This is a genomic window from Leptospira chreensis (assembly GCF_016919165.1).
GTDB classification, from domain to species: domain Bacteria; phylum Spirochaetota; class Leptospiria; order Leptospirales; family Leptospiraceae; genus Leptospira_A; species Leptospira_A chreensis.
In genome coordinates this window covers 115,129-200,352 of sequence record NZ_JAFFPS010000010.1, presented here as the reverse complement: position 1 = coordinate 200,352, position 85,224 = coordinate 115,129, and the positions used below count along the sequence as shown (strand labels likewise).

The window sequence follows — 85,224 nt, the reverse complement described above, 5'->3', positions numbered from 1 at the left end:
AAAAGATGATTCATCACGCGTTCATTTCATGAGTGCGAAAGGAAATGTCAATTCTAAAGTCTTTCAATAAAAAAAGAGTATTCAAACAGTTAGTGAAAAAACATAATTTCTTGCATGAGAGCACTATCTCACACCTTTTTGTTTCTTTTTTTAGCACAAACACTGATCGCTAAGGGCAATGTATACGTACAAAGCACAAAGGCGAAACTCCTTTCCCAACCCAAGCTCAGTGCGGATGGATTTCCTTTGCAGATGGGAGAGGCACTTTCACCCATCAGCGAACAAGGACTTTTTGTTCAAGTTCGGTCACAGGATCGTTCTGGTTGGGTCTCGAAATTATTTGTATCACCTCTTCCTCCTGGAAACCAAATCAAACTCGGTGTCACTTCCAATTCTTCGGAAGCCGTGGTCGCAAGACAAAGGGCATCGGATTTTACAAAGACAGCAGCAGCACGGGGACTTTCGGAAACTCAAAAGATGAGGGTCAGAGGAGAAGGGGATTTATATGACTTCGAATCTTTGCGTTGGCTTGAGTCCGTTCCCTTTACCACTGCCAGTGTAAGTCCTCCTCAAGGAACAGCAAAAGAGGAAAACCAATCCATTACAAATTCCTTATTTTCTAATTCAGAACCCAGTGTTTTAAAAGAAACACAGGCCGAGGTGAAACTCGGTCGATCTCTTGCCGCTCGGTTATTAAAAAAATACCCCATCGTAAAAGATACGGAACTCACAAGTTATCTAAACACTGTGGCCGCACGGATTGCCGCTGTTTCTTCTCGTAAAGATTTGAGTTTTCGAGTGGGTGTCATTGAATCTCAAGAGATCAATGCCTTTGCTTGCCCCGGTGGTTTCATATTTTTAACGACAGGCAGTCTGAAAAAAATCCAAACCGAATCGGAACTTGCAGGAATTATCGGACACGAAATGGGACACATTGTACTCTTTCATAACGGAGAATTCAAACAATCGAATTTGTTTTTAGACATCCTATCCGGCCTTCTCGCCCCTCCTGGCGGCGAGGTAGTGAATGCGGTAGCTTCTGCGGCCCTTGACGAAATGGAAAAACAATTATTCGAAACAGGCCGCGACGTAAAATTAGAATTGGAAGCGGATGAGGCGGGAGTGGGACTTGCAAGCCAAGCCGGATATTCTCCTATCGGGTTATCAAATTATTTAATCACTCTTTCCAAATCAGAAGGAACCGATTCCTTTAAAAAAACACATCCAGACACTACCATTCGCATCGCCAAATTAGTGTTTTTTGAATCGTCTGTTTCCACTGAGAATTCAGCATTTGTTAAAGATCGTTGGAGTGAATTCAAACCCAAACTAAAACCATGAAACAAAAAAAATACCTCCTGCCGTTTTTTCTAATGGTTCTGATTCCCGGAACCATTTTGGGATTGTTATCTATATTCGGTTTTTCGAATACTCTTAATCGAAAGTTATCAGATTCTCTTTTTCATTTATTTCCTTCCCACCATAGTTTTTCTAAAGACATCATCATCATCGATATCGATGAACTAAGTATCGCAAAATACGCCGACCATCCAGAGCTTGGACAGTGGCCTTGGAAAAGGCATATTTATCCCACTCTCATTGGTTATACGAAACTCATCTATCCACCCAAAGTCACCATCATCGACATTATGTTTACCGAACGTTCGGATTATGACGATGCTCTTGTGGCGGCCAATGTCAATTTAGGTGAGATATCTCATGCGGCCAATTTTCGAGATGGTGGGATTGTTGTTCCAAGAACGGGGGAAAAAATCATATCCGAAAAGTTTGATGTTCCCCTGCCATCCGACATACCTTTCCCTCGGTATGAAAATGCGGCCTTTCCCATTGGTCAAGTAGGGGAAACGGCACCCATGCTCCATGTGGTGAATGTGATTGCTGATAGTGATGGGATCCTTCGGAGGTTTACTCCTTTCATTCGTTGGAAAGACAAACACTTTCCCACTCTCGCCTTACAAGCATTTGCCACCGGCGGAAACTACGAAACGGAATGGAAGGAAGGTCATTTCCGAATCCAAAAAGAGGGAGTGGAAAGGGAAATTCCTCTCGGGAAAGATGGCCTAGTTCGTGCTTATTTTTATACAGAAGCAGAGCTACGAAATATCCCACGTTATTCGGCAGCGGGAATCATTGAATCTTTAAATGAGTTGAATGCCAATGAAGTAGAAGATCCGGAAAAACTCCTCGTTCCTCCTTCCGTTTTTGAAAACAAAATTGTTCTTATCGGAACCTCTGCCGCTTCCACTCATGACGATGTGGTCACACCCCATGGTCTCTTTCCTGGTGTGATAGCTCAGGCTGTGTTTGCTTCCAATTTGATCGAAGGACATATGTTACGCGAACTTCCCGAAATCTGGGGGATCGCTTTCACTCTATTCATTCTGATCATCGGGGTCATCATCCTTTTTGTCAATCAAGTGCATCTGTTGAGAAACTTATACCCCATTCTCGCCATTTCCATGTTTGTGGGCCTATTTTACTTTTTATACCGACTTGATCTGGTGCTTGCTACTTCTTCCTTTATTATCGCCTTCCCACTTTCCTATCTTATGGGATTTGCTTATCTAACCTATACGGAAGGAAAAGAAAAAAGAAAGTTTAATAGCATCTTACGAAACTTAGTCGATCCTGGGGTTGTGAGTGAAGCCCTAGAAGACATGGATACTTTGAAAAAAGGGGGAGAGTGGGAGATCACGGCATTTTTCTCCGATGTGGCAGGTTTCTCGTCTATTAGTGAAGAACTCAGTGCCAGTGACCTTGCTCGACTTCTGAACGAATACTTGTCTGCGATGACAAAAATTCTCAAATCCAATTCAGGGACTTTGGACAAATACATTGGAGATGCCATCGTTGGAATTTTTGGTGCCCCCATCCAAAACAAAGAACATCCAAGGCTTGCTTGTAAAACAGCCCTCGAAATGGTCAGTGAGTTAGAAGTTCTAAGGTCCGGTTGGAAAGAAAAAATGGATTATACCGAAACCGCAAGAGAGATGGCGTTTCGGATTGGACTCAACTGTGGACCAGCTAAGGTCGGTTTTATGGGAACAGATAGTTTGGCATCTTACACAATGATGGGAGACACAGTCAACTTGGCAGCAAGGCTCGAAGCAGCAGCTAAAGATTATGGAGTTTCCATTCTTGTTTCCGAAAGTATTGAGTCCGCTTGTAGCCTTGAGTTTCATTTTCGATTTTTGGATTGGATTCGTGTGAAAGGGAAGGAAGCCCCTGTTAAAATTTATAGTTTGGTATCTCTCGTTTCCGAACTGACCCCACAAATTTTAGAAGCCGAACAGAAATATGAAGAAGGTTTCCAATTCTATCTGAACCGCGAATGGGAAAAAGCCATTGCCTCTTTTGAAAAGGTATCCGAAATTTATGGGTCGCCGGATGTAACAAGCAGGCTTCTCATCAAACGGTGTCAGGCTTTATTTAAAAATCCACCGCCGCCAGGTTGGGACGGAGTTTTCACAAGAACTTCTAAATAAATTTTGATCTATATAACTATGGCTAGGTGATAAAAGAGTTTAAATTCCGACCATTCCCGTTTTTTAGGGGGAATGGTTCGTGGATTTTTTTTTGCGCCTCGCCAATGCCTTTGTGAATATAGATTAATCGCAAGTCAGGCGACCGCGCTTTCCGCTCCTATCTTTCCCGTGGGGAAAGGATATCCGCTGCAATCGCTGGCCTAATGTTTTGGTCTTTAGAACTTTGAATCCCTGTCACCCTATCAAGCTTTTTCTTTTGCCACTTCTCCTCGTAAGTACAAAACAGCCGATCCTCCAATCGAGACTCGTTCTCCCAAACATTCGATCAAAAACTCGGCTCCTCGATTGGATCTTTGTCGACTTTTCATTCTATTTTTTCCAAGCCTCTCCCTTACAAAGGGAGACAAACTGCAATGAGCCGATCCCGTTGCTGGATCTTCAGGAATTCCGAGTCCTGGTCCAAAGAAACGAAATTCATAATCAGGCTCCCCATTTTCCAAACCATTGATGGATAAGGCAATATAGCCCCTGTTTGTTGGTAGTTCACTTAGTTTTGGAAAGTCTGGGTTCAGAAGAACTAAATCAGAAGAGGAGGTATAGAGAAAGATGGTATCGTTTCCTTCCCAAACTTCGACTGGTGCTTTTCCGAGAACAGAAACCAATTGGTTGGGGTTAATGGATTGGCTTCGTTGGAATAGGGGGTAGGTGGGAAAGTTTAGGTAAATTAAATTTTCATCTACCGAGACAGATAAAATTCCCGACTTAGAAACAAAATCAAACTTCTCTCTCGTTTCCTTGTAATGATTCTTTAGAACATAGGCCGAAGCAAGAGTCGCATGGCCGCAGAGATCCACTTCCACCGTTGGTGTGAACCAACGAATTCGGTATTGGTTCTCTTCGCGAACGACAAAGGCAGTTTCGGAAAGATTGTTTTCCTTTGCAATGTTTTGCATCCAGACATCACCCGGCCATCGATCTAGAACAAGGACTGCTGCTGGATTTCCCGAAAACAAAGAATGGGTAAAGGCATCCACTATGTATATTGTTTCAAACATAAATTTAGTGTATCAGAAAGGGGGTCATCTGTATGTATACAGATTAAAAAACTAGTAGTATACAGATTGGAAATTTTGTTATTTAGAAAAACTAATGGCTGTTCTTTTGACAATCTCACAAACCAAAAGATCTAAATCTTTAGCTGATTCCTTTAAATAGGAATGGATTTCATTGATTTTGTCTTCGGGCATTCCCGACTCTAAAAGTTCCAAGAGGCCCAAAATATTAGCAAGGGGCCTTCGTATTTCGTGAGATTGGATTCTTGCAATCTCTTGTAATTCATGGATTTGTTCTTGGATTTTGATTTCCATTTTCTTTCGGATATCAATATTTTTTGCACGCAGACATACACCGAGAAGGTGTTTTTCTTTATCATAGGTTGGATTGATTCTGTATTCAAACCAAATAGAAATGCCCTTGTGGTCGGAATGTCTTTCGAATTGAATGGATTCGCCTGCAATGGCCCTTTGGAAGATATCAAAAAAAACATCTTTATCCTGTTCCGTAACAAAACTTTTGTAATCATCCCCAATTTTTAATACTCTACCGGAATAGATTTTGAGGGTGTCCTGAATGCTTTGGTTAAAAGCAAGAACGGAATAGTCTAGACCCATAAGCACAATCGCATCGGAGGAGTTATCCAAAACCATCTGCGCATAATCTAAGGATCTTTCGGGAGACATGAGTTGATGGTTTCAGTTTCCATTACATAGTAAATCAGAAAAAGAGGAGAATTTTCTATTGCAATAGTAAATCTACTAAAGAATCTTATGGTTAGGTGGTAGATTTCGTTTGGTTGTGAAGCATTTCTTCATTTCCTAGCATCAATTTTTAAATGTACAAAGCAAAATCATTAGGTTCATTTTTTGTCCCAATCCTTTTCCTTTGGGTCTTTCTATCCATTTCCCTGTGTAAGGGTTCTTCCCAAAAGGAAAACCCAAATGCTAGACTTATGCATTCGGATTATGGATATTTTAAATTCAAAACATCCCTGTATGATGGTGGACTTTCGATACAAACTAAACTCTTCCAAAATCCAGAGAAATGTTTTAGTGATTACGACTGTAATCCTGAAGGCCATTGGAAGGAGGAATCAGGATTGCTGAATAGTAATAAGCAAAACTTTCCCATCCAACTGGATCTTGGTTTTTATTTTGCCATCTCCAAGGTTCGTTATGCTGAATCTTCTTTTTTCGATTGTAATTACAGTGAATTAAAAATTTACCATGGGTTCCGGTTTCAGGAACCATTCGATCCCTTTCATCCCCTTGATTTTTATCATAAAGACCAATGTGAATGGATTTCAGAGAATGCAGCCGTATGTCCAAGAATCGATATTACAAAAAAGGGAATTCTGGAAATGGATTTGCGTAAAGGATCCACTCGGAACAGTCATATTTCTTTTTGGCATTTATTGGAAGGTCCTTCGGGCCTTGGACTAGTGCTCGGTCTTACCTATTGTGGCCCCGTTATCAAATCTTTAGATTTTATCGATCTCCAAGTGAATCGGTATGAATAGAGAAGGTTTATTTTTTGATTCGGTCGAATAGGAAACTGAATTGGTGTTATGCGCAATGGGTAAAAATCTAATTGGGATTATCGAAGGAATATTAGCTTGACAACTTGTCAAGTTGCAATCATAGTAAAACTACTATGAAGTCTTATGCCGTTGGCGAACTAAAATCTCACTTCTCCGAAGTTCTTGAATCCGTCAAGAAAGGGGAGAAGGTTGGTATTCTTTTTGGAAAAAACAAAAAAGCAATCGCTATGATCGTTCCCATCGATCAAAAAACTGATACAAAAAGAAAAATTGGACTACTTGATGGAAAAGTCAAAATATCTTTTGATAAAGATTTTTCTATTACGGAAGAGGATTTCTTAAATATTTAATGGCTTATCTTTTAGACACTCATGCTTTACTCTGGGTTATTGGCGATTCAAAACAATTGAGTAAAAAGATTGTAACTATCGTTCAGGATCAAGAAAATCAGATTTTAGTGAGTGCGATTTCCTTATGGGAAATTTCTTTAAAATTTAGGCTCGGCAAACTAAAACTCTCTGGCTTTAAACCAGAGGAGATCCCCAGACTACTTGAAAAATTAAATATCAACATAATCGAACTGAACCAGGAAGAAGCCTCTTCTTATCATAATCTGAAAGAAGATTTCCATAAAGATCCTTTTGATCGAATGCTTATCTGGCAATGCATAACAAGAAAGCTTACCTTCATTTCTAAAGATTCAGAGATAAAGAATTATAAAATTTCTGGATTAAAAACGATTTGGTCTTAATTCCCGCAAGAGGGATACGGCGGGCTTGGTCTGACGAATGTCAGACGGGAGCGAACGCGGACCCCAGAGTAGCCCGTTCCCGAAGAAAAACTAAAAATGGATCGCCAAACGGCAGTGATGTTTATGATTTGTAATAGTTTCGGGACTTGCCCAAAAATTTGGAACGTTCATCTATTGAATTTTGGAAACCTGAATCCATCACTCCAATTCTTCTTCCAAACGTTCCACAACCGATTCCAAAACTGTTTTCCTTGCAAAGTATTTGTCATTGGCAGGAACTAAAACCCAAGGGGCTTTTGGGGCATTGGTTTTTTGGAACATTTGGTTTGCGGCTTCTTCGTAGAGGGCCCATTTATCGCGATTGCGCCAATCCTCGTCCGAAAGTTTCCACCTTTTGAGGGGATCGTTTTTTCTAGATTCAAACCGAACGAGTTGTTCTTCCTTGTCGATATGGAGCCAAAATTTAATAATGATGGTTCCGAAAGCTAACAATTGTTCTTCGAAAAGTAATATTTCTTCATAGGCCCTTGACCATTCGGATTCGGAAGCAAATCCCTCCACCCGTTCCACAAGGACACGGCCATAATGAGAACGATCAAAAATTCCAATCTGTCCTTTTTTGGGGATTCGATTCCAGAATCGCCATAGGTAGTGGTGTTGGATCTCTTCGGAACTAGGGGCCGAAATATTATGAACTTCGAATAGTCTTGGGTCGATTTCTTGTGTCAGGCGACGAATGGCCCCGCCTTTTCCAGCAGCATCCCATCCTTCAAATACCAAAAGTATCGGTCTATCTTTGGATTTGGATAAAAAAGTAAGTTCACGAATTCTGTTTTTTAGAACCTTCATCTTCGCCTGGTATTCGTCAGGGGATAGTGTTTGGGTATTGTCTAATTGGTTTAAATGTAAAATGCGAGATTGTATTTGATTGGATTTCATGGGATGAGCTCCGTTCCGTGATTGATCGATTGGAGAGCGGCGCGCGAATCAAATTGTAAAATCCGTTCCAGTCTTTCGATGATGGCTTCAAATACTAAAAGTTTGGTGTCTTCCTTTTTATCGCTCGTGATGATTTGCCAGGGGGAGTCGATGGTTCTCGAAGCGCTCAAAATCGAATCAAAGATCTCGAAGTAACGGTTGTAATGTTCTCCTTGGTCTTTATCAAAGTCTGTAAGTTCCCATTCTTTTTTTTTCTTTTTGGAATCTTCCAAACGTTTCTTTTGGTCTTTTTTAGAAATATGCAAAAAGAATTTATGAACCAAGATTTTGTCTTTAGAAAGGATTCGTTCTGTATTGAGAATGGATAACAACCTTTGGTCGTATTCCGAAAGACCAATTTTTTTTTCGGAACGAAGGTAGGCGAGGCGGCTGTAGTAGGTGTTCAGACAAAATAAAAACTCCCCATACCGAGGCACCACTCTCCAAAAATTCCGAAGGAAGGGATAACCTTTGTCTTCCGATTGGTCCACGTAGGGAGAATGCACTTTGAACTTTCTGGGATCCAAACGAATGGTTAATGATTGTAAGATGGAACCTTTACCTGTGGAGGCAAAACCTTCTAACAAAAAAATATGGGCAATCTTCTGGTTGGCACTTTCTCTTTGTAACAAGAAAAATCTTTCTTGTAAGTCCGTAAGATCACTTGAGGAATACTTGGGAACTTGGCTTGTTGGATGTCTTTCTAAAACCACAAGAAAAATCATAGGTAGGTTTTTTAAAAAACCTACCTTTTTTTCTCAATGGTTTTTGTTTACATAGGTTTCGGAAATCCGGGTCCTGTGGCTTTGGCAATATGCTCAAGGCCCTTGTCCTGGTTTTCATACCGAGGGATGAGATGTACATGCAAATGAGGCACTCTTTCGGCAATGGCCACAATGTACATTTTTTCGGGATTGTATTCTTTTAGAATTTCCGTGGCTTTGTGGATGGCTCGTCCATAATTTTCAAACACAGAGATCCCAAGCCCAAACCAGGACTCCACATGACTACGGTGTTCCAAATACAAATACCCTTCTAGGTTTTGTTCTGCTTTTCTGAGAATCCAATCCTCATTTTGGAATAGGGTTTCTGTTTTATTTTTATGGGCATCACAGATGCTACAGTTCATCATTCTTCCCAATTTGGCCGATAGGTAAAGAGATGAGAATCTATTTTTTAATCATCCTATTCCTTTCTCTGGTAGGCCTTAGTCCTCTGTTTTCAGAAACACAGACTGAAACAAAAGATCCATTGACCGAATTCATTTATTCCCTTTCTGAAGTTGTATTCTCCAATCCCTTCCGCAAAGAAGAAACCGAGATTCGCAAACGAATCACCGAATCCAATTCCGCCGAAATCCGTGACACTCGCATCCAATTAAAAAATATATTACGAACCCAAACTCTTAACAAAGCAGATATTAAATCTAAAAATCAAAAATTCACTTCCTTTGCAAATTCCCTCGAAGCCCTTCCAAGCCTGGGAGGTTTCCTTTGGAAAGAGGATTCCGAAACCGTTTACCAATGGGGAGACTGGTCCGATTTTTATGAAGATGGATTTAGCAAAGAAAAACTGCGCCTCGAAGGCCAAATCCCATCATTCTCTTACGAAGGCGGAACCCTCTATTTTTTTCTGAAAAATCCACCCGGATCTTTTCCTGCTGAATTTAGTTTTCTCGGATGGGAGTCTCATTTTTACGCTTTTGGTGATGAAGGATCTCTACGTTATACCAATGATTTTCATTTGGATCCCTCGGAAAGGTTAGGGGACTTTCGTAAGGCCTTCGATTCCATCCGTAAAAAATTTCCCGGTTCCCATATCGTTACCGCAAGCGACCTTACCATTTTCATTGTTCCCGGCGAACCCAAACCCATTTATTATATCTTCCTTTGTTTGCGATTTTTTCTCATCGGTTGGACCATCCTCCTTGCCCTTTACATTGTGCGTATGGCCCTCTCCCTTCCAAAAAATCATTTGCCCGAAGACAGGCCCCCCCTATCCTGACATTACATCTGTCACCACGCCCTGGTAGTTCAACGGATAGAACATCGGTCTTCGGAACCGACAGTGGGGGTTCGATTCCCTCCTGGGGCACCAAATTTTTCCCATACCCAAAAACCAAACTCATCTAACACAACCAAGCTGGGAATCGAACAGTTTTGTGAGCCAAAACGTTGCGACCCATAGGGAGCAATGGTTTGGACAAGCCGACCCGGATGGGAGGCGACGAACAAAACCGTGCCTCGACGCGCCGGTGAGCCATGACGGCGAACCAGCAGAGAGGTCGATTCCCTCCTGGGGCACCAGTCAGCACCATTTCGATTCCCGCCAGGGAATCCGACTGTAGCGATTTTGATTTCCCCTTAGAAATTACTAAAACCAAACTCATTTAAATATATCCGAATATACTAACAAACTCGTTTATTCTAATTTGAAACTATACAAAATCGCTTACTATCCATTCCCTCTCTACCTCTCCCCATCCCCCTATAACAACTAAACCAAGCCCCCGGGCGAATCCCGAACTCTCTTCCTCTAAAACCATCACACCCGTTTGGTGATCCCTTCCTTCTATCCCTCGGGACCGGGCTACTCTGGGGTGCGCTAAACGCTTCCGTCCTTCGGACCTTCGCCCGCCGTATCCCTTTCGTTTTTCTGAAGTGAAATTTCAATTCTTTAATATTGGAATATTTTGAAAATACACCGCAAGTTTTATGAATTAGTAATTTGCCTTGTTTGTTTATTGATTGATACAGGAATTGAAACCAATTGAAAGAATTGGAATGATTCATAAAAATTTAGGAATAGAATTCACTTGATTTTTAAATTTAATAGTTAAATCTGTGCCAATGAAAATTAAATTATTAGCTATTATTTTTGGTTTTTCTGTATTTTTGCAATGTGGTCTATTTCAAGCAAACAATGACTCTGCGAAGAATGGACTAATGGCTGTTTTAGGGCTTTCCGCATTTATGGGAACTGGTGCCGGAGGAGATGTTCCTGTCGGAGCGAGCTATATCGCTTGGGGATCAACATCATGCGCAACTGGTTGGACGACCGCTTATGTTGGTTATATGCAAATGCCTTACATTCGATCAGCTACTCCAACAGTTGGAGTGTCAAATTTGATATGTTCCGCATCTACTATCAGTGGTTTGACTGCTCTTCAAACAAGTTTTTACTCTAGGCCAAGTGGTTTTAACTACGGTGCGCAAGGAGAAGCATATATGTCACAATTTGCTGATAATGTTCAAAATTGTGCAGTTTGCGTGAAATAAAAATTCATTGAATCGAATTGTCTCTAAGGTAAGTGAATGAATGACAAAGGTCATAACATTTACAAACCATATTGCGAGATACTTGAAATCGAATCCTGTGACCTAGCAATGTTTTGATTTCCATGAGTAGGATGTTTAACAAGGATTTTATGAGCCTAAGTAAGAATATGAAAGTTTATCGATTCTTATTACTATTTTCATTTTATTTTTTGGTTTCGGATTCAATTTATAGTAAAGAAGACAAAAAGCAAATAGAGAATTCAGGTCGGCACCAAGCTTGGATCATCGACTGCAAGGAAAAGAAAGAATGTATTAAAAAGTGTATGGATATGAGTGTATTCCAAGGGCCTTGGGGTGGTAACGAATATGCAAATACAATACGGACAGAATGTGTCAGGTCGTGCCAACAAAATACAATTTGTATTCCCGAAGAAAAAGCAAAAAATCGCTATTTGCCAGTAAATCAATGAAAAAAATATTTTTAGTAACCATCCAACTTTTGTTTATCATTCATTGTGTTGATTTGAATGATAACAATGATCTGAGAGAAGAAAATAAAATGCTAAGGAGGGGGAGTTCTTTGCTACTATTAGCGAATCAAATTTTAAACGATTATAATTCGGCACTCCCTATGAATAACATGTTATTCCGATATTCTGTGATCGATAGCCAGAATATTGGGTTAAGTTTGTCTCAATATTGTGTAAATGTTTATACGGTCGTAGGTTTGGATCCAAATAAAATAATAACCGAATGGCATTCATTAACGAAATATCCTGATAAGTGTGCTTTGAATTATTCTAAAGATTTTAAATGTATTTCTTCGAATATAATTTATATTAATGAATACATTCTTCCTGCTTCGCTAGGTCTTGCAAATGCCAGAAGTTTATGCAGTAATGAAGTGAATGGAACGATTTTGGTTTATTAGTTTTATTTTATGGACCTTGGTGGATTTTTTAGAATGAATCGGCCTATAGCATTTATATACAATAAAGATTATTTGGGATGAAGGGTTTATGTATTTAGTTAAATTTTTTTCATTTTGTTTTTTATGTTCCTTCCTTTTTTGCCAATGTCTTATCGATCTGGAAAAAGAAGAAGAAGGAGAGCGGGAAAAGTCCCTTTTGGGGCTAATTCTAATTAACGATTCCCTGTCTCCCTTCGGTATGGCACAACAGAGGTTTGCAAAATATTCAGAAAAAGAAGTCTTACTGGTAGGAGGGGATAGCCAAAAAGCGAATATGATGGCTAACGTTTATAAATTAACGGAAAATAGAGTTTCTTTTTTGGGTTCAATGAATAAACGCAGATATCAGCACGAAGCTGTCACTTTGCAGAATGGAAAAGTTCTCATTATTGGAGGCTATGACGGTAGATTGATTCTTCCTGATTCGGAAGTATATGATCCATCGATAAATTCTTTTTCTATCGTTTCTCCAATGAATATACCGAGAACTCACAATACGGCAACTCTTTTGAATGATGGCCGGGTTTTGATCACTGGTGGCTTTGGAAAACAATCAGAAAAGTTGAAGTCAGCAGAAGTTTTCCATCCAGGAACCAGTTCTTTTGAATTAATCAATGATATGAATTTTTCGCGTAGAAGGCATACTGCTACTTTATTAAATAACGGAAAAGTTTTGATTTTTGGAGGGGATGGTATTAGTGAAACGTTATCTTCGGCTGAACTTTTTGATCCCGCTACCAATGTTTTTACGTTAGTTGGACAGCAAATGTCTGTTGCGCGTTCCAATCATACAGCCAATCTCTTAGATAATAATCGCGTGGTTTTGTCAGGTGGTTATTCTTTTGATATAAACGGAAATTATTCATACTCCAAGTCTGTCGAAATTTACGATTTTGGCACAGGAAATTTCACTCTGGTCGGGAATATGGGTGAATCTCGTGGGGCGCATGGATCAGTGAAAGTAGGTTCTGATGTGATTATTTGTGGCGGGGGTAGATTTGAAAATAATATCTATACAGAGCCGACTGACTGTTACAAAGTTTCTAATCTTGGTATACTTAATAAAGAATCTTATAGTTTAACAACTTCCAGGGCATTGTTTGTTTTTGAGTCGATAGGAAATTCCATTTTAGCTTGCGGTGGTGAAAATCAATTTGGTCAGATACGAAGTTGTGAAGCGAAATCTACCAATAACTTTGATTTGTTGAATAGTCAGTTATAATATTTTTTTCCATTAAAGACGGTTTCATGAAAATGAATTTTGATTTGTTTTTGGTCTGACACCAATGATTCCGAAATCCTACTTTTGGTTTTGATTGGTGGGGATCTCATCCATGCTTGCGGTCTCTTACTAAAAGACTCCAATAAAACGATAAAAAAAGAATAAATCCCTGAATTAATTTCCTTGCAAATAGTTTCCTAGGAAACTATGTTTGATTTATGACCAAAAAGGAAATCCTCGAACCAAGCCACCTAAAATCTCATATTGGTTACCGTTTGCGGGTTGTATCCAATGCGGTCTCCCAGTCTTTTGCAAAGAAACTGGCGGCTCTTGATGTCACCGTTGCTGAGTGGGTCATTCTTCGGGAGATGTATTCCCATGAGGAAAATACCTCGCCGAGTGCTGTGGCCGAGATCACAGGCCTCACTCGCGGTGCTGTATCCAAACTCATTGATCGTCTTTTGAACAAGGGCCTTGTGACTCGTGCAGAATCTGCAGGGGATCGCCGTTATCAGGACATCGAGCTCACATCCAAGGCAACGAAACTCATTCCTAAGCTTTCCAAGATCGCCGATGAAAATGATTCGGCATTTTTCTCATTACTATCTCAAACCGAAAGAGACCTTCTGATGAAGACACTCATCAAACTCGCAGACCTAAATAAACTAAACGCAAACCCAATGGAATAAGGAGAAAATCATGAACCCAATCACCACCAGACTCACAGACGCACAAAAATATGCGGTGTCCATTCGCCCGAAAGTCGGAGGCTTTCCTGTGCTTGCGGAAGTCCTTCGTAGCGCCGGCGTGCATAGCAATCGTTGGTCACTACCATCCTGCCAAGCAGTCTATCATATGAAAGATGGTTCTGTTGTACAACAAGGAACCCCTCTTGTGACAGGGGTTCATGAGATTGCGAACTTTGACCGTGAGGCACTGATCACAGCACTTCGCACCGACCAGGAAGGTAGAAGCACATTCCCGGAATTTTTGAAAGCAGCATGGGAAGCGGGAGTCATTGGTTATGATGTAGATTTCACAGGCCGGAAAGTGATTTACTATGGTGCTAACGGTGAAAGTTATCTGGAAGAGTATCCAGACGTTACAATCGGCGAGTAACTCTCGTTAAATTAAAGTATGGAAATTCGAACCATACTCATCGGCGGGGTTTTCCCCGCTTTGCTTCTCGGAATGGGAACTGTCATTATGAAACTGAGCCTACGAGCAGGAATCAGTTTGCCAATTTATTTGGTCTTTGTTGGGTTCTCCATTTTTTGTTACGGAATCTTCTTTGCTTTCCAAAGTGGAATGAGGGAAGTCACTGTAAGCGGTGGCCTTTTTGCCATTCTTATGGGACTATCTTGGTCTACGGCGATCTATTGTATGAGTTACGGGATTGCAGTTTTGAAGTTACCCGTATCAGTCATTGCCCCTCTCACCAATTCCAATGCCATCGTTGCCGTCATCCTGGGAGCCATTGTTTTTTCAGAGTGGAGAGATTTGAACTTTGTTAAAGTTTTGATCGGCACGGTCCTGATTGTTTTGGGGGGAATCATTGTTTCCAGTTCCTTGCAGCCCAATGGCCGGTAACCTTCGCTGAAATATAAAACGAAAGTTGGACAAACCTTTGTAAGCGGATCTTATTTGTATGGTCTTTGTTTGATTTGGAAGGTGAAGGTTCTATCTTCTGAATGAATGAGGACTTGGGAATAAAAACCTAAATCCAGAGAACGAAACTTAGATCGAAAGATAGAGGCGTCTTCATCAAAGATCTCTTTACGACAATCCGCAACTAAGTCCTTCCATTTTTTTTTGGAAACAGAATGGTATAAAAATCCATTGGCCTGTGCGGGAATGGTTCTACTATCCCATTCAATCTTTTCCTGAAAACACAATAGGCCTTGTTTCGTTTGGATGCGAAATTCCGATGTCCATTTTGGATTTGGAAATTTTGCTTCCGTTTTTGTATTATTTTCAATGAATAAAAAATAACCTTGGAACAAATCATCTTCTTCTCTTGAAAGACTTAAGTAAGTCGGATAACCATCTACGATTTGTTTGTCGGACTGGGTGCGGTTTTGGAAACTTCCAGGATTCAGTGCGCGAAACCCAATATAAAAAATAAGGATCACAAGCACCAAATCAATGAGGATGACAATTTGTCTCCACCTTGTCTTTTTATTTTTATCGCCGATCTGTTTTAGATAATCACGAAATTCTTCTGGGGAACGAGAGTGGTAACCTTTTCCCATTTAAATGAGCTCCACTAGAGATTTTAGAATTTGGTGGGCCGAAGGGTAGGGCTCTTCCGATTGTTTGGAATGGTCGAGCAAAGAAAGTGCCAAATGCACGGCCTCTGGAATGGACAAGTCCAAACTCAAATACCGAGCAAGGATCCCGGATAGTAAATCCCCTGTTCCCATAGTCGCCAGTTTTGGATTCGGTGATTCCCAAACATAAGAGGAACCATCGGGACAAACAAGAAGGCTTACAAAGGATTTCAGAAGCACATAGACATTGTTTTGCGGGCAGTATTCAATTAACGTATCGTAGGCGGCCTGAACAGAATGGTGGGTGATCCCTGTCATTCGGTTCAGCTCCCCCACGTGAGGGGTAAGTAGGATTTGATTTCCTTTGGGAAGTGAATTCCCTTTTGTTGGAATGGCACCGGCATCCAAAACCAAACGTAACCCTTCCGGAACTTCCCATCCACTCAAATCATTTGGGTATTGAGTAAGGCCCGGGCCCACAACGATTGTCTTTGTTTTTTTTAAAAAAGGATCAACGAGTGTTTCTGCAAGAGAACTTGTTTTTGCCATTTTGGAAAGATCCTCTTTGAGAATCAGAGAGCTGATTTTTAAAGAAGGAGAGGCGATTTTACTAATCCCTCCACCTAACCTAGAAAAGGCCTGTTCCGAAAGTAATATGGCTCCTTCCATTCCATCAGAACCCCCATAAAATAGAGCAGAACCTGCACTGTATTTATGGTCTTTGTTCTTTCGTTTGATGGCAGTGATTGCGTTTTCTGGATCTGGTTCTAAATAGTATCGTTTGGAAAAGGTAACATTGTTTAAATGGGATCGGACCGGAAATCCAATGGATTCATAGTATCTGGGAATGATGGAATCTTTTTCATAAATAAATCCAATGTTTTCCCATTTTCTTGTCCCCAATTCCTCAATGGAATCGGCAAAAACAAAACTATGGGCCTTCGCATCCTTCTCCCCAAGTAAATTAGGATTCCAACCACTGGCTGTATCGAGGGAGAGCCGGTAAAAAAATACATCACTATCATTGATGGTATCAATGAGTTCTTTCAGTTCTTCGGAGAGGGGATTTTGGAATCCCGTTCCGAGAAGGGCGTCCACAAGAAGGACTGAATCTTCCTCTGCCTCTTCCCATTCGTTGTAAAAATCATCTACACTGCCAATGGCACCGAGAGTTTTCGAAACCAGGGTTTCATAAAATTTTCCCGCATCGTTTTTGTTAGGGGAGGTGGCAAAACACCGAACAGAATAACCTTCTTGGAAGAGGGTATGAGCCAGGGCATAACCATCTCCCCCGTTTCCTCCCGTCCCAGAAAGAATCCAAATGGATTCTGCTGTTTTCCATAAATCTTCATTGGCATGAAAAATAGAAAGGGCAGCCATCCCCATTAAGGTTTGTTCTTGAAACCCTAATTCCTTGGTAGCGAGAGAATCTAAGGCCTTAGATTCCTTGTTGGTGAATAAGGGTTTTTGTTTCATTAAATCCAACGATACACTTCGAGAGCACCCGCACGAATCCGAACCGAATAGATATTATCAAAGGCATCTGTATAGGTTTCTCTCCACTGTCCGCGTGGACTGGAAAAAGGAATCCGTTTGTTATTGATATGGTTTCCTTCTTTGTCATGGACTTGGAGTCTTGCCGCATTTCCACCGTCTTCTGTTTCCCAAATATAAAACTCCCCATTGTTTCGAATGGAAAATAAAATCTCGGAGGGATCTTGGATCTCTTTTAAGAATTCAGAACTTTTGGAATCAAAAACAAAACGAAAGATCCTTCTGAATTTGAATCGTTTGTCTTTTTTAGAATAGTAACTAAAAGATCCAAGAACATACTCTCCTTCTGGATGGGGGAGGAGTTTATCTAAAGTGATGTCATATTCTTTGGCGTCGTTACTGGCAAATACATCCAAACTAGACTCTTTTAAATTTCCTTTTAATTCCCCTTCTTCAAAATAAGAAAGTCGCATCTCTTCTGCAATGCGATGGTAAACAAATAACTTTTCCCCTTCGCCGGGTAAAATGAATTCAATGTATCGGAATGGTTCAGAGTTCTTTCCGGAAGCTCCTAACATAAATTTCACGACACCTTTTTGGGAGATTTGTACAAGAAACGAGGGAAGGACTGTCGCCCCTTGGGTGGAAAAGGCACCGCTGTACGTTTTGTATAAGTTTTCTTGTCCTTGGGGAAGTTCCATTCCCTTGGTGGAAATTCTGTTTTGAACAATGAGATCCCCATCTTCGTTCATGGCCACAATCCCAATCCCACCAAACCGAAACGGGTAATGCGGAATTCCGGAAATGGATTTGAAATCGGGGTTGCCGAGTGTGGCGTCCAGTCTCCCATTTCTGTCAAAAAGTTTGATTACGGCTTGTTTATTGTCCGCCATTGCGCTAATATTGGAAGAGTTGGGGATGGTGAGTGGAACGTTGGTGAGTACTTGGTTCACCACAACACCTTCAAAACTCTCATTGGTTTGTCCAAGAGGGATGCGGAAGAGGATTTCTTCTTTTAGGTTCTCCACTCGGAAACGAAGGCAGGAAACGAAAAAAGAGAGGGTGAGGATGAGATAAAGGATTCGCATGGTGCAACATCCATTCCCTAATTTTTTATTTACAGGACAACTCGCTTTTCCTAGCTTGACAGTAGACATGTTAAATTTTAGCATGAGCTGGGTCTCTTATACAGATTCCTTTTGGAATCTTTTGGAAATGGTTTGGTATATACCGAGGAAAACATCAGAGAACTTATTTTACGCGTTCTCGCTCCACCTCTAGCGCTTTTTTCGCTCCAAGTACAGAATCGGAAAAACCACGCCCTCATTGAGATTGAACTTGATCATCTCACAGACAAAACTGGCTCCGCTAGTTTGGAAGACTGTGAGAATGTTTCTAGGAGACTCAAAGAGGAGCTGGATTTATGGGGAGAGGAATTTGATTTCACTCTCCAAGTCTCCTCCGCGGGAGCAGAACGTGTTTTGCGTCTGCCGGAGGATTTAAGTCGTTTCCAAGGACTTTTAGTCAAACTAGAAGTGCCGCTGGAAGCAGGAAAATGGGACAAACGATTGTATCGTTTGGGACCGGTTTCGGGGGATTCAGTTGAGCTTACGCTTTACGATCGTAAAACTCGACACAAAAAGAACCAAAAATCGGTATCTATGCCCATCGCAGAAATACGAAAGGGAAATTTGTATTTAGAAATTTAAGACTATGGCGACAAAACAAGCAACGAAAGAAACTGGGCTATTCGAAGCCATCCAACAATTCTGTCAGGACAAATCTCTTGATAGAGAACTCGTACTCGGTGTCATCCGAGACTCACTTCTCGCCGCCTATCGCAAAAAAGTCGGCTTGGAAGCAGAGACAGATGACCGTTGCCAAGTAGACTTCGGTTCCGACAACAAAAACGAAATCATCATCTCTGTCCTTCGCGACGTGGTAGAAGATAAAACAACAAACCCTCTAGAGATCGCTCTAGAGGAGGCAAGTAAATTGGATCCTGCGGCACAAGTGGGAACCCAAATGCGTGTGTTTGAAAAACCACAAGACCTCTCTCGGGTTCTTTCCAGCCAAGCCAAACAAATGGTTTTCCAACGTTTGCGCGATATGGAAAAAGAATTACTCTACCAAGAGTATAAATCCAAAGAAGGGGAACTCACTCACGGGTACTTCCAACGTTGGAAAAAAGACATCATGTCCATCGACCTTGGTAAGGTAGAAGGAATCATGCTGAAGAAAGATCAAAACCCGGGCGAAAAATACCGCCAAGGGGATCGGATGAAAGCAATCATTTCTCGTGTAGAACTTCGTCCTCGCGAACCGATGCCTGTCATCACACTCTCTCGTGCATCGGGTGACTTTGTGAAAAAACTCTTCGAGATGGAAATTCCTGAAGTGTATGATGGGATCGTAGAAATTCGTGATGTAGCTCGCATTCCATCTTACAGAACTAAGGTGGTAGTAACCACTAGTAAGTCTGATGTGGATCCTGTGGGAGCTTGCGTGGGAATGAAAGGTGTTCGGATCCAAGCCATCGTAAGAGAACTCGGAAACGAAAGAATCGACATTGTTCTTCATTCAGATGAACCAAGTATTTTTATCGCCAATGCCATCTCTCCTGCGAAACCAGTAGAAGTGCATGTGGACAGAAAGAGGGGAGATGCCCTTGTCATCGTTCCTGATGAATCTCTTTCTCTTGCCATCGGAATCAACGGATCCAACGTAAAATTGGTTTCCCAACTTTCCGGTTTCAAAATCGACATTAAAACTGTATCCCAATACAACCAGGAACTGGCTTCGCCGGAAGCTCGCGAAAAACTGGATCGACTCTTCAATGCCCAACAAGAAGCAATGGAAGAATCAGAAGACCAATATGGTGATGGTGGGGACGAAGAAGAAGAGGATTCCGGATTCACTCCGCTTTCCGAAGTTCCAGGTCTTACCCCAAGGATCGTTGGCCTTCTCGAAGCCGGCGGGATCAAAAACGTGGAAACCCTTCTCGAGGTCAGCCAAGAGGAACTTTCGAAAATTTCCGGAATCGGGAAAACCACAGCAGAACAAATTTTACGTCTGCTTCGTGAATCTATCGAATGGGTAGAAGAGGGTTAAGTTTTAAGGCATAATATGGAAGAGCAAAAATCGATTAAAGAAACCCTCCAGCAGGGAGCCAGTGGTGACAAAACCAAGAAAAAGCTTGTCATCAAGAAGAAAGCGGCACCTGCAGATGAGAAAAAAGAATCCAATTCTGGCCCGAGCGCAGAAGGGGCCAAAACCTCTTCCTCGTCTTCGGACAAAAAAAAGGATTTGAATGAACTCATTCGTGAGGAAGCCAAAAGACAGGGACTCGGTTCCGGTCCACAAGCTCCTTCCCAAGCATCCCCCATTGTGTCTCGTCCGGATAGAAAGCCGGAACCACAATCAGAACGAGAGAGACCTCCCATGGACCGCAAACCGGAATCCATTCTCTCTGGGGATACCTCTTCTCCGAACTACCGCCAAGGCGGTGGGCCTGGCCAACAAGGCCAAGGTGGAGGAAACCCAGGTTATTTTAGAAAAGAAGATCGTAACCCGATTGTCTCAAGACCTACCACACCGCGTCCCCCAAGACCGGAAGGGCAAGGCACTGGATACCAAGGAAACCGTGGGCCTGGACAGGGCGGCGGATACCAAGGAAATCGTGGACCTGGACAAGGTGGTCCTGGCGGATACCAAGGAAATCGTGGACCTGGACAAGGTGGCCCTGGTGGATACCAAGGGAATCGTGGACCTGGACAAGGTGGCCCTGGTGGATACCAAGGGAATCGTGGACCTGGACAAGGTGGCCCTGGCGGATACCAAGGGAATCGTGGACCTGGACAAGGTGGCCCTGGTGGATACCAAGGGAATCGTGGAGCTCGTCCCATCGGTCAAGGTGGTCCTGGTGCGGGAAGACCTCCTGGAGATGCTCCATTTGGTGCACCGGGCGGACTTCCGGGAGCTGGTGGTCCTGGCGGAGCCAAAAAGAAAGTATTTGATAAAGAAAAAGGTGGAAGAGAAGAAAACGAGAACACTAAGTTCTTCAAACAATCTTTCCGCAAACAAAAGGCACAAGCTGCGGCCCTCGCTGCTGTTCCTAAAGAAATCTCCATTTTGGAAAACATCCAAGTGGGAGAGATCGCTAAAAAACTGAATTTAAAACCGGGTGAAGTCATCAGTAAACTCATGAAAATGGGGATGATGGTAACCATCAATAATGTGATCGATGCAGAAACAGCATCTATTTTGGCTGACGATTACGGCTGTAAGGTGAAGATTGTTTCCCTTTACGACGAAACTGTCATCGAAGAGGAAAAAGATGCTCCAGAAGACTACATCACTCGTCCTCCTGTCGTAACGATTATGGGTCACGTGGATCATGGTAAAACCAAACTTTTGGATACCATTCGTTCGTCTCGAGTGGCAGAAGGTGAGTCTGGTGGAATCACTCAGCACATTGGTGCTTACCAAGTAGAAACGGAACGCGGAAAAATCGCCTTCCTCGATACACCTGGTCACGAAGCCTTTACTTCCATGAGAGCACGTGGTGCCTCCGTAACCGACATTGTTGTGCTTGTTGTTGCTGCCGATGACGGGGTCATGCCTCAAACCATTGAAGCCATCAATCACGCCAAAGAAGCAGAAGTTCCAATCATCGTTGCGGTGAACAAAATTGATTTACCGGCCGCTAACCCGGAAAAGGTGAGGCAAGAACTTTCTAATTATGGATTACAACCAGAAGAATGGGGTGGAACTACCATCTTCTGTGATATATCAGCAAAAAGTAATATTGGAATTGATAAACTCCTTGAGATGTTAATCATCCAAGCAGAACTTCTCGACCACAAAGCCAATCCAAAACGAAAAGCAAAAGGAACCATCGTCGAAGCAAAACTCGATCCAGGTCGTGGTGCTGTGGCAACGGTTCTCATCCAAAACGGAACACTCCGTGTGGGTGATGCCTTTGTTGCGGGAGTTCATGCGGGTCGTGTGCGAGCAATGTATGACGATCTTGGTCATTCCATCCGTGAAGCAGGTCCATCTTTCCCAGCCCTTGTGACTGGACTCGATGGAGTGCCGGATGCAGGAGCACCATTTGATGTGGTGATCGATGACAAAGAAGCACGCACCATCTCTCATAGCCGTCAAGAATATGAAAGACTAGGTCAGTCGAAAAATGCGGCAACTCGTGTCACACTCGACAACATGAGTGAGATCATCAAACAAGGTGCACTCAAAGAACTCAAAGTCATCATCAAAGCGGACGTTCGCGGATCTACAGAAGCAGTGAAAGAAGCCCTAGAAAAACTATCTACGGCAGATGTTCGCCTCAACGTAATCCATGCAGGAACGGGTGCGATTGTTGATTCCGATATCATTTTGGCATCGGCATCCAACGCGATTGTGATTGGTTTCCACACACGTGCGAATCCAAAAACAGTTTCCCTTGCAGAGAAAGAGAAAGTAGAAATCAAATACTACAGTATCATCTACGATGTGGTCAACGAAGTGAAAGCTTCCATGGAAGGAATGCTCGAACCTGAAAAAGTTGAAAACGTAATCGGTAAGGTAGAAATCAGAGACGTATTCAAAATTTCCAAAGTGGGTAACATTGCAGGTTGTATGGTCAAATCCGGTAAGGTAACCAAACAATCACACGTTCGAGTCATCTCGAGCGAAACTGGTGAAATCACTTGGGAAGGTAAGATCAAAAACCTCAAACGTATGAAAGATGACGTGGCAGATGTTCTTACTGGATTTGAGTGCGGTATCTTACTTGATGGATTCAATGACTTTGTTGTGGGTGATGAGATCGAAGCATACGAGATTCGCGAGATTGCTCGTAAACTTTAAGGCGGCCTAAATGAATCCCATTCGAATGAAAAAACTCGAATCGGAGATCATTCGCCAAATCTCCACTGCAATTTTGCAAGGTAAGGTAAAAGACCCTCGGGTCTTTTTACCGAGTTTCCATCGGATTGAGATCAGCGAAGATCTCAAGTATGCCAAAATTTACTTCACGGCACTTTGTAATAACAACGAAAGAAAAAAACTCACACAAGGACTTGTTTCTTGTGCGGGCTTTCTCTCTTCTTTTGTAGGAAAGAACCTTCACCTTCATACCAACCCCAAATTCAGTTTTGTCTGGGACAATCACTATATTAAAAGTTTGGATGTGATTCGCCTCATCGATGAATCCGCTCCCAAAACTTTATTTGAAGAATTACATGAAAGTGAAGAGGATTCGGAATCAGAAGAGGGTGAGGATGAAGACGAAGGAAAAGATGAGGAAAATGATGGTGAGTCGGAAGATGATTCCCAAACGGATTCTGATTCCAAACCATCTTAGTTTTTTACCAAATTACTTTGTTTAGGTGAGAGTTAACGATGTCGAAATCCTACCATTCCGGTTTTCTATTTGTCTACAAACCACCCGGCATTACTAGTTCTGATTTAGTACTCAAAACCAAACGCATTTTAAAACAAAAGTCTGTCGGCCACACGGGAACCCTAGACCGGTTTGCCGAAGGCCTTCTCATTTTGCCTTGCGGTGATTACACTGCTTTCTCCCAAGTTTTTCTCGGAAAAGATAAGTCATACTACGCGGAAGTGGTGGTAGGACTAAAGACGGATTCCGGGGATCCTGAGGGAGTGGTGGAGGTAGACGAAAGAGAAACCATTTCCTCCCGCTTTGTATCGGAATTTCCCATCGAACGATTGGAGGAAGAGCTTGGCAAACTCACCGCACTCACATCCCAAAAAGCCCCTAAAATTTCTGCCCTCAAAGTGGGTGGCAAACGCCAATCGGATCTCGTGCGGGAAGGGCAGGCTGTGGAAGAAAAAGAAAGATCCATTTCCATTTACAAAGTAGAAGACATCCAAAGGACAAACCTGGGTTTTTCCTTTCGCATCCATGTGAGTTCCGGAACGTACATCCGTAAAATTGTTTTGGATCTATCCGAAAAATGGGGGATTCCACTTTCCCTGGGACGGCTTGTTCGTGAGTCCATCGGAGAATACAATCTGAACGGGGTTAAACCCTTGGAAGAAATCACCCATTTGGATATGAGAACTTGGAAGGAAGTATTCCCTCTCCCCATCCGCATCGCCGACGAAGCGGAAAAAAAGGCAGTCGTCCACGGAGGTTACATCTGGGACAAACTCCCCAAGTCAGGAGAAAATGGGTTTTATATCCTGGATGCCGACGAAGTCACAATCCTTGCCTGGTGTTCCTATGACGGGAAACCGGACCACATTCCCTATCGGTATAGAAAAGTATTTTTTGACCCTTCCTTAAAAATTATGTTTTCTAAATGAGACCTTCTTAAAATCTGGATACTGTTATGATCACAAAAGAACAAAAACAGCAGATCATTGCTACTTTCGGTAGCAAGCCAAACGACTCAGGTTCTGCAGAAGTACAAATCGCTCTTCTCGACTCTCGTATTAAAGACCTTACTGAACACTTCAAAGCTAATAAGAAGGACTTTCACTCTCGCCGCGGTCTAATCGCAATGGTGAACCAGAGAAAGAGTTTGTTGGAATACCTAAAACGTTCCAACCTAGAAAGTTATAAAAAGCTGATTGAAAAACTCGGCCTTAGGAAATAAACCCTATGGCTACAGAGTTGACTGGTTCTTGGGGTAGAGACTCTATCACCATTGAGACCGGCAAGTGGGCGAAACAAGCTCACGGGTCGGTTGTATACAAAACCGGAAATTTAGTTCTCCTAGCCACTGTTTGTGCTGCGGACGAACCAAAAGAAGGACAAGATTTTTTCCCACTCACTTGCGAATACACTGAGAAAGCCTACTCGGTAGGTCGTTTCCCTGGTGGATACTTCAAACGCGAAGCAAAACCTGCTGAACACGAAGTATTACTTTCCCGAATTCTTGATCGTCCCATTCGTCCTATGTTTCCAGAAGGATACTTCTCTGAGGTACAACTTCTCGTACAAGTTTTATCTGCAGACAAACAAGTTTCTGTCCAAGGACATGCGATTAACGCAGCTTCGGCGGCACTTTCTGTTTCTTCCATTCCTTTTGCAGGCCCAATTGCTGGTGCTCGTATTGGAAGGATCGCAGGAGAATTTGTTCTGAACCCAACCAACGAAGAGATCACAAGATCTGATTTGGATTTGGTGGTTGCAGGAACTAAAGATGCTATCGTTATGATTGAAGGGGAAGCCAGCGAAATCTCTAAAGAAGATATGATGGCTGCTCTCCGTTTTGCACAAGAACAACTAAAAGTTGCTGTTGCGATGCAAGAGGAATTAGCGAAGAAAAATGGAACGGTGAAAAAGGAAGTCGTTTTAAAAGCGCCTGACAAAGACCTCCATAAAAAAATTCGTGAATTTGCTTTCGACCGTTTGACAGCTGCTAATAAAAATTCTGACAAAGCAAAACGTAATGATGACATCAAAGCCATCAATAAAGAAACAGTAGAACATTTTAAAACTCTGCTGGCTCCAGAAGACAAAACAAAAGATATCAAACATTACTTGCATGAACTAGAATATGAAGTGGTCCGCGAACTAGTGCTTGGCGAAGGAATTCGTTTTGACGGTCGTAAAACCAATGAAATTCGTCAAATTTCTTGTGAGATCGATGTCCTTCCTGGACCTCATGGTTCAGCAGTGTTTACCAGAGGACAAACCCAATCCCTTGGCGTTGTGACTCTGGGAACTACTTCTGACAACCAAAGATACGAAACTTTGGAAGGTTCGAAAGAAAAGAACTTTATGTTGCACTACAATTTCCCTGCATTCTCTGTTGGGGAAGTTCGCCGTAATTCCGGTCCTGGTCGTCGTGAAATTGGTCACGGAAACTTGGCGGAACGTGCGATTAAAAAGGTTCTTCCTACACAAACGGATTTCCCTTATGTGATTCGTATTGTTTCTGAAATTTTAGAATCCAATGGTTCTTCTTCTATGGCTTCCGTTTGTTCGGGAACCTTAGCTCTTATGGCTGGGGGAGTTCCTATCTCTGGTGCAGTCTCCGGAATTGCAATGGGTCTTTTCAGTGATGAAAAAGGTCGGTTTGCGGTTCTTTCTGACATTGCTGGAATCGAAGACCACTTCGGAGACATGGATTTCAAACTTGCAGGAACCAAAAAAGGCATCACTGCCTTCCAAATGGACTTAAAAGTCAATGGACTTGGTTTAGAAGTTTTACAAAAAGCCATCGAACAAGCAGAAGTGGGTCGCGATCATATCCTTGGGGAAATGAACAAAGCAATTTCTTCTGTGAAAGGCAATTTGAGTTTAAATGCACCACGTATCACTCTCAAACAAATTCCTAAAGATCGTATTGGGGAGCTCATTGGTCCTGGTGGTAAAATGATCCGTGCGATCATCGAACAATCGGGATCGGAAATTTCTGTGGATGATACAGGAAAGGTAACCATTGCCTCTCCAAGTGAAGAATCCAAAGAAAAAGCCATTGCTATGATTGATGGAATCTTTGAAGAAATCGAAGTAGGTAAGATCTATGATGGTGTCATCAAAAGAATCGCCGACTTTGGTGCCTTTGTAGAAATTCTGCCAGGAAAAGAAGGTCTCTGCCATATCTCTAAACTAGATGTGAAACGAGTGCAATCGGTTCGTGACATTGTTTCCGAAGGAGACAAGATCCAAGTGAAGGTGATTTCCGTTGATAAAATGGGAAAAATCGACCTTTCCAGAAAGGATGTTCTTCTAGACAACTAAACAGTCCCCAAACAATTGTTTGGGGGGAGTAAGCAAATGGCATCCGTCATCGAATGCAAACGAACCGTTTTACCCAATGGGTTAACGGTTCTCTTCCAACCTATGAAACACGCATCCTCTATGGGGGTGGGTGTTTTTTTGAAACAAGGCAGTCTTGCCGAAACCAATTCCGAACACGGTTACTTTCACTTTTTAGAGCATATGCTCTTTAAAGATACAGAGACACGCACGAGTAAAGAAATTGCTGAATCCATTGAACGTGTCGGTGGAATATTAAACGGATCTACGGGCCGTGAATACACCCAGTACTATGTAGTTGCTATCAAAGATCAGGCAGAACTTGCTTTTGAAATCCTTTCCGATATGTTGTTTCGTCCTCTTTTTCGCAAAGAAGACATCCAAACGGAGAAGGGTGTCATTATGGAAGAAATGCGTTCTTACGAAGATGCACCCGATGATTTTGTTTATGATTATTACTTTCGTAATATTTTTGGAAAGTCACCTTACGGGCGTGATATCATAGGAACCAAAAAATCAGTCACAGGTGTGAGTGAAAAATCCATTCGCACCTTCTTTCAGAAACACTACTTTCCCAAAAATATGGTAATTTCAGTTTCTGGAAACTTTACTTGGGAAAAAATCTTAGATCTTACAAACAAATATTTTTCTTTTGAAAATCCTAAGGGTAAAAATCCGACAGAACTCATCATCCCGGCACCTAAAAAAAGTTATACGAAACATTTGGAACGCCGTAAAATCGAACAGTTTCATATTATGCTTGGGGTGAATGGAAACAAGAGGGACTACCGAACGGTGACTGTCACCCAACTCATCTCCACAATTCTTGGTGGGGGAATGGCCTCACGACTCTTCCAAAACATCCGTGAAAAAGAGGGCCTTTGTTATAGCATTTATAGTTTTCCTTCTTATTATAAAACTACGGGTTTATTTTCTATTTCTTCTGCCACTTCCAAAGAGAAGGCGGCACGCTGCGTCGAGCTTATCCTAAAAGAATTGGAAAGTATTTCCAAAAACGGTTTTTCCAAATCCGAACTGGCGGATGCAAAATCCAACCAAATGGGTTCCATTGCGATTGGGTATGAACTTCCCGAGAACCGAATGAATAATATCGGCCTCCAAGAAATCTATTATGGAAAGTATTTCTCTTTAGAAGACCGAATGAAATCGATTAAGTCGGTGACCTTGGATGAAATCAATGAAACCGCAAAACAGTTGTTCGATTTAAAAAAAGTGCATTTGTCTTGTGTGGGTGATATGTCCGAAACCCAATTCTCCAAAATCCCCGTGCAGTTATAATTCATATGAAACCTCCTATTGTATCTCTCCAGATTTTAAAACCAGGGGCTGTCGTTCCTGAATACAAAACATCCGGTTCCGCCGGAATGGATCTTTCGGCTTGCCTTACGGAAAATATCATCCTTCCCAAGGGCGAAGTGGTTTTTGTTCCGACGGGCCTTGCCATGGCCATCCCAGATGGGTATGAAGGTCAAATCCGACCAAGAAGTGGATTCTCTACCAAAAACCGAATTTTGATGCCCAATAGCCCAGGAACCATCGACTCGGATTACCGGGGAGAGATTCTCATCCCTCTCCTCAATTTGAGTGGTGCGGACTTTGTTTTGGAGCCAGGAACCCGGGTCGCGCAGATTGTGTTTCAGGCTGTCGGCCAACTTTCCCTCCAAGTAGTGACGGAACTTTCTGTCACAGAAAGGGGAACCGGCGGGTTTGGGAGCACTGGAAAATAAGACATAACTAGGAAAAAAGACACTTAGCTTTTTTCAAACTCTACCGATAGAAAGCTGTAGAGGTGCCTTTTTATGATGCGATCCCTTTGGACCGGTGCTACCGGGATGATTGCCCAACAATTTCATATTGATACCGTTGCCAACAACTTGGCCAACGTAAACACAACTGGTTTTAAAAAGAACCGTGTGGATTTTGAAGATTTAGTTTACCAACACCAAGTACTTGCGGGAACTCCAGCCACCTCTGTTTCCGAAATTCCAACTGGTGTGAATGTGGGTCATGGTGTAAAAGTCGCCGCCACACAGAAGTTATTCGAGATTGGATCTTTCCAAGCCACAGGAAACAAACTCGACCTAGCCCTTACGGGGGAGATGGCATTTTTTAAAATCCAAATGCCGGATGGAACCTTCTCTTATTCGAGGGACGGATCCTTTAAAATCGACTCGAACCAACAAGTGGTGACCTCGAACGGGTATTTACTCGAACCACCCATCATCCTTCCTGAAAACGCTATCCTCAATACCCTTATGGTTTCGGAAGAAGGGGAAGTTACGGTGAAAATTGGGAATGACATTCGCCCAACCACCATTGGTCAATTGGAACTCTACCGGTTTGTAAACCCTGCAGGCCTTCAAGCCGTTGGTAAAAACTTATTTCGGGAGACAGTTGCTTCCGGTCAGGAGATTCCAGGAATGCCATCCCAAGAGGGATATGGAAGTGTCCTCCAAGGATTTTTGGAAATGAGTAACGTAAAAATCGTAGAAGAGATGGTGAATATGATTGTGGCACAAAGGGCCTACGAATCCAATTCCAAAACCATCCAGACCTCAGATAACATGCTTTCTACGGCGATTGGTTTGAAACGTTAATGAAACTTTGGTTCCTCATCTTTTTTAGTTTGGTTCTTTCTTTGTCTCTCGGGGCAAAGGAGAAAGACAATCGACTCTATTTAAAACCCAAAACCATAGTGGGAAATAGTGAGATTCGGTTGTCCGATTTTACCAACTGGAAAGGAAACTGGAACCCGGTACTCTTTCAAAATTTACAATCTCCCTTGGTAATGGAACCAGAAACTTTAAAAGAATCACTAAACGTGCGTTATAAGAAAGAAATTGGGGAAGAGGTTTCTTTTGAAGTGATGGGAAAAGAAGGAATTCTACTACCGAGAACGAGTTTAGTTGGTAGAAAAGATTTAGAACGAAGTCTTTGGAAAGATTTAAAAGAATCTGTGGAATCTAGGCTTGGCGAAGAGGGAGAGTCCTTTCGTTTGAGTTCTGAAAAAGATTCCATCCAGACGATCTCTGGCACAAGACTTGTGTGGAGAAATACTGGTCGCACCCTCCATGCAGGGAAACGTCTTTTCCCTTTGGACTACTATTTTGAAGGAAAGATGGTGCATTCCGAATCCATTCCCTTTCTGATTGAAGAAAAGAAAAAGGCATACTTCACCACAAGAGAGATTCCATCCAAAGCAGTGCTTACGGATGCCGATGTGGCACTGAAAGAATTTTTTACGGCTGACCACAACCGCGAGTATTTAGACGAAAGCCCTGTGGGGAAAACGGCACTTGGGGTGCTTACTGGTGATGTTGCCATTGAAAGAAAACAAGTAAGAACCTTACATACCATTGAAAGAGGACAAGAAGTCCAATTGGTTTATACTGCGGGCAATCTATTATTAAAAATCAAAACAAGAGCACTTGCCTCCGGGAATCGTGGGGATGAAATTCAGGTGCTGAATCTAGCTTCGCAAAAAATCATCAAAGCCCGTGTGCAAGAAGAAGGAATTTGCCTTCTAGAAGAGATTTAAAAAATTTATGAAACCAAATCTACATTTAGATTCAAAATTAAATCCAGATTCAAATTTTGATCGAAACGAAAGTAAGAAGATGATTCCCATTGCGAGATCTAGATTCGCTCAGAAATTTTTGATCTTCGTTTCTGAGTTAATAGCCATTGGTATTTTGACATTCACTGGCCTTTCTATTTTGTCTGCAGATTCTCTATGGAAAGATAAAGATCCCTATTCCTATCCGAAAACCATCCAACCAGGAACCGTTGTAAAAGTGGTTTTAAAAAATGGGCTTCGCGTGGAATACGAATCGGAATACAAAGCCACATTTGATAATGATATCAAAACGGTTCCGGATAAAAAGTTAGTTCCTGACCTTCCGGCCTATAACTCCAATTCTACGTACATGAGATCCAAAGTAGGGAAATCAAAATCCCAAGGAAAAGTGGTCGGTGTGATGGCAGTCCTTGTGACAGGAATTGATCCAGGAACAGGAAATTTGGAACTTGAGGGAAGTAAGGTATTCAATCTATCGGAAGAAAGGATTAACCTTCGTTTGTCGGGAACGATTTCTCCCGAAGACCTCGATAAAAATAGGTTTATCGCCAGTGATCTCATCGCCAATTTGCGTGTGGAATACCAAGGAACTTTAAATCCAAAAGAACTAACCAATCCGAATATCCAAATGAAACGAATCACCAATCCCGATGGAACGGTAACAGAAAAAGCGGAACTTTCGGAACCAGAAAAACAAGAAATTATCTTAAAGAATATCAAACGGTTATTAGGGGAAAGTGAGTAAAAGAGAATGGCAACCATAGAAATGATACCCACTGAACCAAATGTCTTAAATAAGATCCAAACTTTTTGCAATGTCATTCGCATCCGCTCACGATTTGCATCACGATTGTTTTTTGCTTTCTCAATCGTTAGTTCATTCTCTTTTCCTGTATTGGCCGTCGAAACTCGCCTGAAGGATTTAGTGCGGATTGATGCGGTTCGCGAAAACCAACTCACAGGTTTTGGTCTTGTGGTGGGTCTCAATGGAACGGGAGATACAAAAAACCCTCTTACAGAAGAAGCCTTACAAAACTACTTAAGTGGCCTTGGTGTAAATACCAAAAAGAATCTACGCGATGCGAAAAACACAGCTTCGGTTCTTATCACAGCGAATGTTCCCGTGAACCTCAAAGAAGGGGATAAAATTGATATTCTTGTCTCTTCTCTAGGCGATGCTCGTTCTTTGGAAGGGGGAGTCCTTTTACAATCTCCCTTGAAGGCAGGAAATGGAGAAACCATTGCGGTTGGATCCGGCGTACTCGTGTTTGGTGGAAAAGAAAAGAAACGTGGTGGAGCTGACAAAAAATCGGGATCGAATACGGCTCTTGTTCCTATGGGTGCCATTTTAGAAAAATCCATCCCCAATGCTCCTGTGACGAAATCTGTCAAACTCACACTTTTGGAAAAAGATTATACTACCATGGGAGCGATAGTCGACGCCATCACTGCCGAGCTTTCTGTGGTTCCTGAAGTGGTCTCTCCCACGGAAGTTCTCGTCCCACTTCCCCTAAAACCTTCGACTGTGAATGCAGCTGGCGAGATGGCCGCGGGTGAACCCAAACTGGATTTAGCCTTCCTTTCTAAATTAGAGAACCTGACCGTGAATTCCTCTCCTGTAGCCCGGGTTGTGATCAACGAACGGACGGGAACCATTGTGATGGGAGCCAATATTGCCATCGACGAAGTGGCGATCTCCCAACAAGGATTAACCATCCAAATTGCCAATCGGGACAAGGCTCGGTATTTTTTCCCCATCCAAGACGAAGGAAAGGGCGAGTCTGTTTTTGTTTTAAAAGAAACGACACAAGTTTCGGATGTAGTGGCTGCCCTGAACAAGGTGGGTGCCTCTACCCGGGATATCATTTCCATTCTGGAAGCTTTGAAAAAACAAGGGGCCTTAAAAGCAGAACTTGTGATTCAGTAATTGGAAAATCTGCCGATAGAAATAGAAGACATAATATGGACATTCACAAAATCCAAGACTACTCGGGACGGCTTAGCCGCTCACAAGATGAATCCATCCTCAACCGGATGAAATCTTATTCTAATGATTTAGAAAAACCGAAAAAACAAGGTTTGTCCGATTTCCAAAACCTAATGGAAACCCATGAAGAACTAATGGGGAAGGTCAGTTCCTCCTCACTTCGCACACCGCAAAACATTCGTGAGGAAATTAAAGAAGATCCTTATAGAAAAAAACTCTATGATGCTTCTGTCGAATTTGAATCTGTTTTTGTGAAGATGATGTTGAAAGAAATGAAAAACACCATCCATAAAGAGAAAATGATCGATGGCGGGTATGCGGAAGAAATTTTTGAAGATATGCTCTATGATGAGTATGCCAAAAATATTTCCCAAAACGAATCTATGGGCCTTGCGGAAGAGATTTACAAACAGATGTCTGCCTCTCTCCCGCCCGTAAAAAAGAATCCTTATCTTTAGTTTTTAGAACCTAGAACTAAAGATAAGATCTTTCGTTTCTATTCTAAAGTCCCAAATTCTATTTTCTATTCTAAATCAGATCTTTAAAAGAGATCTTTTTTAATTCCTCTTTTAACTTCCCTTCTAATTGTCCGAGGCTCTCGTTGAGTTTTGGAGAAATGCTTTTGAGTTCTTTGGGAGCTCCCAATTTAAAACTGGAAGTGTTTTCATAGAGAGATACCAAATCAATTTGTTCCTTGAGTTTTACCGGAGCAATTCGTTTGTCTTCCGTGATCTCCACAAGTTTCGCATCACTTAGTTTTTCCAAAATATCCGTTAAATCTTTTTCTGGCATCAGAAGGGTCTTTCTTAAGGCCGATATTTTGATGAGTTCCCCATTTTTGGATTGGTGGTCATAAGTCAGAGCCAAAACCTGAATGGTTTTATAAAACTCATAAGAAAGGTTACTATCAATATCATCAAATGGATGTTTGGGGAGAAGGTAACGGTCTGGGAATTGTAAGGTCGCTGTCACTTCGGCACCATAAAGAATGATGAGAGAAATGGAGTAAATGGCAAGTAGGGCAATCGGGATGGCCGCTAGTGCCTTATACACTAACATTGTTTTTTCGGTGAAAGAGGTGAGATAGATATTAATAAATCCCCAAAAGAAAATAATAAGGATAATCCCAGTGATTGCCGCTCCAATCGAGGAAGCTTTGATCGGAACTTTGGTGTTCGGGATGATATTAAAAATGAGCAAAAAGAAAAGCCAGAGTGCCAGCAAGGGAAGAAGGATTTGGAAAATGGAATAAAGAGAGAAAAAACGTTTTCCCCCTTGGTATTTTTTCCAAATGGTTTGTCCTTTGGAATCATCTTCCACACGGATGATTTTATTGAATTCTCCTACACCGACAATCCCAAGCATACTTTCGTTTAATGATTCGGCTTCGACCTGTGTTTCGATTTCGATGGTATCTTCTGTTGGTAAAGGTAAAGTAGTTCCATCCGCCAAAACTTCTGGTTCGGTGCTTGTTTTTTTCGAAATCAGAATCATGTCGAGAATCATCCCCGCTTTACCTTTATAAGCAGTAGACCAATTTTCCCCTTCGTCTTCGGACAAAAGAATATCACCAAGAGATGTCAGAATAAAGATATCGAAGTCTTGTTTTTTCGGAGAGGTAAACATCCAAACTCGTTCATAAGAATATTTTCTATGACTTAGGTCAGACCATGTATAACCACCATCTGTGGTTTTGAAAACCGCACCATTATCACCCACAAGGAATCCAACATTTCGATTCAGGAAAGCAATGTCATTCAATGGTTTTTGAGAAATCTCTTGTGGAAAGAAAGTAGTTCCGCCGTCGCTTGTTTTCCAAAGCCGACCTTCTCGGTCTAAGATAAATCCATCTTTTTCGGAAAAGAAACGGACCCGAATGGGTGTGATCGCAGGATCAGTGAAACGTTTGATTTCTTTTAGAGTTTTTCCAATCTCATAACGAAGGGTACGAGTGTCCTGCGTGAGGATGAAAAGTGTATCATAATCAATCGCACCAAAGTCAGAGACAACGATTCCTTTGAGAGAGTGGAGTTTCCAAGTTTTTCCCAAATCATTGGAATAAAGGAAAGTTCCTTCTTCTGAGATCGTAAATAGATCATTCCCCACGCTGCGAATTCGGAAAAAATTTTCTTTAGAGATATCTGGTTTTTTACAGGTTCCCGTTTCCACTGTCTCAAAATCAATGCAGAGCATGTTTTCAAAATCGATACTAGAACTGGGAATGAAAGAAACGGATTTATTCAATTCCTTAATGGTTCCAATATTTCCCTTTTCACCGGCAACCCACAACTCTCCATGTTTTGTGGAAACGATGGACTTTAAATGAGGAGGGCGAACGGAATCAGAAATTTTATCGGTGATGTTTTTCCCAACCACAAAGAGAAGGGGACCAAAAGAGATCAGAAAGAAATAAAATACAAATTTGTTAATAAAATTTCGATGAAGGTCAATTTTCCAAATGATATGGAAGGCCTTTTCTAAGGATCGCAAAACAGCTGTTGCGGAAAAAATAAAAACGACAAATCCAACAGCTCCAATTTGGGAAGCAGTAGAAATAATATCTGTGAGCGTATCTAAATAGGGAGAGATATCAAATTGGATATTGTTCCGAAGAAGATAGGAGTTGATTTCATCTACCATTTCCCCTTGTCTTGTTTGGATTCCGGAAGCCACTGTAATGAGGGCAAGGGCCACAGTCAGCGTGGGAATGAGAGTGACAATGGTTGTATACGCAAGACTGGAACCAATGATGAGGCAATCGTCCTTCATAAACCGGTGAACCGATACGAGTAAAACTCGAATGCTTAAGATGAGTTTTCTTTTTAAACCCTTATTTTCTGGAATCGCAGTGAGTCGGACAAGTAAGGGAGGTTTGATTGTATCATTCATTCTAGGTACCTATTTTTTAAAAGCGTACAAAACGTAACTTGAGGTGATGGGAAATCCATCCCGTTTCCATTTTGATTTCCAATGGTAATACGAAATGCGAAACCACTGGAGGTAGTCTTTCCAATTTTTGAAAGAACCTCTTGATTTTTGAAGTTTCGCCACCAATGGAAAATCCACTCCGAAGTAAGATACAAAACGACTAAAATTTAGGTTCGTCAATATATTTTTTAGGATCCTATCGGAGTAATAAAAGACATGGCCGGGCATATAGTAGTGATATTGGGAACCCTCTTCTTTGGCCTGCCAGCCGTCGAAATTGGCAGTTTGGAGGAGGAGAAGGCCCCCTGGTTTTAGGATTCGCGTGAGTTCATTGAAAAAGAGACTGGGATTTTCTATATGTTCTATCACTTCTACCATGGTGATCACACTGAAGTGGGCGCTCGGAAATTTTGCTTCCGCTAAACTTCCATTAAAGGTAGGAATTCCGTTTTCATTCGCATAACGAGCGGCATATTCGGAAATCTCCACACCTTGGACTTGGAATCCTTCTTCCCTTGCCGATTCTAAAAATCCCCCAAAGGAAGACCCTATATCTAAAAAGTTTCCTCTCTGAACAAACTTCTTAATGTTACGAACTCTTGCTTTCCAAACATACGATGCGAATTTTTTGTTTTCCCTTTCATCGATATAGGTATAGTCGGCTTTGCCTTGGTAGTAGTCTTGTCCATATAATTCTTTTTGGTTGGGCCTTGGGTAGAGGGCTTGGAGTTTGCAATGTTTGCATTCCACAATCGACAACCCAGAATATTTCCCTGTGGTGATGTATAAGGGTAACCAATCACAGAGATGGTCGAGAGGGCATTCTTCCTGCAAAGAGACTTGGGGATCCATTATTTCTCTGCAAGGAAAAACCAGTGGCAGATTCGTTCATCCAACTTACCGAGAGGAGTTCGTTCCGAATACCCAATGGACAGGTTCGAAAAAATCGAAAGAAATTCCTTTAAGGCCTCGAGGGAGTAGGTCTCCGCATAACCACCGCTTAAGTCAGATAAATTCATTTTTCCTTTCGAAAGACCTAAATGAGTGTCCCCATCGGCTCGAATGGATCCGAGTAAGTATCCGCCCGTATCCAAAGAAGTATATAAGGAAGTGAGAAGTTTTTTCGCATCCTCAAGCCTGTTATAATGAAAGACTCCCCAGCTCACAATGATCCCAAATTCATTGGGTAAAAAGGGAAGGTTCGTATCCGGAGTATGGAGGAAACGAATGGCTGCGGATTCTTTTTGTAAGTGATCAATCGTGGTTTTGGCCGTATCGCAGCCTGTAACCTGATAGCCTTCGTTTTGGAGAAGGTAACAATGCCTACCCGAACCACAACCAAAGTCAAGGGCTTGTTTATTCTTCGGTTCAATGCGAGAAAGGAGACGGATTAAATTTTCATCCGGAAAGGCCAATTTTGATTTTGGTCTTTCGTAGTGTTCATCCCAGACATTTTTCATGAATTGATTCTTTCAAAAATGGAATCTAACCAATCTTTGGTGGATATGGAAAGTTTTGTTGTGATTCCAAAAACTTGGGTTCTTTTATGATTTCCCTCGAGCTTATCCAATGCTGCCCCTGTGGGAACCAATTGTTTTTGAAAGAATAACGTTTCCCCGAAATTGGTTTCGAAGGTGATGGGATCTCCCATTTTCTTTTGGCGTTCTGTAGGAAGTGTAAAAACTAACGCTGATTTTGTGATTCCATCTCTCGGGTTTTTTAAAAATCCAGGTCTTGTTTTTTCACCAATCGTAACAGAGAGAAGGTCGTTAAAATATTTATAACCATAATGTTCTGGAATGAGAACATCGGCTAAAAATTCACCCCCCACTTCGGGAGCGGATTCAATGAGAAGGCATTCGTTGTTTTTTGTAATTTTGAATTCTGCGACAAAGGGTCCGGTTTTTAGTTTGGTCGCTGTCACAATACTTTGGCAGATCATTTTTAATTCCCCAGCCATCGGAATGTGTTGGGACGGAGCCACATGGGCGACTTCGATAAAGTTGGGTTTCCCTGTGGTGATTTTGTCGGTAAGGGAGATCAAATAAAATCGTCTGGCAATGACAAAACCAAGAACTGTCACTTCATCCCCAGGAATGAACGGTTCCAAAAGGAAACTTTCACTCGTTTTCAAACGGCTGAATTTTTTGAACTCGGCTTCCGTCTCAAGAACGGTAATTCCCTTTTTTCCAGAACCTAGTTTTGGTTTGGCGATTAAAGGATAGGTAAGTTCAATTTTTTTCTCTTTGGATTTGGATTGTAAATTGGACTGCAAAGAACTAGGGATCGGGATTCCGTATTTTTGGACTGAGTTTTTGAACTTTTCTTTGTCCAGAAAGAGATTGATGGTATCGCGAGGATTCCCGCGAAGTTTTAATTTTTCGGCTAAGTAAGAAACTGTATACACAGCCTTCCCGTAAGACCTAGACCCAACTCCCATCAGTTTGAAGGGAAGAGGGACCCGACTCATGGCATGGTGAATTTTCCGATATTCATGAGTAGATTCTAATATCTTAATGTCTGATTCTGCAAGGCCAGGAGCTTCCGGGTTCGTGTCCACCGAGATGACTTTTAGTCCTCTGGCTTTTGCTGCCCGGATCAGGGGGATTTGGTTCTCTCCGGCTCCAATGGAGAGGTAACTGCCGGTCAGTTGTTTCATCTACGACCCGCGAGAACCGCCTCTCCTTTGGAGACCTGTATTGCCACCACCACTGGTTTGGTTTCTACCGAAAGTGGGTTTTGCAACCGCAGGGCTTCCTTTTTTCTTAGCAGCATCATTTTGTGCTTTGGTGAGTTCTTCTTGGTTGACGAGAACCAATTTTTTCCCTTCCACTTCCTTACCATTTAGCGACGCAATTGCGTTAGTAGCATCTGCGTCCGCCATTTCCGCCGTTCCATATCCCAGGGATACCTTGGTGATTTTGTCACGTTTGATTTGGAGGTGTTCAACTTTCCCGTGAGCGGAAAGAAGTTTCTCAAGGGCTTCGTCAGTAAGCGACTGGGGTAGGTTTCCGATGGATAACTTCATGTCCTTCTTTTCTATGAATTTTCACGAAAACTTCAACTCTTTTTTGACTATGTCGCATTTTCTCTTGGGGAATTGGCAGATCTGACCGAAAGAAACTATAGGTAGGAAAGGTATGTTACGAGGACTCTATACAGGCGCCAACGGGATGATTTCCCAACAAGTAAGAATGGATGTGATCGCCAACAATTTGGCCAATGTGGATAAAACCGCATTCAAAAAAGATACGACCGTTTTCAAAACCTTTCCTGAAATGTTACTCCATCGTTATTCTGAAGATGGAATTGGTAAAACCCCAATGGGTTCCTTTGATACTTCTCCCGTGGTCGGGAAACTAGGGTTTGGTGCCGAAGTGAATGAAGTTTACACTCGCTTCGACCAAGGTTCTGTGAAAAAAACGGATAATATCTTTGATTTGATGATCCAAGACCAGCCCGGTATGGAAAAACCTGCTTTCTTTTCCGTTCTCACTAATCGTGGAGAGCGCCTCACTCGGAGCGGAAGTTTTGTTTTAGATAAAAATGGATTTGTTGTGACTCCGCAAGGATTTCCTCTTCTCGGAGAAAAAGGTCCCATCCAAGTGAACCAAGGCAATTTTCTTGTGAAAGAAAATGGAGAGATCTATATCAACGCAAAACTCGGAACCGCTCCCAAAGACGGAACCAATTTTAGCGAAAATCGATTTGAAGATCCCGTCCTTCTCGATACGATCAAAATCCGAACGGTAGAAAATCCTCGCCATCTGGACAAAGAAGGGGACTCGTTTTATTCTGATACTCCTGAATCGGGAGAACCCACCAAGTTTCCCACTCTTCTTGCCCCACAAGTCATGCAAGGATACTTAGAGGCTTCCAATGTTTCTGTTGTGACTGAGATGGTAGATATGATTGAAGTGAACCGCGCTTACGAAGCCAATTCCAAAACCATGCAAACACAAGACAGTTTACTGGGTCGATTGTTCGAAGTAATGCGATAGTATGAATTTTCTTTTGGGGTGAATCCCCGAAAGATTTTATCTGCGAATCCAAATCTTAACTTTTCTATCAAACGGGTATCTTTGCCTTTCGGGGCCCGGGCTTGTCCGGGGTGCGCGTTCGCTCCCGTCTGACGTTCGTCAGACCAAGCCCTCCCATCCCTTTCCCGGAAGTTTTTTGTTATAGCAGATAATTCGTATAAGACACTGTCATAGAATTGTTATATTCTGGAGCCATAATTCCTTCTTAAACCATTGATCGAATAGATTATTTCCATAGTCTTGTTTGAATCGATTAAAAACTTAGCAAAAGTTAGCTGTGAGATCTTGATTTGTTTCTGTTGTTATCTTAATGAAAGATAATAACATCTAAATCGATTCTTTTCCAATGGGGGATTTGATGTATTTTCGGTTTGTTCTGTCGATTCTGATTCTATTGGTGATTGCTAACTGTGATTCAACCATAACCACTCAATATGCTTACCATCCCTATTTAGCGAATCGGTTATGTCTGCTGGTTATATCGGGAGAGTTGGAAAATATAGAATCAATATCTATTCTATTGGATCAAAACAATGTGTTTGATGTAGATAAAGAAGTCGTAGATGAATTGGGAATTCACACGGATCCTGATTCTGAATATAGATTGCCTCTGAAGATTTACCCGAAAAAAGGCTTTTCCCATAGAATTCCCTGTAGAAATCAAATCGTTCGCATGCGTTACTATTTGAACGATATTGAAAAATATCTGGATATACATTTCGAAAAAGACCAAAAAAATAAATTTGTAATCAAAAAAGATCCTAAGTTAGGTGAATTGTATGTGGAAAATTAATCTCTGTATTAAATTTCTAGTGATTGTCTTATTGGGAATTTCTAATCCACTTACTGCTAATGCTAGTGCCGCTTTGAATTTGATAGGAGTAATAATGTCACCAGGATTGCGGGGGAAAACAGAATTTACCATTAAATCTGTCCCCTTGGCGGGTCACGAAAACACTTACTTCATTGTGAAAGTCATGGGTGAGAAACCGGAGAATCAATCCAATCGTTTCTCATATAATTTTGTGTATGGAAAAAGCAGATTTATGATGGCATTTTTCTATTTTTCTCACCCTATTCATTCTTCTGTGATTCCTTACGCTTCTATTCACAATTCGATTTACTACCCATCGAATAGAAAACTAAATCACCAAACATCCATTTCTGAATTTTGTAATAATTATTTCCCAATTCCAGTAGGTGAGCATATTTATCAATTTTCATTATACGATAATCGACGTAGTTTTGATTTGCCTCATTACTATAATTTTTATGTGAATCGTTACTTTAAAATAAACGCCAACCAATCAATATTTATAGAAGTGGATATTGAAAACGATTCCTATATTTCTAAAATCATCGATACTCCCGAAGATATTTTTTCTGATATGTGTAAATAAATCAGAGAAAAGTCTTTTTCTACTTGTTTGGTTTTTACAGAAAACGGTCGGGAGATTCGGTTTCCTTATATGTATGCTACGTCAGAATTTCAGGTGGTCAATTTTCGATGGATTCAGCCTGCAGCCATCGTCAAGGTATCTTTGGAAAAAGACCAAGTGGTTTATTTTTCTTCCAATGCAAAAGATTTGCGATCGGTTACGTTTTCCTATCGAATGACTGAATCTTGTCCAATCACAGGTTCGATTATTAATTCCGTTGGTTCTGAACCAATAACGATTGTAAGCTATACTGCAACTGCCGCAAAGTTTAATGCAACTATTCCGGGAACTTATCATTTTCAAGTGGATACGTCTTTCACAAATCAAAATCCAGAAAACCGTTTTGATATTTCCGTTAAAATTGGAAATTGAAAGTTTCTATAACGAATCCAAGTTTATTGAAATTTACTCTTTTGTAGTTTTACTACCGTGATCAGTTCATATTTTTGATAGATACTTTCTATTCTTCGGGAACCAGGATTTTGAAATTGTATTCAATCCCCCTTAACTCCTAGTCCCGCCATCGACCCGATACACCGATCCGGTGATAAAACTAGATTCCTCAGATGCTAAAAATGCGATTAAGTTCGCCACTTCGTTTGGTTTGCCAAGTCTTCCCATAGGAATATTTTTTTCCATGGCTTCCTTTCCTCTTTCGCCAGCTACATCCAGGATTGCAGTTTCTGTCCAACCAGGGCATACGGCATTGATCCGCACTCCAAACCTTGCCACCTCAAGTGCTCCGGTCGTAGTGAGTTCAATCACACCGGCTTTGGCAACGCAGTAGGGACCAAGACTCGGCGAAGCACCAAGCCCTGCAATGGAGGCAACATTGATGATGGATCCGCCAATTCGATCTGCTAGCATAAGTTTGGTGGCATATTTTTGACACCAGAAGACACTAGTTAAATCCATTAAGAGTAACCGGTTCCAAACTTCCGTTGTGACCTTATGCATAAAGGTGGGTTTGTTGGCAATCCCTGCATTGTTCACCATAATATCCAAACGTTTTCCTTGGGATTTCAAACGATCGACAAGAGATATAATTTCTTCTTCTACCGTAACATCACATTTGATAAATTCGGCGGAACCACCCAAGTTTGTAATTTCTGTAACCACGCGGTGGCCTTCGGTTTCATTGATATCGGACACAATGACGTGAGCGCCTTTTTTGGCGAGAAGTAGGGATGTTTCTCTTCCGATTCCGAGTGCGGCTCCAGTAACAATGGCATTTTTACTAGTTAAGTTTTTTTCCATAGCGAAGGATATGGTTTGGGTGCAAAAATAGGCAAGTCAATTCGAATGTTTAACAAAAGATTTGAATGATTTTATAGAGTGATTGGTCTACTTATTATTTTGAAAGTATAGTGGTCTAGTCGGTATACTTTTGATTGGAGTTTTGAACTTGAACTTGGTGATCTGATTGTAATGAGTTTATCATTCGTAGTATACTTAAGAATATATTGATATACGAATTCTGTTTTTGTTTAGCCTTTTAATTCGGCAGGAATTGTTTTTCTACTCAATAGCGAAAATCACGACATCGAATCTCTCTTTTCTAGGCAATTTTGCCGGAATATTTTTAGTGCTAGTACGAATCGAGAAAATTAAGAATTTAGAACCCGTCTAAATTGATACTATCCATATTTCTCCGAAATGAATGATAGGATCTAGGCTGCCTAAGGAAACACAATGGGAATGGATATTCTGCGACATTTTTTTATCTTAGATTCGAACCAATTGAGTTATGTTGAGGGAACTTATAACTATTGGTTTGTTTCCCTTTCCATTTTTATCTCCATATTTGCTTCCTGGATTTCCTTATATATGTTGAATCGCTTCTCCAAAGTGGAGAGCAAATATTCCAGGTTAGCCATCCTATTCACTTCTAGTTTGTCTATGGGTGGTGCTGTTTGGTCTATGCACTTTATCGGTATGATGTCTTTTGAATTATGTACAAAAGTCACTTACAATAAATTAGTCACCATACTTTCAATCCTTCCCAGTTTCTTTGCTTCCTTTTTCGCATTACAAACATTAAGCAAAAAAAAGATCACACGAAAGGAATTGATTTCGGTAGGAGTCCTTGTTGGTGCCGGAATTGGATTTATGCATTATATGGGAATGGCTGCGATGGAAATGCGGCCTAGGTTAATGTATGATCCTTATTTGTTTCTCGTTTCTCTTGTAGTTGCCATTTCTTTGGCCATCACTTCTATCTTCCTTCAGTTTCGATTAAAAAATTCGAATCTTAAAATTCGCACTTCGATTCTAACACTTCTTAGTGGTGTTGTGATGGGAAGTGCGATTTCGGGGATGCATTATACGGGAATGGCTGCCGCTCGATTTGTTACATTTGGTGATCAAATTTTGGAAACATCCAATCCAGACCAATTGTTTTTAGCCTCTCTTGTTGGGATTGGAAGTTTTTTTGTGATTGGGTCTGCTGTTGCCACGATTGCATTTATTAGTTATAAAGACCTTTTTCATAACCTGCAAAAAAGTGAATCGAGACTGAGAGCAATCATTGAGACTGCTCCAGATGCGATCGTTATGATTGATACAAAGGGGATTGTGCAGGAGTTTAATATCACTGCCGAACAAATGTTTGGTTGGAAGGCACAAGAAATCATTGGTGAAAACATTAAGATTTTAATGCAGAATCCCTATCAAGGTGAACATGATGGTTACCTTGCCAATTATTTAAAAACGGGTCATGCAAAAATCATTGGGATTGGAAGAGAAACCGAAGCAATCAAAAAAGATGGAACTGTTTTCCCGATTCGTTTGGCCATTGGGCATACCAAACTCCCACAAGATGATATCTTTGTTGGTTTTATCAGTGACATATCGGAAAGAATCAAAATTGAAAATGCACTAAAGTCTAATGAAGAACAAATGCAGTCCTTCATTCAAAATATTCCTGGAGTCGTTTATCGGTGTTTGGTGGACGAAGATTGGACGACTATCTTTATGAGTGATTCCATACTTAACCTTTCCGGATATCCTTCTCGGGATTTTTTGGAACCGGATCGCAAACATACATTTTCAGAAATTATCCATTCTGATGATCGAATTCATGTTTCCAATATCATTCAAAATGCAATTGATACCTCTGATACTTTTGTTCTGAACTATCGTATCATCCAAAAATCAGGAGATATCCGTTGGGTATTAGAATATGGTGGTCTTGTTTTAGATGAAGACAGAAATGTAAAATTTTTGGATGGAGTGATTCTAGACAATACAGATCGACGGATGATTGAAGAGGCATTGATCGAATCCAAAGAAAAGGCAGAGATGGCAGCCATTACAAAAACTACGTTTCTCGCCAATATGAGCCACGAGATCAGAACTCCAATGAATGCCATCATTGGGTTTACCGAAGTTTTATTAACCGGTGAATTGTTCGGAAACCAAAAGAACCATTTAGAAACCATTAAAAATTCTGCTAAGTCTCTTTTACGTTTGCTCAATGATGTATTAAATTCTGCAAAGTTGGATCGTGGTGCCGTCGAGTTAGAGATCATCGATTTTTCCTTAGTTTCCCTTGTCGATCAAGTTTGTTCTACAATGGGAATGGAAGCCAAACGAAAGGGATTACAATTTCAGTATTCTCTCGCTGAAAACCTAGAGGATTATTATAAAGGGGATAGCCTTCGGATCAGGCAGATTTTAACGAACTTACTTGGGAACTCAATTAAATTTACGAAAGAAGGTTTTATTCAACTCAATATCACAGCAAAAGATAAGGAAGTTCAGTTTCATATCCAAGATAGTGGGATTGGAATTGCAACGGATCGAATCGAAAAAATCTTTGATCCCTTCACTCAGGCAGATGTTTCCATGAGTCGAAGGTTTGGAGGAACTGGTCTTGGTACTACCATCTCCAAACAGTTAGTGGAACTGATGAAAGGAAAAATTTGGGTAGAAAGTGAATTAGGGGTAGGTTCGAATTTTTATGTATCCCTTCCTTTGGAAAAGGGAGTTCCTATTTTAGAAATCAGCGAAAAGATTCAATTTGATTTGCCCAGTTTAGAAATACTGATCGTTGATGATGTAAAACAGAATGTGGATCTCATACAGCTCTTAATGACATCTAATGGACATAAGGTGGAAATTGCTAAAAACGGAAGGGAGGCTTTGGAGATTTTTAAGTCCAGATCTTTTGATTTAGTTTTAATGGATATCCAAATGCCTGAGATGGATGGTTTGGAAGCGACTCGCCAAATTCGTTTATATGAAAAAAATACTTCTACTCATATACCAATCATTGCCTTGTCCGCCAGTGTATTTGATGAAGATAAACAATCAGCAAAAGATGCGGGTATGGATGGGTTTATTTCCAAACCAATTGACATCCAAGATTTGTTTTTTGAAATTAAGAAACTATTGGGTGGTCAATCGACGCAAGGCCTAAAAACAAATCCATCTCAGCTGAATAAAGACACCTTTCAAACCGAGAGAGGAGTTTCCCTTTTTGGATCTTTGGATAAATATGTAGCGATGTTGCATGGATTCTTCAAGGATTTCAAAACCGAAATCGAAGAATGTTTAATTCATCTGGGGAAATTGGAAGAGGAAAGGGCTTTTTTGCATAAAATGAGAGGGGTTTCTTCTAACCTTGGCATCAGTCCAATTGCCGATGTCGCTCTCCGTTTAGAAGCCAAATTACAAAATTCTAAATTGGATAAAGCAGATTTTGAAAGTTTACAAGATAGTTTTACTCTTTCTTACCTTCAGTTTTTAGAAGAGTTTGCCAGTGGAATTTCAAAAACTAAAGATTCCCAAATTCAAACTAAGAATTTTTTGGAAGATGATAAGGTCGATGTATTGGATTTGATTGTCCTTTTGTCTGAGTCTTTTTCTAAAGGTGCTGTCGACCAAAAGGAATGGAAAAAGTTGTATGATTTTTTGTATGAAACAGAATATACAAAAATCATTTCGGAGATTGAATCTTCTATCCTTCAGTTTGATTTTGAAAAAACAATTAAACAGTTAAATCAACTTAAACTTCAAATTTCAGGAGAACCTAGTGGAAATTAACGCAAAACCGGTCATCTTAGTCGTAGATGATGAACCGACAAATTTACAAATATTAAATGAGATTTTGCAGAATGATTACACTCTTTTGTTTGCTAAAGATGGGCAAAAGGGAATTGAACTAGCTGAATCACAAGAGCCGGAACTCATTTTATTAGATGTGATGATGCCGGAAATGACGGGCCATGAAGTCTGTAAAATTCTGAAAGCAAATGAAAAAACAAAATACATTCCGGTGATTTTTGTAACTGCCCTAACGGATGTCGTTGATGAGGAAAAAGGGTTTAAACTCGGGGCTGTGGATTATATCGCCAAACCGGTAAGCCCACCCATTGTAAAAGCACGTATTAAAAATCATTTATCTTTAGTGGATGTAAATGAAGTCAAAGCAACTCGGTTACAAATTGTACAACGTTTGGGTATGGCTTCAGAATACAAAGACAATGAAACGGGAATGCATGTCATTCGAATGAGTCATTATTCCCAAAGCCTTGCTTTAGCCATTGGTTATTCCGCCGAGGCTGCGGAAGAAATTTTAAATGCAGCTCCCATGCACGATGTAGGAAAAATTGGAATTCCCGATCATATCATTCAGAAACCAGGAAAACTGACTCCTGAAGAATGGGAGATTATGAAACGCCATCCTCAAATTGGTGCTGAGATCATTGGAGATCACAACTCCAGTTTACTGAAACTGGCAAAGTCCATTGCCATTACACACCATGAAAAGTATGATGGAACCGGTTACCCTTTTCAATTGAAAGGAGAGGGGATTCCTCTTGAGGGAAGGATCATCGCCATTGCCGATGTGTTTGATGCCTTGACAACAGTTCGGCCATACAAAAAAGCTTGGGAAGTGGATGCTGCTATTGATTTTTTGAAAAAGGAATCGGGAACACATTTTGATCCGGCTCTGGTCGAAAAATTCATTTCTGTTTTACCCAAGATTCTTGAGATCAAAAACCAATGGCCGGAAGAAACGGAAACCAAACCTTAGTCGTAAAAAAACTAGTTGGAACCATTTGTATTGAATTATGGACTACTACGATCATATCAAACTTGCCGTAAACTTTATTGAAAAACACCTAAGAGATGATATCAGTGTAGAGGATGTATCTAAAAATGCATTCCAATCCCGATGGCATTTTCAAAGAATATTTCGATATGTAACCGGGTATTCGGTTTATACGTATTTAAAAAAACGAAGACTGACGGAAGCCGGGAATGATCTCATTCTTGGAAAAGATAAAATTATCGATATTGCTCTAAAATACCATTATACAACTCCCGAGTCCTTCCTTCGTGCATTTCGTACGGAATACGGTCAAAATCCATCGGATTATAGAAAAGTATTGGAACATAGAAATTTTCCCAAACTAGAAATTGATTCTATGCGTGATGGAATCCGTATCGATGGCTCCAAAATCAAAACAGAAATTGTAACAAAAAATGAATTCATACTTATGGGAAAACCGCATCGCACCACAATGCAAAGGTGTCAGAACGAAATTGACATTCCTAAATTTTGGGGCGAATTTATGGCCTCGGGTACTACCGGTGACATTCCGAATCGAATCGGCGATTCTCTTATGGGAATCTATACAAACTGGGATTATGCGGAAAACTTTGATGTACTCATCGGAGCCCAGGTGAGCTCCGATACAAAAGTCCCGGATGGGTTTATCACACACAAAATGAAACCTGCTAAATATATGGTTTTTACGGTTCCAGGAAATCAAAATTTAGACATTCTTAATGGATGGAAATACATTTACGGAACTTGGATGCCGAATACAGGTTATGAAAGGGAATTTAGCGACGATTTTGATTTGTTTGATGACCGCTTCCAATCGAGTACAAATCCAGAATCTGAAATTTATATCCCAATCCAATAGAGTCCATTCCCCAGCTTTCGAAAGTTGCAGTACCAATAGAAAATTCTCTAGTCCTTTGGATTGGCTCTAAAAAGCACAAATAGTCAAGAAATCAATTTCCATTTGGGGTAGGATCATCTTATGGAAAACACAATTCAGAACAAAATTCATTTAAACACCATCACCCTTGTGGGAATCAAAGCCCGAACCACCAACCGAGAGGAAATGGCAGGCAAGGGAAAAATTCCTGCCCTTTGGCAAAGGTTCTGGGGAGAGGGGATCCTCTCTCAGATTCCGAACCAAACCAACCCTTCCGAATTTATGGTCACGTATACGGAATTTGAAGCGGATGAAAACGGCGAATACACGATACTCATTGGCGCGGCAGTTGAGTCAGTGGGAGATTTAAAAGACCATCTAACTTCGATTACAATTCCGGCTTCTGATTATATTCAAGTTCCTACAGCTTGGGGGCCCATTGCCGAGATTGGAATCGCGACTTGGAAAACCATTTGGTCGGAAGAAAAATTTCGGAAAAATCGTTCTTACATTGCTGATCTAGAAGTTTACGGTCTGAATGCAAAGGATCCGAACCACTCTCAGTTTGATATTTATTTAGGCATCAAGTAAGAGTTTACTTTCGGACCCGAATTCGCTTTCACTAATAGGCTTTAAATCCAGTCGGTGCTTGCCCTAAAGCATAGGCCGCACTGGCTTTTCTTTCATCTTTGAGGAGTCTATTTTTGGCAATGAAACGTACCCACCAAGGAATCCTTCGGATGGGACTTCCTGTAGAATGGGCTAACAGGTAAGCTTTGGAACATTTTTCTATCAACTCACAGTTGTAAATGGCTTTGTCACGAGTGACACTTGTGACAACCACTCCTTCCTCATCAAGGAAGGCATTGGCACCAGATAGAACAATGGGATCTGGTTCTACGGAACCATCAATTTTTTTGGGAATGGATTGTACTGGTGCTCCGAGTTGGCGGCACTGTTCATCAAAAACTAGAGGGAGTGGGTGGTCGAGTGTTCCGAGTAAGGAACTCCAAACAGGTTGGAAACAAACAATGGCACCGATATCTGGTCTTAAAGAATAGAGACTGGCATGAAAACGAATCGCTGCTAGGCTTTCGTCTGTTTTAGAACTCATCTTGATCAAGTCAGTTGGGTTTTCGATTCTATATTCTTCTGTTTCTAATTTCGAATGTTTGCCTTCTGTGCGGGATAACAAAAGAAAACTTCCTTTTCCAGGAAGGCGAAAGGAAAGATTCGCTTTATGTTTTTGTAATAGTCCTTTGGTATCCAATCTGTCCCATAAATGATGGAGTTCCACTACATCGGAAGATGGTGTTTCCACTTTTGGATTTCTTTTTTTAAGGGTGTTTGCTTTCATTATGATTCTCGTTTTTGGTTAGTGTAGGTTTTCGTAACTTTTTGATTCTTCTATGTTTTGACCTATCGTTACAGAGCTGAAAGTAACTGCTCTTTCACTGCATTTGGCATATAGGATAAGTTGGTATTTTTTTCGATTCGGTTTCGTAAAAACCGAGCTGCTTCTTTTTCCACTAACTTTACATTGGCGATCGCTTGGTCGAGAGTGAAGGCACCACAAACAATTCCATGGTTTCTAAGTAGGTAACCATTGGTTTCCGAATTGATTCGTTTACTAAATGCTCTCACTAAAAAAGATGTACCGGAAGGTGCATAGTATACAGACCTTAGATAGGGACCAATGTTTTTTTTCCCATCTGCGGATGTAATTTCCATATCCAAACCAAGAAGTGTGACGGCACTTGCGAGGGGCTGATGGGTGTGTAAACTCACTTCAATCTCTGGTCTTAATGTAAAAAAGGATGCATGGATTCCACTTTCCGTTGTTGGTTGTTTGGTTCCTTCCACCATCTTTAGGTCTTTGATTTCTAAAATACAAAGGTCTTCTGGTTTCATTGTATAATAATCAGTCGCAGAAGGAGTCACTGCCATAAGTTTAGAATCGATTCGTACGGCTAAATTTCCGCCGACTCCCGCTAAAAAACCTAAATCAGCTAACTTGATACAGGCGGCAAGCATGTCCTTTCTGACTTTATCTATTTTTGAATCCTTCATCGATTCTCTCCTTTCCCAAGGAATTGATATAAACCAAAACCCGACATCTGTCGAATATAAATTGAATCCATTTGGGCATTTGTCGACTATTTTTTTAGAATGAGCTCAATTTCTGGTTGAAATAGATTGAAAACTCGGCTTTTGTCGAGATTGGATGCGAAAAGTCAAACGAGGGCCCATACGAACCAAGGAGCCAAATCCACCCATTCTGGGTAAGGAGGAGGACCGCACCAAAGATCATAGCCGTCGGGCGATTCTTGTCCAGTCTCTAAGAGAACTCCTTCGGGAAGAAGATCCATCCTCTATTACTTTTGCAAAGGTCTGTGCGAGAGCAAAAATTCCGAGAGCCTCTGCGTATCATTTTTTTCCTCATATGGGAGCTCTGTATCTGGGACTAAGGCTCGTGCATTCGGAACTCGTATCTTTACGATTGGAAAGAGTGGAAGCGGTTCCCTTTGCGACTTGGCAGGACTATGTGTACTTCCTCGCTCGGGAAGCGGCTTCTGTTGTAAGGGATGACATTGCTCTGATGCGAGTGGTGTATGGAGTTCGGAGCGAAGAGACCAAGGACGTGGGAAAAGAATTGGATTCCACTATTGCAAAACTGGCTCTCGCCCAAGTGGATGCACGTTTCCTCTTACCTGATATTCCAGATATCGCGCGTAAGGTGGGAATTGCTGTCTCTCTCATTGATTCCGTGTTTCGGTATTCTTTTCGGGAAGAGGGAGAGATCACAGAAGAGATGGTCACGGAAGCCGGAAGGGCCGCCGTAGCTTATTTACGATTCTACTTTCCCGAATTCCTAAAACCCAGACAGTAATACCTGTCCGGAAAAGAAAACCCTCCTATAAAAAATAATCGACAATTGTCGGTTTTTTGCCAATTTACCCCTTACATCCAAAACACTGAAAACTTCGTGATCGGCTTTCTCTTTTCTCTGGGAGTGGGAGAGCGTGCGAAACGAAACATTTGGCTTTGGATCTTTTGCGAAAAGGGAGATAGGTAATGTTCATCACAAAATTTGGTCTTTTACTACGAAGGTTTCAAAAGATTCTATCAGGGTTTGTTTCCTTTGTTCTTGGTCCCACCGAAGGTTTTGTGATGAGGCATCGGATTTTGAATGGAACCCTGCTTGCGGGCATTGTGGCCATGGGAGTGGGGCTTACTTCAGAATTCTTTCGAGAAGGTTTTGAAACCGGAGGGCTCATTGCTTTGTGGGTGGCATTCGGATTCGCCTGTGTATTTTATTATCTGGCTCGGTTCCAACACCAATTCCAAATTCTGATCCTTCCTACTTTTATCATTAGTTCCTTAACATCGTTTTTACAAATCCAATACAGTGGTGGGATTGTGAGTGCCAATGTAATGTTACTCGCTCCCATCTTAGTTTTGAATATGCTCATCCTCGGAAAACAATATGATTGGATGGCCATCGTGTTTTTTGTCGGAGCTCTCTTTGGTGTGAATTATCTCCAAGGCCTGCACCCCGAATGGTTTTTTGATTATTCCTCTGAGAAAGCAAGGAGTGAAGACTTTCTCATCACAGGGATCTCTATTTTATTTTTACTAGGGCTTATGTTACGCACTCTCAATCGTTCTTATGAAGATGCGATTGGAGAAGTGAGTCGTTTGAAATACCAACAAGATGGGGACTACTATCTCACTTCGCTACTCACTCGCCCTCTTTCCGGAATTCGGATTCGATCCCAAACGGTTCAGTTCCAAACTTATATCAAACAGAAGAAAGCCTTCCAATTCAAAAACAAAGAATATGAACTCGGTGGTGATATTTGTGTGGCCGATCAAATTGTTCTCCGAGGAAGGAGTTACTGTGTATTTGCCAACGGCGATGCTATGGGTAAGTCCATGCAAGGAGCGGGGGGAGTTCTTGTTTTTGGAACTGCCTTTCGGGCTCTGATTGAACGAACCCATAGGGAAGGAATTTTGTCGGGATACTATCCAGAACGTTGGTTGCATACTGCCCTCAATGATTTGAATGATGTATTCGAAGGTTTTGATGGTTCGATGTCCATGTCTCTCCTTTTGGGTCTTGTGGATGAAGAAAATGGATTTTTATATTATATCAATGCAGAACATCCCTTTCCCATTCGATTTCGAGAAGGGCAGGCCAGTTTTTTATCGGAAGAAGCCACCAATTTTAAATTGGGAATGCAAAAAGACAAAGCAAGGATTGAAACCTGTTGGATTCGGCCGGGAGACACGATCATCATTGGTTCTGATGGACGCGATGACCTGGGCATTGGTTTTGATGCGACTGCGAACCGTGTGATCAATGTAGATCATACTTCTATCTTAACTCAGGTGGAAGAAAGTGCGGGAGACATTGAAAGACTCGGACTTCGGCTCCAAAAGATTGGGGAATTGACTGATGATTTGTCCTTACTCAGCATTCGTTTCCAACCGCAAACACAAGTGGATGCTAAAACAAGAGAGATCAGTTTGGAAGAACCCATCCGCCTTTTAAAAAGGAACAATGACTTCGAGGCCCTCACTCTACTCACAACTTACGCTGATTTGTATGCTTCTGACCCTGCCGTATGGAAATTATTGTACCGAGTGTATCGTAAATTGGAGAAACCCGCAGAAGCGGGAAGGGCTGCCGAGAATTTTTCTAATACTCATCCATCGGGACTCCAAATGATCCTGGATGGTGCCATCCAATATGCCAAAGCCAGTTTGATTGAAGAAGCCATCGACATGGCGGAACGGATTTATAGTCGTAAACCCGACGTAATTCCTGTGATTAAGATCCTTGTCCGTCTGTATAAAAAGTCAAAACGACCTGACAAAGCCGAAGAATACCAAAAAGAAATCCATCGTTTACAAAATGGTTCCCTTCAGTCTTAAAGAAAGTCCCATACGCCCTTAGTGAAATCGTATCTTAAGGGTTAGGTGGATTGGGTTCTCGATTTGTGGGTGAAAGATTGATCTTTGGTTAACAAATATCGTTAAAATAGAATCATTTTCCAAGAAATTAGTCATGTTCTATCATACAAAACAAAAATGAATTTACTTTTAATAATCCTCGCTTTGTTATCGTACCAAGAAGGAAGATTTGATACTATCTTCATAAGGTTACATGTATGGAAGAAAACGAAACAATAGAAATTCCACAGATTCAAGAAGAACTTGCTCCCGAAGTAGCAGTAGTGGTTAAAAAAGCAGCTCCTAAGAAGAAAAAGGCCGCAAAAAAGAAAGCAGCGAAGAAAAAAGCTAAAAAAGCAGCTCCTAAAAAGAAGAAAGCGGCTAAGAAAAAAGTAGCTAAGAAAAAGAAACCAGCAAAGAAGAAAGTTAAAAAAGCTGTTTCTAAAAAGAGACCTGCGAAAAAGAAAACTGCTAAGAAAAAAGCAGCGAAGAAGAAAGTCGCAAGAAAGAAAAAAAGACGTTAATGTCGTTTGGGATAATAGTCTCCTATTTTTGCCTGGAAAATCCTTTTTGGCAAAGAGTTGGTTCTATTATCCCAAAAATCTTTCCTTAGATCTTTTGGTATTTCTTGGCTTGTTTTTTATTTTCCGGATCCAGTTCGATCGCTTCTGGATGGAAAACAATATTCCAATACCGAATCACATAAGCAACAACACCGGCTGTTAGTACAAAAAGTAAAACATAAGCTGAGATCACGGGATGGAGTAAAAAGGAATAAGGTGCCCCAAACTGTAAGAAGTAAGGCAAAGACATATACCAAATCACAGAGACTGCCACAATCCCCACACCAAATTTACCCCACCAGTTAGGTCGTCCTTGTAGTCCTCTTTTTAGATAGAGATACCCACCAAGCCAAACTCCCAAAATCTCTCGGATAAAATAGGTAATGAGAATCCAACTGGGAAAATCAAAATGAATCGTAACCACAAAGAGACCACCGAGTGTCACTAGTTTATCACAAACGGGATCTAAATAACGGCCGAGGGTTGTTTCTTGGTGGAGTAGGCGAGCAAAGAGTCCGTCTAGATAATCACTGAAAACGGCAGCTAAGGCATAGAAAATAGAGGCAAAGAAAGCGCGAAGGTTGGCAGGATCATGTGCATAAGCATAAGTGCTTTGGAAAAAAAAGGGCAATAACAGTACCCGCGATACGGATAAAAAATTGGAAAGAGTGAAGATTCGATCCTGGAAAAGGTCTTTGGCTTTTTTTTCTTCGATTTGCATAGAACCAATGCCAGATTCTAAAAATTCTAACGAAAGGCAAGAAAACAAATGAAAACCGTGTTGACTCTCGAAGTCGATTCTATACCTTGGTTTTTATTCCGATGGAGTTGTAGCTCAGTTGGTCAGAGTGCCTGCCTGTCACGCAGGATGTCGCGGGTTCGAGCCCCGTCAACTCCGCCATCGGTTTTCCCCTTCACTCAATATACTCTTCTTTTTCCTTCTTAAATAGGATCTGATTCTCTTCTTCTAGAACACGAGCCACTTGCACAATCTTACTTCTTGCTTCGTTTATCTCTCGTAAGGTGACCCGAGGTTTCATATCTAGAATATCTAATATATCTTCTGCTCGGTTTTGGCTCATATTGTTTAGGAATTTTTTTCTGATTTCATCGCCAGCACCACGAATGGCAAGAGAGATGGCCGTATCATCAGCGAGTCTATTGATCAGGATTCGCATTTCCTTATTATCCAGAGAAAGGATATCTTCAAAGGTATAAAGTTTTTCACGGACTTGGTCTGCCACATCGGGAGAAGTTTCTTCCAATTCGGAGAGAATGGTTTCCTCGGCCCCTTTTTCCATAAAGTTCAAAATGTTCGCAAGAACATGAGCACCACCGGCTTCCGAGTATTCCTGTTTGTCTCTTTCTTCGTATCGTTTCTTTAAAATCCGAGCAATGTTTTGGATCACATCGGGATGGGTTTTCGATGTGGTGGCGAGTCGTACGGCAATCTTTGCTTGTTCTGGTTTGGGAAAGAGTTTCAAAACATCGGCAGCTTTTTTCGGATCCAGATGAGAGAGTGTCACCGCAATGATTTGTGGGGATTCGGTTCCGAGCATCCCTTGCAAAACACTCGGCTCCACTTGGTTTAAAAATTCAAAATCGTTTTTTGTTTCTTCTTTATGGATCTTCTTTAAGATCACATTGGCTTTTTCTGCACCCACTGTATGTTCCAAAAGGGATTTGGCAGTGGAAAGGCCACCGGATGTGGTTTCATTCAAATCTTCAATGGTATTATGAAATTCTTTGAGGATGACTTCTCTTTCTTCCTTGGAAATCGATCTGATTTTGGACATTTCCAAAATCACAGCTTCGAGCATGGCATCATCTAGGTGTTTGAGAACGTCGGCCGCTCTTTCTTTGCCAAGGGATAATAGGAGTAGGGCAGCTTTCCGTACACCGGGCGTGGCGGATGTTGTGTTCTCTGGCTTCATGTGACATAATTCTCCCGGTTTCCTGATACTGTCAAAAAAAACTTACGTAATGAGACAAAATTTTCTAAAGGTCTCATAAATTCGTACGATACCCTTTGTAAGTTACAAAAAGAAAGGAAAGCAAAACCAGATGGACAAAGCACACAAATTCAAAAGCACACTCGAAAGATACATCCACTACCGGGGAATCGATATCGTTCTCCACCTCAAAGACGGACAAAGCATTGAACTCGATAAAAATCGCCAAATGATGGACGATGTCGTGATCGGGAACTTAGCCAATGGTGTGGTCCGCATTCCCGTCGCCGACATCCAAAGTGCCGATTTTTTCGCCGCTTAAATCCAATACTCTAAAATCAAACAACACCCGCGATAAGACTCGGTCTTTCCAGAAGAGTCTTTAGGGTTTTTAGAAACTCGGCCCCTACGGCACCATCGATCACTCGGTGGTCGCAAGAAAGGGTCAGAGACAAAACTCTCCCCGCAACCACAGCCCCGTTCTCCACAACCGGTTTTTCTTCCACGGAACCCACCGCAAGGATGGCACTTTCCGGTTCGTTGATGATGGCGGTGAATCGGCTAATCCCATACATTCCCAAATTGGAGATGGTAAAGGTTCCATTTGAGAATTCTTCGGGTTTGAGTTTTCTTTCCCTCGCCCTTTTGGCCAGTTCCTTCACTTCTTTGGAAATCTCTAAAATGGATTTCCCATCTGCATTTCGGATAACGGGCGTTAATAGGCCTCCATCCAAAGAGACAGCAATCCCCACATCCACTCGACCAAATTGTAAGATGGAATCTCCTTGGAAACTGGCATTCACTTTCGGGTGGAGTCGAAGTGCCGCAGCAGTGGCTTTCACAATGATATCGTTTAGACTTACCTTTACTTGTAATTCGGGATCTAGATGTTTTTGGAATTCCAAAAGATCCGCTCGGAAACCTTCCATAGCTTTCGCATTTACATCTACATTCAAATAAAAATGGGGGAGGTTTTGTTTGGATTCGGTGAGGCGTTTGGCGATGGTTTTACGCATTCCATTCAGAGTCACCACTTCATCCGAACGCGAAGGTCCAGCCGCCGATGACCGGGGGCTCGTACCTTTGTTTAATGTATCCAGTACATCATTTTTAGTGATCCGACCTTCGGGCCCTGTCCCAATGACAGTGTGTAAATCGATTCCGTTTTCAATGGCAATGGACTTAGCCAAAGGAGAAGCAAGAACACGGAGTCCCCCTCGGTTCGAGGAAACTCCAACACTAGTTCCATTTTCTTTAGGAGTTTGTGTTTGGGGTAGCGCACTTGCGCTAGGGATTTCTTTTGTTGGAGATCCTGCGGCAACCGGTTCTGGTTTTTGTTGTTGAGGAGTTGGACTCCCGTTTTCCTTAGATGACACGGCCGGGGTAGTTGGGCTTGGTGCAGATGCACTTTTTTGGGGAATCCCTGCGAGTAAAGTGGAGACATCTTCGCCGGGTTTTCCAATAACAGCCAAGGCTTCACCTACTCTCAGTTTGGCGCCTTCGGTATGTAGGATTTTTAGAATCACGCCGGTTTCAAAGGCTTCCATTTCCATCACCGCTTTGTCTGTTTCTACTTCGGCTATGATGTCACCGGGAGAGACGGAATCTCCTTCTTTTTTCAACCACTTCACTATGGTTCCTTCCTCCATTGTGGGGGAAAGTTGGGTCATTTCTTGGATCTTTGCCATTACGGTTCTCCTACTGTAACATCTCGCGGATGGTATCGGCAACTCTTGTTGCATTGGGCAAACTCATTCGTTCTAAGTTCGCAGCGTAAGACATAGGAACATCCACTTGTGTCACTCGTTCGACCGGGTGGTCCAAGTAAGCAAAGGCATTTTTTTGGATGAGGTAAGCAATTTGTGCGCCAAATCCTGCCACAGGCCAACCTTCTTCCACAACCACCGCACGGTTTGTTTTTTTGACCGATTCATAAATGATATTTTCATCTAACGGGCGTAAACTGCGAAGATCAACAATTTCCACAGAGATTCCTTCTTTTTCTAAGATAGCAGCTGCTTCCTCTGCAAAGACCAAGGCTCTTGACCAAGTGACAAGAGTGATGTCTGTACCTTTGCGTTTGATTTCCCCAAGCCCCAAAGGAATCGTATATTCCTGTTCCGGGACTTCACCCTTGGAACCGTATAACACTTCCGATTCGATAAAGATCGTGGGGTTATTGTCCCGAATGGATGATTTGAGTAGGCCATAAGCATCCTTCGGTGTGGCAGGACAAACCACTTTGAGTCCCGGACAATGCGCATACCAAGATTCAAAGGCTTGTGAGTGTTGGGCACCGAGCCTTCCTCCCACACCTCCTGCACCCCGAAAGACAATCGGCATAGGGAATTGACCGCCGCTCATATAATTGATTTTGGCTGCAGAGTTGATGATTTGGTCAATAGCAACAAGGGAAAAGTTCCAAGTCATAAATTCGATGATGGGGCGTAGGCCCACCATCGCAGAACCCACTCCAATGCCCGCAAATCCATTTTCTGAAATCGGGGTGTCGATCACACGTTCCTCTCCGAACTTATCCAACATTCCTTGGGAAACTTTATAAGCACCTTGGTAGTGGCCCACTTCTTCCCCCATTAAATAGATGAGTGGATCTTTTTCCATTTCTTCCACCATGGCTCGGTTGAGTGCTTCTCTATACGTAAGAATGGCCATCTATTTATCCTCCGCATACACATACTTGTGTAATTGAGAGAGGGGAGGTTCGGGCGAGCTCTCTGCATATTCGTAGGCCTCATCAATTTGGGTTTGGATTTCCAAATCCAGTTTATCTAATTCTTCTTTCTTAATCCCACCTAATTCTAGTTCGTGTCTTGCACGCATCAGAGGGTCTTTCTTCTTATAAGCTTCCAATTCTTCCTTGGTCCTGTATTTTGCGGGGTCAGACATAGAATGGCCACGGAAACGGTAAGTAGAAACTTCGATAAGAGTAGGTCCTTCGCCGCGTCTGGCTCGTTCTACGGCAACTTGCACATGGTCTCTGACCTTTCTCACTTCATCCCCTTCGATATGGTCACGAGCGATATCATAAGCATAAGCCCTAACAGAAACATCTTTTACGGCAAGAGCTCGGTATTCTGGTGTTCCCATCGCATAATGGTTGTTCTCGCAAATAAAAACTACGGGAAGTTTCCAAATGGCAGCTAAGTTGAGTCCTTCATGGAAGGAACCGATATTGGCAGCACCTTCTCCAAAAAAACAAATGGTAACAGAATCTTCTTTTTTAAATTTAGAAGCAAAGGCAATTCCGGCGGCAAGAGAGATATGTCCTCCTACAATTCCGTGCCCTCCCATAAAGTGTGCGTTGCGATCAAAGAAGTGCATCGAACCGCCGTTACCTTTTGAGATACCCGTTCCTTTACCAAATAACTCTGCCATCAGAGGTTTGGGATTAAGGCCCCTAGCCAATGCATGGCCATGGTCTCTATAAGTAGAAACAATATAGTCTTTAGGAGTGAGGGATGCGATGGAACCAACACCCACAGCTTCTTGACCGATGTACAAATGTAAAAACCCACCAATCTTCCCTACGCTATAGGCTTTGGCTGCGGCTTCCTCAAACTTTCGTATAAGTACCATTTGTCTGTAGAACTCTTTCAACTCGCTCACAGATTGTGAGTCTTTTGGGACAGAAGAAACCAACTAGAACCTCCAAAACCAGTAAAAAACTACACTATTTAGACGCAGAATGAAAGCAAAAATCTTGCTCTCAGAGGGTCTTGTATGAGACACTTTCCTTAGGATACTTATGAAAATTACGAATGCTGGTATCGAATTCTTAGAATTCAATGAATTTAGAAATTTTGCTGTTGATTATGATTTGTTAGGCTCTGTATCTCTCAGTGAACCCGTTGTTGGTAAGAACGGTAATATCCTTATCAAAGAAAAAGTTGCCATTAAGGAAAACATTTTAAAGAAATTGGAAGGGATGGATGGAAACTACATTCCTTCTTTTAAATTAGCCATGTCGAAGGATTTGATGCGAATGCTTCGAATGGTTCTTTCGAAAGCCATCCTCAGTCGAATCGAAGACAGATCCAATGAATTTATCTTTCACCTCTATGAACAAAATGCAGAAAGAATGGCAAGCCTCAAAGGAATCATCCAAAACGCATTTTATTCTAAATCACTGGCTTTGTCTTTTTTTCGAATTTTACTCAGCCATAAAGAATTCTTCAACCATTTAGCAGACTTTGGACTTTTAAGTTTGGGTTCGGTCATCCAAAAACAATACGGATTTAAGATGGTGAACCGTTTTAGTTTTCTTGCCGGTCTTTGTGCCGATATCTCAGTTTCCAAAGAAGGTTTTTACAAACAAAGTTTTTTTGGATCTTCCTTAACTTCTGCCGTTGGACTTTCTCTTGAAATTGCACGAAAATTGAATCTTCCGGAAGAAGTCATTAGTGCCATAAGCAACCACGGTTCGAATGGATTTGAAATTCCGGGTGTGGTTCCGGCCACAGTCAATGCGGAAGACTTACGAAAACACCGACTGAATCAAGATTTGTTGACTGGTAGTGGAATGGAAGATGATGCCAGCGATGATGAAGAAGAAGCAGGTGAGTATGCAGATGATACAGCAGAAGTAACACTTGATGCTTTAAAAATTGCACGTTACATCATGGAAAACTTAAAGACAACCACGGATAAAGAACATGTTTCGGAGAAGTTACTTGTGATGTTTACTTACAATGTAGAGAAGGGACTCTTCCGGAAAGACCTTGCCGATCCAATGACGAGTAGGTTCAAAGAATTTGATCAGGCCATCAAACGCATTCGTACCATAGCAGAAATTGAAAACAAATGTAAGTTTCAAACTTCTGCCTGGGCTTATCCCAAACCAAAATCAGCACAGATTCTTTGCCGTGATAAAAATTACCAATGCCCTTGGATTGTAAATGGTTGGGACTTAAGGATTATCTCTCCCCAAGATCCTTTTGGCCATATTGGAATTTCTTTGGATGTGGGAACTTATCCCAAATGTGCTTTGGAAGAAGAACTACACGAAAAAATCAAATACAGTGATTCCTAGTTGAATCGAAGTTAAATTATGCAACATCGAAAAAGAAAACGGTGGGTGGGATTACAATAGGAAGTGGGTAGAAAAACAAAAACCAACCGAAACTCGGTTGGTTTTCTCTTTTACAGAAAAAGATGATTAGAAACCTGCTGGTTTTTTAATGTCTTTAGTTGCGTCTTTGATCGCGCCTGTTGCTGCTTTTTTAGCTTCTGCTTCTGCAGTTTTAACTGCTGCATCTACTTTTTTCTCTACTTCTGTAGTTACTTTTTTAGCTGCATCTTCTACAGTTTCGATTTTTTCTTCAACAACTGGCTCTTCTTTTTTGCAGAAAGCAAGTCCGGAAGCCATAGTTACACCAAGAATTAAAACGAGTAGTTTTTTATTCATTGAAAGTTTTCTCCTAAAATCTTTTAATTCTGCCAAAACTACCCAATAATGATTTCCTTTGAAAGAAATTTCTGTATTTGTTTGGAAAATTATATCTTCGGAATGAATGTAAGGAATTCTTCTACTTCCTTTTTACTTCCAATAATGAGCGTTGTTCTTTCATGAAGGTCTTTCGGATTTAGATCCAAGATCCGTTCTCCTTTCACTGTCACAGCCATTCCTCCCGCTTGTTCTGCGATATAGGCCATCGGAGCCGCTTCATACAACAAACGGAGTTTTCCGTTCGGGTACTTCGAGGATTTGGTATCATTCGGATAAAGGAAGATGCCGCCTTTGAGTAAGTTCCTATGGAAATCCGCAACGAGTGAACCAATGTAACGAGCTGTTTTTGGTTTTTTTCCGCCCTCGATGGATTTTATTTTTTGGAGGTAGTCTTGGACTTCGGGAGACCAATACGAAGCGTTTCCTTCATTGGCAGAATAAATATCCCCTGACTCAGGCATTTTCATATTGGGATGAGACAGTAAAAACTCACCCACACTTGGATCTAAGGTAAATCCAGAAACTCCCTTTCCTGTCGAAAGCACAAGCATGGTGGAGGATCCGTAGATAATGTAACCGGCACAGCGTTGCAAATGGCCTTGTTGGAGGAGGTCTTTCTCCGTCCCTGGTTCTTTCGAATTGGGTTCTAGTCTTTGGTGGATGGAAAATATCGTTCCGATAGAAACGTTAGTATCGATATTGGAAGATCCGTCGAGTGGATCGATCGCCATGGTGTACTTTCCAATATTGTAACCGCCGGGAATGGGGATGATGTCTTCGTGTTCTTCACTGGCGAGGACACAGAGATGGCCGCAAATTTTTAGGGACTGGTTGAAGGCATTGTCCGCATATTGGTCCAATTTCATTTGGGTTTCGCCTTGGACATTGGTGTCTTCTGTGGCACCTAGGATATCGTCGAGAAGTCCTGCTTTGCGTACCTCACGACCCACGATTTTGGCCGCATAAACGAGGTGGCTGAGAAGGGCAGTGAATTCTCCGGAGGCGTGAGGGATTTTGAGTTGCTCTTCTAGGATGAATTGCGAGAGAGAGATGAGTTTTTTTTGTTTCGGTGTTGCGTTCACAGGTTCCCCGAGTTGTTTTTACTCCATTTTGGGGAGATAACACCAGGAGCAATCCTTTCTCCTTTTGATTGCCAGGTCCTCTACCGATACTAAAATTAGAAATCCGATGATAGATCCAACTCATGTAAGCACATCTCCCTCCATGCAAATGACCGATTACCATTCTAGGCGTCTCGGACTTGGATTTGCTAGTGTCGGTGCCCATTTAGGATGGGTGTATCTGGCCGGCGAAATTGTTTATGAATTTGGCAGGACCGAAAGAGAAGAATGGTTACGTGGCCTTGTCGCCGAACAAATCACGGACCTTGTCCGTAGTTTGGAATTTATGGATCCAAGAACTCTTGGAACTTTCTCTGAAAGAGGAAGGGAATTAAAAATCAATATCATGCGGCTTCCGGAAGGGGAAGTCCCTGTTTTTGTTCTTGTGGTTCAAGAAGTGGAACCAGAACTTTCGGAACGAAATTGGGAAGATTTATCCAACCAAGTTTTGACATTTTGTGCGACGGGAATTTCGTTACGAGAAAAGAACCTTCTGGATTTCCAGACCATCACTGATCCTATCCGAAAGAAAATGGAACGTTCCTTTTCCGGAGAGGTAAAGTCGGGAGTCATTGCCTTTTTCCATCTCCAAGACCTAACTCCCTTTTTCAAACCCCTCGGTGTAGTCAAAAGCCAAGAAATCCTCCGAGAAGTCACAGCGACTTTGCACAAAGAAACGAGGGAAAACGAATTCAATTTCCAATTGAACCCCCGCTCTTATTTCCTATTTTGCCCTGGGGAAAGTTTGGATGGGGCCAACCACAGGTTCGGATCGCTTTACTTTCCGTCCAAACATTTGATTTTGGATTACAAACTGAAGATTTTCCCCATCGATCGGGAAATCCTAGCCGATGATTCCCGCTTTTCTTCCATTTTCATCGAAAATTTCTGATTTGGTTTTCGGCTGAATTGACAAATGAGGGCGGTTTCCGATACCGTCAAAACTAGACCATTTTTACAAAAGGACAGTTGTTTGTCTATGACCCCACAAGTAGGGATTTATTTAAAAGAAGGGGAATCAATCGAGGCTGCGCTTCGAAGGTTCAAAAGAGATTGTGCGAACGCTGGTATCATGAGCGAAATCAAACGTAGAGAATACTTTGAGAAACCAAGCGTTGTGAAAAAGAAAGCTGTTGAAGCTGCGAAACGCAAACGAGACAAAAAGAAAAGACTATTCGCTAAAAAAGATAAACTTTAATCTTCAAGTCGGTTTCGAATGACCCTTCAAGAGACGATCAATACCGATCTAAAGACGGCGTTAAAGGCCAAGGATGAAACCGTCCTGGGTACTTTACGTCTTTTGAAAGCGGAAATTCAATATGAATTAACCAAAACCGGCGCTTCCGAGCTGACGGATACTGCTGTGATGCAGATCCTCAAATCTAATTTCAAACGCAGAAAGGACACGGCAGTCGAATATGACAAAGCCAAACGTCCTGATCTATCAAGCAAAGAAATTCAGGAAGCCGAAGTCATCTCACGTTATATTCCAGAAGAAGTCTCCGATGAAGAAATCTCTCGAGCGGTTACTGAAGCCATCGGAGAATTGAATGCTAGCGGAGCCCAGGATATGGGAAAGGTGATGGGTAAAGTTATGGCAAAATTTAAAGGACAAAATATAGACGGCTCCAAGGTATCCTCCCTCGCAAAACAAGCACTTAGCGCCCGTTAATACCAAAATACTGTGAATCCTTACCAAAGTTTTAAAGAAAGAGTTCGCAGAGAAGTATCCATTGATTCTTATATCAACCGATTTGTTCCCTTACGTCGTATGGGGAGAAATCTAGTGGGCATTTGTCCCTTCCATAATGAAAAAACTCCCTCTTTCAATGTAAACTCAGAAGGTGGATTCTACCACTGTTTCGGATGTAAAGCCTCTGGTGATTTATTCCGTTTTGTGATGGATTACCAAAAGGTAGACTTTCTAAAATCTTTAGAAATCCTTTCTGATTATTCTGGGATTCCTCTAGTCGAAAGAACCAAAGAAGAAGAAGAGTCCGATCGTAAAAAAGAAGCTCTCTATCAAATCTCCCAAAAAGCCTTAGAATACTTTCAAAGAAATTTAAATACCAGTGCCGGTGAAGTGGCTTTAAAATATTTAGAATCTCGCGGGATGTATTCCGAAGATTTGAAAGTTTTTAAAATTGGATTTGGCCTGCCTGGATTTGGGAATTTGCGCCAAGATTTATTTAAAACAGAAGCCGAAGTAAAGTTAGGTGAGCAGTTAGGGCTACTCAAACGCCAAGACCAAAATAGAGATCCTTATGATTTCTTTCGCAGTCGCATTATGTTTCCGGTGATTGATACTAAGGGACGAGTGATTGCTTTTTCTGGAAGGATTCTCGGTGAATCCGAAGAAGCCAAATACATCAATAGTCCGAACTCTCTGATCTACGACAAAAGCCGGACATTTTATAATTTGAATTTAGCCCAGGACAGCGTCCGTAAAACAAGAGAAGCTGTGATCGTCGAAGGGGTATTTGATGCCATCGGACTCTTTCGTAAAGGGATCGAATTTGTGGTCGCCCCACTCGGAACTGGTTTCACGGAAGGGCATGTTCGTATTCTCAAGAATATGGCGGACAAAGTGTACTTAATGATGGATTCCGATAAAGCCGGAACCAAAGGTGCTTTCCGTGCGGTGAATCTCCTTTCGAAAGAAGGGGTGAGTGTAAAGGTTTGTCATATTCCGGAAGGAAAAGATCCTTTTGACTATTCCCTCCACCACAACAAACAAGAAATTCGGGATTTACTCGAAGCGGCAGCACCGGCCTCGCAATTTATGATCCGAGAAATTCTGGGAGGGGCTGGCCCCTCGTCACTAGCAGAAGAAAAACAAGCCAGTGTCAAAAAACTCTTCGAATTCTTACGCCCGATGGAAAAAGAAACGGACAAACAAGTCTATTTAGAAGAGGGGGCACGCCAACTCGGACTTTCCTTTTCTTCACTTTTTCAGGACTTTCGTGGCAAACCAGGTGTAACTTCGACCCCCTCCGTGGTCGATACTAAGAAGGAAAGAACACAGACCAAACCGGGAAAAGTTTTACCTGTTTTGGTTTGCGAACGAAAGATGATCGCCATGCTCATTCAGAATTTGGAACTTTTTAGTTTCGCGGATGATTTGCTGACATTAGAGTTTCGGGATGAAGTATCCGCTTTTCTTTGGGACTATTTATATACTAAGTATTTGCAGAATGAGAACCTAACAGCTGCAGAGATTCTTTCGAGGGAAGAGATTCCTTCGGAATACCTGGGAATGATTGCCGAACATTTTACGGCCGATGATTCGACAAGCCCAGGAACGTTTAAAGGGATGTTTCTTTACCATGCGGATTTGTTGGATGACGCAAGGATGGAAGAACTTGTCAAAGAGATGGCCAAACCTGACTTAACGATTGAAGAAAAGAACAATCTTTTGTCAGAACTTTCACTCTTAAAAAGTGAAAAAAATAAGAGATCCGTGTATCTCCGAACGATCCAAACGCAAGAAGTCTAAAGAGGATAGAGGTAGAATGGAAAATCTAGCAAGCCTACCAGAAGTACAAAAGATCATCTCGATCGGTAAAGCAAATCGAGAGGTTTCTTATGATGAAATCAATGAAATACTTCCGGATAAAATCTTAAATTCCGAAAAGATCGATGATGTCTTTACTTTGTTACATGAGATGGGGATTGAAATTGTAGAAGAGTATTCCAAAAAATCTTTGGAAGAATCGAGTTCCCTCACTACGACTAAAGAAGAAACGAACAAAGAAACAAAAGAGAAACCTGCACGTAAAAAAAGAGAGTCCAGTGTTTCTTCTAGTTCCGAAGATCCAATCCGCCTATATTTAAAAGAAATTGGTAAAGTATCTCTGATCTCTGGAGAAACAGAAGTGTTTCTCGCAAAACGGATTGAGAAGGGTGAAAAGATCATTGAAGAAACCATCCTTAGTTCTTCGATACTACGCCAAAACTTTGCAAAACTCATTCCAAAGATTAAGTCCAAAAAAATCAAAGTTTATGACTTAGTAAAAGTGGACAAAATGTACGCCCTCAACCAAGAGCAAGCGGACAAATTGGAAAAAGTATTCTTTGAAAACATGGAACTCATCCAACAAGATGAAAAAGTTCTGAACGAATCCACAAACCGAATTCGTAAATATTCTGAGAACTCTAAGAAGTTCAAAGAACTCAAAGAAAAAATTGATTTATCCACTGGTAAAATTGACGAAGCCATTCGTAAAATTGGTGTTTCTCAAAAAGAAATCCAAAAGATCTCTCAAAAGATCAAATCGATGGTATTCCGAGTTAAGGAAATTGAAAAACATTTTCTTAAAATCAAAGCCAAATACGGACATGATGTTCGCGAAATCAAAGCCCTCAATCGTTTCATTGAAAAAAATGAAAACTTAGATGAAATCGAAAAGATGATGGGTTGCGATATTGATGAAGTTCGTGAAGTCATCAAAGACATTCGTAACAACGAAAGAAAACTCCGTCGTATGGAACAGGAAGCCGGATCTCCTGTTGGCGAAATCAAAGACTGGGGTGAAAAAATCATCAAAGGCGAAAGAGAAATTGCCCAAGCGAAACGAGAACTTGTGCGAGCAAACCTTCGTTTGGTGGTCTCCATTGCGAAACGATACGCAAACCGTGGAATGCATTTCTTTGACCTAATCCAAGAAGGAAACATTGGTCTTATCCGAGCGGTAGATAAGTTCGAATACAAAAAAGGTTATAAATTTTCTACTTATGCGACTTGGTGGATTAGACAAGCCATCACTCGTGCGATCTCTGACCAAGCCAGAACCATTCGTGTACCGGTTCACATGATCGAACAAGTGAACAAGGTGATTCGGGAAACGAGACTCTTTGTTCAAGAATTTGGCCGTGATCCTTCCAATGATGAAATTGCCGAACGACTCGGCTGGCCAGTTCAGAAAGTAAAGGCTGTGAAAAACGTTGCCCGGGAGCCAATTTCCCTCGAAATTCCTGTGGGTTCAGAAGAAGATTCGGAACTCGGAGATTTTATCGAGGATAAGGAAGTGATCTCTCCTTTGAACTCAGCAGCGTCTTCCATCCTTTCCGAACAAATCCGTCAGGTCTTACAAACACTCCCGGCTCGGGAGCAAAAGGTCATTCGGATGCGATTTGGTTTGGATGACGGGTATGCACAGACATTGGAAGAGGTAGGTTATCAGTTTAAGGTGACTCGGGAGCGGATTCGTCAGATTGAGGCCAAGGCCCTTCGAAGACTTCGACACCCAAGCCGGTCCAAAAAACTCAAAGACTATATCGATTAAGAGAAATTGTTTTTCGCTTGATCGTCCTTTCGTTCAGATTCATGGTTTGGGAATTCCATGGGTCTGAACCAATTCCATTTCACCTACCTGTCTTTTTCTCACTCAAAGCTCCCTAGATATTTTTGCCTTCTGATTCTCGCAGTAGCCTTCAGTTTCCAATGTAAGGGATCTGAAAAACAACTAGACTACTTACGAACCCAAAGTGTGGGCCAAGTGAGCCCGGAAGAACCTTGGCGGTTCAGTCCGGAACTGGCTTTGGATGCCAAAACCACCACTGCATTTTGTGCGAATTCCAAAGAAGTAGGATCTGGATTTACTTTATACTTAAAATCCTATTCGCAATTCTCCGCCTTACAAATATTTAACGGTCATCATAGATCTGCCTTAGATTTAAAATCCAATGATGCTGTGAAAAAGCTTCGGATCACAACATTCGATATGGAAACCGATGATTTAAAATCCAAATTAAAAATGAATGCGACTATTGATTTGGAATTAAACAAACCCAAGTTTGGAAAATCAGGATTTCAGATTTTGGATTTGGACTCTAAGTTCCAAGGCAATGTCATCCGGTTAGAAATTTTAGAAACCTTTGGTTCTGGTTCCACGGGAAGAGTTTGTATTTCCGAAGTTTCCTTTGGAGAACTAAAAGAGGAAAAATTTCTTTCTTACCCTTGGGTTTCCTTTGATAAAATCAAACGTACCATTGAACAATTCGGAAAGGCAGAAAGGCATTTTTCTGGATTTAGGCAATTGGTTTTGGCCAACGAAAAGGGAACCATTTCCTTTTCAGACCAAGGAACCATCCTTCCTGTGTTTTTTAAATCCGACCAAACCTTTAGTTTTTCAGAAATGTATGGAGAGGGAGATCCTATGGGATTTTTGCCATCCATTGTGGGAACCTATACGATCTTACAATCCTCAGAAGATGGACTCGAACTCAATTTGAGTTATTATGACCAAGGTGGGATTGAACGAAATATTTCTTGGGTATTCAAACGGGCCGAAGTGGGGGATGAAGATTACGAAAATTTCAAAACCAAACTAGGTACCAGGTTTTCGGAAGTGTTCCAACCAAAAACTCATTACTTACTGGTTTTAAAAGAAAAGGAATCGGGAAGAACTTTTTATCATTACGAACTTCCCAAACCGAAGTAGATTTAGATAAATACTGATCTATCCAATCGAAACCGGCTTCTGCTCTTATTATGCGATGGTTTTCTTTAAATCCTTGATATGACCAAGTAATTCATTTAAAGAAGCCTTTTTCTCTGTTTCCTTCCAACCAAGTTCTTTGGCTAGGGCATTGGCCACTGGAACTGCTAAAGATTCAGCCAGCTTCAAATCCAAAAAGACAACCCGAAGTCGTCGAGATAAGACATCACTCACAGAAAGGGCAAATTCCTTTTTCACAAAATGTTTGATCTCTTCTAAAAAGTAACCAGAACCTTTTTTTAGTTCCTTTGGTTTTTTACCCAAAATGAAGGATACTTCTCCGCCATAGGCATCCACCAAACGAACGGCAGTTTCATAAGAGAGATCATACATGGTTTGGATTTTGGCCACCAAATGTTTGGAATACCCATCGGCACCAGGGAAAGCAAAACTAGCGGTGACACATTTCATTTTGGAGGAAAGCTTTCCCACTGAGATGAGTTTGTCGGTTAAGTCTTCTGCCATTTTACGAAAGGTAGACCATTTTCCACCGGACATGGTCACTAGACCAGAGTCAGAAACAAGAATGGCCTCTTCACGAGAAATGGACTTGGTATCTTTTTTACCACCTGTGGAGATGAGAGGACGAAGTCCGGAAAAGACAGATTCAATATCGTTTTTGGTGAGTTTGGTGTCCAAATATTCGTTTCCGGTTTTTAGTAAAAACTCCACTTCCGAAGCCAGAGGGAGCGGCTCTTCATCAATTTTTTGGATGGCTGTGTCTGTGGTTCCGAGAAGGACTTTTCCTTCCCAAGGGATGACAAAAACCACTCGTCCATCGGGAGTTTTCGGAATGATCATCGCAGTGCGACAAGGTAACTTTTCTTTGTCGAACACAAGATGGATTCCTTGGCTGGGAGCAAGGACTGGTTCTGCCTTGGGATCATCTAGTTTGCGAAGAGAGTCAATCCAAACTCCTGTGGTATTGGCGACTACTTTGGCTTTGATGTTGATTTTCTTTTTTGTGATGAGGTCTTTGGCTGTGACTCCAATGATTTTCCCTTTTGAATCTTTTAAAAAGGAAATCACTTCCATTCGAGACAATACATCGGCTCCATTTTCTTTGGCAGCCCGGACAGCGGTCACATTCAAACGAGCATCGTTGAACTGTGCGTCGTAGTAGGCAATCCCACCTTTTAGATTTTTCTTTTTGAGAGAGGCAAAATAGTCAAGAGCCGTATCTTTCGAAATTCTTTCGTGACCTGGGACTATGGATTTTCCGGCAAGGAGATCATACATAGTGAGGCCAATGGAAAAAAATGGTTTTTCCCACCAAACATAGGTTGGTAAAACAAACTGGAGAGGTTTCACCAGATGGGGTGCATTTTGTAAAAGGCGTTTTCTTTCGGACAAGGCTTCGTAAATCAATTTGAAATGGAACTGGGCCAGGTAACGAACCCCCCCATGGATGAGTTTGGTAGAACGGGAACTAGTTCCCGAAGAAAAATCCTGTTTTTCCAGAAGGGCCACTTTGTACCCACGTAAGGCCGCATCCAGAGCGGTGCCGGATCCGGAGGCCCCACCGCCAAGTACTAAGACATCGTAGTCCGTTGCTTCTAATTGTTTTAGTGTTTGTTTTCTTTCATCTAAATGATTCATAAGGATATTTACGTACTTTGGTGGTTGCCTATAGAGATTCTAAGGTTAGTGTTGTCAAAAGTCACCATTTGACCATCGAAAATTTTTGCATTTGTTATGAAAACTGAAAGAGAATTGAACCAAGAATTAGATACCATCCGCCGCGGAACTGTCGAGATCATCAGTGAAGCAGAGCTTTTAGAAAAGATAAAATCCAAACCTTCCCTTACGATCAAAGCAGGTTTTGATCCCACAGCTCCCGATTTACATTTAGGGCATTTTGTTTTACTCAGAAAACTCAAACACTTTCAAGATTTGGGACATGAAGTTTGTTTTATGCTCGGTGATTTTACTGCGATGATCGGTGACCCCACGGGAAAGTCCGAAACAAGGAAACGCCTTTCGAAAGAAGAGGTATTGGAAAATTCCAAAACTTATCAAACCCAAGTTTTTAAAATTTTAGATCCCAACAAAACAAAAATTCTCTACAACTCGCATTGGTGTTCGGAAATGAAATTCGAAGATGTTTTGGTTTTAACATCCAAATACACAGTCTCTCGTATGTTGGAAAGAGACGACTTCACCAAACGCCATAAAGCTGGAACTCCTATCTCTATGATTGAGTTTTTATATCCACTCGTACAAGGTTATGATTCCGTTGCCATGAAAGCGGATGTGGAATTGGGTGGAACGGATCAGAAGTTTAATATGTTAGTCGGTCGCGACTTACAAAGAGAATATGGACAAAAACCACAATCTGTTGTGACCTTACCTCTCCTTGTGGGTCTCGACGGTGTTAAAAAAATGTCCAAGTCTCTTGGCAACTATGTTGGCATCATAGAAAAACCCATTGATATGTACGGAAAAATCATGTCGATCTCCGATGATCTCATGTGGAATTATTTTGAACTTTTGACTGACCTTCCCCTAACGGAAGTGGAAAAACGAAAGGCGGGAATCGCGGGTAAATCACTCCATCCCAAAGAAGTCAAAACGGAACTCGCTCTCCTCATTATGGACCAACTCCATCCGGTAGAGGAAAACCGAAAGGCTGTGGAGGAGTGGACTGCCATCCACAATACTAAAAATAGGGCCCTTCCGGACGAGATTCCTATCGAGAATTTGGATCCTTCTTATTTTGCAGAAAAACCACCGCTTCTTGTCTATGTATTGTCCCAATTGAAATTCATTCCGAGTGTCTCGGAGGGTCGTCGGCTCATCCAGGCGGGTGGTTTGTATTTGGATGAAGAAAAAATCACTGATGCAAGCCTATCTTTGGAGCCAGGAAAAGAATACCTGATCCGCCAAGGAAAGAAGGGAAAATTTTTAAAGATAAAGACTTAAAGGCAATGGTAGACCGTTTTAGAACGGTCCCGCCAAATCCGATAATCGAAAGTAAGGAAACCCATACCCAAATGTCTCTCGATCCGACAAATGAAGAAAAGGAAATTCAGGATATTGTTCATGAACTTTCCCAGGACATCGAGAAGGACAGGTTATTTGCTAAAAAACTTCGTAAGTTCGCTCTGGTTTCTGCCCTCTCTTTTGTCGGGATTACTGTTCTTGTTCTTTGTGGGTATTTGCTCTATCTCAGTCTGAGTGTTACCAAACTCGAGACCGAGGTCAAAGAAAAAGAAAAGAACCTTCGTGAACTGGAACAATCTCTTTTCTCACTGATGTACCAAGAACAACTTCGGGATGAGAAGGCACTGGAAGGTGATGCTGAACCCGATGCGGAACTTGCCAAACAAGTCGAAGAGAATGTTCAGTTCCTAAAAGAAGTGAGCCAAAATACTAAGGGTCGTAATGTCCTTCGGGGCAATGAAACCCAAAAAGAAATTGCTCTTACTTTTGATTTGGCTACGGGAGAAGAACTTCCTGTATTGTACAATTATATCAAAGAACATAAAATCAAAGTGACCCTCTTTCTATCCAATGAAAGACCTTCTGATATCAATGGTTCTTTCTTTCTTCGTCAAAATTTAGATTATATCAAAAAAATGGCAAAAACAGGATCGGTAGAATTTGGAAATCATACCTGGTCGCATTTTAACTACCAAAGATCCGTAACAGAAACATCCTTAAAAAAACGATTGGTTCTTGATTATCTTTCTAAGTCGGTTCTTGACCTGCCACGGATGGCGGAAGAATTAAAACGAGTGGAAGATACATTCCATTCTCTCACCAAACAAGAATTAAAGAAATACTACCGCCTACCTTACGGTGCCCTTAGCCAATTGATTTTAGATGCCCATGCAAGTCTCGGATATACGGATCATATTATGTGGTCGAATAATTCGAAAGGGTCCCTCGATCTACCGGATTATATTAGCAAACAATTCTTATACAAAAAAACATCCAAAGGGAAAAAGGAAGTGGTTCGCAATCCTCATTACAAAACAGGGGAAGAAACTTTGACTTTTTTAGAAAATTGGGAGAAGGCAGATGCGAACGGAATGAACGGTGCCATCATCCTGATGCATTTGGGTGGGCCTAGAAAATTTGATAAATTGATTTATATCCTTCCTACTTACATCGAACGGATGAAGGAAAAAGGATATAAGTTTGTGACTCTCACTGAAGTTTTAAATGATAAAAAGGATTAAATCGACTTCATCAGGTTCTGCTGACGTCGTCCGGTTTTATTGAATTTCGTTCTACTTCCTACCAACCTTAAAATCTTCCACTATCTTACTTAAATCAATTCTCCAACAACCGCACTTTTTCGATACGGCTGTTGGGAATGAATCCTAGTTTTTAAACAAATCTCTTTTTTCTTGTTTGGTATTTCCCAACCATCCAATCTTTGAATAGGTAGAGATTGAGATAAAATACCGGAACCATGATGAGAGTGATGAAAGTGGCAAATGCCAATCCCCAACCGAATGCTAAGGCCATCGGCACAAGAAATGGATCCTTTCCACCTATGCCGTAAGCTGTGGGAAGGAGTCCAAGAACCGTTGTCACCGTGGTTAAGATTACGGCCCTTAGGCGAATGCTTCCTGCTTCCACGAGAAGATCAAAAGTAGATTTACTTGGATCTTCAATTCGAAGTTGGTTGGCGCAGTCCACAAGGACAATGGAGTCGTTTACGACCACTCCCGCAAGTCCGATGATCCCAAGAAAGGCAAGGAAGGAAAAGGGTTGGCCATGGAGTAAAAAGGCAAAGATCACTCCAATGACGGCAAAGGGAATGGCACTCATCACAATCAGAGGTTGTGCTAAAGAGCGGAATAGGGAAGCAAGGATCATATAAATGATAAGAAGGCCCACAAGGAAGGCTCGTCCAAGAGAGGCCATAGACTCTTCTGTATCTTTATTTTCTCCAGAGAACCGAACCGAATAACCAGGGTATTTGGCGATGATTCCTTCTGTGAGTTTTTTGGCTTCGATATTCACTTGTCTTGAGGTTGAAACCGTTTCATCAATGTTAGATGTGATTGTTAATAACCGTTTCCCATCCAAGTGGTTGATGGAAGCCCGTCCCGGATTTCTGTCATAACTTGTCAGTCTGGAAACGGGAATTAGGTTTCCTGTAAGGTTGTTTACATACACTTTGTTTAAGTGGGCGAGGGAAGACCTGTATTCTTCTGGAAAACGAACTCGCACGTCCACTTCTTCGTCAGCCCTTTTGATTTTTGTAGAAACGGTTCCTTGAAGTGCAGTGTTGATCGCAAGAGAAACGGATTGGACACTGACTCCGGCAAAAGAAGCAAGGGTTTCATCCACGGAAACTCGAATTTCATCTTTTCCTTCATTGAAGTCGTCTCCAATATCCGTGACTCCATTGATTTTGGCAAGGGCTGCTTTGAATTCACCGCCAATTTTGAGTAAGGTGGCAAAATCATCCCCTTTGATTTCAATCGCAACTGGTTTTCCCACAGGAGGCCCACCAGCCAATTTTTCAAATTCAAGATTGACCAGTTTTCCTTTTAAAGGAAGGAATTCTTTCGGAGTGTCGGAGATAGAATGAGCTACTTCTTTCTCTTGACCAAGGTTTTCTTTGGCCAGTTTTTCTTCCAAAAGAAGGAGGGCTTTTTCATTTAACATGAATTTGGTGTTTTCGCGCACCACTTCGATGATTTTTTCTGTAGATCTTTCTCTGTTGTCATCAGGAGTGAGATAGACCATCACTTGGGCGTAATTTTTTCCCCGTTTGGTAAAGGGGTCGTTTGGATCCTTTTGGATGATTCCCACACGGGAGATATAGTTTTCCACTTCTCCTTTTGGTAGTTTACCGACAGCATCTTCAATGGCTCGAATGAAACGATCGGTTTCTTCTAACTTAAGGCCAGTTTCCGCTGTGACTCGCACTTGGAAGGTTTCAATGGCACCGGGAAATAGTTTGAACTTTCCGAACTTCACTTGGATGGCGAGGGAAAAAACAAAAAGACCCATAAGAAGACCCACCATCTTCCATCGATTCTTCAAAGCAAAACTAAGGAAAGGTAGATAGGTGTTTTCTTTGAATCTGATAAACCAATGCGATTCTTCTTTGACTTCGCCTTTCATATCAGTGGCTTTACTCACATCATATAAGTGAGAAGGTAACATAAAGAAGGCTTCAAATAGGGAACTACATAAAGATAGGATGACCACGAGAGGAATGGAGTGGATGAACTTTCCAAAAATTCCAGTCATAAAGAGCATGGGTCCAAAGGCAGCAATGGTAGTCGTGACAGTGGCTGAAACTGGAGCTAAAACTTCACTTGTCCCTCGCATCGCCGCTTCAAAAGGTTCTTCTCCCATTTCCAAATGGCGGTAGACATTTTCACAAATGATGATGGCATCATCTACGAGAATCCCGACCACAATGATAAGACCCATCATGGAAATTAAATTCAAGGTGAGTCCCATATAGTTCATCGCAACAAAGGTCATGGCAATGGAGATCGGAATCCCAAGGGCAGTCATGAGAGCCATTCGCCAACCAAGAAAAACAAATAGGGAAGCGGTTACGAGAAAAAGTCCAGAGACTGCATTGGAAGTCAAAACTCCCAGGCGTCGCCGAATGTATTTGGATAGGTCATTTACGAAAGCGTGTTTGACAGTCCCACCAGTAGATTTAATAAATTCTTCTACCACTAGTTTGGAATCATCCACAACAGTGATGGCATCAGCCTTTTCCCGTTTTATGACTGTTAACGCAATGGCAATATCCCCATTGGATTTGTCCAAATAATCGGAGTCTTCAAATCCTTCGGTAACGTGGGCTACATCTCGAATCCGTACAGAACGTCCGGCGTCATTGGATCGAACAAAAACATTGGCGATTTCTTCTGCGGAATCAAATTCTCCTACGGTGCGAACAATGATTTCTCTGGTTTTTTCATTGATATTTCCCCCAGGGAAATTGATATTTCGGAGTCGCAGTGCATTGATGACCTGGGTGGAGGAAAGGGATAGGGCTCTTAATTTATCAGGATCTAAATCCACCTTCATTTCCCGTTCTCGCCATCCGCGTTTTGTGATCCTTGCCACAGTCGGCAAGTCTTTCAATTTTTCTTCTAGGATTTTAGCTTGGTCGCGGAGTTCTTTCGCATTTAACAGAGGTTTGTTGTCTTTGGTGACAGAAGTTAAATGAATTTCGATTACGGGTTGTCTTGCTGTTGTGATTTCCGTGACTATGGGATCTTCTACTTCTGCCGGTAAATCTTGAATCCGATCAATGGCCGATTTTAGATCATCGACTACTTTTTGAGTGTTTTTTGTGTTCGGATCGATGGTGACGATGATTCCCGAACGGTTTTCCAAGGACGCAGAACGAAACTCTTTGATCCCATCCACTTCTTTGATTGCATCTTCCAAAGGTTTGGTTACCAACTTTTCCACATCGGCTGGTGCTGCCCCTGGATAGACGGAAGTAATACTCACAATATCAAAATTGATATTGGGAAAGGCTTCACGATTCATTGTGGCGGCTGTGAATCCACCCACAAGAAGAATGAGAAAGGTAAGAAGGTTTACGAATAAACTCTTCGAAAGAAAATACTCAACTATGGATGATCCCATATGGCTCCTTTAGGAGAAAAATCTATTTAATCTAACAACTTGCCGGCAGTATCGATGTCTTCGTTATAACCGAATAACTTTGTACTTTTGAGTCGGTCTACATAAAGAACTCCGAATAGGTGATCACACTCGTGTTGTAGTACAATGGCGCGATACCCTTCTATGATCTCTTCATGTTCTTCAAAATTTTCATCCCGCCATTTCATTTTGATTTTATCGGGTCTTTCGACGTAACCACGCATGCCGGGAACCGAAAGACAACCTTCCCAAAATCCATCTCCAGGTCCAGAAAGGGGGGTGATTTCTGGATTCAGGATGATTTGGTTCGGAACTTCAGGAGTTCCCGGATACCTTCCATTGTCGTCGTCCTGACCAACAACGACTAATTTTTTTAACACACCAATTTGTGGGGCAGCAAGGCCCACACCATCGGCATGACGCATGGTTTCAAACATATCTCGAATCAGTTTTTTGAAATCCTTGGTTTGGATTTCGGATTCAGTTACGTCTTCGCTCGTTTGACGGAGTAAGGGATTGCCAATCTTGAGGATTTTTCTAACAGCCATAATCTATTATGGAATAGATTGGAAAAGGTCACTGATTGATCAAGTGATCTCCTATCCAAATGAAAAAGAATTTGACAGGGAAGGGTTGGAACGCTGAAATCTCGGGAGGGATTTTGGAGACGAGGGGAATCGAACCCCCGACCTTTTGAATGCCATTCAAACGCTCTCCCAACTGAGCTACGTCCCCTTGTGCTAATCCAAGGTGGGTGACCGCGTTTGTCTGTCAACAGAATCCCAAAATGGCTAAGGAACCAGAAATTTTATGGGACAAGATACGGTAGAAGAACTGACTAAAAAACTGAAAATCCAATCGGATATCATCAAAGGCTATGAAAAGGTTCTTCGACTCAACGAACAAGAATTAGCAAACGCGGACGAGATCATTCGTATGTACGAACAAATCATCGATTACTCCCGAGTGGAACTTCGCGAAGCCAAAGAAACTGTCCAAGCAAGCTCCATGGTATCAAACCTTAGCCGGGATGAACTCATGTCTGCTTTCGACAAAATTAAGTCACTGGAAGATGCAAACCGTAAACTAAGAGAAGAATCACTAAAATTTAACAAAGATTAAACCATTGAAACCCAATTCTCTTCCGCCGATCATCCGAAAAAACGAAGAAGGTGGATTCTATCTCTCTTCTTCTTACGAATTGGATGACTTGTACCATTTTATCTTGGGTCAAGCAAAACGGCTTGTTTCTGCAAAATCGGCAGCTTTCTACTTTCGAAACGAACGAGGAAACTTAAGTCGTTTCGGACTGATCAGCGACAAATCCAGTGCGGGTTCCATCGCCAAACATGTTTTTAAAACTCGCAAAAGTATACTCGTTAAAAAAGGAACCCATCTAAAGGATACAGACGGCCCGGTGGGTGAATCTTATATTGCCTGTTATGTGGGTGATGAAATGGGAGATTTGGCTCTCGGAGTTCTTGTTTTAGAGGGTATCAAACATTTCCAAAATTTTTCCGAACAGGATTTGGATTTAATCAATTACTTTAGTGCCAACCTGAATGCTTTATTTAAAGATACTGTTCTTTCAGAAGCAGAACCACAGTTTTTTAATTCTCTTACCACTTCCATTCTACTACTCATTGACAACGCCAATATTCATAACAATAACAATCGCCTTCAATATTTTTTAGAAGAAATCATTCGGGTGGCAGTTCTGATCAATACGAGTGTAGATTTAGAACATGTTCTTGAGATGGTGATGGAATCGGCAAAATCCGTATTTCGTACCGAAGCTAGTTCCTTGCTTTTGTTAGATGATAAAAAAGAGTATTTAATCTTTCATACGGTGACGGGTGAAAAACGTGAAGAAGTGGCTAAAATCAAGGTTCCCGTGGGCCAAGGGATTGCCGGAACTGTTGCTGTCACCAAGCAACCCATGATCATCAACGATGCCCAAAATGACAACCGAGTCTTTCGGGACGTGGACAAAGCTTCTAATTTCATCACTCGCAATATTCTCGCTAGTCCCTTAACGGTAGGTGATGAAGTCATTGGTGTGATCGAAGCCATCAACACCATTGATCGAAATAATTTTAGCCAAGATGATATTGATACTTTTTTATCTTTTTCCAGTGCTTGTGCGGTCGCCATCCAAAAAACAAGGCTTCTCGAAAACCTAAACGATACCAACTTAGAACTCAAACAAAAACTAAGTACTTTGGAATCTATCTTTGATTTGGGGCAAGCGGTTCTCGAATCTCACGATGAACTTGGGCTTATGTCCAAAACTTTGAGTATCCTCACCAAAGAGTTGTCATGTGAAGATGCGGGTATGGTCATCATCGAGGAAAAAAATAAAAACCGCATCCAAGTTTATGCAAGACAAATGGGAATTGTTCGTGAGTCGTTTTTCCCCATGCCAGAGAGTCGGCTTTTCCTCAGCCTTATGGAATCGGGAAATCCTCGGATGGCCGTGGTTTCTTCGCAGTTAGAAGAATCTTTTTTAGAATTAGAGTTTTATACCTTAAAGAAAAATTTCCTCATCCTTCCTATTGCTCCTCGGGGTGGAAATTTACGAGCCGCACTTTATGTGAGTGGAAAACAATCGGCCCATTCCTTCAATGAAACAGACCTTCGTATGTTAAAGACCCTGTCTTCGCCACTCGCAAAGGCTTATGAAAATCTCCGTCTGAACCAAGAGATCATTACAAAGAAATCGATTGAAAAAGAAATCGAGATTACAAGAAAAATCCAAAACAATATTTTACCCAACTCACTCATTCAATCTCCCCTGTTTGACTTAGGGGTGATGTCAGTCGCCGCCAAAGAAGTGTCAGGTGATTTTTACGATTTTCATTCCTTTGGAGATGATCAGTTTTCTTTTTTAGTGGCTGATGTTTCTGGAAAAAGTCTACCTGCTGCTATTTTTATGGCGATGTCTAGTTCCATCATTCGCACACTTTCAAGGACCACAGACCTTTCCCCATCCGAACTTTTATTTCGAGCCAACCAACTCATCTACGAGGACTCCCAGTCAGGGATGTTTGTGACTTTGTTTCTTGTAAACTACCAAAGACGAACTCGAACCTTAAAGTTTGCCTCTGCCGGACATAATGACCAAATTTGGATTCGTAAAGATGGGAGTTTTGAACTTCTGAAGGGGAAGGGGGCGCCCCTCGGTGTAGTTCCGCACACGAACTATCAAGGTGGGGAGATCCAGATTGAACCGGGGGATATTTTGGTCTTTTATACAGACGGAGCCATTGAGGAAAAAAATCCCGACGAAGAGGAGTATGGCCTCGACCGGTTTGTCGAATTTATCATTGAAAGAAGGAACGAATCCTCACAAAAAATTGTGGAAGAGGTCTATGATGACATTCGAAAGTTTTCTCGTTCCGAAGAACAATACGATGACTTTACTGTAATGATCCTTAAATTTGCGGAAGTGACTAGTTTTGAAATCTCTAGGATTTTCCCGGCAGTGCCAGACGAAATTCCAAAACTTCGCGATTTTATTTCGGAACATTTAGAAGGCAAAATCACAAAACCCTTTGCCTTCGACGATATTCTTATATCTTTGGATGAAGCAGCGACCAATATAGTCATGCATAGTTACAAAGATACGGAACTAACCCATCCTAGTTTCGAATGTAGATTAGAACTACTCGGGGACAACCTTAAGGTAGTTCTAATCGATGAGGGGAAACCCTTTGACAGAAAAAAAGTTCCTAAACCTTCCGTAGAAGCCAATGTAAAAGGGGAACGGAAGGGCGGATTTGGCGTTTATCTTATGGAGACTCTGATGGACAAAGTGTCCTATGACTTCAACGGGAAACAAAACATAACCTATTTGGAGAAAACGATCGTATGAACGAAGACAAAATTGGAATCCATTCGGAAGCAATTGGAGACAAGTTGGTTGTACATGTCCAAGGCAATTTGGATGTTCACAATACACATAAAATAGAAAAAGATTTGATGGCCCTTGTCGGAGCGGCAGGAAAACCAGTCATTTTCAATTTGAGTGATGTTCCCTTTATCTCTTCTGCAGGACTTCGGTTGCTCGTCACAACACTACGCCTTTGCCAAGAGCAAAAAATAAGCATTTCTATCTGCGGTCTTCAACCGGCGGTAGAGAAAGTATTCGATATCATTGGAATGCAGCAGCTATTTACAATTTATCCTGATTTGAGCTCTGCTCTGAAGTAAAAATCACTTTTCTAAGTGATCCTAGACAAAACATTGGAAAAAAACTTATGGAAACCAAGCAGTATTCCCTAAACAACCCGTTTAAAGAAACCAAGGCTCCGGAAACTCAAACCGGAATTTATGATGATGCTCTCAAACTAGGAAAGGAATTAATTGAAAAACCCTTTCTAGGAGGCGGAGAAGATCGAATCCGCGTCCAACACTCCAAAAGCCGTATGACGGTTTGGGAGAGAATCAAAGTCCTTACCGACGAAGAACCTAATATCACTTACCAAAACTGGGGACCCAATTTAGACGGTGCCTCGATTGTGACTGGAATTTTAAATATCAAAGGTCGTGATGTTGCAGTCTACGGACATGACTTCACACTTCGTGCCGGTTCCATGGACGCAACGAACGGAAGTAAACTCGCTCGTCTCATCCAAATGGCAGGAACTCATGGAATTCCTCTCATTGGTATGAACGACTCTGCGGGTGCCTATGTTCCTGCGGGAGTGGGTGGACTCGATGGTTATTCGGAAGCTTTTACGGCACTCCGAAAGATCAGTGGTGTGGTTCCTTCTGTCATGTTGATGTTTGGTTTTAATGCCGGTGGTGGAGCTTACCTTCCGCGCCAAGGATCTTTTATGATCCAATGTGATGGAACCTTCTTTGGTCTCACAGGTCCCGGTGTTGTGAAATCAGTTCTTGGTGAAGATGTTTCTGCTGAGGATTTAGGTGGACCAAAAGTTCACGGACAGTCCGGTGTGGTTGACCTTGTTACCAATGATGAGCTGGGTTCCCTAAGAACTGCCATTCGTTTGTTATCTTATTTACCAGACAATAATCATAGTTTTGCGCCGTTTTATCCTACATCAGATCCTGTGGACAGATTCATTTACGAAGAAGACATCCTTTTCCGTAAAACTTTCAATTCCCCAACAGGTATGAACACTCCGTTTGATATCACTCTTTACTTACAACAAATCTGTGACCATGGCGAGTTCTTTGAATTACAACCACAAAGAGCAAGAAACATTGTGACTGCTTTTGGCCGAATCGGTGGACATGTAGTTGGTTTTCTTGCCAATAACTCTGCCGTATCTTCTGGTCAGATTGATATCGGGGCTTCTCGCAAAGGAACTCGTTTTGTAAGATTCTGTAACTTATACAATATCCCTATGGTATTTGTAGAGGACACAACTGGATTTTTACCAGGACGTGACCAAGAACAAAATGGAATTGTTCTCGAAGGTAGAAAACTTCTCGATTCCATCATTGATCTTCGCACTCCAAGACTTACTCTCATCATTCGTAACGCCTTTGGTGGAGCTTATGCAACATTTAACTCCTATTTTACGGGAGCATCGATGGTGTTTGCTCTTCCTACGGCAAGGATTGCGGTAATGGGTCCTGCAGGAAAAGAGTATGTTTACAAAGACGAAATCACAACCATCCAAAAAGAATTTTTAGCCAATGTAAAAAAAGGTATGAGTGATAAGGAAGCCGCTTCCATTCGTGATTCCAAACTTTTTGAAATTGGCCAAAGATACGAAAGAGAACTAATGAATCCAAAAGAAGCACTTTCTCTTGGTTCGGTTTCTTCGATCATCCTACCAGGATACACAAGAAATGTGTTATCTAAAAACTTGAGTTTCCTGATGTCCAAATACAAACCGGCGGAAATGTCCGGTCCTCAAAGGGAGTTTGAGTAATTCCATGTTAGATAAGAATTTAAAACGCATTCAATTCCAAGAATCCGAATCCGCATGGATTCGTTCTTTCAGTGTGGAATCGATCAAATGTCTCATTGTTTGCCGTGGCCCTGTTCGTAAAGAAACCATGGATGTTTTTGATTCCATTGGTGTGAAGGAATACGGAATTTTACTTTCAGAAAAAGATTCCATCGTTTATCCAAAGGCTCTCGCTCCGGAACTTCGTAACTTTCGATTCCCAGAAAATATCCACCGTGTTCCTGATTACATGGGTGCTGGTAAAGAAGAGAAAGAACAACGCATCCGCCAAATCATAGGAATTGCTAAAGATAATGGATACACTCATATCTTTGCCGGTTACGGATTTATGGCAGAGGATGCAGAATTCATTGAAGCCATTGAAAAAGCCGGAATTATTTTTATGGGACCAAGTTCCCATGTGGCCAAAGGTGCTGGTGCCAAAGACGAAGCTAAAAAATTGGCAAGAAGTCTGAATGTATCGGTAACTCCTGGTGTGGATAATATCACAGCTCTTGCTTTACTTCGTAAAACGGGAAATTCTAAAGACGGACTTCTGAAAGTTGCTAAAGAAAATAATTTAACCTTTTCTTTCAATGAAGCGCGGTCTCTCGAAGACAATGCAGAAGACTTACTCCAACTTTCTTACGAAAAAACCATAGACATCACATCCATCCCTGACTTACAAAAAGAATCTGCGATTCTTTGTGAAGATATTTGGAAAAAATATCCTGGCAAAAGAGTTCGATTCAAATACATCGGTGGTGGTGGTGGAAAAGGCCAACGTGTCATTGGCGAAAAATCAGAAATTGATGCTGCTGTTATGGAAATCCTTGCGGAATCCAAAGTCACAGCCGTTGGATCCAACAGAAACTTTCTCATCGAACTTAATATTGAAAACACTCGCCACAACGAAATTCAGTTAATTGGTAACGGAGAGTGGTCTTTGTCTCTTGGGGGACGTGATTGCTCTTTGCAGATGCATGAACAAAAACTTTTAGAGATTTCACAAACTGTGGAATTACTCCAAAAAGAAGCGGATATAGTTCGTTCGGCAAATCCTAAAAAAGCTGCCATCTTAGATAAAGACGTACAAACTTTAAAAGATATGGAAAACCAAGCCGAAGTGTTCGGTAAGGCCATTCGTTTGAATTCTGTATCTACTTTTGAATGTATCGTAGAAGGAAATAGTTTCTTCTTTATGGAAGTAAACACAAGGATTCAGGTGGAACACCGGGTCACTGAGATGGTGTACAAAATGAAGTTCACCAATCCGAACGATCCGAATGATATCTTTTATATTGATTCCCTTGTAGAAGCAATGGCAGTCCTTTCCATCCACGGACCAAAAGTTCCTAAACCAGAACGAATTGTTCGCAACGTATCCGGTGCGGAAGTTCGAATCAATGCCACAAACCGAGCGCTGCAACCACACGCAGGTGGGATCATTCAAAACTGGTCCAATGAACTCCCGGAAGAGATCCGTGATGACCAAGGAATTTGTACTCGTAACCCAGACACGGGAGCTTTTGTTCACTACAACTTAGCTGGTGCCTACGATTCCAACGTGGCTCTCATTGTTTCTTATGGAAATTCGAGAACAGAAAACTTAGAAATTTTAGGAAATATTCTTCGCAAAACAGAGCTTAGAGGGCAAAACCTAGAAACTAACTTACTCGTTCACTACGGACTCATCCAGTGGATTTTGGGTAAGGATGCGATGTTCAAACCATCTACGGCATTTATGATTTCGTATTTGGCAGGAATTGGTGCCTTACAATCCATCATCAATGATTTGGATTTAGAGTATCTTTGGACTGAGAAAACAAAAGCGGCTGATGCGGATCTCAAAAAAGTCCTAAACAAAAAGATGACCCTTGTCATTCGACCTATGGAACGTCTTCTTGCTAACCCACATTTACTGGGTGGATTTTTAGGATACTTTGATGGCAAACTTTGGACTCGCAAAGGGGATACAGTTACTTTCTCTGAAAACCCCATCCAATTTTTAGATTCTTTGTATTACTATTTGAACTTAGATACAACGGAAGCCAAAGCAAGCTCTGAAAAGATTTGGGATCATGATGCCAACCTTCTGACAGAAGCCAAAGCATTTTATTCTGAATTGTCGACTCGCACTGGCCTTAGTTCTTGGAAAGAATTGTCCGAAGCACTCGCTAAGGGTAAAAATCCTTCGAAGTCACTTTCGGAAGAACTTTGGACAGCATCGGTGGCAAGCCATAACGGATTCCAAGCGGGACTAGAAACTCTATTACTGTTACCAAAAATCGGTATTAAATCCAACTTCTTTGGTTTGGATGTGAATGCAGATTTGGACGGAGTGGTTCCTGAGGAATTTAAAAGCAAAGACACAAGAGATGCTTTTATCAAAACACTGAACCCACCACCAAAAATGTCTGGGGATGAAATTGTGGCACCGATGGGGGGAATGTTCTATTCTAAAGAAGCTCCGAATCTACCACAACTCATCAATGAAGGAGAACATTTCCAAGCGGGACAACCTCTCTTTATCATTGAGGTAATGAAGATGTTTAACAAAATTCTGGCTCCTGTGAGCGGAACCATTGTGAAAAATCTTATGGTGGATTCTGATGGAAAGATCGTTTCTAAAGCACAAGCTATCTTCAAAATCAAACCAGATGAAATTCTCAAAGAAGAATCTCCTGAAGACATTCGCGCGAGAAAAATTAAAGTAACGAAAGAGTTGGGTCTCGGTTAATCAACCGTAACCCACAATCGTTTTGTAAATTTCAGAAAGAGGGAGGATGTGGTCAACACCTCCTCTCTTAATCGCTTCCTTCGGCATTCCAAACACAACCGACGTTTCTTCGTTTTGAGCAATGGTTTCTGCACCTGCTTCCTTCATCTCATGTAAGCCGGCAGCTCCATCATCTCCCATTCCTGTCATAATGATTCCCTTGGAATTTTTCCCAGCTTGTCTTGCCACTGAACGAAAGAGTACATCCACAGATGGTTTGTGACGATTCACAAGAGGGCCATCCATCACTTCCACATAGTATTGGGCTCCCGATCGCTTTACAGTCATATGGCGGTTCCCTGGTGCAATGAGTGCTAGTCCTCGGACGACGCGGTCTCCGTCTTTTGCTTCTCTGACACTAATTTCACAAATGGAATCCAATCGTTTGGCAAAGGTTTCTGTAAACTTTTCAGGCATATGTTGGACAATGACAATACCTGGGGTTTTATCTTTGGGTAGTTTTGTGAGCACTTCTTCCAAGGCAATGGTCCCACCCGTGGATGTGCCAATCGCGACAATTTTTTCTGTGGCTTGGAGTTGGGAGATATCTTGTTTTTTATCGGTTTTGATCGTGAACTGTTGTTTGTTAGAAAGGGTTG

General features: G+C 41.6%; 80 protein-coding genes and 3 tRNA genes (1 of these 83 only partly in view). 55 read left to right on the top strand and 28 right to left on the bottom strand.

Translation table 11 applies throughout. The annotated features are described in order from the left end of the window. Positions 1-114: 114 nt before the first annotated feature. Positions 115-1,341, top strand: coding sequence for a M48 family metalloprotease (locus JWG41_RS03980; protein ID WP_205268642.1), 1,227 nt, complete (start codon positions 115-117; stop codon positions 1,339-1,341). Then, entirely contained in the window at positions 1,338-3,506 is a 2,169-nt protein-coding gene (locus JWG41_RS03975; protein ID WP_205268641.1) for an adenylate/guanylate cyclase domain-containing protein, read from the top strand. Before JWG41_RS03980 ends, JWG41_RS03975 begins: the two co-directional genes overlap by 4 nt. 242 nt (positions 3,507-3,748) lie before the next feature. On the opposite strand, the gene JWG41_RS03970 is transcribed toward JWG41_RS03975, so the two are convergent. Then, the gene (locus tag JWG41_RS03970; protein WP_205268640.1) at positions 3,749-4,561 is read right to left on the bottom strand and encodes a PhzF family phenazine biosynthesis protein; all 813 of its coding nucleotides are present in this window, start codon (positions 4,559-4,561) and stop codon (positions 3,749-3,751) included. Between the two features lie 78 nt (positions 4,562-4,639). After that, the gene (locus JWG41_RS03965) at positions 4,640-5,245 is read right to left on the bottom strand and encodes a histidine kinase dimerization/phospho-acceptor domain-containing protein (RefSeq protein WP_205268639.1); all 606 of its coding nucleotides are present in this window, start codon (positions 5,243-5,245) and stop codon (positions 4,640-4,642) included. A gap of 269 nt (positions 5,246-5,514) precedes the next feature. Between JWG41_RS03965 and JWG41_RS03960 the strand changes: the two genes are divergently transcribed. The 3 genes from JWG41_RS03960 (at position 5,515) to JWG41_RS03950 (ending at position 6,853) form a co-directional block, all read left to right on the top strand. After that, positions 5,515-6,081, top strand: coding sequence for a hypothetical protein (locus JWG41_RS03960; RefSeq protein ID WP_205268638.1), 567 nt, complete (start codon positions 5,515-5,517; stop codon positions 6,079-6,081). 134 nt (positions 6,082-6,215) lie between these two features. After that, a complete protein-coding gene (locus JWG41_RS03955) occupies positions 6,216-6,452 on the top strand; it encodes a type II toxin-antitoxin system Phd/YefM family antitoxin (protein ID WP_205268637.1) in 237 nt (78 codons plus the stop codon). After that, the gene (locus JWG41_RS03950) at positions 6,452-6,853 is read left to right on the top strand and encodes a type II toxin-antitoxin system VapC family toxin (RefSeq protein ID WP_205268636.1); all 402 of its coding nucleotides are present in this window, start codon (positions 6,452-6,454) and stop codon (positions 6,851-6,853) included. The genes JWG41_RS03955 and JWG41_RS03950 overlap by 1 nt, the downstream gene beginning before the upstream one ends. Before the next feature lie 198 nt (positions 6,854-7,051). Here JWG41_RS03950 and JWG41_RS03945 read toward each other — a convergent pair whose 3' ends face one another. From JWG41_RS03945 to JWG41_RS03935, 3 genes are read right to left on the bottom strand one after another with little or no spacing between them, the layout of a single operon-like run. Further along, positions 7,052-7,792 (bottom strand): UDP-galactose-lipid carrier transferase, encoded by a 741-nt coding sequence (locus tag JWG41_RS03945; RefSeq protein WP_205268635.1) that lies wholly within the window; start codon positions 7,790-7,792, stop codon positions 7,052-7,054. After that, a complete protein-coding gene (locus tag JWG41_RS03940) occupies positions 7,789-8,556 on the bottom strand; it encodes a polyphosphate kinase 2 family protein (protein WP_205268634.1) in 768 nt (255 codons plus the stop codon). Before JWG41_RS03940 ends, JWG41_RS03945 begins: the two co-directional genes overlap by 4 nt. A 47-nt stretch (positions 8,557-8,603) precedes the next feature. After that, positions 8,604-8,960 (bottom strand): HIT family protein, encoded by a 357-nt coding sequence (locus tag JWG41_RS03935; RefSeq protein ID WP_205268633.1) that lies wholly within the window; start codon positions 8,958-8,960, stop codon positions 8,604-8,606. Positions 8,961-8,992: 32 nt separating this feature from the next. On the opposite strand from JWG41_RS03935, the gene JWG41_RS03930 reads away from it, so the two are divergent. The 9 genes from JWG41_RS03930 to JWG41_RS03890 all read left to right on the top strand — a co-directional run bounded on the left by JWG41_RS03930 (position 8,993) and on the right by JWG41_RS03890 (position 14,891). After that, on the top strand, positions 8,993-9,835 hold the full coding sequence (locus JWG41_RS03930) for a hypothetical protein (RefSeq protein ID WP_205268632.1): 843 nt from the start codon (positions 8,993-8,995) through the stop codon (positions 9,833-9,835). An 18-nt stretch (positions 9,836-9,853) separates the two neighbouring features. Then, a tRNA-Arg gene (locus tag JWG41_RS03925) sits at positions 9,854-9,928 on the top strand. A 752-nt stretch (positions 9,929-10,680) separates the two neighbouring features. Further along, positions 10,681-11,109, top strand: a complete 429-nt coding sequence (locus JWG41_RS03920) for a hypothetical protein (RefSeq protein WP_205268631.1) — start codon at positions 10,681-10,683, stop codon at positions 11,107-11,109. A gap of 167 nt (positions 11,110-11,276) precedes the next feature. Further along, positions 11,277-11,579, top strand: coding sequence for a hypothetical protein (locus tag JWG41_RS03915; protein ID WP_205268630.1), 303 nt, complete (start codon positions 11,277-11,279; stop codon positions 11,577-11,579). Then, positions 11,576-12,040: a hypothetical protein gene (locus JWG41_RS03910; RefSeq protein WP_205268629.1), complete on the top strand. Its 465-nt coding sequence runs from the start codon at positions 11,576-11,578 to the stop codon at positions 12,038-12,040. Before JWG41_RS03915 ends, JWG41_RS03910 begins: the two co-directional genes overlap by 4 nt. An 88-nt stretch (positions 12,041-12,128) precedes the next feature. Then, a complete protein-coding gene (locus JWG41_RS03905; protein WP_205268628.1) occupies positions 12,129-13,301 on the top strand; it encodes a Kelch repeat-containing protein in 1,173 nt (390 codons plus the stop codon). Between the two features lie 218 nt (positions 13,302-13,519). Next, positions 13,520-13,990 (top strand): MarR family winged helix-turn-helix transcriptional regulator, encoded by a 471-nt coding sequence (locus JWG41_RS03900; protein ID WP_205268627.1) that lies wholly within the window; start codon positions 13,520-13,522, stop codon positions 13,988-13,990. A gap of 10 nt (positions 13,991-14,000) precedes the next feature. Continuing rightward, the gene (locus JWG41_RS03895) at positions 14,001-14,420 is read left to right on the top strand and encodes a DUF1398 domain-containing protein (protein ID WP_205268626.1); all 420 of its coding nucleotides are present in this window, start codon (positions 14,001-14,003) and stop codon (positions 14,418-14,420) included. 18 nt (positions 14,421-14,438) lie between these two features. Next, on the top strand, positions 14,439-14,891 hold the full coding sequence (locus tag JWG41_RS03890) for a hypothetical protein (RefSeq protein ID WP_205268625.1): 453 nt from the start codon (positions 14,439-14,441) through the stop codon (positions 14,889-14,891). A gap of 50 nt (positions 14,892-14,941) precedes the next feature. On the opposite strand, the gene JWG41_RS03885 is transcribed toward JWG41_RS03890, so the two are convergent. Genes JWG41_RS03885 through JWG41_RS03875 form a run of 3 tightly spaced genes read right to left on the bottom strand, consistent with a single transcriptional unit; the run spans position 14,942 to position 18,237 of the window. Beyond that, the gene (locus JWG41_RS03885) at positions 14,942-15,553 is read right to left on the bottom strand and encodes a hypothetical protein (RefSeq protein ID WP_205268624.1); all 612 of its coding nucleotides are present in this window, start codon (positions 15,551-15,553) and stop codon (positions 14,942-14,944) included. After that, entirely contained in the window at positions 15,554-17,047 is a 1,494-nt protein-coding gene (locus tag JWG41_RS03880; protein WP_205268623.1) for an NAD(P)H-hydrate epimerase, read from the bottom strand. Then, complete coding sequence (locus JWG41_RS03875) at positions 17,047-18,237, bottom strand: LIC_12708 family protein (protein WP_232373660.1); 1,191 nt, start codon at positions 18,235-18,237, stop codon at positions 17,047-17,049. Before JWG41_RS03875 ends, JWG41_RS03880 begins: the two co-directional genes overlap by 1 nt. Before the next feature lie 48 nt (positions 18,238-18,285). On the opposite strand from JWG41_RS03875, the gene rimP reads away from it, so the two are divergent. The 14 genes from rimP to JWG41_RS03805 all read left to right on the top strand — a co-directional run bounded on the left by rimP (position 18,286) and on the right by JWG41_RS03805 (position 32,850). Beyond that, complete coding sequence (gene rimP, locus JWG41_RS03870; protein ID WP_232225873.1) at positions 18,286-18,774, top strand: ribosome maturation factor RimP; 489 nt, start codon at positions 18,286-18,288, stop codon at positions 18,772-18,774. A gap of 4 nt (positions 18,775-18,778) precedes the next feature. After that, on the top strand, positions 18,779-20,176 hold the full coding sequence (nusA, locus tag JWG41_RS03865) for a transcription termination factor NusA (RefSeq protein WP_205268622.1): 1,398 nt from the start codon (positions 18,779-18,781) through the stop codon (positions 20,174-20,176). Positions 20,177-20,191: 15 nt separating this feature from the next. Further along, complete coding sequence (infB, locus tag JWG41_RS03860) at positions 20,192-22,936, top strand: translation initiation factor IF-2 (RefSeq protein WP_205268621.1); 2,745 nt, start codon at positions 20,192-20,194, stop codon at positions 22,934-22,936. Between the two features lie 10 nt (positions 22,937-22,946). Next, positions 22,947-23,432, top strand: a complete 486-nt coding sequence (gene rbfA / locus JWG41_RS03855; protein WP_205268620.1) for a 30S ribosome-binding factor RbfA — start codon at positions 22,947-22,949, stop codon at positions 23,430-23,432. 38 nt (positions 23,433-23,470) lie between these two features. Continuing rightward, on the top strand, positions 23,471-24,400 hold the full coding sequence (gene truB, locus JWG41_RS03850) for a tRNA pseudouridine(55) synthase TruB (RefSeq protein WP_205268619.1): 930 nt from the start codon (positions 23,471-23,473) through the stop codon (positions 24,398-24,400). A gap of 26 nt (positions 24,401-24,426) precedes the next feature. Beyond that, positions 24,427-24,693, top strand: a complete 267-nt coding sequence (gene rpsO, locus JWG41_RS03845; RefSeq protein ID WP_002973902.1) for a 30S ribosomal protein S15 — start codon at positions 24,427-24,429, stop codon at positions 24,691-24,693. Between the two features lie 5 nt (positions 24,694-24,698). Then, positions 24,699-26,789, top strand: coding sequence for a polyribonucleotide nucleotidyltransferase (gene pnp / locus JWG41_RS03840; RefSeq protein ID WP_205268618.1), 2,091 nt, complete (start codon positions 24,699-24,701; stop codon positions 26,787-26,789). Between the two features lie 36 nt (positions 26,790-26,825). Then, on the top strand, positions 26,826-28,106 hold the full coding sequence (locus JWG41_RS03835) for a M16 family metallopeptidase (protein ID WP_205268617.1): 1,281 nt from the start codon (positions 26,826-26,828) through the stop codon (positions 28,104-28,106). A gap of 5 nt (positions 28,107-28,111) precedes the next feature. After that, the gene (gene dut, locus JWG41_RS03830) at positions 28,112-28,555 is read left to right on the top strand and encodes a dUTP diphosphatase (RefSeq protein WP_205268616.1); all 444 of its coding nucleotides are present in this window, start codon (positions 28,112-28,114) and stop codon (positions 28,553-28,555) included. Positions 28,556-28,627: 72 nt separating this feature from the next. Then, positions 28,628-29,425 carry a flagellar basal-body rod protein FlgG gene (flgG, locus tag JWG41_RS03825; RefSeq protein ID WP_012388518.1) on the top strand — a complete coding sequence of 266 codons (798 nt, stop codon included), beginning with the start codon at positions 28,628-28,630 and terminating at the stop codon, positions 29,423-29,425. Then, complete coding sequence (flgA, locus tag JWG41_RS03820) at positions 29,425-30,366, top strand: flagellar basal body P-ring formation chaperone FlgA (protein ID WP_205268615.1); 942 nt, start codon at positions 29,425-29,427, stop codon at positions 30,364-30,366. The genes flgG and flgA overlap by 1 nt, the downstream gene beginning before the upstream one ends. A 7-nt stretch (positions 30,367-30,373) precedes the next feature. Beyond that, positions 30,374-31,150, top strand: coding sequence for a flagellar basal body L-ring protein FlgH (locus JWG41_RS03815; RefSeq protein WP_232373659.1), 777 nt, complete (start codon positions 30,374-30,376; stop codon positions 31,148-31,150). A gap of 6 nt (positions 31,151-31,156) precedes the next feature. After that, a complete protein-coding gene (locus JWG41_RS03810) occupies positions 31,157-32,332 on the top strand; it encodes a flagellar basal body P-ring protein FlgI (protein ID WP_232373658.1) in 1,176 nt (391 codons plus the stop codon). 35 nt (positions 32,333-32,367) lie between these two features. Beyond that, positions 32,368-32,850 carry a rod-binding protein gene (locus tag JWG41_RS03805; RefSeq protein ID WP_205268614.1) on the top strand — a complete coding sequence of 161 codons (483 nt, stop codon included), beginning with the start codon at positions 32,368-32,370 and terminating at the stop codon, positions 32,848-32,850. Positions 32,851-32,920: 70 nt separating this feature from the next. Here JWG41_RS03805 and JWG41_RS03800 read toward each other — a convergent pair whose 3' ends face one another. The 5 genes from JWG41_RS03800 to JWG41_RS03780 are packed head-to-tail and all read right to left on the bottom strand — an operon-like array spanning position 32,921 to position 38,348. Continuing rightward, a complete protein-coding gene (locus JWG41_RS03800; protein ID WP_205268613.1) occupies positions 32,921-35,281 on the bottom strand; it encodes a YhjD/YihY/BrkB family envelope integrity protein in 2,361 nt (786 codons plus the stop codon). A 9-nt stretch (positions 35,282-35,290) separates the two neighbouring features. Next, complete coding sequence (locus JWG41_RS03795) at positions 35,291-36,172, bottom strand: class I SAM-dependent methyltransferase (RefSeq protein ID WP_205268612.1); 882 nt, start codon at positions 36,170-36,172, stop codon at positions 35,291-35,293. Continuing rightward, positions 36,172-36,780 carry a class I SAM-dependent methyltransferase gene (locus tag JWG41_RS03790; protein ID WP_205268611.1) on the bottom strand — a complete coding sequence of 203 codons (609 nt, stop codon included), beginning with the start codon at positions 36,778-36,780 and terminating at the stop codon, positions 36,172-36,174. The genes JWG41_RS03795 and JWG41_RS03790 overlap by 1 nt, the downstream gene beginning before the upstream one ends. Then, complete coding sequence (locus tag JWG41_RS03785) at positions 36,777-37,979, bottom strand: ATP-grasp domain-containing protein (protein WP_205268610.1); 1,203 nt, start codon at positions 37,977-37,979, stop codon at positions 36,777-36,779. Before JWG41_RS03785 ends, JWG41_RS03790 begins: the two co-directional genes overlap by 4 nt. Next, a complete protein-coding gene (locus JWG41_RS03780) occupies positions 37,980-38,348 on the bottom strand; it encodes an RNA recognition motif domain-containing protein (protein WP_205268609.1) in 369 nt (122 codons plus the stop codon). 112 nt (positions 38,349-38,460) lie between these two features. Here JWG41_RS03780 and JWG41_RS03775 point away from each other — a divergent pair, with 112 nt between their 5' ends. From JWG41_RS03775 to JWG41_RS03760, 4 genes are all read left to right on the top strand, one after another. Next, entirely contained in the window at positions 38,461-39,321 is an 861-nt protein-coding gene (locus JWG41_RS03775) for a flagellar hook-basal body protein (RefSeq protein ID WP_205268608.1), read from the top strand. Between the two features lie 397 nt (positions 39,322-39,718). Then, positions 39,719-40,153 (top strand): hypothetical protein, encoded by a 435-nt coding sequence (locus JWG41_RS03770; RefSeq protein WP_205268607.1) that lies wholly within the window; start codon positions 39,719-39,721, stop codon positions 40,151-40,153. Continuing rightward, positions 40,140-40,760, top strand: coding sequence for a hypothetical protein (locus JWG41_RS03765; protein ID WP_205268606.1), 621 nt, complete (start codon positions 40,140-40,142; stop codon positions 40,758-40,760). Before JWG41_RS03770 ends, JWG41_RS03765 begins: the two co-directional genes overlap by 14 nt. Positions 40,761-40,787: 27 nt before the next feature. Then, positions 40,788-41,171, top strand: a complete 384-nt coding sequence (locus JWG41_RS03760; RefSeq protein WP_205268605.1) for a hypothetical protein — start codon at positions 40,788-40,790, stop codon at positions 41,169-41,171. A 132-nt stretch (positions 41,172-41,303) separates the two neighbouring features. Here JWG41_RS03760 and JWG41_RS03755 read toward each other — a convergent pair whose 3' ends face one another. After that, on the bottom strand, positions 41,304-42,056 hold the full coding sequence (locus JWG41_RS03755) for an SDR family NAD(P)-dependent oxidoreductase (RefSeq protein ID WP_205268604.1): 753 nt from the start codon (positions 42,054-42,056) through the stop codon (positions 41,304-41,306). 435 nt (positions 42,057-42,491) lie between these two features. On the opposite strand from JWG41_RS03755, the gene JWG41_RS03750 reads away from it, so the two are divergent. The 4 genes from JWG41_RS03750 to JWG41_RS03735 all read left to right on the top strand — a co-directional run bounded on the left by JWG41_RS03750 (position 42,492) and on the right by JWG41_RS03735 (position 48,346). Next, complete coding sequence (locus tag JWG41_RS03750) at positions 42,492-45,845, top strand: MHYT domain-containing protein (RefSeq protein ID WP_205268603.1); 3,354 nt, start codon at positions 42,492-42,494, stop codon at positions 45,843-45,845. After that, positions 45,835-46,839 carry an HD domain-containing phosphohydrolase gene (locus JWG41_RS03745; protein WP_205268602.1) on the top strand — a complete coding sequence of 335 codons (1,005 nt, stop codon included), beginning with the start codon at positions 45,835-45,837 and terminating at the stop codon, positions 46,837-46,839. Before JWG41_RS03750 ends, JWG41_RS03745 begins: the two co-directional genes overlap by 11 nt. 37 nt (positions 46,840-46,876) lie before the next feature. Next, positions 46,877-47,737: an AraC family transcriptional regulator gene (locus JWG41_RS03740; protein WP_205268601.1), complete on the top strand. Its 861-nt coding sequence runs from the start codon at positions 46,877-46,879 to the stop codon at positions 47,735-47,737. A gap of 120 nt (positions 47,738-47,857) precedes the next feature. Continuing rightward, complete coding sequence (locus JWG41_RS03735; RefSeq protein ID WP_205268600.1) at positions 47,858-48,346, top strand: GyrI-like domain-containing protein; 489 nt, start codon at positions 47,858-47,860, stop codon at positions 48,344-48,346. A 31-nt stretch (positions 48,347-48,377) separates the two neighbouring features. On the opposite strand, the gene JWG41_RS03730 is transcribed toward JWG41_RS03735, so the two are convergent. Both JWG41_RS03730 and JWG41_RS03725 read right to left on the bottom strand, forming a co-directional pair. After that, positions 48,378-49,112 carry a class II aldolase/adducin family protein gene (locus JWG41_RS03730; RefSeq protein WP_205268599.1) on the bottom strand — a complete coding sequence of 245 codons (735 nt, stop codon included), beginning with the start codon at positions 49,110-49,112 and terminating at the stop codon, positions 48,378-48,380. A gap of 68 nt (positions 49,113-49,180) precedes the next feature. Then, positions 49,181-49,825 (bottom strand): class II aldolase/adducin family protein, encoded by a 645-nt coding sequence (locus JWG41_RS03725; RefSeq protein ID WP_205268598.1) that lies wholly within the window; start codon positions 49,823-49,825, stop codon positions 49,181-49,183. 154 nt (positions 49,826-49,979) lie between these two features. On the opposite strand from JWG41_RS03725, the gene JWG41_RS03720 reads away from it, so the two are divergent. The 3 genes from JWG41_RS03720 to JWG41_RS03710 all read left to right on the top strand — a co-directional run bounded on the left by JWG41_RS03720 (position 49,980) and on the right by JWG41_RS03710 (position 53,235). Beyond that, entirely contained in the window at positions 49,980-50,645 is a 666-nt protein-coding gene (locus tag JWG41_RS03720; RefSeq protein WP_205268597.1) for a TetR/AcrR family transcriptional regulator, read from the top strand. 185 nt (positions 50,646-50,830) lie between these two features. Further along, a complete protein-coding gene (locus tag JWG41_RS03715) occupies positions 50,831-52,693 on the top strand; it encodes a PP2C family protein-serine/threonine phosphatase (RefSeq protein ID WP_205268596.1) in 1,863 nt (620 codons plus the stop codon). A 236-nt stretch (positions 52,694-52,929) separates the two neighbouring features. Next, entirely contained in the window at positions 52,930-53,235 is a 306-nt protein-coding gene (locus tag JWG41_RS03710; protein ID WP_205268595.1) for a hypothetical protein, read from the top strand. Between the two features lie 85 nt (positions 53,236-53,320). Here the strand turns inward: JWG41_RS03710 and JWG41_RS03705 are convergent, their stop codons facing one another. Beyond that, positions 53,321-53,995 carry a CDP-alcohol phosphatidyltransferase family protein gene (locus JWG41_RS03705; protein ID WP_205268594.1) on the bottom strand — a complete coding sequence of 225 codons (675 nt, stop codon included), beginning with the start codon at positions 53,993-53,995 and terminating at the stop codon, positions 53,321-53,323. A 103-nt stretch (positions 53,996-54,098) separates the two neighbouring features. Here JWG41_RS03705 and JWG41_RS03700 point away from each other — a divergent pair. Beyond that, a tRNA-Asp gene (locus tag JWG41_RS03700) sits at positions 54,099-54,175 on the top strand. Between the two features lie 13 nt (positions 54,176-54,188). Here the strand turns inward: JWG41_RS03700 and fliG are convergent. After that, a complete protein-coding gene (gene fliG / locus JWG41_RS03695; protein ID WP_205268593.1) occupies positions 54,189-55,208 on the bottom strand; it encodes a flagellar motor switch protein FliG in 1,020 nt (339 codons plus the stop codon). A 130-nt stretch (positions 55,209-55,338) separates the two neighbouring features. Between fliG and JWG41_RS03690 the strand changes: the two genes are divergently transcribed. Then, positions 55,339-55,548, top strand: coding sequence for a hypothetical protein (locus JWG41_RS03690; protein WP_002987008.1), 210 nt, complete (start codon positions 55,339-55,341; stop codon positions 55,546-55,548). Between the two features lie 16 nt (positions 55,549-55,564). On the opposite strand, the gene JWG41_RS03685 is transcribed toward JWG41_RS03690, so the two are convergent. From JWG41_RS03685 to pdhA, 3 genes are read right to left on the bottom strand one after another with little or no spacing between them, the layout of a single operon-like run. Next, entirely contained in the window at positions 55,565-56,914 is a 1,350-nt protein-coding gene (locus JWG41_RS03685; protein ID WP_205268592.1) for a pyruvate dehydrogenase complex dihydrolipoamide acetyltransferase, read from the bottom strand. Between the two features lie 10 nt (positions 56,915-56,924). Beyond that, positions 56,925-57,899, bottom strand: a complete 975-nt coding sequence (locus tag JWG41_RS03680) for a pyruvate dehydrogenase complex E1 component subunit beta (RefSeq protein ID WP_205268591.1) — start codon at positions 57,897-57,899, stop codon at positions 56,925-56,927. Next, complete coding sequence (gene pdhA / locus JWG41_RS03675; protein ID WP_205268590.1) at positions 57,900-58,886, bottom strand: pyruvate dehydrogenase (acetyl-transferring) E1 component subunit alpha; 987 nt, start codon at positions 58,884-58,886, stop codon at positions 57,900-57,902. It abuts the gene before it with no gap. A gap of 106 nt (positions 58,887-58,992) precedes the next feature. On the opposite strand from pdhA, the gene JWG41_RS03670 reads away from it, so the two are divergent. Then, the gene (locus tag JWG41_RS03670) at positions 58,993-60,276 is read left to right on the top strand and encodes a hypothetical protein (RefSeq protein ID WP_205268589.1); all 1,284 of its coding nucleotides are present in this window, start codon (positions 58,993-58,995) and stop codon (positions 60,274-60,276) included. Between the two features lie 126 nt (positions 60,277-60,402). On the opposite strand, the gene JWG41_RS03665 is transcribed toward JWG41_RS03670, so the two are convergent. Both JWG41_RS03665 and fbp read right to left on the bottom strand, forming a co-directional pair. Continuing rightward, the gene (locus tag JWG41_RS03665) at positions 60,403-60,687 is read right to left on the bottom strand and encodes a hypothetical protein (protein WP_232373655.1); all 285 of its coding nucleotides are present in this window, start codon (positions 60,685-60,687) and stop codon (positions 60,403-60,405) included. A 53-nt stretch (positions 60,688-60,740) separates the two neighbouring features. Further along, on the bottom strand, positions 60,741-61,775 hold the full coding sequence (gene fbp / locus JWG41_RS03660) for a class 1 fructose-bisphosphatase (protein ID WP_205268588.1): 1,035 nt from the start codon (positions 61,773-61,775) through the stop codon (positions 60,741-60,743). Between the two features lie 106 nt (positions 61,776-61,881). Here fbp and JWG41_RS03655 point away from each other — a divergent pair, with 106 nt between their 5' ends. The 6 genes from JWG41_RS03655 (at position 61,882) to JWG41_RS03630 (ending at position 68,257) form a co-directional block, all read left to right on the top strand. Beyond that, positions 61,882-62,706, top strand: a complete 825-nt coding sequence (locus JWG41_RS03655; protein ID WP_232373654.1) for a hypothetical protein — start codon at positions 61,882-61,884, stop codon at positions 62,704-62,706. Positions 62,707-62,793: 87 nt separating this feature from the next. After that, on the top strand, positions 62,794-63,012 hold the full coding sequence (gene rpsU, locus JWG41_RS03650) for a 30S ribosomal protein S21 (protein WP_002973784.1): 219 nt from the start codon (positions 62,794-62,796) through the stop codon (positions 63,010-63,012). Between the two features lie 18 nt (positions 63,013-63,030). Continuing rightward, complete coding sequence (locus JWG41_RS03645) at positions 63,031-63,486, top strand: GatB/YqeY domain-containing protein (protein ID WP_205268587.1); 456 nt, start codon at positions 63,031-63,033, stop codon at positions 63,484-63,486. A 12-nt stretch (positions 63,487-63,498) separates the two neighbouring features. After that, complete coding sequence (gene dnaG / locus JWG41_RS03640) at positions 63,499-65,310, top strand: DNA primase (RefSeq protein WP_205268586.1); 1,812 nt, start codon at positions 63,499-63,501, stop codon at positions 65,308-65,310. 16 nt (positions 65,311-65,326) lie between these two features. Continuing rightward, positions 65,327-67,099, top strand: a complete 1,773-nt coding sequence (rpoD, locus tag JWG41_RS03635; RefSeq protein ID WP_002973883.1) for an RNA polymerase sigma factor RpoD — start codon at positions 65,327-65,329, stop codon at positions 67,097-67,099. A gap of 57 nt (positions 67,100-67,156) precedes the next feature. Further along, on the top strand, positions 67,157-68,257 hold the full coding sequence (locus tag JWG41_RS03630; RefSeq protein WP_205268585.1) for an NADase-type glycan-binding domain-containing protein: 1,101 nt from the start codon (positions 67,157-67,159) through the stop codon (positions 68,255-68,257). A 48-nt stretch (positions 68,258-68,305) separates the two neighbouring features. Here the strand turns inward: JWG41_RS03630 and JWG41_RS03625 are convergent, their stop codons facing one another. After that, positions 68,306-69,913 (bottom strand): glycerol-3-phosphate dehydrogenase/oxidase, encoded by a 1,608-nt coding sequence (locus JWG41_RS03625; RefSeq protein ID WP_205268584.1) that lies wholly within the window; start codon positions 69,911-69,913, stop codon positions 68,306-68,308. A 96-nt stretch (positions 69,914-70,009) separates the two neighbouring features. Here JWG41_RS03625 and tyrS point away from each other — a divergent pair, with 96 nt between their 5' ends. Together tyrS and JWG41_RS03615 are read left to right on the top strand one after the other, a co-directional pair. Then, complete coding sequence (tyrS, locus tag JWG41_RS03620) at positions 70,010-71,236, top strand: tyrosine--tRNA ligase (RefSeq protein ID WP_205268583.1); 1,227 nt, start codon at positions 70,010-70,012, stop codon at positions 71,234-71,236. A gap of 71 nt (positions 71,237-71,307) precedes the next feature. After that, on the top strand, positions 71,308-72,498 hold the full coding sequence (locus JWG41_RS03615) for a polysaccharide deacetylase family protein (protein ID WP_205268582.1): 1,191 nt from the start codon (positions 71,308-71,310) through the stop codon (positions 72,496-72,498). Between the two features lie 151 nt (positions 72,499-72,649). Here JWG41_RS03615 and JWG41_RS03610 read toward each other — a convergent pair whose 3' ends face one another. From JWG41_RS03610 to JWG41_RS03600, 3 genes are all read right to left on the bottom strand, one after another. Next, positions 72,650-75,904: an efflux RND transporter permease subunit gene (locus tag JWG41_RS03610; RefSeq protein ID WP_205268581.1), complete on the bottom strand. Its 3,255-nt coding sequence runs from the start codon at positions 75,902-75,904 to the stop codon at positions 72,650-72,652. A gap of 26 nt (positions 75,905-75,930) precedes the next feature. Further along, positions 75,931-76,470 (bottom strand): peptide deformylase, encoded by a 540-nt coding sequence (gene def, locus JWG41_RS03605; protein ID WP_205268580.1) that lies wholly within the window; start codon positions 76,468-76,470, stop codon positions 75,931-75,933. Between the two features lie 114 nt (positions 76,471-76,584). Beyond that, a tRNA-Ala gene (locus JWG41_RS03600) sits at positions 76,585-76,657 on the bottom strand. Between the two features lie 75 nt (positions 76,658-76,732). On the opposite strand from JWG41_RS03600, the gene JWG41_RS03595 reads away from it, so the two are divergent. The 5 genes from JWG41_RS03595 to JWG41_RS03575 are packed head-to-tail and all read left to right on the top strand — an operon-like array spanning position 76,733 to position 84,586. Further along, positions 76,733-77,044 carry a hypothetical protein gene (locus JWG41_RS03595; RefSeq protein WP_015682429.1) on the top strand — a complete coding sequence of 104 codons (312 nt, stop codon included), beginning with the start codon at positions 76,733-76,735 and terminating at the stop codon, positions 77,042-77,044. 4 nt (positions 77,045-77,048) lie between these two features. Beyond that, the gene (locus JWG41_RS03590; protein WP_205268579.1) at positions 77,049-79,796 is read left to right on the top strand and encodes a SpoIIE family protein phosphatase; all 2,748 of its coding nucleotides are present in this window, start codon (positions 77,049-77,051) and stop codon (positions 79,794-79,796) included. Continuing rightward, on the top strand, positions 79,793-80,134 hold the full coding sequence (locus JWG41_RS03585; RefSeq protein WP_135580448.1) for an STAS domain-containing protein: 342 nt from the start codon (positions 79,793-79,795) through the stop codon (positions 80,132-80,134). The genes JWG41_RS03590 and JWG41_RS03585 overlap by 4 nt, the downstream gene beginning before the upstream one ends. A 47-nt stretch (positions 80,135-80,181) precedes the next feature. Next, positions 80,182-81,828, top strand: coding sequence for an acyl-CoA carboxylase subunit beta (locus tag JWG41_RS03580; RefSeq protein WP_205268578.1), 1,647 nt, complete (start codon positions 80,182-80,184; stop codon positions 81,826-81,828). A 4-nt stretch (positions 81,829-81,832) separates the two neighbouring features. Next, complete coding sequence (locus tag JWG41_RS03575) at positions 81,833-84,586, top strand: ATP-binding protein (RefSeq protein ID WP_205268577.1); 2,754 nt, start codon at positions 81,833-81,835, stop codon at positions 84,584-84,586. Here JWG41_RS03575 and JWG41_RS03570 read toward each other — a convergent pair whose 3' ends face one another. After that, positions 84,587-85,224, bottom strand: partial view of a protein-glutamate methylesterase/protein-glutamine glutaminase gene (locus tag JWG41_RS03570; protein ID WP_205268576.1) — the 3' portion only. 415 nt of this gene lie beyond the right edge of the window; the window shows 638 of its 1,053 coding nt (coding positions 416-1,053); the start codon falls outside the window, past its right edge; the stop codon is at positions 84,587-84,589.

Excerpts from the sequence above, each read along its gene's own strand:
- JWG41_RS03980 (WP_205268642.1), top strand. The coding sequence starts at position 115 with ATGAGAGCACTATCTCACACCTTTTTGTTTCTTTTTTTAGCACAAACA.
- JWG41_RS03975 (WP_205268641.1), top strand. The coding sequence starts at position 1,338 with ATGAAACAAAAAAAATACCTCCTGCCGTTTTTTCTAATGGTTCTGATT.
- JWG41_RS03970 (WP_205268640.1), bottom strand. The coding sequence starts at position 4,561 with ATGTTTGAAACAATATACATAGTGGATGCCTTTACCCATTCTTTGTTT.
- JWG41_RS03965 (WP_205268639.1), bottom strand. The coding sequence starts at position 5,245 with ATGTCTCCCGAAAGATCCTTAGATTATGCGCAGATGGTTTTGGATAAC.
- JWG41_RS03960 (WP_205268638.1), top strand. The coding sequence starts at position 5,515 with ATGCATTCGGATTATGGATATTTTAAATTCAAAACATCCCTGTATGAT.
- JWG41_RS03955 (WP_205268637.1), top strand. The coding sequence starts at position 6,216 with ATGAAGTCTTATGCCGTTGGCGAACTAAAATCTCACTTCTCCGAAGTT.
- JWG41_RS03950 (WP_205268636.1), top strand. The coding sequence starts at position 6,452 with ATGGCTTATCTTTTAGACACTCATGCTTTACTCTGGGTTATTGGCGAT.
- JWG41_RS03945 (WP_205268635.1), bottom strand. The coding sequence starts at position 7,792 with ATGAAATCCAATCAAATACAATCTCGCATTTTACATTTAAACCAATTA.
- JWG41_RS03940 (WP_205268634.1), bottom strand. The coding sequence starts at position 8,556 with ATGATTTTTCTTGTGGTTTTAGAAAGACATCCAACAAGCCAAGTTCCC.
- JWG41_RS03935 (WP_205268633.1), bottom strand. The coding sequence starts at position 8,960 with ATGAACTGTAGCATCTGTGATGCCCATAAAAATAAAACAGAAACCCTA.
- JWG41_RS03930 (WP_205268632.1), top strand. The coding sequence starts at position 8,993 with ATGAGAATCTATTTTTTAATCATCCTATTCCTTTCTCTGGTAGGCCTT.
- JWG41_RS03920 (WP_205268631.1), top strand. The coding sequence starts at position 10,681 with ATGAAAATTAAATTATTAGCTATTATTTTTGGTTTTTCTGTATTTTTG.
- JWG41_RS03915 (WP_205268630.1), top strand. The coding sequence starts at position 11,277 with ATGAAAGTTTATCGATTCTTATTACTATTTTCATTTTATTTTTTGGTT.
- JWG41_RS03910 (WP_205268629.1), top strand. The coding sequence starts at position 11,576 with ATGAAAAAAATATTTTTAGTAACCATCCAACTTTTGTTTATCATTCAT.
- JWG41_RS03905 (WP_205268628.1), top strand. The coding sequence starts at position 12,129 with ATGTATTTAGTTAAATTTTTTTCATTTTGTTTTTTATGTTCCTTCCTT.
- JWG41_RS03900 (WP_205268627.1), top strand. The coding sequence starts at position 13,520 with ATGACCAAAAAGGAAATCCTCGAACCAAGCCACCTAAAATCTCATATT.
- JWG41_RS03895 (WP_205268626.1), top strand. The coding sequence starts at position 14,001 with ATGAACCCAATCACCACCAGACTCACAGACGCACAAAAATATGCGGTG.
- JWG41_RS03890 (WP_205268625.1), top strand. The coding sequence starts at position 14,439 with ATGGAAATTCGAACCATACTCATCGGCGGGGTTTTCCCCGCTTTGCTT.
- JWG41_RS03885 (WP_205268624.1), bottom strand. The coding sequence starts at position 15,553 with ATGGGAAAAGGTTACCACTCTCGTTCCCCAGAAGAATTTCGTGATTAT.
- JWG41_RS03880 (WP_205268623.1), bottom strand. The coding sequence starts at position 17,047 with ATGAAACAAAAACCCTTATTCACCAACAAGGAATCTAAGGCCTTAGAT.
- JWG41_RS03875 (WP_232373660.1), bottom strand. The coding sequence starts at position 18,237 with ATGCTAAAATTTAACATGTCTACTGTCAAGCTAGGAAAAGCGAGTTGT.
- nusA (WP_205268622.1), top strand. The coding sequence starts at position 18,779 with ATGGCGACAAAACAAGCAACGAAAGAAACTGGGCTATTCGAAGCCATC.
- infB (WP_205268621.1), top strand. The coding sequence starts at position 20,192 with ATGGAAGAGCAAAAATCGATTAAAGAAACCCTCCAGCAGGGAGCCAGT.
- rbfA (WP_205268620.1), top strand. The coding sequence starts at position 22,947 with ATGAATCCCATTCGAATGAAAAAACTCGAATCGGAGATCATTCGCCAA.
- truB (WP_205268619.1), top strand. The coding sequence starts at position 23,471 with ATGTCGAAATCCTACCATTCCGGTTTTCTATTTGTCTACAAACCACCC.
- rpsO (WP_002973902.1), top strand. The coding sequence starts at position 24,427 with ATGATCACAAAAGAACAAAAACAGCAGATCATTGCTACTTTCGGTAGC.
- pnp (WP_205268618.1), top strand. The coding sequence starts at position 24,699 with ATGGCTACAGAGTTGACTGGTTCTTGGGGTAGAGACTCTATCACCATT.
- JWG41_RS03835 (WP_205268617.1), top strand. The coding sequence starts at position 26,826 with ATGGCATCCGTCATCGAATGCAAACGAACCGTTTTACCCAATGGGTTA.
- dut (WP_205268616.1), top strand. The coding sequence starts at position 28,112 with ATGAAACCTCCTATTGTATCTCTCCAGATTTTAAAACCAGGGGCTGTC.
- flgG (WP_012388518.1), top strand. The coding sequence starts at position 28,628 with ATGATGCGATCCCTTTGGACCGGTGCTACCGGGATGATTGCCCAACAA.
- flgA (WP_205268615.1), top strand. The coding sequence starts at position 29,425 with ATGAAACTTTGGTTCCTCATCTTTTTTAGTTTGGTTCTTTCTTTGTCT.
- JWG41_RS03815 (WP_232373659.1), top strand. The coding sequence starts at position 30,374 with ATGAAACCAAATCTACATTTAGATTCAAAATTAAATCCAGATTCAAAT.
- JWG41_RS03810 (WP_232373658.1), top strand. The coding sequence starts at position 31,157 with ATGGCAACCATAGAAATGATACCCACTGAACCAAATGTCTTAAATAAG.
- JWG41_RS03805 (WP_205268614.1), top strand. The coding sequence starts at position 32,368 with ATGGACATTCACAAAATCCAAGACTACTCGGGACGGCTTAGCCGCTCA.
- JWG41_RS03800 (WP_205268613.1), bottom strand. The coding sequence starts at position 35,281 with ATGAATGATACAATCAAACCTCCCTTACTTGTCCGACTCACTGCGATT.
- JWG41_RS03795 (WP_205268612.1), bottom strand. The coding sequence starts at position 36,172 with ATGGATCCCCAAGTCTCTTTGCAGGAAGAATGCCCTCTCGACCATCTC.
- JWG41_RS03790 (WP_205268611.1), bottom strand. The coding sequence starts at position 36,780 with ATGAAAAATGTCTGGGATGAACACTACGAAAGACCAAAATCAAAATTG.
- JWG41_RS03785 (WP_205268610.1), bottom strand. The coding sequence starts at position 37,979 with ATGAAACAACTGACCGGCAGTTACCTCTCCATTGGAGCCGGAGAGAAC.
- JWG41_RS03780 (WP_205268609.1), bottom strand. The coding sequence starts at position 38,348 with ATGAAGTTATCCATCGGAAACCTACCCCAGTCGCTTACTGACGAAGCC.
- JWG41_RS03775 (WP_205268608.1), top strand. The coding sequence starts at position 38,461 with ATGTTACGAGGACTCTATACAGGCGCCAACGGGATGATTTCCCAACAA.
- JWG41_RS03770 (WP_205268607.1), top strand. The coding sequence starts at position 39,719 with ATGTATTTTCGGTTTGTTCTGTCGATTCTGATTCTATTGGTGATTGCT.
- JWG41_RS03765 (WP_205268606.1), top strand. The coding sequence starts at position 40,140 with ATGTGGAAAATTAATCTCTGTATTAAATTTCTAGTGATTGTCTTATTG.
- JWG41_RS03755 (WP_205268604.1), bottom strand. The coding sequence starts at position 42,056 with ATGGAAAAAAACTTAACTAGTAAAAATGCCATTGTTACTGGAGCCGCA.
- JWG41_RS03750 (WP_205268603.1), top strand. The coding sequence starts at position 42,492 with ATGGGAATGGATATTCTGCGACATTTTTTTATCTTAGATTCGAACCAA.
- JWG41_RS03740 (WP_205268601.1), top strand. The coding sequence starts at position 46,877 with ATGGACTACTACGATCATATCAAACTTGCCGTAAACTTTATTGAAAAA.
- JWG41_RS03735 (WP_205268600.1), top strand. The coding sequence starts at position 47,858 with ATGGAAAACACAATTCAGAACAAAATTCATTTAAACACCATCACCCTT.
- JWG41_RS03730 (WP_205268599.1), bottom strand. The coding sequence starts at position 49,112 with ATGAAAGCAAACACCCTTAAAAAAAGAAATCCAAAAGTGGAAACACCA.
- JWG41_RS03725 (WP_205268598.1), bottom strand. The coding sequence starts at position 49,825 with ATGAAGGATTCAAAAATAGATAAAGTCAGAAAGGACATGCTTGCCGCC.
- JWG41_RS03720 (WP_205268597.1), top strand. The coding sequence starts at position 49,980 with ATGCGAAAAGTCAAACGAGGGCCCATACGAACCAAGGAGCCAAATCCA.
- JWG41_RS03715 (WP_205268596.1), top strand. The coding sequence starts at position 50,831 with ATGTTCATCACAAAATTTGGTCTTTTACTACGAAGGTTTCAAAAGATT.
- JWG41_RS03710 (WP_205268595.1), top strand. The coding sequence starts at position 52,930 with ATGGAAGAAAACGAAACAATAGAAATTCCACAGATTCAAGAAGAACTT.
- JWG41_RS03705 (WP_205268594.1), bottom strand. The coding sequence starts at position 53,995 with ATGCAAATCGAAGAAAAAAAAGCCAAAGACCTTTTCCAGGATCGAATC.
- fliG (WP_205268593.1), bottom strand. The coding sequence starts at position 55,208 with ATGAAGCCAGAGAACACAACATCCGCCACGCCCGGTGTACGGAAAGCT.
- JWG41_RS03690 (WP_002987008.1), top strand. The coding sequence starts at position 55,339 with ATGGACAAAGCACACAAATTCAAAAGCACACTCGAAAGATACATCCAC.
- JWG41_RS03685 (WP_205268592.1), bottom strand. The coding sequence starts at position 56,914 with ATGGCAAAGATCCAAGAAATGACCCAACTTTCCCCCACAATGGAGGAA.
- JWG41_RS03680 (WP_205268591.1), bottom strand. The coding sequence starts at position 57,899 with ATGGCCATTCTTACGTATAGAGAAGCACTCAACCGAGCCATGGTGGAA.
- JWG41_RS03670 (WP_205268589.1), top strand. The coding sequence starts at position 58,993 with ATGAAAATTACGAATGCTGGTATCGAATTCTTAGAATTCAATGAATTT.
- JWG41_RS03655 (WP_232373654.1), top strand. The coding sequence starts at position 61,882 with ATGATAGATCCAACTCATGTAAGCACATCTCCCTCCATGCAAATGACC.
- rpsU (WP_002973784.1), top strand. The coding sequence starts at position 62,794 with ATGACCCCACAAGTAGGGATTTATTTAAAAGAAGGGGAATCAATCGAG.
- JWG41_RS03645 (WP_205268587.1), top strand. The coding sequence starts at position 63,031 with ATGACCCTTCAAGAGACGATCAATACCGATCTAAAGACGGCGTTAAAG.
- rpoD (WP_002973883.1), top strand. The coding sequence starts at position 65,327 with ATGGAAAATCTAGCAAGCCTACCAGAAGTACAAAAGATCATCTCGATC.
- JWG41_RS03630 (WP_205268585.1), top strand. The coding sequence starts at position 67,157 with ATGGGTCTGAACCAATTCCATTTCACCTACCTGTCTTTTTCTCACTCA.
- JWG41_RS03625 (WP_205268584.1), bottom strand. The coding sequence starts at position 69,913 with ATGAATCATTTAGATGAAAGAAAACAAACACTAAAACAATTAGAAGCA.
- tyrS (WP_205268583.1), top strand. The coding sequence starts at position 70,010 with ATGAAAACTGAAAGAGAATTGAACCAAGAATTAGATACCATCCGCCGC.
- JWG41_RS03615 (WP_205268582.1), top strand. The coding sequence starts at position 71,308 with ATGTCTCTCGATCCGACAAATGAAGAAAAGGAAATTCAGGATATTGTT.
- JWG41_RS03610 (WP_205268581.1), bottom strand. The coding sequence starts at position 75,904 with ATGGGATCATCCATAGTTGAGTATTTTCTTTCGAAGAGTTTATTCGTA.
- def (WP_205268580.1), bottom strand. The coding sequence starts at position 76,470 with ATGGCTGTTAGAAAAATCCTCAAGATTGGCAATCCCTTACTCCGTCAA.
- JWG41_RS03595 (WP_015682429.1), top strand. The coding sequence starts at position 76,733 with ATGGGACAAGATACGGTAGAAGAACTGACTAAAAAACTGAAAATCCAA.
- JWG41_RS03585 (WP_135580448.1), top strand. The coding sequence starts at position 79,793 with ATGAACGAAGACAAAATTGGAATCCATTCGGAAGCAATTGGAGACAAG.
- JWG41_RS03580 (WP_205268578.1), top strand. The coding sequence starts at position 80,182 with ATGGAAACCAAGCAGTATTCCCTAAACAACCCGTTTAAAGAAACCAAG.
- JWG41_RS03575 (WP_205268577.1), top strand. The coding sequence starts at position 81,833 with ATGTTAGATAAGAATTTAAAACGCATTCAATTCCAAGAATCCGAATCC.